Annotated in this window: 86 protein-coding genes and 4 pseudogenes (1 of these 90 only partly in view); 51 read left to right on the forward strand and 39 right to left on the reverse strand. The window is 70.6% G+C overall.

Annotated features, from left to right (window positions below; genetic code table 11):
• Positions 1-629, reverse strand: the 5' portion of a protein-coding gene (locus ACIF83_RS34715; protein WP_393481070.1) for a VOC family protein. Its footprint begins 163 nt before the window's first position; the window shows 629 of its 792 coding nt (coding positions 1-629); it begins with the start codon at positions 627-629; its stop codon lies off the left edge, out of view.
• A 317-nt stretch (positions 630-946) separates the two neighbouring features.
• On the opposite strand from ACIF83_RS34715, the gene ACIF83_RS34720 reads away from it, so the two are divergent.
• Positions 947-1,798, forward strand: coding sequence for a sulfurtransferase (locus ACIF83_RS34720; RefSeq protein WP_393481072.1), 852 nt, complete (start codon positions 947-949; stop codon positions 1,796-1,798).
• A 60-nt stretch (positions 1,799-1,858) separates the two neighbouring features.
• Here the strand turns inward: ACIF83_RS34720 and sepH are convergent, their stop codons facing one another.
• Positions 1,859-2,899 (reverse strand): septation protein SepH, encoded by a 1,041-nt coding sequence (sepH, locus tag ACIF83_RS34725; protein ID WP_393481074.1) that lies wholly within the window; start codon positions 2,897-2,899, stop codon positions 1,859-1,861.
• A 478-nt stretch (positions 2,900-3,377) separates the two neighbouring features.
• Between sepH and ACIF83_RS34730 the strand changes: the two genes are divergently transcribed.
• Positions 3,378-4,139, forward strand: a complete 762-nt coding sequence (locus ACIF83_RS34730; protein ID WP_399732899.1) for a hypothetical protein — start codon at positions 3,378-3,380, stop codon at positions 4,137-4,139.
• Here the strand turns inward: ACIF83_RS34730 and ACIF83_RS34735 are convergent.
• Positions 4,063-5,391, reverse strand: coding sequence for a D-arabinono-1,4-lactone oxidase (locus ACIF83_RS34735; protein WP_399732902.1), 1,329 nt, complete (start codon positions 5,389-5,391; stop codon positions 4,063-4,065). The two genes, ACIF83_RS34730 and ACIF83_RS34735, sit on opposite strands and share 77 nt — an antisense overlap.
• The gene (locus ACIF83_RS34740; protein WP_399732905.1) at positions 5,351-6,589 is read right to left on the reverse strand and encodes an MFS transporter; all 1,239 of its coding nucleotides are present in this window, start codon (positions 6,587-6,589) and stop codon (positions 5,351-5,353) included. Before ACIF83_RS34740 ends, ACIF83_RS34735 begins: the two co-directional genes overlap by 41 nt.
• A 170-nt stretch (positions 6,590-6,759) precedes the next feature.
• On the opposite strand from ACIF83_RS34740, the gene ACIF83_RS34745 reads away from it, so the two are divergent.
• Together ACIF83_RS34745 and ACIF83_RS34750 are read left to right on the forward strand one after the other, a co-directional pair.
• Positions 6,760-7,887 (forward strand): ferrochelatase, encoded by a 1,128-nt coding sequence (locus ACIF83_RS34745; RefSeq protein WP_399732908.1) that lies wholly within the window; start codon positions 6,760-6,762, stop codon positions 7,885-7,887.
• A gap of 8 nt (positions 7,888-7,895) precedes the next feature.
• Positions 7,896-8,711: an inositol monophosphatase family protein gene (locus tag ACIF83_RS34750; RefSeq protein ID WP_399732911.1), complete on the forward strand. Its 816-nt coding sequence runs from the start codon at positions 7,896-7,898 to the stop codon at positions 8,709-8,711.
• Positions 8,712-8,798: 87 nt separating this feature from the next.
• On the opposite strand, the gene ACIF83_RS34755 is transcribed toward ACIF83_RS34750, so the two are convergent.
• Positions 8,799-8,972 (reverse strand): hypothetical protein, encoded by a 174-nt coding sequence (locus tag ACIF83_RS34755; RefSeq protein WP_186581674.1) that lies wholly within the window; start codon positions 8,970-8,972, stop codon positions 8,799-8,801.
• Positions 8,973-9,384: 412 nt separating this feature from the next.
• Between ACIF83_RS34755 and ACIF83_RS34760 the strand changes: the two genes are divergently transcribed.
• The 4 genes from ACIF83_RS34760 (at position 9,385) to ACIF83_RS34775 (ending at position 12,937) form a co-directional block, all read left to right on the forward strand.
• Positions 9,385-10,038 (forward strand): response regulator transcription factor, encoded by a 654-nt coding sequence (locus ACIF83_RS34760; RefSeq protein ID WP_003993508.1) that lies wholly within the window; start codon positions 9,385-9,387, stop codon positions 10,036-10,038.
• Positions 10,039-10,044: 6 nt separating this feature from the next.
• The gene (locus ACIF83_RS34765; protein WP_393481087.1) at positions 10,045-11,313 is read left to right on the forward strand and encodes a sensor histidine kinase; all 1,269 of its coding nucleotides are present in this window, start codon (positions 10,045-10,047) and stop codon (positions 11,311-11,313) included.
• Positions 11,314-11,706: 393 nt separating this feature from the next.
• Positions 11,707-12,003 (forward strand): DUF4193 domain-containing protein, encoded by a 297-nt coding sequence (locus tag ACIF83_RS34770; RefSeq protein ID WP_005481602.1) that lies wholly within the window; start codon positions 11,707-11,709, stop codon positions 12,001-12,003.
• 13 nt (positions 12,004-12,016) lie between these two features.
• Positions 12,017-12,937, forward strand: coding sequence for a hypothetical protein (locus ACIF83_RS34775; RefSeq protein ID WP_399732916.1), 921 nt, complete (start codon positions 12,017-12,019; stop codon positions 12,935-12,937).
• 16 nt (positions 12,938-12,953) lie between these two features.
• Here ACIF83_RS34775 and ACIF83_RS34780 read toward each other — a convergent pair whose 3' ends face one another.
• Positions 12,954-13,442, reverse strand: a complete 489-nt coding sequence (locus tag ACIF83_RS34780) for a DUF3093 domain-containing protein (protein ID WP_399732919.1) — start codon at positions 13,440-13,442, stop codon at positions 12,954-12,956.
• A 112-nt stretch (positions 13,443-13,554) separates the two neighbouring features.
• Here ACIF83_RS34780 and ACIF83_RS34785 point away from each other — a divergent pair, with 112 nt between their 5' ends.
• The 8 genes from ACIF83_RS34785 (at position 13,555) to ACIF83_RS34820 (ending at position 21,271) form a co-directional block, all read left to right on the forward strand.
• Positions 13,555-14,139 carry a PaaI family thioesterase gene (locus tag ACIF83_RS34785; protein ID WP_393481094.1) on the forward strand — a complete coding sequence of 195 codons (585 nt, stop codon included), beginning with the start codon at positions 13,555-13,557 and terminating at the stop codon, positions 14,137-14,139.
• 23 nt (positions 14,140-14,162) lie between these two features.
• Positions 14,163-14,714 (forward strand): dUTP diphosphatase, encoded by a 552-nt coding sequence (gene dut, locus ACIF83_RS34790; protein ID WP_393481228.1) that lies wholly within the window; start codon positions 14,163-14,165, stop codon positions 14,712-14,714.
• A gap of 1 nt (position 14,715) precedes the next feature.
• The gene (locus ACIF83_RS34795) at positions 14,716-15,477 is read left to right on the forward strand and encodes a DUF3710 domain-containing protein (RefSeq protein ID WP_386575855.1); all 762 of its coding nucleotides are present in this window, start codon (positions 14,716-14,718) and stop codon (positions 15,475-15,477) included.
• Positions 15,478-15,967: 490 nt separating this feature from the next.
• Positions 15,968-16,660 carry an ABC transporter ATP-binding protein gene (locus ACIF83_RS34800; RefSeq protein WP_398141092.1) on the forward strand — a complete coding sequence of 231 codons (693 nt, stop codon included), beginning with the start codon at positions 15,968-15,970 and terminating at the stop codon, positions 16,658-16,660.
• A 126-nt stretch (positions 16,661-16,786) separates the two neighbouring features.
• Entirely contained in the window at positions 16,787-19,345 is a 2,559-nt protein-coding gene (locus ACIF83_RS34805; RefSeq protein ID WP_399732923.1) for an ATP-binding protein, read from the forward strand.
• Positions 19,339-20,058, forward strand: a complete 720-nt coding sequence (locus ACIF83_RS34810) for a response regulator (protein WP_393481104.1) — start codon at positions 19,339-19,341, stop codon at positions 20,056-20,058. The genes ACIF83_RS34805 and ACIF83_RS34810 overlap by 7 nt, the downstream gene beginning before the upstream one ends.
• A gap of 43 nt (positions 20,059-20,101) precedes the next feature.
• On the forward strand, positions 20,102-20,500 hold the full coding sequence (locus ACIF83_RS34815; RefSeq protein ID WP_393481106.1) for an OB-fold nucleic acid binding domain-containing protein: 399 nt from the start codon (positions 20,102-20,104) through the stop codon (positions 20,498-20,500).
• A gap of 3 nt (positions 20,501-20,503) precedes the next feature.
• Complete coding sequence (locus ACIF83_RS34820) at positions 20,504-21,271, forward strand: DUF3159 domain-containing protein (RefSeq protein ID WP_393481109.1); 768 nt, start codon at positions 20,504-20,506, stop codon at positions 21,269-21,271.
• Positions 21,272-21,332: 61 nt separating this feature from the next.
• Here the strand turns inward: ACIF83_RS34820 and ACIF83_RS34825 are convergent, their stop codons facing one another.
• Positions 21,333-22,001, reverse strand: coding sequence for a potassium channel family protein (locus ACIF83_RS34825; protein WP_393481110.1), 669 nt, complete (start codon positions 21,999-22,001; stop codon positions 21,333-21,335).
• Positions 22,001-22,672 carry a TrkA family potassium uptake protein gene (locus ACIF83_RS34830; RefSeq protein ID WP_145882901.1) on the reverse strand — a complete coding sequence of 224 codons (672 nt, stop codon included), beginning with the start codon at positions 22,670-22,672 and terminating at the stop codon, positions 22,001-22,003. The genes ACIF83_RS34825 and ACIF83_RS34830 overlap by 1 nt, the downstream gene beginning before the upstream one ends.
• 436 nt (positions 22,673-23,108) lie before the next feature.
• Here ACIF83_RS34830 and ACIF83_RS34835 point away from each other — a divergent pair, with 436 nt between their 5' ends.
• Positions 23,109-25,157 (forward strand): APC family permease, encoded by a 2,049-nt coding sequence (locus tag ACIF83_RS34835; RefSeq protein ID WP_393481113.1) that lies wholly within the window; start codon positions 23,109-23,111, stop codon positions 25,155-25,157.
• Positions 25,158-25,396: 239 nt separating this feature from the next.
• Positions 25,397-26,725, forward strand: coding sequence for a class I SAM-dependent RNA methyltransferase (locus tag ACIF83_RS34840; RefSeq protein WP_399732930.1), 1,329 nt, complete (start codon positions 25,397-25,399; stop codon positions 26,723-26,725).
• Between the two features lie 83 nt (positions 26,726-26,808).
• Here the strand turns inward: ACIF83_RS34840 and ACIF83_RS34845 are convergent, their stop codons facing one another.
• The gene (locus ACIF83_RS34845) at positions 26,809-27,474 is read right to left on the reverse strand and encodes a TetR/AcrR family transcriptional regulator (protein WP_399733067.1); all 666 of its coding nucleotides are present in this window, start codon (positions 27,472-27,474) and stop codon (positions 26,809-26,811) included.
• 836 nt (positions 27,475-28,310) lie between these two features.
• On the opposite strand from ACIF83_RS34845, the gene ACIF83_RS34850 reads away from it, so the two are divergent.
• Complete coding sequence (locus tag ACIF83_RS34850) at positions 28,311-29,516, forward strand: RICIN domain-containing protein (RefSeq protein WP_399732933.1); 1,206 nt, start codon at positions 28,311-28,313, stop codon at positions 29,514-29,516.
• A gap of 232 nt (positions 29,517-29,748) precedes the next feature.
• Positions 29,749-31,719 (forward strand): glycoside hydrolase family 3 protein, encoded by a 1,971-nt coding sequence (locus ACIF83_RS34855; protein WP_399732936.1) that lies wholly within the window; start codon positions 29,749-29,751, stop codon positions 31,717-31,719.
• 6 nt (positions 31,720-31,725) lie between these two features.
• On the opposite strand, the pseudogene ACIF83_RS34860 reads toward ACIF83_RS34855, so the two are convergent.
• The 6 genes and pseudogenes from ACIF83_RS34860 to ACIF83_RS34885 form a co-directional block, all read right to left on the reverse strand.
• Positions 31,726-31,995, reverse strand: a pseudogene (locus ACIF83_RS34860) (DNA-binding protein); the annotation flags it as partial.
• Between the two features lie 614 nt (positions 31,996-32,609).
• Positions 32,610-35,183 (reverse strand): DUF262 domain-containing protein, encoded by a 2,574-nt coding sequence (locus ACIF83_RS34865; RefSeq protein WP_399732938.1) that lies wholly within the window; start codon positions 35,181-35,183, stop codon positions 32,610-32,612.
• Positions 35,184-35,287: 104 nt separating this feature from the next.
• Positions 35,288-37,582, reverse strand: coding sequence for a UvrD-helicase domain-containing protein (locus ACIF83_RS34870; protein WP_399732941.1), 2,295 nt, complete (start codon positions 37,580-37,582; stop codon positions 35,288-35,290).
• Positions 37,579-44,514: a DEAD/DEAH box helicase gene (locus tag ACIF83_RS34875; protein WP_399732944.1), complete on the reverse strand. Its 6,936-nt coding sequence runs from the start codon at positions 44,512-44,514 to the stop codon at positions 37,579-37,581. The genes ACIF83_RS34870 and ACIF83_RS34875 overlap by 4 nt, the downstream gene beginning before the upstream one ends.
• A 94-nt stretch (positions 44,515-44,608) precedes the next feature.
• On the reverse strand, positions 44,609-45,256 hold the full coding sequence (locus ACIF83_RS34880) for a hypothetical protein (RefSeq protein ID WP_399732946.1): 648 nt from the start codon (positions 45,254-45,256) through the stop codon (positions 44,609-44,611).
• Positions 45,253-46,464 carry an AAA family ATPase gene (locus ACIF83_RS34885; RefSeq protein WP_399732949.1) on the reverse strand — a complete coding sequence of 404 codons (1,212 nt, stop codon included), beginning with the start codon at positions 46,462-46,464 and terminating at the stop codon, positions 45,253-45,255. Before ACIF83_RS34885 ends, ACIF83_RS34880 begins: the two co-directional genes overlap by 4 nt.
• Positions 46,465-46,758: 294 nt before the next feature.
• On the opposite strand from ACIF83_RS34885, the gene ACIF83_RS34890 reads away from it, so the two are divergent.
• Positions 46,759-47,814, forward strand: coding sequence for a beta family protein (locus ACIF83_RS34890; protein ID WP_399732952.1), 1,056 nt, complete (start codon positions 46,759-46,761; stop codon positions 47,812-47,814).
• Positions 47,815-47,864: 50 nt separating this feature from the next.
• On the opposite strand, the gene ACIF83_RS34895 is transcribed toward ACIF83_RS34890, so the two are convergent.
• From ACIF83_RS34895 to ACIF83_RS34905, 3 genes are read right to left on the reverse strand one after another with little or no spacing between them, the layout of a single operon-like run.
• Entirely contained in the window at positions 47,865-51,767 is a 3,903-nt protein-coding gene (locus ACIF83_RS34895; RefSeq protein WP_399732955.1) for an AAA domain-containing protein, read from the reverse strand.
• Between the two features lie 6 nt (positions 51,768-51,773).
• Entirely contained in the window at positions 51,774-52,157 is a 384-nt protein-coding gene (locus tag ACIF83_RS34900) for a hypothetical protein (RefSeq protein WP_399732958.1), read from the reverse strand.
• A 24-nt stretch (positions 52,158-52,181) separates the two neighbouring features.
• Positions 52,182-52,772 (reverse strand): ATP-binding protein, encoded by a 591-nt coding sequence (locus ACIF83_RS34905; protein WP_399732961.1) that lies wholly within the window; start codon positions 52,770-52,772, stop codon positions 52,182-52,184.
• A 147-nt stretch (positions 52,773-52,919) separates the two neighbouring features.
• Between ACIF83_RS34905 and ACIF83_RS34910 the strand changes: the two genes are divergently transcribed.
• A complete protein-coding gene (locus ACIF83_RS34910; protein WP_399732964.1) occupies positions 52,920-53,792 on the forward strand; it encodes a helix-turn-helix domain-containing protein in 873 nt (290 codons plus the stop codon).
• Between the two features lies 1 nt (position 53,793).
• A complete protein-coding gene (locus ACIF83_RS34915; protein WP_399732967.1) occupies positions 53,794-53,991 on the forward strand; it encodes a DUF397 domain-containing protein in 198 nt (65 codons plus the stop codon).
• Between the two features lie 61 nt (positions 53,992-54,052).
• On the opposite strand, the gene ACIF83_RS34920 is transcribed toward ACIF83_RS34915, so the two are convergent.
• The 3 genes from ACIF83_RS34920 to ACIF83_RS34930 form a co-directional block, all read right to left on the reverse strand.
• On the reverse strand, positions 54,053-59,212 hold the full coding sequence (locus ACIF83_RS34920; protein ID WP_399732970.1) for a class I SAM-dependent DNA methyltransferase: 5,160 nt from the start codon (positions 59,210-59,212) through the stop codon (positions 54,053-54,055).
• Between the two features lie 34 nt (positions 59,213-59,246).
• Positions 59,247-62,279, reverse strand: coding sequence for a DEAD/DEAH box helicase (locus ACIF83_RS34925; protein WP_399732973.1), 3,033 nt, complete (start codon positions 62,277-62,279; stop codon positions 59,247-59,249).
• Positions 62,280-62,364: 85 nt separating this feature from the next.
• Positions 62,365-63,750 carry a serine/threonine-protein kinase gene (locus tag ACIF83_RS34930; RefSeq protein ID WP_399732976.1) on the reverse strand — a complete coding sequence of 462 codons (1,386 nt, stop codon included), beginning with the start codon at positions 63,748-63,750 and terminating at the stop codon, positions 62,365-62,367.
• Positions 63,751-63,949: 199 nt separating this feature from the next.
• Between ACIF83_RS34930 and ACIF83_RS34935 the strand changes: the two genes are divergently transcribed.
• Genes ACIF83_RS34935 through ACIF83_RS34950 form a run of 4 tightly spaced genes read left to right on the forward strand, consistent with a single transcriptional unit; the run spans position 63,950 to position 72,274 of the window.
• The gene (locus ACIF83_RS34935; RefSeq protein ID WP_399732979.1) at positions 63,950-65,506 is read left to right on the forward strand and encodes a TIGR02677 family protein; all 1,557 of its coding nucleotides are present in this window, start codon (positions 63,950-63,952) and stop codon (positions 65,504-65,506) included.
• Positions 65,503-66,849, forward strand: a complete 1,347-nt coding sequence (locus tag ACIF83_RS34940; RefSeq protein WP_399732982.1) for a TIGR02678 family protein — start codon at positions 65,503-65,505, stop codon at positions 66,847-66,849. Before ACIF83_RS34935 ends, ACIF83_RS34940 begins: the two co-directional genes overlap by 4 nt.
• On the forward strand, positions 66,846-70,985 hold the full coding sequence (locus tag ACIF83_RS34945; RefSeq protein WP_399732985.1) for a TIGR02680 family protein: 4,140 nt from the start codon (positions 66,846-66,848) through the stop codon (positions 70,983-70,985). Before ACIF83_RS34940 ends, ACIF83_RS34945 begins: the two co-directional genes overlap by 4 nt.
• A complete protein-coding gene (locus tag ACIF83_RS34950; RefSeq protein WP_399732988.1) occupies positions 70,982-72,274 on the forward strand; it encodes a TIGR02679 family protein in 1,293 nt (430 codons plus the stop codon). The genes ACIF83_RS34945 and ACIF83_RS34950 overlap by 4 nt, the downstream gene beginning before the upstream one ends.
• A gap of 208 nt (positions 72,275-72,482) precedes the next feature.
• Here the strand turns inward: ACIF83_RS34950 and ACIF83_RS34955 are convergent, their stop codons facing one another.
• Entirely contained in the window at positions 72,483-73,325 is an 843-nt protein-coding gene (locus ACIF83_RS34955; RefSeq protein WP_399732991.1) for a hypothetical protein, read from the reverse strand.
• 437 nt (positions 73,326-73,762) lie between these two features.
• Positions 73,763-75,469, reverse strand: a complete 1,707-nt coding sequence (locus tag ACIF83_RS34960) for an MFS transporter (RefSeq protein WP_399732994.1) — start codon at positions 75,467-75,469, stop codon at positions 73,763-73,765.
• Between the two features lie 186 nt (positions 75,470-75,655).
• Between ACIF83_RS34960 and ACIF83_RS34965 the strand changes: the two are divergent.
• Together ACIF83_RS34965 and ACIF83_RS34970 are read left to right on the forward strand one after the other, a co-directional pair.
• Positions 75,656-75,940 (forward strand): annotated as a pseudogene (locus ACIF83_RS34965) (thiamine pyrophosphate-dependent enzyme); the annotation flags it as partial.
• A gap of 138 nt (positions 75,941-76,078) precedes the next feature.
• On the forward strand, positions 76,079-76,921 hold the full coding sequence (locus tag ACIF83_RS34970; RefSeq protein ID WP_393481233.1) for an RNA polymerase sigma factor SigF: 843 nt from the start codon (positions 76,079-76,081) through the stop codon (positions 76,919-76,921).
• Between the two features lie 426 nt (positions 76,922-77,347).
• Here ACIF83_RS34970 and ACIF83_RS34975 read toward each other — a convergent pair whose 3' ends face one another.
• Positions 77,348-77,833, reverse strand: a complete 486-nt coding sequence (locus tag ACIF83_RS34975) for a MarR family winged helix-turn-helix transcriptional regulator (protein ID WP_399732996.1) — start codon at positions 77,831-77,833, stop codon at positions 77,348-77,350.
• Positions 77,834-77,967: 134 nt separating this feature from the next.
• On the opposite strand from ACIF83_RS34975, the gene ACIF83_RS34980 reads away from it, so the two are divergent.
• From ACIF83_RS34980 to ACIF83_RS35005, 6 genes are all read left to right on the forward strand, one after another.
• Positions 77,968-79,146, forward strand: coding sequence for a PP2C family protein-serine/threonine phosphatase (locus ACIF83_RS34980; RefSeq protein ID WP_399733070.1), 1,179 nt, complete (start codon positions 77,968-77,970; stop codon positions 79,144-79,146).
• Between the two features lie 137 nt (positions 79,147-79,283).
• Positions 79,284-80,174 carry an STAS domain-containing protein gene (locus ACIF83_RS34985; RefSeq protein WP_399732999.1) on the forward strand — a complete coding sequence of 297 codons (891 nt, stop codon included), beginning with the start codon at positions 79,284-79,286 and terminating at the stop codon, positions 80,172-80,174.
• Positions 80,171-80,584: an STAS domain-containing protein gene (locus tag ACIF83_RS34990; RefSeq protein ID WP_393481127.1), complete on the forward strand. Its 414-nt coding sequence runs from the start codon at positions 80,171-80,173 to the stop codon at positions 80,582-80,584. Before ACIF83_RS34985 ends, ACIF83_RS34990 begins: the two co-directional genes overlap by 4 nt.
• Entirely contained in the window at positions 80,581-81,030 is a 450-nt protein-coding gene (locus tag ACIF83_RS34995; RefSeq protein ID WP_399733002.1) for an ATP-binding protein, read from the forward strand. Before ACIF83_RS34990 ends, ACIF83_RS34995 begins: the two co-directional genes overlap by 4 nt.
• Positions 81,027-82,073 carry a SpoIIE family protein phosphatase gene (locus ACIF83_RS35000; RefSeq protein WP_393481132.1) on the forward strand — a complete coding sequence of 349 codons (1,047 nt, stop codon included), beginning with the start codon at positions 81,027-81,029 and terminating at the stop codon, positions 82,071-82,073. The genes ACIF83_RS34995 and ACIF83_RS35000 overlap by 4 nt, the downstream gene beginning before the upstream one ends.
• Positions 82,070-83,938 carry a PP2C family protein-serine/threonine phosphatase gene (locus tag ACIF83_RS35005; RefSeq protein WP_399733007.1) on the forward strand — a complete coding sequence of 623 codons (1,869 nt, stop codon included), beginning with the start codon at positions 82,070-82,072 and terminating at the stop codon, positions 83,936-83,938. The genes ACIF83_RS35000 and ACIF83_RS35005 overlap by 4 nt, the downstream gene beginning before the upstream one ends.
• A gap of 179 nt (positions 83,939-84,117) precedes the next feature.
• On the opposite strand, the gene ACIF83_RS35010 is transcribed toward ACIF83_RS35005, so the two are convergent.
• Positions 84,118-84,615: a MarR family winged helix-turn-helix transcriptional regulator gene (locus ACIF83_RS35010; RefSeq protein WP_399733010.1), complete on the reverse strand. Its 498-nt coding sequence runs from the start codon at positions 84,613-84,615 to the stop codon at positions 84,118-84,120.
• 119 nt (positions 84,616-84,734) lie between these two features.
• Entirely contained in the window at positions 84,735-85,565 is an 831-nt protein-coding gene (locus tag ACIF83_RS35015; RefSeq protein WP_393481139.1) for a YihY/virulence factor BrkB family protein, read from the reverse strand.
• Positions 85,566-85,941: 376 nt separating this feature from the next.
• Here ACIF83_RS35015 and ACIF83_RS35020 point away from each other — a divergent pair, with 376 nt between their 5' ends.
• The 4 genes from ACIF83_RS35020 to ACIF83_RS35035 all read left to right on the forward strand — a co-directional run bounded on the left by ACIF83_RS35020 (position 85,942) and on the right by ACIF83_RS35035 (position 89,268).
• On the forward strand, positions 85,942-87,564 hold the full coding sequence (locus ACIF83_RS35020) for a SpoIIE family protein phosphatase (RefSeq protein WP_399733013.1): 1,623 nt from the start codon (positions 85,942-85,944) through the stop codon (positions 87,562-87,564).
• Positions 87,561-88,649: a B12-binding domain-containing protein gene (locus ACIF83_RS35025; protein WP_393481143.1), complete on the forward strand. Its 1,089-nt coding sequence runs from the start codon at positions 87,561-87,563 to the stop codon at positions 88,647-88,649. The genes ACIF83_RS35020 and ACIF83_RS35025 overlap by 4 nt, the downstream gene beginning before the upstream one ends.
• Complete coding sequence (locus ACIF83_RS35030; protein ID WP_393481146.1) at positions 88,646-89,032, forward strand: STAS domain-containing protein; 387 nt, start codon at positions 88,646-88,648, stop codon at positions 89,030-89,032. Before ACIF83_RS35025 ends, ACIF83_RS35030 begins: the two co-directional genes overlap by 4 nt.
• A gap of 65 nt (positions 89,033-89,097) precedes the next feature.
• Positions 89,098-89,268, forward strand: a complete 171-nt coding sequence (locus ACIF83_RS35035; protein WP_393481148.1) for a hydrophobic protein — start codon at positions 89,098-89,100, stop codon at positions 89,266-89,268.
• A 261-nt stretch (positions 89,269-89,529) separates the two neighbouring features.
• Here the strand turns inward: ACIF83_RS35035 and ACIF83_RS35040 are convergent, their stop codons facing one another.
• The 3 genes from ACIF83_RS35040 to ACIF83_RS35050 are packed head-to-tail and all read right to left on the reverse strand — an operon-like array spanning position 89,530 to position 91,685.
• Positions 89,530-90,084: an ATP-binding protein gene (locus ACIF83_RS35040; protein ID WP_399733017.1), complete on the reverse strand. Its 555-nt coding sequence runs from the start codon at positions 90,082-90,084 to the stop codon at positions 89,530-89,532.
• Positions 90,081-90,428, reverse strand: a complete 348-nt coding sequence (locus tag ACIF83_RS35045; protein ID WP_399733020.1) for an STAS domain-containing protein — start codon at positions 90,426-90,428, stop codon at positions 90,081-90,083. Before ACIF83_RS35045 ends, ACIF83_RS35040 begins: the two co-directional genes overlap by 4 nt.
• A gap of 51 nt (positions 90,429-90,479) precedes the next feature.
• On the reverse strand, positions 90,480-91,685 hold the full coding sequence (locus ACIF83_RS35050) for a phosphatidylserine/phosphatidylglycerophosphate/cardiolipin synthase family protein (protein ID WP_399733023.1): 1,206 nt from the start codon (positions 91,683-91,685) through the stop codon (positions 90,480-90,482).
• 506 nt (positions 91,686-92,191) lie between these two features.
• Here ACIF83_RS35050 and ACIF83_RS35055 point away from each other — a divergent pair.
• Together ACIF83_RS35055 and ACIF83_RS35060 are read left to right on the forward strand one after the other, a co-directional pair.
• The gene (locus tag ACIF83_RS35055; RefSeq protein ID WP_399733026.1) at positions 92,192-92,407 is read left to right on the forward strand and encodes a hypothetical protein; all 216 of its coding nucleotides are present in this window, start codon (positions 92,192-92,194) and stop codon (positions 92,405-92,407) included.
• A 171-nt stretch (positions 92,408-92,578) separates the two neighbouring features.
• Positions 92,579-93,742, forward strand: a complete 1,164-nt coding sequence (locus ACIF83_RS35060) for a multicopper oxidase family protein (RefSeq protein ID WP_399733029.1) — start codon at positions 92,579-92,581, stop codon at positions 93,740-93,742.
• A gap of 41 nt (positions 93,743-93,783) precedes the next feature.
• Here the strand turns inward: ACIF83_RS35060 and ACIF83_RS35065 are convergent, their stop codons facing one another.
• The 4 genes and pseudogenes from ACIF83_RS35065 to ACIF83_RS35080 all read right to left on the reverse strand — a co-directional run.
• Entirely contained in the window at positions 93,784-94,779 is a 996-nt protein-coding gene (locus ACIF83_RS35065; RefSeq protein ID WP_399733031.1) for a hypothetical protein, read from the reverse strand.
• A 160-nt stretch (positions 94,780-94,939) separates the two neighbouring features.
• Complete coding sequence (locus ACIF83_RS35070) at positions 94,940-95,704, reverse strand: RHS repeat-associated core domain-containing protein (protein ID WP_399733073.1); 765 nt, start codon at positions 95,702-95,704, stop codon at positions 94,940-94,942.
• Positions 95,677-95,745: pseudogene (locus tag ACIF83_RS35075) on the reverse strand (hypothetical protein); the annotation flags it as partial. The pseudogene ACIF83_RS35075 and the gene ACIF83_RS35070, both read right to left, overlap by 28 nt.
• A 473-nt stretch (positions 95,746-96,218) precedes the next feature.
• Positions 96,219-97,106, reverse strand: a pseudogene (locus ACIF83_RS35080) (type IV secretion protein Rhs); the annotation flags it as partial.
• Between the two features lie 176 nt (positions 97,107-97,282).
• Between ACIF83_RS35080 and ACIF83_RS35085 the strand changes: the two are divergent.
• The gene (locus ACIF83_RS35085) at positions 97,283-97,936 is read left to right on the forward strand and encodes a TetR family transcriptional regulator (protein WP_393481165.1); all 654 of its coding nucleotides are present in this window, start codon (positions 97,283-97,285) and stop codon (positions 97,934-97,936) included.
• A 182-nt stretch (positions 97,937-98,118) separates the two neighbouring features.
• Here the strand turns inward: ACIF83_RS35085 and ACIF83_RS35090 are convergent, their stop codons facing one another.
• Positions 98,119-98,667 carry a MarR family winged helix-turn-helix transcriptional regulator gene (locus ACIF83_RS35090; RefSeq protein ID WP_399733034.1) on the reverse strand — a complete coding sequence of 183 codons (549 nt, stop codon included), beginning with the start codon at positions 98,665-98,667 and terminating at the stop codon, positions 98,119-98,121.
• 58 nt (positions 98,668-98,725) lie between these two features.
• Between ACIF83_RS35090 and ACIF83_RS35095 the strand changes: the two genes are divergently transcribed.
• Positions 98,726-99,667: an amidohydrolase family protein gene (locus ACIF83_RS35095; RefSeq protein ID WP_393481170.1), complete on the forward strand. Its 942-nt coding sequence runs from the start codon at positions 98,726-98,728 to the stop codon at positions 99,665-99,667.
• 29 nt (positions 99,668-99,696) lie between these two features.
• Here the strand turns inward: ACIF83_RS35095 and ACIF83_RS35100 are convergent, their stop codons facing one another.
• On the reverse strand, positions 99,697-100,341 hold the full coding sequence (locus ACIF83_RS35100) for a TetR family transcriptional regulator (protein ID WP_398141071.1): 645 nt from the start codon (positions 100,339-100,341) through the stop codon (positions 99,697-99,699).
• A 132-nt stretch (positions 100,342-100,473) separates the two neighbouring features.
• On the opposite strand from ACIF83_RS35100, the gene ACIF83_RS35105 reads away from it, so the two are divergent.
• Genes ACIF83_RS35105 through ACIF83_RS35115 form a run of 3 tightly spaced genes read left to right on the forward strand, consistent with a single transcriptional unit; the run spans position 100,474 to position 103,960 of the window.
• On the forward strand, positions 100,474-102,075 hold the full coding sequence (locus tag ACIF83_RS35105; RefSeq protein WP_399733038.1) for a bifunctional 3-(3-hydroxy-phenyl)propionate/3-hydroxycinnamic acid hydroxylase: 1,602 nt from the start codon (positions 100,474-100,476) through the stop codon (positions 102,073-102,075).
• An 8-nt stretch (positions 102,076-102,083) separates the two neighbouring features.
• The gene (locus ACIF83_RS35110) at positions 102,084-102,956 is read left to right on the forward strand and encodes an alpha/beta hydrolase (protein WP_399733041.1); all 873 of its coding nucleotides are present in this window, start codon (positions 102,084-102,086) and stop codon (positions 102,954-102,956) included.
• Positions 102,953-103,960 (forward strand): VOC family protein, encoded by a 1,008-nt coding sequence (locus tag ACIF83_RS35115; protein WP_399733044.1) that lies wholly within the window; start codon positions 102,953-102,955, stop codon positions 103,958-103,960. Before ACIF83_RS35110 ends, ACIF83_RS35115 begins: the two co-directional genes overlap by 4 nt.
• 132 nt (positions 103,961-104,092) lie before the next feature.
• Here ACIF83_RS35115 and ACIF83_RS35120 read toward each other — a convergent pair whose 3' ends face one another.
• On the reverse strand, positions 104,093-104,503 hold the full coding sequence (locus tag ACIF83_RS35120) for a cupin domain-containing protein (protein ID WP_393481181.1): 411 nt from the start codon (positions 104,501-104,503) through the stop codon (positions 104,093-104,095).
• A 168-nt stretch (positions 104,504-104,671) separates the two neighbouring features.
• Positions 104,672-106,450, reverse strand: coding sequence for a non-ribosomal peptide synthetase (locus ACIF83_RS35125; protein WP_399733048.1), 1,779 nt, complete (start codon positions 106,448-106,450; stop codon positions 104,672-104,674).
• Positions 106,451-106,639: 189 nt separating this feature from the next.
• Here ACIF83_RS35125 and ACIF83_RS35130 point away from each other — a divergent pair, with 189 nt between their 5' ends.
• The gene (locus ACIF83_RS35130; protein WP_393481237.1) at positions 106,640-107,383 is read left to right on the forward strand and encodes a tryptophan 2,3-dioxygenase; all 744 of its coding nucleotides are present in this window, start codon (positions 106,640-106,642) and stop codon (positions 107,381-107,383) included.
• Positions 107,384-107,461: 78 nt separating this feature from the next.
• On the opposite strand, the gene ACIF83_RS35135 is transcribed toward ACIF83_RS35130, so the two are convergent.
• Together ACIF83_RS35135 and ACIF83_RS35140 are read right to left on the reverse strand one after the other, a co-directional pair.
• Positions 107,462-109,045 (reverse strand): (2,3-dihydroxybenzoyl)adenylate synthase, encoded by a 1,584-nt coding sequence (locus ACIF83_RS35135; RefSeq protein ID WP_393481186.1) that lies wholly within the window; start codon positions 109,043-109,045, stop codon positions 107,462-107,464.
• A 12-nt stretch (positions 109,046-109,057) separates the two neighbouring features.
• Positions 109,058-110,263, reverse strand: a complete 1,206-nt coding sequence (locus ACIF83_RS35140; protein WP_393481189.1) for a cytochrome P450 — start codon at positions 110,261-110,263, stop codon at positions 109,058-109,060.
• Positions 110,264-110,443: 180 nt separating this feature from the next.
• Here ACIF83_RS35140 and ACIF83_RS35145 point away from each other — a divergent pair, with 180 nt between their 5' ends.
• The 4 genes from ACIF83_RS35145 to ACIF83_RS35160 are packed head-to-tail and all read left to right on the forward strand — an operon-like array spanning position 110,444 to position 113,937.
• A complete protein-coding gene (locus ACIF83_RS35145; protein WP_399733052.1) occupies positions 110,444-111,163 on the forward strand; it encodes a thioesterase II family protein in 720 nt (239 codons plus the stop codon).
• Positions 111,160-112,248: an isocitrate/isopropylmalate dehydrogenase family protein gene (locus ACIF83_RS35150; RefSeq protein ID WP_393481193.1), complete on the forward strand. Its 1,089-nt coding sequence runs from the start codon at positions 111,160-111,162 to the stop codon at positions 112,246-112,248. The genes ACIF83_RS35145 and ACIF83_RS35150 overlap by 4 nt, the downstream gene beginning before the upstream one ends.
• 37 nt (positions 112,249-112,285) lie before the next feature.
• Positions 112,286-113,614, forward strand: a complete 1,329-nt coding sequence (locus tag ACIF83_RS35155) for an FAD-dependent oxidoreductase (protein ID WP_398141063.1) — start codon at positions 112,286-112,288, stop codon at positions 113,612-113,614.
• Positions 113,605-113,937: an antibiotic biosynthesis monooxygenase family protein gene (locus tag ACIF83_RS35160; RefSeq protein WP_393481199.1), complete on the forward strand. Its 333-nt coding sequence runs from the start codon at positions 113,605-113,607 to the stop codon at positions 113,935-113,937. Before ACIF83_RS35155 ends, ACIF83_RS35160 begins: the two co-directional genes overlap by 10 nt.
• Positions 113,938-114,059 lie beyond the last annotated feature (122 nt).

Below are 114,059 nucleotides of genomic sequence, written 5' to 3' on the forward strand. Positions count from 1 at the left end.
CAGTGCGGTCCCCGGTCCCGGGGCAGAGCGTGGCCGACGCCATGGATACCGGCCACCGGACGCCCCCCGATGTGCAGGGTCATGTAGTCGAAGCCGGCGGACAAGACGGGTTCCTCCTCGTACCCGAACACCACTTCGTAGAACTTGCTGACGCTCTCCGTCTCGAAGGTGAGCAGCTCGTTCCAGGCGGGGGTGCCAGGGACGCCGCTGAGCGACGTGCCGAAGTGGGCGGCCGCCTGCCAGATCCCGAACACCGCCCCGGTGGGGTCGGCCGCGATGGCCATCCGCCCGGCCTCGGCCGCGTCCAGCGGTCCGACGGCCACCGTGCCGCCGCACAGCCGCACCTGGTCGGCTGTCTGGTCCACGTCGTCCGAGGCGAGGTAGGGCGTCCAGGCGACCGGCAGCCGGCGGTCCGGCGGCAGTTGGCCGATGCCCGCGACCTCGTGCCCGTCCAGCAGCGCCCGCACGTAGGGACCGAGCTGCTGCGGGCCCGGCCGGAACTCCCAGCCGAACAGCTCCCCGTAGAACTCCTCGGTCGTGGCCAGCCCGTGCACCATCAGGCTCACCCAGCAGGGCGTGCCCGGCGTGTGCCGCGCGTGCGGACCGGCCGACTCCCGTGCATCGGTCATCGATCACTCTCTCCCCGGCCCCTCGCGGTGGCCGTGTCGCTTCCGCTCCCCGGAAGGGGTGTGCCGCTGGCGCGTGCACGCCCGTGCCGGTACCCGCATCCTCCGGCGTGCCGCGTACCGTGCGCCGACGCCAGGGCGGTACCCCTGGGAGGATGTCCGATCTGCCGTCTTGGGGCGCTTCCTGACGGTGGCCGACGGGTGTCCGTCAGTTGTACAGCGTGTGCCCGATCCCGTACGCCTCGTGATCGAGCCTGCCCGGCGGAGCAGAGTAGCCGGACCTGGACGCCTCGGCCACCCCTGACGTAAGGATGGACCCCATGACAGCCATCATCACCGCAACCGAACTCGCCGCCGACCTGACCGGGGAGCGCCCGCCCGTCCTGCTGGACGTCCGATGGCAGCTGACCATGGCCAAGGCCGCGGGCGCCCCCGCCTTCGACGGCCGGGCCGAGTACACGGCCGGGCACCTCCCCGGCGCGGTCTTCGTCGACCTGGACCGGGAGCTGGCCTCGGCCCCCGGGGAACGCGGTCGCCATCCGCTGCCCGACCTGGAGGAGTTCGGCGCGGCCATGCGCCGCGCGGGCGTGTCGGCCCGCCGTCCGGTCGTCGTCTACGACGGCGGACAGGGCTGGGCGGCGGCGCGCGCGTGGTGGCTGCTGCGCTGGACGGGTCACCCGGACGTGCGGGTTCTCGACGGCGGGTTGCCGGCTTGGCAGGGGCAGCTGTCGACGGACGTGCCCGACCCGGCGGAGGGCGACTTCGAACCGGCGCCCGACGCTGCCGGGTTGCTCGACGCGGACGGGGCCGCCGCCCTGGCCCGCTCGGGCGTGTTGCTCGACGCGCGTGCGGGGGAGCGGTACCGCGGCGAGGTGGAGCCGATCGACCGGGTCGGCGGGCACATCCCGGGCGCGGTGTCGGCGCCGACGAACGAGAACGTGGGCCCGGACGGCCGTTTCCTGCCCGCGGCGGACCTGCGGGACCGCTTCAAGGCCCTGGGAGTGTCCGAGGAGGCGCCGGTGGGCGTCTACTGCGGCTCGGGCGTCTCGGGCGCGCACGAGGTGCTGGCCCTCGCGGTAGCGGACATTCCGGCGGCGCTGTACGTCGGCTCCTGGTCGGAGTGGTCCTCGGACCCGTCCCGTCCGGTCGCGGTGGGGCCGGACCCGCAGTAGGCAACGGAAAAAGTGGGGGCACGCACGCGTGCCCCCACTTCATACGGCCGTACGGCCGGTTTACTCCTGTTTCTTGCGCCGGGTCCCGAACACGATCTCGTCCCAGCTCGGTACCGCGGCGCGGCGGCCGGGGCGGACGCCGTCGGCCTCGGCCTGGCGGTCGGTGGCGCCGATGAGCCGGTCGCGATGGCTGCCCACCGAGCGGGGCATGAGGACGTCCGCGTAGGCGGAGCCGGCCGAGGCGGCGGGCGCCGGGGGCTCCTCCGCCGCGGGTTCCTCGGCGGGCTCCTCCGGGGACTCCACGGGCCGTTCCGGGACCACCAGGTCGCCCCGGAAGCTCGGCACCGCCTCCAGCAGACTGGTGAGCGAGTCGCGTTCGCCCGTGCTCTCCTCGGCGGGCTCGGACGACTGCGCCGGCAGGCTCGGCCGCTCCCGGTCGCTCCGGTCGAGGGCGCGGTCCATCGAACGCTCGCGCGGCAGCCTTGCGATGCGCGGGACGAACGGGAAACTCGGCTCCGGTACGGCGAGGTCGTCGGACTCGCCGATCAGCGAGCGCGCCTCGTCGTCCACGGCCTGGACGAGCCGCCTGGGCGGGTCGTAGGTCCAGCTCGCCGAGTGCGGTTCGCCCGCGACCCGGTAGACGAGGAGGACCTCCCACGTGCCGTCGTCGCGGCGCCAGGAGTCCCACTGCACGGTGTCCTTCTCGGCACCGCGCAGCAGCAGCCGCTCCTGGACGGTCTCGCCGAGCAGCGGGCCGGAGTTCTCGCCGGGGCGGCGGACCGGGGTCTTGCGGGCCCGCTCGGCCATGAAGGCGCGCTCGGCCAGTACCGGACCCTCGAAGCGCCGCACCCGGTCGACAGGAATGCCGGCGAGCTGGGCCACCTCTTCCGCCGTGGCACCCGCACGTATACGGGCCTGGATGTCGCGGGGGCGGAGATGGCTCTCCACCTCGATCTCGATCTGACCGAGGCGTGGCCGGTCGCCGCGCACGGCGGCGCGCAGCCGTTCGTCGATCGGAAGCGTGTACTCCGTAGAGTCGGCAGCCTTGAGCACCAGCCGTGTGCCGTCATTCGAGACGGCCACGACACGCAGTTCGGGCATGGGGACCTCCCGGGTGGTGCCTGCCGACGTCACGTGCGTCGCTGCTTCCGCTAGTCGAGTGTGGCCTGCCCGGGTGCAGCCTGCCACAACCTTGCCGAGTTGCCCGGCGTGTCGGGCGCGGGCCCTGGATCGCCGTTATGGCACGGTTACCTATTCGCAACGCTAAGTGACGAACTCCATCACCCTGTGCAACAAGCCCCCTCCCGGCGGTCCTGCAAGGCCGCGGACACCCTGGTGGGAGACCGGACCCAGGGCTCGCAACAGTACTCCATTTGGACCACGTGCGTGGATTGGCGCGCCGCCCAACTTCTCGCAAGGGATGCGACTTGGCCGTACGCAACCCGGTTTGCCGATCATGAACGTGGCGAACTTCACGAAATCCCCAGAAACGGAACTAATGGTTTCGTTCGCACGTCCCTTTCTCCTGCAGTCGATCGATCAAGTCCTTCAAGTACGGGAAAGGAAGGCAAGTTCGGGTATGCGTGAAACGCCCGACGCGAGTCGGAGGCGGATCGACCTGAGCGTCCCCCAGGTCGCGGGCAGTGCGGTGGCGGCGGTCGTGGCGGCCAAACTGGCTTCGTACTTCGGGGTGTACCGCACGATCCTCGGTGCCGGCGTCGTCAGTGCCGTCGCCACCTGCGGCGGCACCCTCTTCCAGCACTTCTTCCGGCGGACCGGGGAGCAGATCCGGGAGGCCGCGGGTCCCGCCCGGCAGAAGGTGCGGGCGCCGGACGATCAAGTACCACCGGCTCCGGCCGAGTTCACCGAGGGGACCGTCCACCGCGCGCGGGTGAAGAGCTGGAGGCGCCCGGTCCTCGCGGCCGCCCTCGTCTTCGGCGTCACCATGGCCGGCATCACGGTGTCCGAGCTGGTGTCCGGCAGCAGCTTCAGCGGCGGCACGGGTACGACGGTCAGCGACGCCGTCGGTGGCCGGGGTCCGTCCTCCCCGAAGTCCGGTGAGGACACGGCCCCTTCGGCTCCCTCAGCCCCTTCGACCCACCCGTCGTATTCGGACGTGTCGTCGACGGGTGTCGACGGCGGCGCTGGTGCGACCCACGGTGCGACGCCCGCGCCGAGCGACCCGGCGAGCGACCCGGCGAGCGGGGAGCCGAGCGGCGACGCGGCCACCCCGACCCCCACGCCCAGCGGGTCCACGGCGACGCCTACGCCCCCAGAACCCTCCGCAAGTAGTCGTTCTGGAACAGCCGTTCCGGGTCAAGACGGTCCCGCAACGCCGTGAACTCGCCGAAGCGCGGGTACACCTCGGCGAGGTACTCCGCGTCGCGCGTGTGCACCTTGCCCCAGTGCGGCCGGCCCTCGTGCGCCGTGAAGATGCGCTCGGCAGCGGTGAAGTAGGCCTGGTACGGCGTGCCCCGGAACATGTGGACGGCGATGTACGCGCTGTCCCGGCCGGAGGCGGTGGACAGGGTGATGTCGTCGGCCGGGGCGGTGCGCACCTCGACCGGGAAGCTGACGCGCAGGCCGGAGCGGTCGACCATGGCCTTCAGTTCGCGCAGCGTGTCGGTCAGGGCCGCGTGCGGGACGGCGTACTCCATCTCCACGAAGCGCACGCGGCGCGGAGAGGTGAAGACCTTGTAAGGGATGTCGGTGTACGTCCGCGCGGACAGCGCCTTGCTGGAGATCTGGGCGATCGCCGGGATGGTCGCGGGGGCGGCGCGGCCGACCCACTGGGCCACCTGGAAGACGCCGTTGGAGAGGAACTCGTCCTCGAACCATCCGGCCAGCTGCCCCACGGGCTGCTCGGGGCCCGCGCTGCGGTTGTTCCGCTTGGTGTTGGTGTTGCCGGTGTGCGGGAACCAGTAGAACTCGAAGTGCTCGTTCTCGGCCCACAACTGGTCGAACTCGGCCAGCACCCGCTCGAAGGGCATCGGCTCCTCGCGCGCGGTGAGCAGGAAGAGCGGCTCCACGGCGAACGTGATCGCGGTGACGATGCCGAGTGCGCCGAGGCCTGTCCGGGCGGCCGCGAAGACCGCGCGTTCTTCTTCGGTCCCCTTCTCGGAACAGCTGAGCACCGAGCCGTCCGCGGTGACGAGTTCGAGCGCCTTGATCTGGGCGGCGATGGAGGCCGACTCGCGGCCCGTGCCATGGGTGCCGGTGCTGGTGGCACCGGAGACGGTCTGCTCCATGATGTCGCCCATGTTGGTGAGCGACAGACCCTCGCGCGCCAGGACCGCGTTGAGTCTCTTGAGCGGGGTGCCCGCCTCGACCGTGACGGTCATGGCGTCCCGGTCAATGTTGCGAATACCGGTCAACAGTTGAGGGCGGATCAACACACCGTCGGTGGCGGCGATGGACGTGAAGGAGTGCCCGGTGCCGACCGCCTTCACCTTCAGGCCGTCCTCGGCCGCCTTGCGCACGACCGCGGCCAGTTCCTCCACCGAGGCCGGCTCGACCTGCCGGGCGGGGCGGGCGGCGACATTGCCGCCCCAGTTACGCCAGGTGCCGTTCTTCGCGCTCGCTGTGGTGCTCAACGGTGCCTCCCCGACCCGCGGCCGGCCTGCGGAGCCGGCGGTACCCCAGGAAACCGACCGCGACCGCGACGGCTCCGGACACGACCGGAACCCCGTACCCGGCACGCGCGCCGGCTGCGTCGATCACCCAGCCGGCCACGGAGGAGCCGAGCGCGACGCCGACCGCGAGGCCGGTGCTCACCCAGGTCATGCCTTCGGTCAGCTTCGCGCGAGGTACGTGCTCTTCGATGAGGGACATCGTCGTGATCATCGTCGGTGCGATGGACAGCCCCGCAACGAACAGCGCCACGGCCAGAAGCGACAAGTTTCCGACCAGTAGGAGGGGGATCATACTCACGGCCATCGCCCCCACGCCCAGCAACCAGCGACGTTCCGGGGCTCCCGAGAAGCGCAGCAGCCCGAAGACGGCACCCGCGACACAGGAACCGGCCGCGTAGAGCGCCAGCACCACGCTCGCGGCCGCCTTGTGGCCGTGCTCGTCGGCGAAGGCGACGGTGACCACGTCGACCGCCCCGAAGATCGTCCCCGTGGCCACGAAGGTCGCCACCAGGACCTGGAGCCCGGCCGAGCGCAACGCGCTGCCGCCGTCGTGCCGCTCGCGCGGGTGCGGCTCCGGCTCGGTGGCGCGCTGGGCGGTCAGCCAGAAGACGCCGACGGCCAGGAAGCAGGCCGCCAGCAGGGGACCCGCCTCCGGGAACCAGGCCGTGGACAGGCCGATGGAGATGATCGGCCCGAAGATGAAGCACACCTCGTCCACCACCGACTCGAACGAGTAGGCGGTGTGCAGCTTCGGCGTGCCCCGGTACAGGGCCGCCCAGCGGGCCCGGATCATCGCGCCCAGGCTCGGCACCGTGCCGATGCCGGCCGCGCAGACGAACAGCATCCAGTCCGGCCACCCGAGATGAGCGGTGAGCAGCAGTCCGGCGGCCGCCAGGAGCGCCACCAGGGTCGCGGGGCGCAGCACCCGGCGCTGGCCGTGCCGGTCCACCAGCCGGGATATCTGCGGCCCGACCGTGGCCGCGGACAGGGCGATGGTGGCGGACAGCGCGCCCGCGAGGCCGTAGCGCCCGGTGAGCTGGGAGACCATCGTGACCACGCCGATGCCCATCATCGACAGTGGCATCCGGCCGACGAGGCCGGCGGCGGAGAAGCTCTTGGTGCCGGGCTCGGCGAACAGGGCGCGGTAGGGGCTGGGCACGTGGTCTCCGGGGCATCGGTAAGGCGCGAATGCGGCTGATACAGCTTACGAGTTAGGTGACCCTAATTGCACTAGGAATCGCAGCCGGAAATACCGGACTAAACCGGTTGGAACTCGACTCTTCACTCCGCTGTTGCCCGGCCGTCAGAGCCGGGTGGCAGGATCGACCCATGCCAGACGCGCTCGATGCCACCCCGTACGACGCCCTGCTCCTGCTCTCGTTCGGCGGCCCCGAAGGCCCCGACGACGTGGTCCCGTTCCTGGAGAATGTCACGCGTGGGCGCGGCATCCCCAAGGAACGGCTCAAGGAAGTCGGGCAGCACTACTTCCTGTTCGGCGGGGTCAGCCCGATCAACGACCAGAACCGCGCCTTGCTGGACGCCCTGCACAAGGACTTCGCCGAGCACGGCCTGGACCTGCCGGTCTACTGGGGCAACCGCAACTGGGCGCCGTACCTGACGGACACCCTGCGCGAGATGGTCGCCGACGGCCGGCGCCGCATCCTGGTGCTCGCCACCAGCGCGTACGCCTCCTACTCGGGCTGCCGCCAGTACCGCGAGAACCTCGCCGACGCGCTGGCCACCCTGCAGGCCGAGGGCCTCGACCTGCCGAAGATCGACAAGCTGCGGCACTACTTCAACCACCCCGGCTTCGTCGAGCCCATGATCGACGGCGTGCTGCGCTCCCTGGCCGAGCTCCCCGAGGACGTCCGCGACGGCGCCCACATCGCCTTCAGTACCCACTCCATCCCGACCGCCGCCGCCGACACCTCCGGCCCGGTCGAGGCCCACGGCGAGGGCGGCGCGTACGTCGAGCAGCACCTGGACGTGGCCCAGCTGATCGCCGACGCGGTCCGTGAGCGCACCGGCATCGACCACCCCTGGCGGCTCGTCTACCAGTCCCGCTCCGGCGCCCCGCACATCCCCTGGCTGGAGCCGGACATCTGCGACCACCTCGAGGAGCGGCACGCCGCCGGCGCCCCGGCCGTCGTCATGGCGCCCATCGGCTTCGTCTCGGACCACATGGAGGTCCTCTACGACCTCGACACCGAGGCCACGGCCAAGGCCGAGGAACTGGGCCTGCCGGTGCGCCGCTCGGCCACCGTGGGCGCCGACCCGCGGTTCGCCGCGGCGGTTCGCGAGCTGATCCTGGAGCGGGCCGCCGTGGAGCGCGGGCAGGAGGTCACCCCCTGCGCCCTGGGCGCACTCGGCGCGAGCCACAACCTCTGCCCGGTCGGCTGCTGCCCGGCCCGTGCCCCCCACCCGGCCGCCGCGGGCGCCGACAGCCCCTACACGTGAGGAGACCCGTGACCGACGCCCTGTACAGGGACCTGCTCGACCTGGCCCAGGAGGCCGCCCTTCGCGCCGGCGAGCTGCTGCGGGACGGCCGTCCCGCCGACCTGGCGGTGGCCAGGACCAAGTCGAGCCCGATCGACGTCGTCACCGAGATGGACATCGCGGCGGAGAAGCTGATCACCGGCCTGATCTCCGACCGCCGCCCGGCCGACGGCTTCCTCGGCGAGGAGGGCGCCGACACCGAGGGCACGAGCGGCGTCCGCTGGGTGATCGACCCGCTCGACGGCACCGTCAACTACCTGTACGGGCTGCCGACCTGGGCCGTGTCCATCGCGGCCGAGCTGGACGGCGAGACCGTCGTCGGGGTCGTCGCGGCACCGATGCGCGGCGAGACTTACCACGCCGTGCGCGGCGGCGGTGCCTGGGCCACGGGTGCGTGGGAGGGCGAGCGGGCGCTGTCCTGCCGGCCCGCGCCCCCGCTGGACCAGGCGCTGGTCTCCACGGGCTTCAACTATGTCGCCGAGGTCCGCGCCCACCAGGCCGAGGTGGCCGGCCGGCTGATCCCGCTGCTGCGGGACATCCGGCGCAGCGGGTCGGCCGCGGTCGACCTGTGCGACGTGGCCTGCGGCCGCCTGGACGGGTACTACGAGCGGGGACTCAACGCCTGGGACTTCGCCGCCGGGGATCTGATCGCGCGGGAGGCGGGCGGGCTGACCGGTGGACGGCCCGGAGAGCGCCCCTCGCGTGATCTGACGGTCGCGGGTACACCGGGCGTCTTCGAGCCCCTTCAGCGCCTGCTGGAGGACTTCGGGGCCTGGCACGACTGACGGGGCCGCGCCGGCGCAGGACGCGAGAACGGCGGAACCCCCCGGCGCTGGATTCGCCGGGGGGTTCCGCTGTGTGCTGCGGGCCGATCAGACGCGTGACGCGCCGACTTCCACACCGTGTTCGGCGGCGAGGCGGCGCAGGTCGTCGAGCTCGGCCTGCTCCACCTCGGCGAGGAAGTCGTCGCCCTCGTCACGAGCCCGCGACAGGTCGGACTCGGTCGCCCTTATGCGCTGCAGAAGTCCTGCGGTGAATGCGTCCATGCTGCGCCCCCTCGTCCTGGGTCGTGGGTCGGTGGCACGGGGGTGTGCCGTTCGGAAGGGGCGATCACGTCTCTCGCGGGTGCCCAGCGCTGCCCTGCCGGGCGGCGACGGTGCCGGACACCCACGCCCGCTCTGCGGAAGCGGACTGTGATGTACCGCATGGTGTTGCGGCACATGCAGAGCGTGATCGCGGGGTGTAAAGCCGTCCTCCCCCCACGTCCTTCCGCGGAAACCTCAACCGCCAGAGAAAATCCTGCATTCCCGCCCCGGGAGCCGGATCCCTGCGGCCGGACCCCGCCTTACAGCCGACTTATGGCCGAAAAGGGCAGGATGGAGGTCACATCCCACGGACACCCCTGCCCGCGCGCGCTCACTGAGCGCTACGCGGGTGGACACAGGAAGGACAAGCGACGTGCGCGTACTCGTCGTCGAGGACGAGCAGCTGCTCGCCGATGCGGTGGCCACCGGACTGCGCCGGGAGGCCATGGCCGTCGACGTCGTGTACGACGGTGCGGCCGCCCTGGAGCGCATCGGCGTCAACGACTACGACGTGGTCGTCCTCGACCGCGACCTCCCGCTCGTGCACGGCGACGACGTCTGCCGCAAGATCGTGGAGCTGGGCATGCCCACGCGCGTGCTCATGCTCACCGCGTCCGGCGACGTCAGTGACCGCGTCGAAGGCCTGGAGATCGGCGCCGACGACTACCTCCCCAAGCCGTTCGCGTTCAGTGAGCTGATCGCGCGCGTGCGCGCCCTCGGACGCCGTACGAGCGTGCCTCTGCCTCCGGTCCTGGAGCGCGCCGGCATCAAGCTCGACCCGAACCGCCGCGAGGTCTTCCGCGACGGCAAGGAGGTCCAGCTCGCACCCAAGGAGTTCGCGGTCCTGGAGGTACTGATGCGCAGCGAGGGCGCGGTCGTCTCGGCCGAGCAGCTGCTGGAGAAGGCCTGGGACGAGAACACCGACCCGTTCACCAACGTGGTCCGTGTCACGGTCATGACGCTGCGCCGCAAGCTCGGCGAGCCGCCCGTGATCGTCACCGTGCCCGGCTCCGGCTACCGGATCTGATCCGCCGTGGCCTCGACACCCGCGCCCGCCCAGGCGCCCCCGAAACCCACCTGGGACCCCCGGCGGCCGCAGCCCCCCTTCCCGTGGCTGCGCCCGACCATCCGGATACGGCTCACGCTGCTGTACGGCGGCATGTTCCTGATCGCCGGCATCCTGCTGCTGTCGATCATCTACCTGCTGGCCGCGCAGGCGATCACCACCGGCAACATGCCGCCGTTCCGGATCGTCAGCTTCTCCCAGGGCTCCAAGCTGCAGATCACCAGCGACTACTGCCCCGCGATCAACATGGCCGGGAACACCTCCGGTCTCTCGCTCCAGGACTTCAACGACGCGATCAGCCACTGCGTCGACCAGCGGCGCCGGTCGGCCCTGGACGACCTGCTCAGCCGCTCGCTGCTGGCCCTGCTGGGCCTCGCCGTGATCGCCTTCGCGTTCGGCTACGCGATGGCGGGCCGGGTGCTGTCCCCGCTCGGCCGGATCACCCGCACCGCCCGTCAGGTGGCCGGATCCGATCTGTCCCGCCGGATCGAACTGGACGGCCCGGACGACGAGCTGAAGGAGCTGGCGGACACCTTCGACGACATGCTGGAGCGTCTGGAGCGCGCCTTCACGGCCCAGCAGCGCTTCGTCGGCAACGCCTCCCACGAGCTGCGCACACCGCTCGCGATCAATCGCACGCTCCTGGAAGTGCACCTGTCCGACCCGAACGCCCCCGTGGAGCTGCAGCAGCTCGGCAGGACGTTGCTGGCCACCAACGAGCGCAGCGAGCAGCTGGTGGAGGGCCTGCTGCTGCTCGCCCGCAGTGACAACCAGATCGTCGAGCGCAAACCGGTCGACCTGGCCGAGGTGGCCGGCCAGGCCGTCGACCAGGTGCACGCCGAGGCGGAGGCCAAGGGCGTCAAGATCCGCGGTGAGCGCAAACCCGCCGTGGTGCAGGGCAACGGTGTGCTGCTGGAGCGGATCGCGCTGAACCTCGTACAGAACGCCGTGCGCTACAACGTGGCCGAGAAAGGCTGGGTCGAGGTCACCACGGAGGTGGAGCACGGGCAGGCGGTGCTGACCGTCTCGAACACCGGGCCGGTCGTGCCGGCGTACGAGATCGACAACCTCTTCGAGCCCTTCAGGCGGCTCCGTACGGAGCGCACGGGCAGCGACAAGGGTGTGGGCCTCGGCCTGTCCATCGTCCGGTCCGTGGCCCGCGCGCACGGCGGCCACATCGTGGCGCAGCCCCGCGAGGGCGGCGGCCTGGTGATGCGCGTCACCCTGCCGCTGTGACGCAGATCCGACACACGCGGAGGATGTTCGCTTTGCGCGGAATTTTCAGGGCACCCGATCAGGTTGACCCTGTGTGATCGATCACATGGGCGGATTTCCGGCCATGTACTCTCTGTGATCATGACAGGAGCCGTAAAGCCGGGAAAATCCTGGTTTTCAGGGCTCTTGATCACGGGAAGTACACGGTGAGGCGCCTTTGAGGTGCGGCATTCGAACCGTGTACGGTCCTCACCGCCATCCAAGCCGATCACTCTTGAGGGATCGGGTTGGGTGTCGATTGAGTAACAGACCTTGATGTGAGGCAAAATCTCCGCCTCAGGTCGGGCACAAGTCCGGCCTCTCACGCGTTACGTGCGCTGGAGACACCGCAGACACCCAGAGGGGGAGAGCGACATGGCAACCGATTACGACACTCCACGCAAGACCGACGATGACGTCGACTCGGACAGCCTCGAAGAGCTGAAGGCTCGCCGGAACGACAAGTCCACCTCCGCGGTGGACGTCGACGAGTTCGAGGCCGCCGAAGGCCTCGAACTGCCGGGCGCCGACCTCTCGAACGAGGAACTGGCCGTCCGTGTGCTGCCCAAGCAGCAGGACGAGTTCACATGCATGAGCTGCTTCCTGGTGCACCACCGCAGCCAGCTGGCCCGGGAGAAGAACGGTCAGCCGATCTGCCGCGACTGCGACTGAGGACGGGTCGGCCGTGACTGGCTCGACCCCTCCACGGAAGCGCCGCTTCCCCCTGCGGGGAGCGGACAAGGGGCCGTACGACGGCCCGCAAGGCGCGCGTGACGGCGAGCGGGGCTCACCCGGTGCGGGAGCCTCGCTCGAACCGGCGTCGGGCCCAGAAGGCCTGCCGACGTCGGCGCGGCGGCCTGCGCCTGTCGCCAGGCGTCGGGCCGCGGTGATCCGTGACAAGGCCCGGGATCTGGCCCGGGAAGGTGCCCGTATGGGCGGCAGCCGCGCGCGGGCGGGGCTGTCGTACATCACCGACCGGATCATCGAGATCGCCCCGCGTGTGCCCGTACGCGACCTCGCGGCGCTGCGCAGACAGTTCCCGGGCCTCGGGCCCGAGGAGATCGCCGACAAACTCGTGGCGGGCGCGGCCGGCGCGACCTCGACGGTCGGGGCCGGGATCGGGGCTGCGGCGATGCTGCCGGTGCCGCCGGCCATGCCGACCGAGCTGGCCGCGGAGATCACCGGGGTCGCCGCGATCGAGCTCAAGATGATCGCCGAGCTGCACGAGGTGTACGGCGTGCGGCCTCCGGGGAACCTGATGGCCCGCAGTACCGCGTATCTGTCCTCCTGGTCGGGGGAGCGCGGGATCGACGTGATGAAGCCGTCGACGATCAACACGGCCCTCGGGGGCCAGATGAAGCGCGAGCTGCGTCAGCAGATCATGAAGCGGATGGTGCGGGACCTGCCCAACCTCATGCCGTTCATGGTGGGCGCGGCGGTGGGGGCGGTCATGAACCGCCGGGACACCAGAAAGCTCGCCGGGCGGGTCCGGGCGGACCTGCGGAAGATGCAGGTGCCGTGGGACGCACTGCCGGAGCTGCCGCCGCTGGAGAAGCCCGCCAAGCCCCTGAAGCTGGACGAGCCTCCCGAGGACTGGGGGGACTGACGTCCCCCGCGCCCGGTTACGCCTGCTGGTCCTTCGCCCGGTCGCCCGCCTGGTGCTTCGCCGCCTCGATGGCCGCCGCCAGCCGCTCCGGCTCGCGCGTCGACAGGTACAGGTACGGCGTCGGGTCCTGCGGGTCCGTGACCTCCACGCGCAGGGCCCTGGGGATGTAGGCGCGCAGCAGCAGGAACGCGCGGGTGTCGGCCTTGTGCGTGCGCCAGGCGCGGGCCTCCTCCGGGTCCAGGATCTCCGCGTCGCCGAGTGCCGACACCGGGATCTTCGCCTCGCCCGCGATCAGGGAGTCGCCCACGACACGGATGCGCACGGAGCCGTAGGCACTGGCCACCACCGCGGCCGCGGCCGTACCGCCGACCAGGCCGCCGAGCAGCGGCAGGGTGCCGAACGGGAGCAGGATCAGGGCGAACGAGACGCCCACGAGGAAGCTGATCAGCCACCACGAGCGGGGGGCGGTGAGGCGTTCTTCGTAGGGGGTGGCGGAGAGCTGCATGGGGCCAAGCTTGGCACGGTATCCGGATATCGCCGGAGTCGGGGCAGCCCGCGCGAAGCGCTGTCGGGTACGGCGGTGGTGGGTGACGGGCGGGCGGGTAAGGTCTGCGCCTGTGAGTGGTAGTTCCGCAGCTCTTCAGCCCCCCGCCGACGCCGTGCAACCGGTACGGCACCCCGATGCTCCCGCACCCGGCGAGCTTCTCGGTGCCCACTACGAACACTGTTTCGGTTGTGGTCCCGCGCAGCCGCACGGCCTGCACCTGGAGGCGCGTGCCGGTGAGGGTGTCTCACTGACCGCCGAGTTCACCGTCCAGCCCGCCCACCAGGGTGCCCCCGGCCTCGCGCACGGCGGAGTACTGGCCAGCGCCCTCGACGAGACCCTCGGCTCGCTGAACTGGCTGCTGCGGACCATCGCCGTCACCGGGCGGCTGGAGACCGACTTCGTGCGGCCGGTCCCGGTGGACACCACGCTGTACCTGGAGGCGGAGGTCACCGCCGTGGCCGGGCGGAAGATCTACTCCACCGCCACCGGCCGGATCGGCGGCCCCGAAGGGCCCGTAGCCGTCCGCGCGGACGCCCTCTTCATCGAGGTGAAGGTCGACCACTTCATCGACCACGGCCGCGAGGAGGAGATCCAGGCCGCCATGAGCGACCCGGACCAGATCCGCCGTGCCCGCGCCTTCGAGGTGAACCCGTGAGCTTCGAGCACTCCCTCGGCCCGCTGCGCCGCGACCCCCTGAACGTGCTGATCCGCCGTGTCGCCCCGGACGTACCGCTTCCGGCGTACGAACACCCCGGGGACGCCGGAGCCGATCTGCGGACCACCGAGGCCTGCGAACTCAAGCCCGGTGAGCGGGCCGTACTGCCCACGGGAGTGTCGATCGCCCTCCCGGAGGGGTACGCGGCCTTCGTGCACCCACGTTCCGGGCTCGCCGCCCGCTGCGGTGTCGCCCTGGTGAATGCCCCAGGGACGGTGGATGCCGGGTACCGTGGGGAGATCAAGGTGATCGTGGTGAATCTCGACCCGCGCGAGGCAGTGCGGTTCGAGCGCTTCGACCGGATTGCCCAACTGGTCGTCCAGCAGGTCGAGAGGGTCCGCTTCCAGGAGGTGGCGGAACTTCCCGGCTCGGCGCGGGCCGAGGGGGGCTTCGGGTCCACCGGTGGCCACGCCTCGGTGGGCGACGAAAGCGGCACAAGCGGTCCGGCCGCCAAGGGCGGCGGGACGGGTGGGAATCGATACGCTTCGGTCGTATCCGACCGGGAAGGACAGTGACGTGTTCGGACGTCGCAAGAAGAAGGGTGCCGCCGAGGACGCGGCCGGCGAGGCCGAGCAGGTCGTCGACAGCGTCGACACCGAGGCGGACGAGGAAGAGGCCGAGCGCGAGCGCGTCCGGCTGGAGCCGGAGCCCCGGCCCGACGGGCCGTGGGACAGCAGCGAGGTGCGCGACCCGGGCGAGGGCCGCGTGGACCTCGGCGGCGTTTTCGTGCCGGGCGTCGACGGCATGGAGCTGCGGGTCGAGGTCGCCGGTGACGCGATCGTCGCGGCGACCGTCGTGCTGCGCGACAGCGCCATCCAGCTCCAGGCCTTCGCCGCGCCCAAGCGCGAGGGCATCTGGGGCGAGGTCCGCGAGGAGATCGCGGGCGGCATCACCCAGCAGGGCGGCATCGTCGACGAGGTCGAGGGTCCGCTGGGCTGGGAGCTGCGTGCCCAGGTGCCGGTGCAGCTGCCCGACGGCACAGGCGGCTTCCAGGTCGTGCGGTTCGTCGGTGTGGACGGCCCGCGCTGGTTCCTGCGCGGTGTGATCTCGGGTCAGGCCGCCGTGCAGCCGCAGGTCGCCGGCCTGCTGGAGCAGATCTTCCGGGACACCGTCGTGGTCCGCGGTGAGGGCCCGATGGCGCCCCGCGACCCGATCGTCCTCAAGCTGCCGAACGACGCCCAGATGGTTCCCGAGGGTGTCCAGCAGGAGGAGGGCTCGCGCTTCTCCGGCGGCATGGGCCAGCTGCAGCGCGGACCGGAGATCACCGAGGTCCGTTAGTAGGACGCGAGGAGGGCCGCATCCGGAACGGGGTGCGGCCCGGTCGTATTCGTGGGCGCCTGCGCTGCGGGCCGAGGGTACGGCTGGCGGTCGAGGACGAGCGTGTCGGCTGTGGCGCGAGCACGGACGTCCCCGACCGCGAGCTGCTGGGCGTCGTCACGCCCTCGTAGGGCTGTGCGGCTGCTACTCCAACCGTTCCTGAACGCCGTACCAGGCGAGAGAGCCTCGCACGTGAGCGACGTTCATCGATGATCGCGGGCAAGTCGCGCTCCCCGGCCAGGATTTCACCTGGTCCGGGGAACGCCCGCTGATGGACGCCTGGTCCGCCGTGATCCAGGACCACACGAACAGCAACCCCGGCAGACCGGCTGGGCGGGCTCCTCCTGGCCCGAGGCCGCCGACAACCGAACTGAACCGTTGAACGGCCGGGCGTCCCACGGCGATACTGGCGCCCGGCCCACGGGGGCACGGGGGACACGGGGGAGGCGGAATGAGTCAGGTGCTCACCGAGACCATGGTGCGCGTCGAGGACGTCCACAAGTCGTACGGGCGCGGCGCCGCCGCCGTCCACGCCCTGCGCGGGGTCTCCTTGGAGGTCCCGCGCGGCGAGCTCGTCGCCCTCAAGGGGCGCTCGGGCTCCGGCAAGACGACCCTGCTGAACATCGTCGGCGGACTCGACACCCCCGACCGGGGGCGGGTCGAGGTCGACGGGCAGGATCTGGCCGGGCTCGGCGAGAGCGGCCTGCTGGAGCTGCGCCGGGACCGCATCGGGTTCGTCTTCCAGTCCTTCGGGCTCATCCCGATCCTCACCGCCGCCGAGAACGTCGGCGTACCGCTACGGCTGCGCCGGGCCGACCCGCGCGAGCGCGAGGAACGCGTCGACCTGCTGCTCTCCCTCGTCGGACTCGCCGACCACGCGGCCCAGCGGCCGGGCGAGCTGTCCGGCGGCCAGCAGCAACGCGTCGCCATCGCCCGCGCCCTCGCGAACCGCCCCGCCCTGATCGTCGCCGACGAGCCCACCGGCCAGCTGGACGCCGAGACCGGCCACGCGGTCATGGAGCTGCTGCGGGCCGTCGTCCGCAGCGAGGGGGCCACCGCGCTGGTCGCCACGCACGACGCGACCCTGCTCGACCTCGCCGACCGGGTGCTGGAGCTGCGCGACGGGGAGATCGTCGAGCACTGAGGGCCTCGGCCTCCATCAGAGTTGCGTCAAAGACCCCTGTTGACCGGGCCATCGTCCCGTTTGTCCGCATCGTTGGCCGTAAGGTCGACGCTGCGTACGCAGCAGTTACCGGAAGACAATGGGGCCATGGCACGCGGCAAGCTTCGGATCTATCTCGGCGCGGCACCGGGCGTGGGCAAGACCTACGCCATGCTGTCCGAGGCGCACCGCCGGGTGGAGCGGGGCACCGACTGCGTGGTCGCCTACGTCGAGCACTACGGCCGGCCGCGCACCGAGGTGATGCTGCACGGTCTGGAGCAGATACCGCGCCGGGACCTGGAGTACCGGGGTGCCGCCTTCGGCGAGATGGACGTCGACGCGGTGCTCCGCCGCGCCCCCGCCGTCGCCCTTGTGGACGAACTCGCCCACACCAACGTCCCCGGCTCCCGCAACGCCAAGCGCTGGCAGGATGTCGAGGAGCTGCTCGCGGCCGGGATCGACGTGATCTCGACCGTCAACATCCAGCACCTGGAGTCGCTCGGCGACGTGGTGGAGTCGATCACCGGGGTGCGGCAGCGGGAGACGGTGCCCGACGAGGTCGTACGGCGGGCCGACCAGATCGAGCTGGTCGACATGTCACCGGAGGCGCTGCGCCGCCGTATGGCGCACGGCAACATCTACAAGCCGGACAAGGTCGACGCGGCCCTCTCGAACTACTTCCGGCCCGGGAACCTGACCGCGCTGCGCGAGCTGGCGCTGCTGTGGGTGGCCGACCGGGTCGACGAGTACCTGACCGAGTACCGCACCGAGCACCGGGTCTCGGCCATCTGGGGCTCGCGCGAGCGGATCGTGGTCGGCCTGACCGGCGGGCCCGAGGGACGCACCCTGATCCGGCGGGCCGCCCGGCTGGCGGAGAAGGGCGCCGGCGGCGAGGTCATGGCCGTCTACATAGCCCGCAGCGACGGTCTCACCTCGGCCTCCCCGAAGGAGCTGGCCGTCCAGCGCACCCTCGTGGAGGACCTGGGCGGCACCTTCCACCACGTGGTCGGCGACGACATACCGGCCGCGCTGCTGGACTTCGCCCGCGGCGTCAACGCCACCCAGATCGTCCTCGGCTCCTCGCGCCGCAAGGCCTGGCAGTACGTCTTCGGGCCCGGCGTCGGCGCCACGGTCGCCCGGGAGTCCGGCCCCGACCTCGACGTCCACATCGTCACCCACGAGGAGGTCGCCAAGGGCCGCGGACTGCCCGTGGCCCGGGGCGCTCGGCTCGGCCGGACCCGGATCATCTCGGGCTGGCTGGTGGGTCTGGCCGGCCCGGCCATCCTGGCGGTGCTGCTGAACACCGTCGACCTCGGCCTCGCCAACGACATGCTGCTGTTCCTGGCCGTCACCGTCGCCGCTGCCCTGCTCGGCGGCCTGCTGCCGGCCCTGGCCTCCGCGGCCTTCGGCTCGCTGCTGCTGAACTACTACTACACCCCGCCCCTGCACCGGCTGACCATCGCCGATCCCAAGAACATCGTCGCCATCGCGATCTTCGTCGGGGTCGCCGTGTCGGTCGCCTCGGTGGTGGACCTCGCCGCCCGGCGCACCCACCAGGCCGCCCGGCTGCGCGCCGAGTCCGAGATCCTCTCCTTCCTCGCCGGCAACGTGCTGCGCGGCGAGACCGGCCTGGAGGAGCTGCTGGAACGGGTCCGCGAGACCTTCGCCATGGAATCGGCCGCCCTGCTGGAACGGGCGAGCGACGTCGAGCCGTGGACCTGTGCGGGCCGCGCCGGATTCGGGCCCGCCCTGGAGCGGCCCGAGGACGCCGACGTCGACATGCCGATCGGCGACCACATGGCGCTCGCCCTGACCGGCCGGGTGCTCCCCGCCGAGGACCGCCGGGTGCTCGCCGCGTTCGCCGCGCAGGCCGTCGTGGTGCTGGACCGCCGGCGCCTCCAGGAGGAGGCCGACCAGGCCAGGGCGCTCGCCGAGGGCAACCGCATCCGCACCGCCCTGCTGGCCGCCGTCAGCCACGACCTGCGCACCCCGCTGGCCGCGATCAAGGCCGCCGTCTCCTCGCTGCGCTCCGACGACGTGGCCTGGTCCGAGGAGGACCAGGCGGAGCTGCTGGAGGGCATCGAGGAGGGCGCCGACCGGCTCGACCACCTCGTGGGCAACCTGCTCGACATGTCCCGGCTGCAGACCGGCACCGTCACCCCGCTCATCCGGGAGATCGACCTGGACGAGGTGGTCCCGATGGCGCTCGGCGGCGTACCCGAGGACAGCGTCGAGCTGGACATCCCCGAGACGCTGCCCATGGCCGCCGTCGACCCCGGCCTGCTGGAGCGGTCGGTGGCCAACCTGGTGGAGAACGCCGTCAAGTACAGCCCGCCCGGACAGCGCGTCCTGGTGTCGGCCAGCGCCATAGTCGACCGCGTCGAGGTGCGCGTCGTGGACCGCGGGCCCGGGGTCCCGGACGAGGCGAAGGACCGCATCTTCGAGCCCTTCCAGCGCTACGGCGACGCCCCGCGCGGCGCCGGGGTCGGCCTCGGTCTCGCGGTCGCCCGCGGCTTCGCCGAGGCCATGGGCGGCACCCTGAACGCCGAGGACACGCCGGGCGGCGGGCTCACGATGGTGCTCAGCCTCCGTGCGGCAGGATCGCCTCCCGAGCCCCTCCCCCTCGGGGAGTCCAGCACAGAACCAGAAAGGCAGACCCAATGCTGAGCCCCACTGGGGGGACCCCCCAGACCCCCACGAGGGTGCTCGTGGTCGACGACGAGCCGCAGATCGTGCGCGCGCTCGTGATCAACCTCAAGGCGCGCAAGTACGAGGTCGACGCGGCCCCCGACGGCAGGACCGCCCTCGAGCTCGCCGCCTCCCGCCACCCCGACGTGATCGTCCTCGACCTGGGTCTGCCGGACATGGACGGCGTCGAGGTGATCAAGGGGCTGCGCGGCTGGACCCGTGTCCCGATCCTGGTCCTGTCCGCCCGCCACTCCTCGGACGAGAAGGTCGAGGCGCTGGACGCGGGCGCCGACGACTACGTCACCAAGCCCTTCGGCATGGACGAGCTGCTGGCCCGGCTGAGGGCCGCCGTACGCCGGGCCGAGCCGGTCGGGCCGGGCGAGGACGACGTGACGACCGTGGAGACCGAGGGCTTCACCGTCGACCTGGCCGCGAAGAAGGTCAACCGCTCCGGCAAGGACGTCCGGCTCACCCCGACCGAGTGGCACCTGCTGGAGGTGCTGGTCCGCAACACCGGCCGCCTGGTCAGCCAGAAGCAGCTGCTGCAGGAGGTGTGGGGGCCGTCGTACGGGACGGAGACCAACTACCTGCGCGTCTACATGGCCCAGCTGCGCAGGAAGCTGGAGACGGACCCGTCGCACCCGAAGCACTTCATCACGGAGCCCGGGATGGGGTACCGGTTCGAGAAGTGAGCTGCGCTACGGCGGTGTCGGTGGGCCCCGGTACGCTTCAGATATGACTGCTGTTCCTCGTTCCCAAAAGCCGGTCGGCCGGTTCCGGCGGATGCTCGACCGGCTCTCCACCTCGCAGGAGGACCTGGAGTCCGAGGAGCTGCGGGAAGACGCCGAGACCGCGGGATGCACCCGGATCGGTGACTGTCTGGACCGCCAGATCGTCACCGTAACTGGTACCTTGCGCACGGTCACCCTGCGGCCGCGGGCCGGAGTCCCGGCCCTGGAGGCCGAGCTGTTCGACGGCTCGGCCGCGCTGGACGTGGTGTGGCTCGGCAGGCGCTCCATCGTCGGCATAGAACCGGGGCGCAAGCTGATCGCATCGGGCCGGATCTCCATGAGCCGGGGCCGCCGGGTGCTGTTCAACCCGAAATACGAACTGCGACCCCTCGGACGGGAGTAGCCGGTGACGTCCCTCGACAAGCCGACCGAAGACACCGAACAGACTCAGTCGGACGACGCCCGCGCGGTCACCGAGGCCGCCCTGTTCGAGGCGTTCGGCGGTGTCCGCGGCATGGTCGAGACGGTCCTGCCCGGTCTCCTCTTCGTCGCGATCTTCACGGTCAACAAGGACCTGCACATCTCGGCGATCGCCGCGCTGGCCGTGTCCCTGGTGCTGGTCGTGGTCCGGCTGGCACGCAAGGACACCGTCAAGCACGCCTTCAGCGGTGTCTTCGGCGTGGCCTTCGGCGTCCTGTTCGCGATGTTCACGGGCAACGCCAAGGACTTCTACCTCCCCGGCATGCTCTACACGCTGGGCATGGCGCTGGCCTACATCATCACGACCCTCGCCGGTGTCCCCCTGATCGGACTCATCCTCGGCCCGGTCTTCAAGGAGAACCTCTCCTGGCGCACCCGCAACCCCGGCCGCAAGAAGGCCTACGCGAATGCCAGTTGGGCCTGGGGTCTGATCCTGCTCGCCAAGTGCGCGATCCTCTTCCCGCTGTACTGGTGGGCCAACACCGCCCAGCTCGGCTGGGTGCTGGTCGCCCTGAAGATCCCGCCGTTCCTGCTGGCGGTCTGGCTCACCTGGGTCTTCCTCGCGAAGGCGCCCGCCCCGATCGACGTGTTCGCGGAGATGGAGGCGGAGGAGAAGGCCGAGGAAGAGCGCAAGGCCGCGCTGGCCGCCGAGGGCGGCGAGCCCACCGGCGGACGGCACCGCCGGGACGCGTAGCCGGCCGTCGTACGACGAAAAAAGGGCGCCCTGGGTTTCCAGGGCGCCCTTCCTCGTGGGTTCAGCTCTCGCGCCGCACCGACAGCAGCTCCTCCAGCTGCTCCTCCCGGGCCTGCGCGGCCACGAAGAGGAGTTCGTCGCCCGGCTCCAGGGAGTCCTCCTTGGACGGGGTCAGAACGCGGGTGCCGCGGATGATCGTGACCAGGGAGGTGTCCTGCGGCCACTCGACGTCGCCCACCTGGGTGCCGGCCAGAGCCGACTCCTCCGGCAGGGTCAGCTCGACGAGGTTGGCGTCGCCGTGGCTGAAGCGGAGCAGGCGGACCAGGTCGCCGACGCTCACCGCCTCCTCGACCAGGGCGGACATCAGGCGCGGCGTGGACACGGCCACGTCGACGCCCCAGGCCTCGTTGAACAGCCACTCGTTCTTGGGGTTGTTCACCCGGGCGACGACGCGCGGAACGCCGTACTCCGTCTTCGCGAGCAGCGAGACGACCAGGTTGACCTTGTCGTCGCCGGTCGCGGCGATCACGACGTTGCAGCGCTGCAGCGCCGCCTCGTCCAGGGACGTGATCTCACAGGCGTCGGCCAGCAGCCACTCCGCCTGCGGCACCCGCTCCACCGAGATGGCGGTCGGCGCCTTGTCGATGAGCAGGATCTCGTGGCCGTTCTCCAGCAGCTCGCCCGCGATCGAGCGGCCGACGGCGCCGGCTCCGGCAATGGCGACCCTCATCAGTGACCGCCCTCCTCTTCCGGGCCCGCGGCGAATGCCGCTTCGACCTTGTCGACGTCGTCCGCCCGCATCATCACGTGGACGAGGTCGCCCTCCTGCAGCACCGTCTGCGAGGTGGGCAGGATGGCCTCGCCCAGGCGGGTCAGGAACGCCACGCGGACGCCCGTCTCCTCCTGCAACTTGCTGATCTTGTGTCCGACCCACTTCGGGGAGGCGTGCACCTCGGCGAGCTGGACGCCGCCGGTGGGGTCGCGCCACAGCGGCTCGGCACCCGAGGGCAGCAGGCGGCGCAGCATCTGGTCGGCCGTCCAGCGGACCGTGGCCACGGTGGGGATGCCCAGGCGCTGGTAGACCTCGGCACGGCGCGGGTCGTAGATACGGGCGGCCACGTTCTCCACGCCGAACATCTCGCGGGCCACGCGCGCGGAGATGATGTTGGAGTTGTCGCCGCTGGAGACGGCGGCGAAGGCGCCGGCCTCCTCGATGCCCGCCTCGCGCAGGGTGTCCTGGTCGAAGCCGACCCCGGTGACCCTGCGGCCACCGAACCCGGGGCCCAGCCGGCGGAAGGCGGTGGGGTCCTGGTCGATCACGGCGACCGTGTGTCCCTGTTGCTCCAGGGTCTGGGCAAGAGCGGAACCCACTCTTCCGCAGCCCATGATGACGATGTGCACGACCGTCCTTCCGGTGTCCAAAAGTTACTGCTCAGCATCAGGGTCTCAGACCGACGCCCAAAGCTACACACGAGTGGTTCGGGGCGGGCACCCCTGTGCCGGGGTTTCCCGCGATCACCGACTGTGATCACCTGACGACGTTCATCCGGCGCCGCTCACCTGCGGGTGGCCGACGGCGCCGACCGGCGAGTGATGCTGCGCACGCTGAACAGGGTCAGGATTCCGAGGCCGACCAGGGCGACCGTGGCCCCGATCAGCTCTGCGGTCGCCGGCATGGGACCTCCGAAGTGCGAAGACAGGCGGGGTCTGCCATCTAGACACGGAGGGCGCGCGAACCACGGAATCCGCAGTTCCGTGCGCCCGTGATTTCACTCATGAGGCAGAACGGGGATGCCGGGTGGGCGGCTGCCTGTTCGAAGGCCTACGATCCTCTGTCGTGTCCAAACTGACCGACGTGCCCAAACGGATCCTGATCGGGCGCGCACTGCGCAGTGACCGGCTGGGCGAAACGCTCCTGCCGAAGCGCATCGCACTCCCTGTCTTCGCCTCCGACCCGCTGTCCTCCGTCGCCTACGCGCCGGGGGAGGTCCTGCTGGTCCTGTCCATCGCGGGCGTGTCGGCCTACCACTTCAGCCCCTGGATCGCGGTCGCGGTCGTCGTGCTGATGTTCACGGTCGTCGCCTCGTACCGGCAGAACGTCCACGCCTACCCGAGCGGCGGCGGTGACTACGAGGTCGCCACCACCAACCTCGGCCCCAGGGCCGGCCTCACCGTCGCGAGCGCGCTCCTCGTCGACTACGTCCTGACCGTCGCCGTCTCGATCGCCTCCGGCATCGAGAACCTCGGCTCGGCGGTCCCCTTCGTGGTGCAGCACAAGGTGCTCTGCGCCGTCGCCGTGATCGTCCTGCTGACGCTGATGAACCTGCGCGGCGTGAAGGAGTCGGGCAAGCTCTTCGCGATCCCGACGTACGTCTTCGTCGGCGGCGTCTTCATCATGATCGCGTGGGGCGCGTTCCGGGGCCTGGTCCTCGGTGACACCATGCTGGCGCCCACCGCCGACTACCACATCAAGGCCGAACACCAGGGCCTCGCGGGCTTCGCCCTCGTCTTCCTGCTGCTGCGCGCCTTCTCCTCCGGCTGTGCCGCGCTCACCGGCGTGGAGGCCATCTCCAACGGCGTCCCGGCCTTCCGCAAGCCCAAGTCGAAGAACGCGGCGACCACGCTGGCGATGATGGGCCTGCTGGCCGTGACCATGTTCTGCGGCATCATCGCCCTCGCCATGGTGACCAAGGTCCGCATGGCCGAGAACCCGGCCACCGACCTGATCCACAACGGCGTCGCCCTCGGCTCGCACTACGTCCAGAACCCGGTGATCTCCCAGGTCGCCGAGGCGGTGTTCGGCAAGGGCAGCTTCCTGTTCATCGTGCTCGCGGCGGCCACCGCCCTGGTCCTCTTCCTGGCGGCCAACACGGCGTACAACGGCTTCCCGCTGCTCGGCTCGATCCTCGCCCAGGACCGCTACCTGCCGCGCCAGCTGCACACCCGCGGCGACCGCCTCGCCTTCTCCAACGGCATCGTGCTGCTCGCCGGCGCGGCGGCCATGCTGACGGTCATCTACGGCGCCGACTCCACGCGCCTGATCCAGCTGTACATCGTCGGTGTGTTCGTGTCCTTCACGCTCAGCCAGACGGGCATGGTCAGGCACTGGAACCGCCACCTGGCGACGGAGCGGGACCAGGCCAAGCGCCGCCACATGGTGCGCTCCCGCGCGATCAACGCGTTCGGTGCCTTCTTCACCGGCCTGGTGCTGGTCGTCGTCCTCGTCACGAAGTTCACGCACGGTGCCTGGGTGGCCCTGCTGGGCATGTGCATCTTCTACGCGACGATGACCGTGATCCGTAAGCACTACGACCGCGTCGCCGAGGAGATCGCGGCCCCCGAGGGACCGACCGACGACAGTGTCCGCCCCTCCCGCGTCCACTCGGTCGTCCTCATCTCCAAGATCCACCGCCCCACCCTGCGCGCCCTGGCCTACGCCAAGCTGATGCGCTCGGACACCCTGGAGGCGCTCACCGTCAACGTCGACCCGGCGGAGACCAAGGCACTGCAGGAGGAGTGGGAGCGGCGCGGCATCGACGTACCGCTGAAGGTCCTCGACTCGCCGTACCGCGAGATCACGCGGCCGATCATCGAGTACGTCAAGGGCCTGCGCAAGGAGTCCCCGCGCGACGCGGTCTCGGTGATCATCCCCGAGTACGTGGTCGGCCACTGGTACGAGCACCTGCTGCACAACCAGAGCGCCCTGCGCCTGAAGGGCCGCCTGCTGTTCACGCCCGGCGTGATGGTGACCTCCGTCCCCTACCAGCTGGCTTCCTCCGAGGCGGCCAAGCTGCGCGCCCGCAAGCGGCAGGAGTGGAACGCGCCGGGTGCGGTGCGGCGTGGTCCGGCGGCGGAGCGGCCGAAGGAGTCGGCGGTCAAGGACTGAGGCGTGCGGGGCTGCGACGCTGAGGGCTTGGGGGCCGGCGGGACCGAGGCGCACAAGCCTGAGGCGCACAAGCCTGAGGCGTGCACGTCTGAGGCGCGCAGGTCTTGGGCGCGCGGGGAAGGCCGTAGACTGGTGGGCTGTTGTCAGGCCCACCGGCTGCGGCCGCTTCCTTTTCCTTCCCGAAGCACCGTTCCCGACTTCCCTTCCCGATTTCCTCCCCGATCTGGAGTCACCCCACCATGCAGGCAGAACCGACCAAGTCTCTGGTGGGCGAGGAATACGAGGTCGAGATCGGCCCCGTCGCCCACGGCGGCCACTGCATCGCCCGTACCTCCGAGGGCCAGGTGCTGTTCGTCCGGCACGCGCTGCCCGGAGAGCGGGTGGTGGCCCGGGTGACCGAGGGCGAGGAGGGCGCACGCTTCCTGCGGGCGGACGCCGTCGAGATCCTGGAGGCATCGAAGGACCGCGTCGAGGCTCCCTGCCCCTTCGCCGGCCCCGGCCGCTGCGGCGGCTGCGACTGGCAGCACGCCAAGCCGGGCGCCCAGCGGCGACTGAAGGGCGAGGTGATCGCCGAGCAGCTCCAGCGGCTCGCGGGCCTCACGCCCGAGGAGGCGGGCTGGGACGGCACCGTGATGCCGGCCGAGGGTGACAAGGTCCCGGCGGGTCAGGTCCCGCAGTGGCGGACGCGCGTGCAGTACGCCGTCGACGCGGAGGGCCACGCCGGTCTGCGCCGTCACCGCTCGCACGAGGTCGAGCGTGTCGACCACTGCATGATCGCCGCCGCGGGCGTGACCGAGCTGGGTATCGAGAAGCGCGACTGGACCGGCATGGAGTCGGTGGAGGCGATCGCGGCGACGGGCTCGCAGGACCGCCAGGTGATCCTGACTCCGAGGCCCGGCGCCCGCCTCCCGATCGTCGCACTGGACAAGCCGGTGTCGGTGATGCGGGTCGACGAAAAGGACGGCGGCGTGCACCGCGTCCACGGCCGCCCCTTCGTCCGCGAGCGCGCCGACGGCCGCACCCACCGGGTCGGCAGCGGCGGCTTCTGGCAGGTCCACCCGAAGGCGGCGGACACGCTGGTGACGGCGGTCATGCAGGGCCTGCTGCCCCGCAAGGGCGAGATGGCCCTGGACCTCTACTGCGGCGTGGGCCTCTTCGCCGGTGCCCTCGCCGACCGCCTCGGTGAGAAGGGCGCGGTCCTGGGCATCGAGTCCGGCAAACGCGCGGTCGAGGACGCGCGCCACAACCTGGCCGACTTCCCCCGGGTCCGCATCGAACAGGGCAAGGTCGAGTCGGTCCTCCCGCGCACCGGCATCACCGAGGTCGACCTCATCGTCCTCGACCCGCCCCGCGCCGGCGCCGGCCGCAAGACGGTCGAACACCTCTCCTCCCTCGGCGCCCGCCGCGTCGCCTACGTCGCCTGCGATCCGGCTGCGCTGGCTCGCGATCTGGCGTACTTCCGCGAGGGTGGGTACCGGGTGCGGACGCTTCGGGCGTTCGATCTGTTTCCGATGACGCATCATGTGGAGTGCGTGGCGATCCTTGAGCCTACTGCAAAGGGTCGCTGACCTGCGGTTTCTTTGAGTGTGCGGGGGCATGACGCGGTTGCGGTTCCGCAGAGGGTTTCGGTCCCCGCGCGTGGCAGCGACCGTCAATCGCTCCGCTTCTTCGTGCGCGCGTCGTCCTTCCGTTCACCGAACAGCGCCCCGGCGGCGGACTCCCATTCCCGAACCAGGTCGACCGTCTTCGGCGCTCGCAGCCACTGAATCTGCAGGCCGTCCATCATCGCCACGATGTGCCGGGCGAGCGATTCGGGATGGTCGCTGATGTCCCTGGCCAAGGACGCGAAGGCGGCTATCGCTTGGTCTTGCCGCTTCACGAAGTAGGCGTGCGCGGGATGGCTTGGTGTCAGCGACTCGGCTTCGAGCACCGTGAAGAGCCGGACGAACTCCGGTTGTTCCGAGTTGCGCTGCATCGTCGCCGAGCACAACTGCCGCAGACCGACTCCGTGGGGGCCGTCGGCGGACCACTCGTCCGGGACCTCCTCCTCACCGACGCCGAGGTGCGCGCGAAGCGATCGTGCATCCTCGACATCTCGGTGTTCCAGCACGGCGATGAGCAAGCCGGTTTTGGAACCGACATGACGCAGCACACCCGGAACGGTGAGCCCGCAGCGATCGGCCACGTCCTGCATCGACAGTCCCCAGAAACCGCGATCTGCGATAAGTGCGGAGGTCACGTCGATGATCTGGCGCCGCCGCTCGGCGGCCGGCAGTCGTGACCGGTCGCGCCGGTACGAGGGCGCCCCCTCAACCATGTTCGCCAAGACCTCTCCATCGGGCGGCACCGTTGTTCGGGACAGCGCTGCGGGACAATTTCCCCGAGCATTGGTCAATGTCACACGGGAAGACAGCCTGGTTGCCCAGCAGTTGATCCGCACCGTGGTCGCGTCTTGCCCGGTGTGCAGCACACCCCGTCGTCCAGTCGCCGACCGGTATCGGACATCACCCACTTCCACTCCGGGGCCGCAGGTCCGCCAGTGGCTACCAGGGCGAATTAGTTAGTAGCTACTAGCTAGTGACTTGACTGAGACGGCACCCTAGCCCCGCCCGGATGCATCGACAAGGGGTGCGTCCATATCGCACGAGGGGCGGTGCGGCGACCATGACGATCCGACAGAGGTGGCGTCCGAACCGTGAGTTCAGGGGGTGCCGAGGTCGGACGCGTCGCAGTGCGAGGGCGATGCGACGCCCGTGCGCCACCGAAGGGACGTCGACTCGAAAGCGCAGAGCGTGCCGGTCCGGCGCCACGGCTGCCTGTTCGAGACAGGCCCGTCCGTGCTGGCCACGAGCACCTTGCGTTGGCTTCACAAGATGAACGGATGCAGACCGCTTGACAGTCAATCAGCCTCGCTGGCTTCATGTGTCGCGGCGTCAATGAGCTGGGCGAGCTCTCACGCCGCGTGCTGGTCCCGCCTCGCGGCGGCGCCGATCCGCCGTTTTGGCGCAATCCTCTCTCATTTCATTTCCGGAAGATACCGGCGTCGGTGCTCCGCAATATGGGAGCGCTCCCAAATCGACACTCCCACTCTCCGGATCCATCCCCCACGGTCCGGGCGCCGCACAAGCCGCTCCGGCCATCGAAAGGATTCCCATGACCAGATCGAGCGTGAAGCCGCGCAGTGGAGCTGCGGCGGTCGCGGCGGTCGTGGCTGCCCTGTTCCTGGTTGCCCTCTCCCTGGCCGGCGCTTCGCCGGCGTCCGCGAACACGACCCTGTGCGGCAAGACCGACAGCATGAAGGTCTCGGGCGGCAAGTACGTCGTCCAGAACAACGAGTGGGGCGACTCGATCCCCCAGTGCATCGACGTCTCGGACGACGGCTTCAAGGTCACCACCGGCTGGCACGACGTGGGCACCGGCGGCGCGCCGGCGGCGTATCCGTCGATCTACGCCGGCTGCCATTACGGCAACTGCTCCAGCGGCAACGGTCTGCCGCTGCAGGTGTCGGCCTTCGGCAACCCGCAGTCCAGCGTCGACTTCGCGACCGCCGACGGCCAGTGGGACGCCGCGTACGACATCTGGTTCGACACCAGCTCCAACCCCTCGGGCCAGAACAACGGCGAGGAGATGATGATCTGGGCCAATCACTCCGGCTCGCCCACGCCGTTCGGCACCAAGGTCGGCACGGTGTGGATCGAGGGCGCCAACTGGGACGTCTGGTACGGCCGCCAAGGCAGCGGCATCGCCTGGAACACCGTCTCCTACGTCCGCCAGCAGCCCACCGACGCGATCACGGTGAACATCAAGGACTTCACCAACGACTCGATCAGCCGCGGTTACCTGTCGTCGGCGTGGTACATGACCAGCGTGCAGTTCGGCTTCGAGCCCTGGGTCGGTGGCCCCGGCCTGGCCGTGAACTCCTTCTCCTACGACTCCAACGGCTCCGGCGGTGGCGGAGGAGGAGGCGGTACGTCCGGCACGATCGCCGGTCAGCAGAGCGGCCGCTGCCTGGACCTGAAGGACTGGGGCACGGCCGACGGCACCCCCGTCCAGCTGTGGGACTGCGGAACCGGCTGGAACCAGAAGTGGACGCGGACCGACGGCACCCTCGTCAACCCGCAGACCGGCAAGTGCCTCGACGTGGCCGCCGGTTCCACGGCCAACGGCGCCAAAGTGCAGCTCTGGTCGTGCAACGGCACCGGCGCCCAGCAGTGGCAGTTCAACGCCGACGGCACCGTCACCAACCCCCGGTCCGGGAGATGTCTGGACGCCGACGGCTCCGGCAATGGTGCGCTGCTGCAGATATGGGACTGCTACGGCGGCGGCACACAGCCCAACCAGGTCTGGGCACAGAAGTAGCGCCGTCTCGGCGTGGCAGAGCTCGCCGCATGGTTTGCAGGACCGGGCTGCCGCCTGGGGGTTGGCCTGTTGTGTCAGGTCGCCCTCCCGGTCGCACGGCTTCAGTGAGCCCGACGGCGACGGCCGGCACCCCGCGAAGGCAACGCGACTGCGGGGCGCCGGCCCGGGCACCACTTCGGCACCATCCCCACGTCCGTCGCCTGCGGGGCGGCCGCATCCAAGGAGCATCGACGTGAGATATCAGCCCGTACGCGGCGTTCTGCCGTCAAGACTCACCATCAGCCGACGACGTACGGCAGGCGCACTGCTGGCCGCGGCCGCCCTGGTCGCCACGGCGGTCCCGGCCTCGTCGGCCCTGGCCGACACCGACACCGCCGCATCGCGGCCTGCCGGGAGCCGGACCCTGCCGTACCTCAACCCGAAGCTGCCGGTACCTCGCCGCGTCTCCGACCTGCTCGGCCGCATGACGCTGGCAGAGAAGATAGGCCAGATGACCCAGGCCGAACGCGGCTCGGTCGACGCCGACCGAACGCAGATCACGGCCCTCGCCCTCGGCTCGCTCCTGTCCGGCGGCGGCTCCACCCCGACCCCCAACACCCCCGCCGCGTGGGCGGACATGATCGACGGCTACCAGGCGCACGCACTGGCCACCCGCCTGCACATCCCGCTGTTGTACGGGATCGACTCCGTGCACGGCGACGGCAACCTCGTCGGCGCGACGATCTTCCCGCACAACATCGGCATGGGCGCCACCCGGGACCCCGGGCTGGTGCGCGAAGAGGAGCACATCACCGCCACCGAGACCCGCGCGACCGGCCCGCAGTGGGTCTTCGCCCCGTGCGTGTGCGTCGCCCGCGACGACCGCTGGGGCCGTACCTACGAGAGCTTCGGCGAGGACCCCGCACTGGTCCAGCGCATGGAGAGCGCCATCGACGGCTTCCAGGGCACCCGTAAGAAGGACCTCGCGAAGCCGGACCACGTACTGGCCACCGCCAAGCACTACGCCGGTGACGGCGACACCACGTACGGCACCTCCACCACCCACGACTACACCATCGACCGCGGGGTGACGAGCACCAGCCACCAGCGCTTCGACGCCGTCGACCTGGCCCCTTACGTCACCGCCGTCCAGGCCCACCATGTCGGCAGCATCATGCCGTCCTACTCGTCCGTCCAGTGGACCGACGTGCCCGGCAGCGAGCCCGTCAAGATGAGCGCCAGCAAGGAACTGCTCACCGACGTCCTGAAGCAGAAGATCGGCTTCGACGGGTTCCTCATCAGTGACTGGGACGCCATCGCCCAGCTCCCCGGGGACTTCGCGACCCAGGTCCGTACCTCCGTCAACGCAGGCATGGACATGTTCATGCAGCCCTACGACGCGCCTCAGTTCGAGCAGACTCTCACTGCCGAGGTCCGGGCCGGCCGCGTCCCGATGTCCCGCATCGATGACGCGGTGTCCCGCATTCTGCGTGCGAAGTTCGAACTCGGCCTGTTCGAGCATCCCTACACCGACCGCACCGACATCGGTACCGTCGGCTCGCCTGCCCACCGGGCCGTGGCCCGCCGTGCCGTCGCCGAGTCGCAGGTCCTGCTGAAGAATGACCACCACGCGCTGCCGCTCAAGCGCTCCCAGCGCATCTACGTCGCCGGAGCCAACGCCGACGACCTCGGCAACCAGGCCGGCGGCTGGACCGTGAGCTGGCAGGGCCGGTCCGGGAACGCCATCCCAGGTACCACCATCCTCCAGGGCATCCAGAAGGACGCGGAGAACGTCACCTACAGCGCCGACGCCGCGGCGCCCACCAGCGGCTACGACGTCGGCATCGTTGTCGTCGGCGAGACCCCCTACGCCGAAGGCGTCGGTGACGTCGGCACGGGCGGCCACACCCTGAATCTCTCCGCCACCGACCAGGCGAACATCGACCGCGTCTGCTCGGCCATCACCACCTGCATCGTCCTGGACGTCGCGGGGCGCCCCCAGATCATCACCGACCAACTGCCCAAGACAGACGGTTTCGTCATGTCCTGGCTCCCCGGCAGCGAAGGAGAAGGAGTCGCCGATGTCCTGTTCGGCAAGCACCCCTTCACCGGGAGACTCCCCGTCACCTGGCCCCGCAGCCAGGCCCAGGAACCGATCAACATCGGCGACGCCCACTACGACCCGCTGTTCCCCTACGGATTCGGTCTGACCGCCGAGCACTGAACCCGCCTACCCAGACCCACCCGGTGCGGGCCGCGCCACAGCAACGCAGCCGGCACCGGCTGCCCGGGCCAGGAGGACCGGGGCCATGGCATCGATGGCGTACTCGTGGCCATGCAGCCCGGCCGTGCGCAGCAGCGTCGCCGCTGCCTGGGCGAGGGTCTGGGTGACCGGCTCGACTCGCAGCCGCGACAGCCTCCATTCCAGCGCCGCGTCACTGATCCTGGGGTGGATCACCTCGACGAGCATGGCGGCGGAGGTGATGACGGGCAGGTCGGCGCTCACGAACGGCCTGCAGGGTGCCGGCGGTGAGGGAGAGGGAGATCCCGCCGCGTTCGCGTTGGGCTGGAGTGTGCGTCAAGAGATCGCACGCCGCTGACCTGCGATTTCCTTCCACATGCTTTTGAATCACATCATTCCGATGACGCATCACGTCGAGTGCGTGGCGATTCTGGAGCCTGTCGCGAAGGGCGCCTGACCTGCGGATTGCGGTCTGGATGGTTCGCTCGACCTGTTTTGCTGCCTGCACCGGGTCGAGCGAACGGTGTCTTCGTGTTAGGCATTCTGACCTGCGGTTATGGGACAGCGCACGGTCCTGACGGCATGCGTTTCTTTGTGGTGCCGAGAATTCTTGACGCTCGAATGACGCCCGCTCGGGATGCGCCGCCACATCGCCTGCGCGTAGTGGCCGAAGAGCAACGGTGGAGCCCGGCCGCTCGGTAGCCAGGCGTCACCGGGCTCGACTGGTGTGCGATGGCGCCGGGCCGGACGTCAGGGAGGGTGGCGAACCACGAGAGGCCGCCGACGTTGAGGAACGACGGTCCCGTCACCGCGACCGAGCACCGAGTGGGCTGTCAGAGCCGCCTGTTCGTCGCAGCCCGCCCGTCGCCGCCTCAGGCCGCATCCCGGGCGTCCCAGCAGCGACGGAACCACGCGAGTGTCTCGGCTAGCAGTTCGCGGTTGTGGTTCTCTTCCAGAAGGGAGAGACGGAAGCTGGGACGCAGTTCCAGCTTTCCCTCGGGGATGTCGACACCCTTTAGCTCGTTAAGCCGCCGCAGCAGCTCGGCGCGCAGCCTGCGGTCGGTGAAGGGCTCGTGCGCGGCGAGGTGTTGGAACACCACCTCCGCCGTGCCACCGCGTCCGCCGCCCGGGTAGAGCGTCAGCGGCCAGATACCGCGGCCCGGTGCCCCGGCCTCTCCGAGCATGAGGAACGCGCTGGTGATGGCCTGCCCGGCTCCGTGGCCGACCCATCCGCCGAGCTCCTCCCAACGGGTGAGAAGGGCACGGACCGCGTCGACCGTCTCAGGGGAGTCGTCTGCCGCGAGCTGACGGAAGAACCGGTCGGCGCGCGTCTCCTCGCTCTGGCCTTGCACAGTGCGCTGTGCCGTGTCCTCGTCGTCCGCCTGGTTGTCGTCGACCCCGGTGAACAGGAGGGCGAGATCGTCGGCAGTGATGCGTTGGGCCGGATCGGCGGCACCGTTGACCGTGAAGCGGATGCCGTCCGCGGTCAACCGGGCCCGGACGTCGCCCCCCTCGCCCGGGGACGTCCAGCGGAACCCGTCGGAGACCTTGCCCTCGGAGGTGAGCACGCGATGGGCGTTGGCCACGCCCGGAGTGGCGGCCAGGTGGTTGCCCACGGCCTGCGCGCCCGAACCGAGGAATGCGGCGAGGTCGCCGTAGGACGTCCAGGTGCCGTGAGGGAGTGCCGCGAGTACCTGATGGGCCAGCTGCCAGTCGCGGCTGCGCTCTGCCCTGCCGATGCCGGGCAGAGGGGCCGGCCACAGTGCGATCGCACGCTCGGCGAGATCGTCGGCGCGGGCCAGAATCTCCTGGGCGCCCCACCTGTCGGTGGCGGCGATGCGTCGGTTCATCTCCAGGTGGCTGCCCTTGAGCAGGTCCTGCTTGCGCTCGAACGGGTGGTTGGACAGTTCCGAGTTGACCGCCGTGAGGGTCAGGTTGCCGAGCGTATGCCGGAGTCGCGCGTGCAGATCCTCGGCGGTCTCCGTAGCGGCCGCGTCCTCGCTCAGCATCCGCATCCACTCGTCCCCCGCGGACTGGGGCAGCACGTGTTCGATCGTGAGCCGAGCGGAGGCGAAGTCCACCGGTTCGGGGTGCCCATAGCTTTCCTCCAGCCGCTGGAGCACCATCTTGCGCTGGTGCCACCGCCCGTACTGGTAGAAGGGTGCGCTCCGGATCTTCCCGCGCAACTCCTCGTCGTCCGGCCAGAAGCGATTGTCCGCGGAGAGCAACTGATGCAGTCCGTCGGCCACGGGTACGTCCAGCGGCAGCTGTCCGGGCACGGCCTGAAAAATGCGATTGAGGTTGTTCGTCGGCACCCGGCAGATCATCCGGCGCACCAGGAAGCTCTCGATGTACGACATCGCTCGGGCGGTGTCCGAGGGGCCGACCTCTCCGCGCTGACGTCGATCCAGCAGCAGCATCAGAGCGGGGTAGGTGACCTGGGCCTGCCAGGTGTCCAAACGACGCAACTGGGCACGGACGGCGGGGTCCGGCTCCTCCTCGGGGTGGAGCAGCCGACGGAACAGCGCGCCGCGGTGGTGCAAGTCCCTGATGTACGCCTCGATCTCTGCTTCGGTGATCTCGCGGCGCTCGAAGTGCTGTTGCTGAGACGCGTACAGGTCCTGACGGCGCACGCGGTCGTCCCCGCCCAACACCAACTGGAGCCACATGAGCTGTTCGAGTTCGTCGTTGCTCAGGCTGTTCTGCAGCGGCAGCCAGTAGGTCTCGTAGACGTGCTCGCCACGGGTGGGCAGCCGCATGAACAGATAGTTGCGCAGCAGGTCGGCTTGGCTGAGCTTGAGACCGGTGTTGTTGAGGGACTCGAAGATGCGGTGGACGTTGTCGCCGCGCTCGGCGGTCACCGCGACCAGCGTGAGCCTGGACGTGATGGCCTGCTCGATGCGGAACACGTCCTGCGGGGCGGCCGGATCCCCCGCTTCGACGAGTTTGCGGCGGAAGAAGCTGTAGGCCGTGCCGACGTTTCCGCCGCCGGCCTGGGTTTCGACTGGACCACGGATGTGCGCGCCGAACTGGGGCCGGTCGGCCTGCGTCGGCAGCAGCCGAAAATGGTCGGTACCGCTCTTGCGCTTGTTGATCAGGTATTCCTCGTCGATGCGCTCGGCCTCGTCCGGCTGGGCGTCCGCGATGTGGTCGCGGATCGCGGCCAGGGCGAGCGACAGCGTCGTCAGCCGCTGCTGACCGTCGACGACGAGCCATCGAGGGAACGTCGCCTCGTTCTGCGGGGAAGGCGCGAGGACGACGGAGCCCAGGAAGTGGGTGCTCGCTCCGTCCCCGGCCTCCAGCAGCTCGGCCTGCTCCAGGATGTCGGCCCACAGCTGTCCGAGCTGCCGCTCGGTCCAGGAGTACGTCCGCTGATAGAGCGGCACCTGGAACTGCTGGGCCCTGCCCTGTACGAGATCGGCGAACAGGGTCTCCTTCGCCTGCATGATGTCCCCCCGGCGAACCGTGTGTTATGACGTGCGGGAACGACCCTATGACCTCCACCGGGGCACACGTGGGCCGAGGCGGAAACCTGTCCCGGAGCCGGGTGTCACCTCCCGCCGCGGTCGGTCTGCGCCCACGAGCTGTCGAGGAACGGGCTGGGCCTGCCGTGCCAGAAGACGTCCACACTGTCGCGTGCCCGGGTCGCGGCCACGAAGAGCAGGGACCTGGCTCGCTGCATCTCGTGCCGGTAGCGGGTGGGTTGGCGGTCACGCAGTCGGCTCACGTCCTCACGCGGAACGAGCCCGTCGGTCACGCCCGCGATGATCATCCGCTGGTACTCCAGCCCCTTGAACCGGAACATCGTGCCGATGTGCACCCCGGTGGAGCCGTTCGGTCCGTCGGAGCGGATCTCCACCGAGTCGATGCCGTGCAGCTTCAGCGTGTACCCCAGCTCGGTCGCCATCTGATTGGTCGGGACGCACACCGCGATCCGCTCGTGCGGGACAGCCGTGTCCGGGTCCGCGTCCCACTCCGTGATCAGAGCGGCCACACCCTCCCGCTCGGCCTCCCAGTCCGGGAAGGCGTGCCCGGCCGGGAGGCCGCCGTTGAGTACGGACCGGTATCCGGCGAGGGTCTCCGTGCCGCCGTCGAGATCGTCGTACGTCGTCTCGCCCAGGACTCCGAGGGCCGAGCGCAGGATCTGCCGTGTGGTGCGGTAGCTGAGGGTCAGCTTCGCGGACCGGCCGCGGATGTTGACGCCCAGACTGCCGAGCGTCACCTGGTTCTTGTAGATGCGCTGGTGGGTGTCGCCCACCAGGAACAGGTCGTCCGATGTACGGGGGGCCATGGCGCGCAGCATCTTCCAGTGGGCGGGACGCAGGTCCTGGGCCTCGTCCACCACGATGTGGCGGTAGCGATGGCGCAGCCGGCCTCCGGAGCCGTCCTGCAGGTGGATGTTGTCGAGGCCACCCGCTTCCTCCCGCTGCCGCGCGATGTTCCGGATGCGCTGTTCACGGCCCATCTCCAGGCGTGCCGCGCGCTCCGCCACCTGGTCCCAGGTCTGCCGCCCGAGCCGGTCGAGCCGCTGGGTGAAGCGTTCGGCGAGCTGCCAGATCTCGGCCCGCTCGCCGCGGCCGATGCTCTTGCCGCGCCCGGCCCGCCGGGCACGGAAGTAGTCGGTGCGGCTGCCGACCGCCTGGCCGAGGATGACCTGGGTCCACTCCTCGTGCAGGAACTCCGGGTCCCAGGTGTTCTCGCCCAGTTCGTCGAGCAGTGCGCGCCACTCGCGTACGGCCTGGCCGTCGTCGATGGCCTGCTTGCCGTTGCCGGGTTCGGCCTCACGGACGACACGCAGCGCCAACTGGTCGACGTGACTCACGTCGACCCGGCCGAGCAGTTCCTCACCGCCCAGCTCCAGCAGCCGGGAGCGCAGGTCGGCGGCGAGGTTCTTGTTGTAGGTGGTGAGCAGGACCGGCTTGTCGTGCCCCGGGGGGAGCTGCCGGACGAGGTGGCGTACCCGGTGGAGGGCGACGACGGTCTTGCCCGTGCCGGGCCCGCCTCCGACCCGTGCCGGTCCGTTGTAACGGCGCTCGACGAGTTTGGCCTGAGTGGGGTGCAGGAAGCTCTTCCACCGGCCGAAGTCACCGCTCTCCAGGGCTCCGCGGAGGTCCTCGTCCGTGGTGGTGACGACCGTCGCCGGTCGCCGGGCGGCGGCCGCGAAGTCGTCCGGGTCGACCGGCTCGGTGGCGGCCACCGGTCTGGTCACCTGGTCGAGCACGTCGTCGTACGACGCGCCGTCGAACAGCGCGATCAGCACCTCGCCGGTCAGCTGCGGCGCGTACTCGACGAGTCCGAGCAGCTGGTCCTCGGTGGTGAGCGTGCGGATGACGGGCAGCAGGGGTTCCGCGACGCCGAGTTCGGACAACTGACGGTCGGACCAGGCCGTGAACAGCGGCTCGGGCCGCGACACCGGGGGGAGCGGTTCGGGGGCAGCCGGGGGGTGCGGTTCGGGCTTGGCGGCCGGTGCCGGGGCGGTCGCGCCGGGCAGCCTGCCCAGGACACTGTCCTCCACCACCTCCAGATCGACGTACTCGATGCCGCCGGTGACCTGGTTGACCCCGTACGAGAGCCGGTTGTAGACGTCCTTGCGGTGCTTGACGGAGACGATCAGCCAGTCGTCGTCGGCGAGGCGCAGCAGCAGGGCCCGGTACTCGTCGTTGACGCGTGCCGACCAGAGCCGGTGGTCGCCCTTGAGCTGCTGGAGTTTGAGACCGGTGGTGTGCGGGTTCGTCCTGAACTTGTGCTGGAAGTCGAAGAAGGCACCCTTGACCGTGCGGGGCAGCTTGAGGATCTCCTTGTCGGCCCGGTCGAGCAGGCGCAGGGTCACGCCGGAGGTGGTCATCGCTTGGGCTCCCCGTCGCTGGTGGTGTCCTTGTTCGGGTGGCGGCCGTCGAGCCGGGCGATCAGCTCCGCGCTGTCCCAGTCGGCCGCCGTGCGGACCGTCCAGCCGGCCGCCGCGAACGCGCGTGCCTGGTCCTCGGCCTCGTAGTCCGGCTCGTCGCCGGCCGGGCGGGGGGCCCGGACCACGCCGATCAGGGCGTCGGGCCAGGCGAGATCGGCCTGCCAGCCGTGGCCGTCCAGTTCGTAGCCGTCCCGGGGGACCGGCATCGCCGCCGAGGCCAGCGCCTGTGCGAGGGCGGCGAGCCCCGGCTCCTCCGGGTCCAGCAGCTCGATGACCCGGTCCCAGCCGGGATCCCGGCCGTGGCCCGTGTCGCCGCGCTGCTCCGCCGCCTCCGGCTCGCGTGTGACGCTCTCGTCGACGGTGACGGCGGGGACGGCCGGTACGGCGGCGGCTTCCACAGCGGAGGGCTCCTCCGCGGGCCGGGGCACCGGGATACGCGCGGAGGACAACCAGCCCTCCCCGCCGGTCACGGTGAGGACCTCGGGGTCGAAGCCGTCGAGCATGCCCGACGTCAGCTGCGCGCTGTCACCGCCGCCGTGTTCGAGGAACTGCAGCACATTGCCCCACCAGAGCCAGGCGCGCCAGCGCCGCTTGTGGACCGGCCCTTCCTCCAGGGCCGCGACGCCGTCGTCGAGGACGGCCAGTCCCGTCCACACGGGCGGCGTCCGCCTGCCGTCGGCGGCCAGCACCAGGCGGCAGCCTGAGGCGTCGGAGCCGTACAGCATCCGCACCGGCCCGGCGGCCTTGGCGGGTACACCTGCGCGCAGCGCCTCCCGGATGCCCGCCGCGGCCTCGGCGCCGGTGAGGGCGGCGCCACGGATCCCGGTGGCCCCGCTCATGCCCGCGGCCACCGCTTCCGCCCGCCGTCGCCAGCGTTCCGGCTCGGGCGAGCGCAGGTAGGCCAGAAGCATCCGGGCCGGGTTGACCCACATGGTCTCGGCGAGTTCGCCGGGCAGCCCGCGGCCCACCCGGTCGTAGTAGTCGCGGGCGCGTTGCCGGCCGGTGGTGCCGTAGGGCGTCCACACGGAGGTGTCCGCGTCGGTCCCCGCGTACCCGGTGTCGTTGATCCGGCGGCGCCACGCCATCACGTCGTGGTAGGTCAGCTGGAACACCCGCAGCCCGTCGGCGCGCAGCCGGGTGCGCTTCACGGCGTCGTCCGCGAGCCGGTTGTGTTCGCGGGTGGCGTGGTACGCGTAGCCGTCGAGGTACAGCGCGACGCGCGGACTCGGGGAGTCCAGTCGCTCCAGGAGTATGTCGGGCCGGGTGCCGTCCAGCGCGCGCTGCTGGGAGACGCGCCAGCTGACGGTGGAGCCGTCCGGTGCCGTGAGCCGGAGGTCCAGGGCGTAGGTGCCGGCCGAGGTGGTGTAGGCGTCCGCCGCGGCCCTGGATTCCGGCAGTTTGGCCCAGTCGCGCAACGTCTCGACGAACAGGACCTCGAGGTCGCTCTCGGCCTGCCGCTGAATCGGGATGTCCTGCGTGGTGCTGACCTGCGAGGTGCGCCAGCGTTCTCCTTCGGCGCCGAGGAGTTCGTCCAGCATCTGCCGGACCTCGTTGCGGCTGACCTTGTCGTAGTCGGCCGCCGGCACCCGTCGCAGCAGGCACTGGTGGCAGCCGTCCATGCCTTTCTCCTGGCACGGGCAGTGCTCGATGACGTCGCGTGCCCTGAGCAGTACCTCCCGGAAGCCGTCCGCGGAGGCCAGCCGGTGCAGGTAGCCGGTGCCGCCGGGCAGCCGGTCGTAGACGACGAGGAAGCGCCGGGGCCAGTCGGTCTCCGGGTCGCCCGCGTCGTCGGGCATGGTCGCCTCGGCGATGTCGATGTGGTCGGGATCGCCGCCGTAGCGGGCGGCGATCCCCGCGAACAGGGCGGCGGTGAACGACGCGAGGCGCTCCTTGAAGCGGGCCACCGAGGCGGGCAGCAGGATGCGGACGGCCTCGGTGGTCAGTTCGTGGGCCAGCAGCAGGGGCACGTCCCGGCCTGCGCCCTGCGCTCCGGCCGTGCTCGCCGAGGCGCCGCGGATCCGGCGGCGCGGGCACCACAGCAGATGATGTGCCGAGGCCGGGGCGCTCGCCGCGCCGGACTCGGTGAGCGCGTGCTGGGGGACGTCCACCACCGGTCTGCCGTCGGCCGTCGCGCCGCCGCACGAGGTGCAGACGTAGAAGGGGTTGAGGCGGACGTCCTCCCCGGCGAGCGGCACCGTGCTGCTGCCGTCCTCGCGGTCGAGACCGAGGTTCAGGGTCCGGATCGTGGCGTGGCGGGTGAAGTCCACGCCGAACACGGCCCCGTCGTGCCGCCAGGATCCGGGAACGAGGCGGTCGGGGTCGATGTCGACGGTGGTGAGGGTCGCGTAGTGCCTGCGGTCGCGTTCGTCGCGGTCGTCGCGCACCCTGGCGTCCTCGCGCCGGTCACGGGACAGCACGCGCCGGGGACGCAGCACGTACTGCACGCAGCCCGCGTCGGCGATCTCCCGGCCACGGCAGCGCGGGCACGGTGTCGTGTCGCGCTCGGCGTTCTCGGTCCGCACGTAGCCGCAGGCGGGACAGAGCCGCCACACCGACCACGAGCGCCGGTCGGGTCCGCCGATGTCGAGGGCGCGGACCACGTGCCGGTAGCCGTTGACGTAGAAGCTGTTGCCGGGGGCGAGTTCGGTCAGGGCGAGGGCACTGGACCGTTCGTAGTCCCGGGTCTCGCTGCGGTACACCTTGGCCCCGGCAGGCCGGGCGCCCTCGTCCCGCGGGCCGTCCTCCTCGTCCGGGGTCTCCGACCAGTACAGCGTGGCTTCCAGCCGGGTGGTGGTGTCCGTCAGGCTGTAGTTCGGCAGCAGTCCGAGGTCCACCAGGGTGGCGTGCGCGGAGGACTGGCTCAGGTCCCGCAGCAGGTCCCCGGCGGCACGGCGCTCGGCCAGCAGTTCGCGCCGCTCCCGGTCCTGGGTGTCGTCGGACGAGGCGAGCTGCCCGGCCGCCTCGTCGATCGCCGCGATCCTGCGGCGCACCTCCTCGCGCCGGCCGGTCCAGTCCTCCTCCGCCTCCTGAAGCACCCGGACGATCCCGCCGGTCGCGTACGCGCGCAGTTCGTCCGCCGCGTGCACCGAGACGCCCTCCATGTCGGTGTCCTGGCCGTCGCCGGCGGGGAACAGCGCGAGGAAGTCCTCCACGAGGCGCGCCCCGTGGGTCTGCGCGGCGTCGGCGAGATCCTGGCACCATCCGCCGGTGCCGAAGAGGGCGGACGACAGCCGGGGCACGGGCGGGAGGGTCTCGCCGTCCGAGGTCCGCAGTTCCCCGCGGGCCGCCAGGTCCAGGAGCCGGGCGGTGTACTGGCGGCGCAGGATCTCCACGGCCGACAGGTAGCAGCCCGGCGGCAGGATGGTCCCCGCGATCATCTCGCGTGGCTGGTCCAGGTAGTACAGGTCACGTGCCCGGCGTCCGCCGAACGCGACCACCAGCGCGTTGCCGGTGCGTCGTCCGGCCCGCCCCGCCCGCTGCACGTAGTTGGCGGGCCCGGCGGGCAGGGAGCCGAGCAGGACGGCCGACAGGTCGCCGATGTCGATGCCGAGTTCCAGGGTCGGGGTGCACGACAGGACGTTGGGGTCGGTGTAGTGGGTGCCCGCCTTGAAGGCACGCTCGACGCGCTCCCGTTCGGGACGGCTCAGCATGCCGGTGTGCTCGGCCGTCACCACGCGGAACGTGCCGCCCGTCAGGTAGAGGCGGCGGTAATAGTCCCTGCGGTAGTCCCGCTCCCGCACGGGCCGTTCGGGGCGGAGGCCTTCGATTCCGGTGGTGGAGAGGTCGGGCTGCGGCGCGGTCAGCCGTCCCTTGCACCGGTAGCGGGGGCAGGGGTGGCCGTACCAGCGGGTGCGCCGCTCGGGGACGACGACCTGCTGCCAGCCGCAGTCCTCGCAGGCGACGAAGGCCTTGTTGACGACGGCGTCGTCGAGCAGCCGTACCTGGATGTGACCGGGCTGGAGCCCGTACACCCGGGTCTGCCGGTCACGGGTGGTGCGCGCCGACAGGACACCGGCGTCGGCGAGGTGGGGCAGCAGCCTGCGCAGGTACTCGGTCGCGCCGGCGGCGTCCAGGTCCAGGCATCGACGGGTCCAGTCCTGGTACCAGCCCAGCCGTCCGGTGACCGCGTCGAACTCGGACCCGTCCTTCTGCCCGTCCAGCAGGAACCGCGGCGGAGCGACGCCCTCGGGGAAGGCGGGCATGCCGTCGGGTCTGCGCCCGGAGATGAGGTAGCGGCTGATGCCGGCTTCCTTGATCCAGGTGTCGAGCCAGCGGTGCCGCACCGCGCCACGCAGCCGCAGCCGCTCCAGCAGACCCCGGAGGTAGGCGAGATAACGCTCGGGTGTGGGCAGCCCGCCCACGGCCAGCAGCTGGCCGGGCAGGGCCAGGTGCACGTCCCGGGCGAGGTCGGTGACGCCGTCGGGGTCGGCCACCGTCACCTCGGCCGCCGCGGTCCGGGTCAGTTCCAGGGTGCGGCCCATACGGCTGCGCAGCCCGAACTCCATGACCGTCGAGAAGGCCAGCCGCTCGCCGATCAGCCGCCAGGTGCGCGCGTCGCCCGTGCCCCGGCCGGACAGCAGCCGGTCGACCCCCGGCTCGTCGTGGAGGTCGGGGGGCACGACGGCGGCCAGCGCCTCGGGGTCGTCCACCGACTCAAGGACCAGCCCGATCAGGTCGTTGAGCGCGGTCGGAGCCCCGGATTCGTCCAGGTTGTGCGCGAGCAGCGAGCGCAGGGAGAACTTGTACGAGGCGTTCGCGACGTATCCCGCCCGGTGTGCCGCGTCCTGGGTCGAGTCGTTGAACAGCAGCGTCTTGCGTTCCTCCGGGACGAGCGCGATGTCGCCGCCGGTGAACAGCTGGGTGACCGTCGCGGAGGCGAGGGCCGCCTGGGCGGTACCGAGGAAGCGGATGCTGTTGTCGGTGTGGCAGGCCGGGCACCGGTCGTCCTTCGCGGCCCGGTCGGCGCTCTTGCGGTCGAGCACGGCCAGCGCGAACCAGGCGTCGACCAGTTCCCCGTCGTCCGCGGGCGTGGGCAGCCGGTAGGTGCCCCGTGAGCCGTCCAGGACGACGACGGACAGCGGGTCGACGCCGCCGTCCGAGGGCCGGGCCCCGGTCAGCGCGTCGAGGGTCTGCCGTCGCTCACCAGGGGTGGCGGCGATGAAGTAGCGCAGGCGCCGCTTGTCCCGGCCGACACCGGCCCGCCAGATGCGGTCCTGCGCGGTGACGAGCTGCTGCGGGTCGGCCTCGGGGGACAGCGCGGCCCATCCGGAGCGTCCGCAGTTGCGGCAGTACACGGCCGGAAGGTGCACCTGGGCGGGGCGCGGGGCGGTGTCGGCGCCCGGCAGGGGCTGCGGCCGGCGGCTCGACGCGTACGACGGCATGCTGCCGGAGGAGGTGTCCGCATCCTCCTCACCGGGCGGCGCGGCGTTGAGCGCGGCCCGGCGCGCGGCGGTCCGGTCGTCCTCGTACCAGCGGAACTCGGGGGCCGGTCCGACTCCGCGCAGCACGCGTGTCACGGGCCGCACCCACAGGTGCGCCTCGATGTGCAGCAGCGGCCGGGGCCCGCGCTCGTCGGAGTCCGGGTCGCGGGCGGCGGACAGCAGTGCCACGAACCGGGACAGCGCCTGGAGCGCCAGCCGGGGGTTCTCGCGCGCGGTGCGGCCCCAGGAGTAGCCGAACCGGGGGCCCAGCCGGTCCCGCAGCGTCCACTCGTCCAGCGGTTCGCCGTCGAGCAGCGACAGCACGCCGAGGGTGAAGTCGTGCCGCTTCAGCAGCCGTCCGACGCGGAAGGCGTCCAGACCGGAGCGGCCCAGCAGCCGGGTGGCGAGCGCGTCCAGGTCCAGCAGGTCGGGCCGGGCCTCGACGTCCGGCCCGCCGGACACCGCGACGACCTCCTGCGGGCTCGGCGGTTCGGGCAGCTCGTAGTCGACGGCGCCGGTGAACTCTTCGGCGGTCATCCGCTCCTCGCCGATGACCGCGTCCGCGGGGAACGGCATGCCGAAGACCCGTGCCGCCACGTCGAGGATGCCCCCGGCCTCCTTGCCGGGCGCTCCCTCGCCGAGGGTCGCCGAGGTCGCCACCGGGCAGATCGACCCCAGGGGCCGGCCGGGCCGGGCCGCGCCGGTGGCGGCGGCGAGCCTGCGCAGCAGCATCGCCACGTCGGTGCCCTGCGCGCCGTCGTACGTGTGGAACTCGTCCAGCACGACGTACGCGGGCTCGGCGCCCTCCCACAGACCCCGGTCCTCGCCGCGCTGGAGCAGCAGGTCGAGCATCTTGTAGTTGGTGATCAGCACGTCGGGCGGTGCCAGGCGCATCTCCTCGCGCCGTGTCATCACCCGCCGGAAGTCGGTGTCGGGCCGGTCGCCGATGTACAGCCCCGCCGTGACCTGGGCCAGCTCCGGACGCGCGAGGTACTCGGCGATGCGTCCCGCCTGGTCGGTGGCGAGCGCGTTCATGGGGTAGAGCAGCACCGCCTTGATCCCGCGCAGGCCCTCGGCCTTCCGGCGCCGGCAGTGGTCCAGTACGGGGATCAGGAAGGACTCGGTCTTGCCGGAGCCGGTGCCGGTGGTCACGAGCGTCGGCCGGGCGGGCCCGTGCAGTGTGGACAGCCGGGCCCACGCCTTGGCCTGGTGCCGCCACGGAGCGAACCCGGGGAACCCCGCGGACCACTCCACGTCCCGCCGCCAGCCGTCGCCGGCGACGTGGAACGGTGTCCGGATCCGCAGGTAGGGCCCGCGGAAGATGCCGGTCTCGGGGTGCCCGAGGAAGCGTTCCAGGGCGCCGCGGGTGGTCTCGTCGGCGAGGGCGTACGTCGTCGTGAGGTACTGCGTCAGACTGCCGCGGAGCTGCGCGGCGGCCATGGTGGGCTTCACGACGGTCCCCCTTGCGATGCCGGTGCCCAGGTGATCGGTACCACCGTATAGGGGGTGGTCAGCACCCCCTATACGGTGGTGAACCGGGTATGACCTAGGAGGCCTTCCAGGCCGCCATCTCCTCGGCGAAGTCGCGGTACGACCGGTTGTTGCCGCCGGGCCGGGCGGTGACGTGACCGGCCTTGACCGCTTCCTCCATGATCTTGGGAGCGTAGGACACGCTGTACGGAGGTTTGCCGAGGCACTTCACCAGGTGCTCCTTGGCCTTCACGATCTGGCCGAGGTCGCGGCGGCGTTCGGTCTCTTTGAGGTGCCAGCCCGGTTTGACCTTCGGGAACGCCTCGGGGAAGAGCATGAGCCAGGCTTCCATCTCGTAAGCGGCCAGGGCCAGCGCGGAAGGGCAGCACTCCTTGAAGGTGGCGCGCATCTCCTCGGTGATGCGCCTGCGTACTCGCTCGTAGTTCTCGTCGGTCACCGCGTCGAGATCGACGTGTATGACGACCCCGGCCAGTTTCGCCGTATCCGCATGGCCTTGGGCGAATCGCTTGATCTCCTGCAGGCGAGGGGAGAGCGTCGCCTGGGCACGAGCCAACCGGACCGGCTTCTTCATGAACTTCACTTCCGGGCAGGGCCCCGGATGCAGCGCGGGGATCAGGTGCTGGAGCACCTTGCAGTCGTTCGGGTCCTCGCCAGCCACCACGATGACCGAGCGCTGACGGCTGCGAGTGGGCTTCGGACTCACAGGGCACCCCCGAGAGCGCCCGAGTACCAGAGATCGCCCATCGGCTCGTACTCGGACTTCTCGATGACCCGCTGGATGTCCTCCAGGCTTCTGGCCGGGATACGGGAAGCACCGCTTGGGAGCCTCTCGCACACGATCAGTTCCTCGGGTTCCAGCGCGTTGACGAGGACTGGTGAATGGGTGGTCACCAGGAACTGCCCGCGTGCACTGGCCTCGCGCAGTCTGAGCGTGAGAAGGCTCAGCACGTGGGGGTGGAGGCCGTGGTCGATTTCTTCGATGCACGTCAGCAGGGGAGGCTCCGGATCATGGATGACCGCGAGCATGCACAGGACCCGGACAGTGCCCCAGGACGCGTCTGCCAGGCGGGTGCGTCCTCGCAGGCTCTCCTCCTCCAGTTCCACCTCGACCTGGCCGGAGCCAGGGACGAGTGACATGTGGATCTTTCGGATCTGTGGGACCGCTGTCCTGATGTCCTCTTCGAGGAGTTCCCAGGTGTCCCCGTTTTCCCGAAGGCGCAGCAGGAAGTCCGCCAGGTTGGAGGCGTCGCCTTTCAGGTGCCACTCCGACTCGGTTACCGCCGACGGTTTCCGCGCGGCCCTCACATCGGGGTCGAACACCCGGATCCGGGCCAGGTGGTGTCGCACCTCGCTGACGGCCTTTCCGGACGGACTGTCCTCCGGGAGGGGTAAGACTTGGGTCTGGTGAAGGGCGGACACCATGCGACCGAGCTTGACCCGGGCCTTCGAGTCGTCCGTCACCGACGGGCTGTGGACGACGCCAGCGCTACCCGTCAGTTCGACCGACGACTCGGTGCCCGCGCATGGGTGCTGGATGAACCGCTCCTGCCGGGAGAGCACATGCTCACGGTGCCGTGGCTCGGGGAGCCGACGTCGGGAGATGCTCAGTTCGTAGCTGTCCGGCGCCTCCTCCGACGCGAAGTCCGACCAGACGCCCTCGACACCGAAGGAGATCTTCGACACCGGATTCCGGCCGCCCCGGAACGCCAAGGCCTCGAACCCGCCGCGCTCCTCCAGGGCTGGCTCGACCCCTTTGCGGGTCACGTCCCCCAGGAACTCCAGGGCGTGCAGCACGTTCGACTTGCCCGCCGCGTTCGGACCGACCATGACGGTCAGTGGTCCGAGAGGCAGCTTCGTGTCGGTCAGGGTGCGGAAGTTCCGCACGGTCAGACCGAGTATCCGGTGGTTCACGCCTCGCGCCCATCGTGGAACGGCCGGGCGCTCGCGCCCGGTCAGCGAACTGGTCGGCGCACGGCGGACGGTCCCGAAGCGTGCCTCTGAGTGCCGCTCAGTTCCCCATGTGCATCGTCCACTTGGCGCGTCCGACCACCGAGCATCACGAAGCGTACAACTTGCGTCACACCGTCACCAGGTACTTGAACACATCAGCCATGCGGGCCGAAATGACTCTCTTTTCAACTGCTTCGAGCCGAGCGGACCCTGACGGGAAGGGATGCGCATGGACAGTGCCGAGGGGGAGCCGCGATGTCCGGACCGCTCTATGTTCCCGTTCTGCCAGCAAAGCCGCACGCGGCCGGGGCCTGCGGGCGTCTGTGGCCGGACGTCCGGGCCGTGGTCAGGCCGCTGTGGAACCTCCCGCCGTTGCCCGGGGTGGCTCCGGAGACGCTGGCCACGGTGGTCGGCAAGTACGTCGATCCGGTGAGTGCCGTGAGCCGTCACGGCGGATGGATCGACGCTCCCTTCGGCGAGGACGCCCAGACCGCCGCCCTCGCCGAAGCGCTTGCCCTGTACTGCGAGTTGGGGCGGCTCCGGCCGGTCACCGGGCCGGAGAGGACCCGGGCGCAGCAGGCGGCGGCCGTGGAGACGGCCCGGCGCTGCCTGCGCGGACTGGGTGTCCGGGTGCGGGTCACGGGGGAGTGGGACGGCCGTCTCGGGGAGGAGGTCCGGGGGCTGCTGGCCCGGACCGGTCCTGAGGTGCCCGTGCATCTGCTGCTCGACATGGGCGCGGTTCTCGACGACCGGCCCGACGCGGGCAAGGAGGCGCTGCGCGCCCTCGACGCGCTGATGCCGGTGGCCATCTGGCGGAGCGCCACTCTGCTCGGGGGAGGCTTTCCCCGGGTCAGCGCCGACATGCTGGAGGAGGGGGCGTGTGAGGAGTCGAGGGCGGAGTGGCGCATGTGGCACGAGGTGCGCGCCGCGGGCAGGTCCTACGCTCCGCTGCTCGGTTACGGCGACTACGGGGTGCAGCCTCCGAGTGCCCTCGCGCAGGCCCCGGCACCCGGGCGGAAGGGCGGCCCGCCCTGGGGCGTGCTCCGCTACACCACCGACAGTTCGTACATCGTCGTCAAGACGTTGACCCGGGGGCCCGACCGGATCCCCGTGAACCGCGCTGCGGCTCGCCGGATCACCGAACTGCCCGAGTTCCGGGGAGCGGGGGCCGGCCAGGGCGAGGAATGGCTCAGCGACTGCGCGAACGGCCCGCTCTCGGTCAGCGAGGGGGTGGGCGGGCCCACGGAGTGGCTGCGGGCGGGGAACCTTCAGCACATGACGTACGTCGTACGGAGCCTGCCCGGCGGCTGAGCGGGCCGCCGGGCCCGGGCGCCCGAGCCCGGCCGCCCCGTCCGGGGGGTTCAGCCGAACAGCGGTGCCAGCGCGGTCTCGCCCGCCATGATCCGCCAGGCGGGCACCCGCACCGTCCGGCTCACCGGGCCGGGTTTGGCACCGTGGCCCCCGGAGGGCAGTCCGGTAAGCAGGTCGCCGCGTGCGTGGGTGAGCCGAAGGTGCCGCGCGGGGTCTTCGCCGGGCCTCGGGCCCGGGTCGATCAGCACCGCCGTGTTCTCGCCGGCGTCGGTGAACAGCAGGTCCACCGGGTGTCCGCCCACCGGCACGGCCCGTTCCAGATCGGTGACACCTCGTTCGGTCAGGTAGCGCTGCAGGAGGTCGGCGAGGTCCTCGCGGGCCTCGCTCACCGGACCGGGCATGCCGGCCTCGGTCGCCGTGCCGTCGCCGCCCGCTCCCAGCAGTGGCGAGCGCGCGGCGAGGAGGGCAGGCAATCCGCTCTGCTCCTGCCAGAAGGCGTGGCAGCCCACGGTGATCAGCTGCGACTTGGCCCGGGTGACCGCCACGTTCCACAGGTTGACCTGGCTCGCGACCCAGTGCGTGGTCCGGGGCGGTGTGTTGTGCGCCGCCACCGGGCTGAGCACCATCACGTCACGCTGTCCGCCCTGGAAGGTGTGGACGGTGCCGACCCGGACGCGGTCGTCGTCCCGCCACATCCGGGCCAGTGTCTCCTTCTGCGCCCGGAACGGCGTGACCACTCCCACTGTCGCGTCCGGCGGAAGTCCTGCCAGCAGCCCGTCGACCACGCCGCGGACGGCCTCCGCCTCCACCGTGTTCCGCCAGGACCGCCCGTCACCGCCGCGCGCCGATGCCCCGGACGGTACGTCGACCCAGCCGAGCACCGGTGCCGGGTCGGCCGCTCCCGCCGGGTCGTGCGCCGGCACCTGCCGCCGCACGTCGGTCAGCACCCGCAACCGACCGCCGTAGCAGTGGCCGTTGACGACGTTCGCGATCCGCGGATGGCAGCGGTAGTGCTCGTCGAGGAGCAGCGCGCCGTCGCCGTGCTGTTCGGCCGCGTGGTACGAGGAGTGCACGTGGTAGGCGAGGCGGTGGTGCTCCAGTTGCGCGGCGCTCAGCCCGGCCCGCGTCCGTGCCTGCCGCTCCTGCTGCGGTGACACGCCGGGGATGTGCCCGAGCTGCATGGGGTCACCGATGATCAGTGCCCGTCGGGCCCGGAACAGCAGCGGCAGCACCGACGGGATGGAGCACTGGCTGGCCTCGTCGATGACGACGAGATCGAACAGCTTCGGGGTGAGTTCCAGCTGCCGCACCGAGTGGGTGCTGACGGCCCATCCCTTGATGTGTGTCATCAGGTTCTTCTGGCTGCGCTGGTAGCCGGAGCGGCGGCGGAGTGCCTGGAGCCGCTGGTTCATGAGCCCGGTGGCCCGGTCGAGGGTCTCGGCGGACAGCGCGCGGGACAGTTCCGCCGACAGGCCGGACAGCGCCTCCGCCGTCGCCAGCCGGGACTCCTTGAGCCCATCCTCGTCCCAGTCCCCCTGCCTTCGGACGAGTTCGCGCACCTCCCGCTCCACGGACAGGATCCCGGCCAGGGACTCCAGCAGTCCGGGCGGCACCGGTCGTCCCGTCGCCCACTCCGGCCAGGCTGGTCCGGCCCCCTTGGGCTGCTCCGCCCCCGCCGCGACCAGCGCGGCGAGAGCACGCCCACGCCGCCATGCCCCCAGCTGCCACCAGCGGGCCCCGGCCGTCTTCCGCGCCCGCTCCGCCCACCGGCCCAGCGGGGCCGGGCCGTCCGCGTCCGCCGCCCAGGCCCCTTCGAGGAGGGGCAGGGGCAGCTCCAGCTCGGCGGCCCGTTCCTCCCGGTCGCGGAGCAGTTCCAGCAGCCGCGTCTCCTCACCGACGCGGTGGTCCGCTTCCGCCCGCAGCCGGTCCGCCGTCCCGCGGGTGTTGCGCAGCTCGCCGCCGACGGTGGCCGATCCGCGCCGCGGCGTCGTGACCGGTTCGGCGAGCAGCCGTTCCAGTTTGGCCGCCTCCCGCTCCAGTGCCTCCGCGTTGCCCGTCCGCATCAGCAGGCCGGGCGCGATGTCGTCGCAGCGCTGGGCTACGACGTTCACGGCCTCGTTGTTCGTGGAGGCGACCAGCACCGACTGTCCCGCGGCGACGCAGGTGGTGACGACCGCCGTGACGACCTCGCTCTTGCCGGTGCCGGGCGGCCCCGTCGCCACCGTCAGCGGCTGGGTCATCGCCGAGGAGATCACCTGTTCCTGGCTCTCGTTGCACGGTCCCGGAGCGACGGGTGTCACCGGGTTCGCCGAGGCCGCCGTCGTGGCCGGCGCCTGCCGGGCACCGCCGTCCAGCAGTGCGTCCAGGGCGGTGCCCGTGATCTGCGCGGTCCGCGTGGAGATCTCCAGCAGGTTGTCCACCAGCGCCTGGGTGGCCATGGCCTCCGCACCGGACGGCACCAGCAGCACGGCCGCGTTGTGCGCGCCGGGCCGCAGTGCCTGCATGACCGTGCGCTCGCTGAGGGCCGACGGGTCCAGCGGTTCGAGTTCCGGCAGCCCCAGTTCCTCCAGCAACTCCCTTATGGCGCGCAGCATCTGGGCGTCGTTGCCCTCCTGCCAGGCCGGCTGCCAGCGGGCGACCAGGTCGGCGGCGTCGCCCGCGTCCAGGAGCTCCGAGACGACCCCGGTGTGCAGGGACGGCACCCCGCTGGGCCGGAGCACGTCCCGGCCGTCCTCGTCCGGCGCCAGCTCCATCTGCTGGACGAGCAGCGGCGCCAGCTCGACTGTTGCGCGCCGCCCCCGGCCGCCGTCCCGTGAGGGAAGCGTGATCGCCGGATACCCGTACCAGTACTCCTGGCGCGTCCCCGCCTCGGTGCCTGAGCCGGACCGCCCGGCCTGGGGCCGGGGCAGCGATCCGGGCGCGACGATGTGCGGTCCGCGGCCCGACTGGATGGTCTCCTCGCCCTGGGCCAGCAGGAAGTACTTCGTGTTCCGGCCGGCGTCCCGGTCGGGCCGCATTCCGGCCGCCGCCTGCGCGGTGAGGCAGTCCGCGTAGTACCGCAGCAGCCGCTGCGGGTCGACGCCGTCCCGTTCGTCCGACTCGGCCAGCGCCCGGGCCTTCAGCAGCGCGGGGGAGCGCCGGGCGGCTTCGGTGGCGTCGTGGGGGAGCGCGGGAAGGCGTACGGGCCGGGCCACCGACCGGGCGAAGGGGAGGCTCCGGGTGGCCCTGATCGTGGACTTGGTGGGCCGCTGCTCCTCCGGGACGCCGTCGCGGGTCATCTGGGCGGTCAGGTAGTCGAAGAGGTCGTCCGGGGTGATCCAGCCGCCGTCCTTGATCCGGCCGTTGCGCAGCCCCTCGACGATCTCCCCGGTGAACCGGGAGGTGCCGAGGCTGGACCCGGGCGGCGCCATCGCGGAGGCCGCCTGGAGGGCGTCGGACGCGGTGATGAAGTACACGCCGGTCGGCCGCAGAAGAGTGCTCGGCGCGGGCCGGTCCGGTTCCCCCGCGGGGCCCTTGGCGGTCCAGCCCTGTACGACGGAACCGCTGGAGCAGCAGTCCAGCAGCACCAGTTTGGAGGCGGCCCGGCAGGACTGGAGCATCCGCTCCAGGAACTCCGCCGGCACGGCCGTGCCCGGCAGGTCGGCGGGGTCGGTGTCGCGGGTCAGGAAGTACAGCTGGCCGTCCTGCTCGCAGTACTCGCCGTGCCCGCTGAAGTAGAGCAGCGCGGTCTCGCTGGGCTGCCGGGACTCCAGGAACGTCTCGACGGCGTGCAGCATCTCCGCGCGCGTCGGCTCGGCGGCCACCGCGCACTCGTTGTACATGCCGATCTCGGTGTTCTCCAGCACCGCCCGCATGTAGTGCAGGTCGGCCCGCACGGCCGAGAGGTTCTGGTACGCCTCGCTGTCGTACGTGGAGACGCCGACGAGTAACGCGTGGCGGTCGTTGTCGGTCATCGCTGCTCAGGCCGCCGTCGTGCCGTCATCGCCGTCGTCCGCGAGGAACCGCTCGATCAGCGTGTCGTCCTCGCGGGCCTCCTTGCCGGTGATGTGCAGGACCGCCCCGTCGGGCCGCTTGACCAGGATGGTGCGCTGGGGGACTCGCGCCAGCCACGTCTGCACCAGAGCGACGACGAAAGAGCCGGCGCTCAGCAGCAGCCCGACGCTCTCGGCGGACGGGCCGCCCTTGTCGCCGACCCCCGCCAGGCTGCCCGGTTCGGGCAGGTCCAGCCTGGCCGTGGAGTCCGCCTCGGCGAGCGCGGCGAGCAGTTCGCGTGCGTCCTTACGGGCGCGCAGCGGGTCCTCGTCGATGACGGAGATCCGGTATCCGCTGTGGTTGTCGTGCATGGCGTTCTCGTGCTCCCCGTGAGTTCACCGGCTCCTTGCCGGGCGAACGACACTAGCGCCCGCCACTGACACCGACGGTCCAATGCGCCATGCCATCCCGGCCGTTGGCGTGAACACGGTTGCCGATGGCCGGGTCGTGCGCGTCTCACGCCAGGCCAGTTCCGCCCAGACCGTCTTGCCCGGCGCGCCGTCGCGCGACGCGACGGCCCAGCGGGTCGCCAGCCCCGCGACGATCAGCAGCCCCCGGCCGGACTCCGCGTCGCCGGGCGGTTCCGCGTCGGTGAGCACGGGGACGCGTTCGGTCCGGGTGTCGGTGACCTCGACGCGCACGGTGTCGGTGCCGTGGGTGAGCCGGACGTGGAAGTCCCGTCCGGGGACGTGCCCGTGCCGTACGGAGTTGGCGGCCAGCTCGGCGGTGATCAGCGTGAGCGTGTCGTTGACCCAGCCGCCGTACGGGTGCCCCCACGCGTCGAGCCGGTGGGACACCAGCCTGCGGGCGAGGCGCGCGCCGCGCGGGGACGAGGTGAACGCCATCGCGAACTCGTGGAGGGGGCCGGCGGTTTCGGCCTCGGCGCCGGGGGCGTGCACCCGCTGGGTGGAGATTGGGCTGTTCATGTGGCCCACGCTGCCGGGGCCGACCTAGCGTGACCAGATACGGCGCGCACACGGAGGGTCGCTGTAAGTGGCTGGTGTGCGGGTGTAGGCGGGACGGAGCGTGACGGTCGGCGCGGGGGCGCGTTGGCCGAGGGAGGTGGTACGGGGATGAGTGAACCGACGGGACTGGCGGACGAGGCGTCCGGGAGCGGCGAGGGCGAGGAGCGGCATCCGGAATCGGACGCCGGCTCCGGGATCCTGCGGGTCTTCGGGCGCCAGTTGAAACGGTTCCGGGTGCGGGCGGGCCTGGAGCGGCCCGAGTTCGGCTCGCTGACGGGCTACTCGGTGTCGACCATCGCCGCGTACGAGCAGGGACGCCGGGTGCCGCCCCCGAGGTTCATCGACCGGGCGGACGAGGTGCTGGACGCGGGCGGGGTCCTCCAGGAGATGAAGGAGGAGGTGGCTCGGGCGCAGTATCCGGCGTTCTTTCGGGATGCGGCGCGGTTGGAGGGGGAGGCGGTTGAGCTGTGGGTGTACGCGACCCAGGCGGTGCCCGGACTGCTTCAGACGGAGGAGTACATGCGGGCGGTGTTTGGCATGTGGCGTCCGTTGCTGGATGAGGAAACCGTGGAGCAGCGGGTCGCGGCCCGTCTCGCGCGCCAGCATGTCTTCGAGCGCAGGCCCGCGCCTCTGCTGAGCTTTGTCATCGACGAGGCGGTTGTGCGCAGGCCGTTGGGCGGGCGGTCGGTCATGCGTGGTCAATTGGAGCAGTTGATGCTGGTCGGCGCGTTCAGGAACGTCGAGATCCAGATCATGCCCCTCGACCGGGAGGACAACGCAGGCGTGGACGGGCCGTTCACCTTGTTGTACCGCTCCGGAGGTGATCAAGTGGCTTACCTGGAAGCCCAGGGACGCAGCACAATGGTCAGTGACCGGCGGGAGGTTCAGGGAATCGCGTCGCGGTACGGCATCATCCGTGCGCAGGCTCTCACTCCGCGCGAGTCGATGGCCTTCGTTGAGAAGCTGCTTGGAGAGGTGTGAAGTGAACGAGACCCCGGGTGCGGCGGGCGAACTGCCCTGGCGGAAGAGCAGTTACAGCGGTGGGGCGGGAGGAGAGTGCGTCGAGGTCGCCGACTGCGCCCACGTCGTCCACGTTCGTGACTCCAAGGACATAAGCCGACCTGCTCTCTCGGTCGCTGCTGTTACCTGGACGGCGTTCGTCGGCTTCGCTGCTCAGTAGGCGACGGGTCTGCCCCCGGTAGTGCACCGGGGGCAGATCTGCGTCAGGCCGCGTTGGCCGACTATCCGTTTGCCTTCTCGCGGGCGGGCGGAGTCCAGCGGCTGGCGGCGATCTCGGCGTCCAGCCGCGCTTGGAAGTGCGCATGGGCTGCACGCATCTCGGCCTCGCGGTCGGCTTTGTAGAAGGGGGCCTGGTAGCCCTCGGGGGGTGGGGTGCGCTCCGGATCTTCCAGGTGGGCCATGAGGTCGAGGTAGTCCTGCTTGGTCTGGCCGTGGCCGTAGGTGTTGAAATCAGCGGCGATCTTGCGGCCGTTGGCGTCGAACCAGGTCGCAGACTCGTAGTCGTAGAGCTGGGGGTAGCGCGACTTGAAGATGGAGGCTAGTTGGTCGGCGGTGATGCCGAGCCAGACGGAGACGAGAGCGTCGAGTTCTACGAGGGCGGCTCGGCGTTCATGCTCGGTGCGGAGGGGGGTGCCGTACTCCCAGGTCGGCTTGAGCCCGGCGGCGAGGGGCTTCAAGCCCGGCCAGTCGGGGTTGGCCCAGTCCTCGTAGCCAGCCCATCGAGGGTCGAACAACTCGGTCCAAAGCGAGGCGTAGTGGGTGGTGAGTGCGTTCAGGCGGAGTGTGCGGAGGAGGAGGGCGGGGGCTAGAGGGTGCTTAGGTTTGGGGGCGGGCATCTTGTGGGCCTCAGCGACACGAAGGTCCGAGCGGCCGGTGATGCGTAGTAGATAGTCGAGCGGTAGCGATGCCCAGAAGCCCGCGTTGAGCACCGTCATCCGCTCGTCCGCCAGTGCCATCGAGTGCACGGCGTCGATGTGCGCGGGGCCGGGCGGGATGAGGGCCGCCTGCAGACTGCGGCTGGTATTGAACGGGATCATTCTCCGCCAGGCCAAGCGGAAATATGTAGAGAATGGATAGCCGAGCCAGGTGTCCTGGCGTGAAAGATAATCCGCATGCTCGGTGGCCCGCACGAGGTTGGTAACGGGGGTGAAAGTCTCTGACAACTGCGTTGGCGCGAGTGAATCCCAATCCCGGTTATTTCGACAGGGGATCCTCGGCTGCTTCGAGAAGGGAAGCGCCGATGCGAAGTGTGGCCCTTGAAAGATTACATCCGCGAGTTCGGAAACGGTGTGGTTACCCCAACGGATCAGTCCGTCTCTTTTGGCGCCGGTTTCATGGTATCCGCTTGAGATCATCGGTCGGTAATCGGCCAGGCTGCTGTTGTAACTGGCTAGTGCCTCGATCGCGCCTTGCTCGGCAACGAGGACCGGGTACAACAGTGGAGCCTGTGCTGCGCCGCCAGTCGAGCCCGTCAGGGCCTGCCAGCTTGCCAGCAAGTTCGTATCTACACGAACCACGCGCTCGCCGTGCGGCCGGATGTCCCATGAAGCATTGTGCTTGATGCCCGGCGTCGGCCCTCGACCATCATGAACCAGTGACTCGGGGAGCACGTCAGCACCACGCAGTTCGCTGACATGTAGGAAGTCAGGCTCTTGCGGCGCGCCATAGATATGTAGCCCGAATTCCCAGCCTCGATCAATTTCTTCAAACGCCCAGTTGGCCGAGTTTACAAAGTGGGCGTGGATCCTGAGGTGCTGGTACGCAGCGCCTCGGATGATGCCCTCGCGTACGCCGCCGAAATGCGTATCTGGGTGGATCAGGCCTGCGCTGCCGTGTGGCGCGATCTGCTGCCATACCCGAGCCATGAAGGCCCTGTAGAGATCACCCTGAGTACCGGAAAGTAGAGGGTATGCAGCTGGGCTGCTCAGCGTGGCGACCACGCCAGCAAGAGAAGCCACCTCATTGAGGAGGAAGGCTTGGCTGTCCTCCCGGGTGGACAGTATCTCGTCCTTCCGAAGTCGCCACTCCGCCATGCCGGGCTTCTCGGCGAGCACGAACCACGGCTCCAATTCGGCTAGGACCAAGTCCTCTTGCCATCTCGGCCGAACCCAAGGCGGATTGCCCACCTGCAATTCAAACCCACCCCGCGCAAACACCTGCGCGAACTCCAGCTCCCAATGGAAGAACCCCTGGGCCTTGGCCACATCCCGCGCCGCGCCCGCCCACAGGAACCGCTCCTCCAGCAACTGGAACCGGTCCATGCCCATCCACTCGGGCAGCTCGTCCTCGTACCGCGACAGATCGTCGAGGTCGTCGAACGTCGGCACCAGCGACTCCTCCGGCACATCCTGCGTGCCCAGCAGCGCCTCGGCGAAGTCGATCCAGTCCTCCAAGTCAGTGAGCGCGATGACGTCGCGACGCTCACCCTTGATCTGCCCCACACGGCGGCCGGTGCGGCGACGCGACACGGAGTCCCGAGTCAACGTCATCTGCTGCGGCTCGGTGGTGAAGCCCGGCAGGGCCTCCGCCTCCCAGGCCAGCAGTACATCGTCGGCGCCGCTCTCCGCACCGCCCTCGACGCTCACCGTCTCCAACTCGGCCGCCCGCGCAGCCAGCGCCTCCGCCCGTGCGTACCGCTCGTCCGTACCGTCCAGCAGCGCGGCGTTCTGCACGGGCCAGAACCACAGCGCGCACCACGTGTCCATGAGCGTCTTGAGGCGCCAGTAGGGGGTGTCCTCCGCCTGGAGGTCAGCCAGGATCGCGTCCCGCTGAACGGCGGCCTTCGGCCGGCGCAGCCAGGCGTCCTCCGCTCCCCACACCCGGATGTCACGGGAGATGTCCCGCTCCGACAGCTCCAGCCGCCGGACGACCAGCCCCCACAGGTACTCGGCGCGCCGGGCCAGGCCCTGGAGCCGGGCCGTCTGCTTCGCCGTCGGCGACTTCGTGACCGCCTTCCGCCAAGCGCCCAGCGCCTTCGCCTCCGTCGGGGCGAGTGCCTTCGCCTCCTTCTCGGCCGCGACCGCGCCCCACTCCTTCGCCGGGAGGAGGAAGTGGTGCACCGCGCCCTCCGGAAGCGACGCACCCGCCACCGCCTCCGCCAACGGGAACCGCTCCGGAGTGGTCCCCAGCCAGCCGCCCTTCTTGAGCCGCTCGGCCGCGTACACCTCGCGCCGGCCGCCGATCAGGGAGTTGCCGCGCCGCAGGTGCAGGCCGAACCATGGCGCCTCCATGCCGGGGTGCATGGTGTTGAGCCACAACGACACCTCCGCCAGCTCCACGGCCGTCTCGTTGAGGTCGACTCCGTAGGAGTTGTGCAGCGCGATGTACGCCTTCGCCTTCTGGAGTTCGACGGCGTACTGCTCGGTGTCGATCGACTCGCCCAGCTCGGTCTGCCGGCGCCGCAGGTACTCCGCCGCGACCTGGTTGATCGCCTCGTTGAGGAACGCACCCGAGCCGAGGGCGGGTTCACAGATCCGCCAGTTCAGCAGATCCTTGGCCTCGGTCTCCTCGGTGAGGAGCTGCTGGAGGGCCAGTTGCACGGTGACCCGCGTCAGCGACTCCGGCGTGTAGTACGACGCGGACGTCTGCCGGTCGCGCCCGGAGAGGCGGTACACGAACGTGCCCGGTGCGTACCGCACGCGCAGGTCCTCACCGGTGAGCCGGTCCCGGCGCCGTACGAACACGGAGTCGTCATAGTCGGCGATCTTCGACGCGGGGACGAGCCACGAACCGTCCTTCGGGTCGCCGTGCCTGGCGACCTCGTACAGCTCCTCGCCCGCGATGAAGCCGCTGTACGACATCAGGCCCTCGTACACCGCGCCGAGCTGGTTGATGCCGAGCTGCGCGTACGAGATGAAGCCGCCGCGCTCCCCCCGCTTGCCCTGGGTGATCATCAGGCTGTGCAGCACCTGATGGAGCGTGGCGTTGCGCAGCCGGGTGTCCAGGTAGCGGACGGACTCGCCGCGCGCGAGGGCCTCGTCCGAGTCGTACCGTGGGTCGGGGAGGCTGTCCGCGCCGATCAGACGGATGGCGTCGCGCTCGAACAGCTTGCTGTGCAGCGGCTCGAAGCGCAGACCGACGTCCTCGCTGATCCGCGCGTCCGCCGTGTTGGCGTCGGCCGCCTCCACGCCGTGGGTGCGGCGGGCGCGGTAGCCGTCCTGCACCTTGCGGAAGAGCAGGTCCAGGGACTCGTACAGGTAGAAGCCCTTGCGGGCGGTGTCGCTCACCGGCTCCCGCTCGGCGACGAGTTCCCCGAGCCGGCCGAGCCCGTACCCCTGCTGGTACTCGGGATAGTCGGCGGGCAGGATGCCCAGCTCGGGGCGGGCCTCCGCGTACAGCAGGAACAGGATCCGGTAGAGGTAGCGCAGCGACTCACGGGTCAACCGGCGCCCCAGCTCCGGGAGTTCGCCGATGTCCTCGGGGCGTACGCCCTGCTCGCGCAGCCGCTGGAGCACCTCGTTGGCGATCAGCTCGACGCTCTTGCGCAGGCCGTCGCGGAGTTCGCTGGAGACCCCGACCGCGTGCTTGGCCGACTTGCCGACCAGTTCGGCCAGCGGGTTCTCGCCGCCCTCCTCCGGCGTGCGCAGCGAGTCCGCGCCGAACAGCGCGGCCACGGTGTCGAGTTCGCCGCCCGCCCGGGTGTCGTTGCGCTGGAGCGCGGTGTCCAGGGAGACGCCGAGATAGCGTCCCTCGCCCCACACCGCGCGGTCGGCGAGGACGATCACACCGCCGCCGAGCAGCAGCACGTACCGGGGCGGTTCCTCGCAGGCGAACAGGAAGGAGGCGAGCTTGGAGCCGGTCTCCACCGGGTCGGGCCCGTCCAGCGGCACCGGTTCCAGCAGGCGTCCCCGGCCCTTCGGGTCGAGAGCGGCGTCGGGTTCGGCCGCCCAGCCGCAGTCCAGCGCGACGAGGCCCTTCTCGGCATGGGCGACCGGGACCTCGTACCCCCGGCCCGCGCGCTCGACGGAGAGGACGCGCGGCTTCGCGTCGTAGCCGAGCGCACGCAGCACCTCGGCGTTGAGCGCCCGCACCCGCTCCCGCCACTGCGGCGCCCCGTAGGTCAGGACGTCGTCGTCGGCGTCCCGGACGCTGATGATGCCGTCCTCGTCCTCGGGGAGGGCGAAGAAGGACCGCGAGCGGAAGTAGTCCCGGCGCAGCGCCCGCAGCCCGGCACGCGGGGTCACCGGCAGTTCGGTCCTGCCGGGTGTCGGCGCGGCGGACGTCTCCTCCTCGGTTCCGTCGTGCCCGGCGGGCGGCTTCGCCGCCTCCTCGCGCTCCTTCCACTTCTGGAGCAGGCCCGACTTGAGATCCTTCGGCAGCACCTCGGCCAGGTAGTGAGCCGAGAAGTAGTCGCCACGGTTGACCAGGGAGTCGTACGTCATGACAGGGCTTCTCTCAGGGGGTCACAGACCGGGGTCACAGGGCGGCGAGCGGGGGCGCGTAGCGGAAGGGTGACGACGACGGGGCGGAGAGGGAGACGGGAGGCGTCCCGTCACCGTTCCTGCGGTCGGCGTCCGCGTCGGTGTCCGGTACCAGCACCGCGAGGACCCGCAGCAGGGGCCTGCCCGTCGTCAGCAGCGAGTCGGCGAGATCGGCGAGGCGTTCCCGGGTGCGCTCCCCGCCCAGCGTGGGCTGCTCCCAGGCGCCGAGCCGCAGCTTGTACTCCTCGACGGGCCGGCGCAGCGGTTCGTCCCAGGCGTCCCGGTGGGCGTTGAGGAATGCCTCGGCGGTCTCCAGCACCCGGGGGAGGGCCGCGCTCAGGGGCGCGGGGTCGCGGTAGCCCCGCTTGTTCGCCATGGCGGGGCCGACGTCGGCCCGCCGCAGCAGGGACACCATGTCGTCGACGGCCAGCCCCTCCTGTACGGCCTCCCGCCAGGTGACACCCATCCACTTCACGACGGTGGGCCGGCCCAGTTTGTTGGAGTACACGCCCTGGACCAGGTAGACCGGCTCCGCCACCTTCGCCGTGATCACCGGCGCCTCCTGGCGGCCCAGGCCGACGAGGACCTTGTCGGTGAGCCAGTCGACGACCGGGTGCAGGTCCGTGAGCAGGGAGATCTCGGGCCAGCTCGACGTGGAGGACTGCCGGGCCCGCTGGAGGGAGTGCTCGGCGAGGCGGCGGTTGAAGGTCACCAGCAGCCGCTCCCGCAGCCGCTGCTCACGCAGGTAGTCCGAGGGAAGTGCCTTGAGGCGGTGGACGAGTTCCGCCGGGGGACGGAAGGAGATCAGCCCGGACTGCTGGTCGCGGTCCAGCTCCAGACGGTCGCGGGCGTCCGGATACACCTCGCGCAGCGCCTCGTCCACGAAGTGGGCGGTGGAGTCGAAGAGGCGGGGGAGCACCGGGCTCGCGTCGTCACGGTCGGCCGACGACGGCGTCCCGGCCGGAGCCGGCTCGTCGCGTCCGTCGGCACCGGGGCCTCCGGCCGTCTCCGTGGTCGCGTCCACCGAGCCGAAGAAGTCCGCGAGGAAGTCGTCCAGACCCGCGTCCTGGCCGTCGGCGCCGGCGCGGGGGGTGTCCAGGGACTCGTCGACGGTCCTGCCCCGCAGCAGGTCCTGGATGAGGGACCGCTCCTCCGCCTCCGCCCGGTACAGGCCGGTCACCGCCTCCGCCGTGCCCAGCGAGCGGTGCGCCTGGTCCTCGCGTTCCAGCAGCCGCTCGGCGACCACCGTGTCGTCCTTCGCGCCGTCCACCTCGCTGGTGAGGATCAGCGCCCGGAACTCCGGCGGGTGGGCCTGCCCGTACCGGTCGATGCGGCCGTTGCGCTGCTCGATGCGGATCAGCGACCACGGGACGTCGTAGTGCACGAGCTGGTGGCACTGCCGGTGCAGGTTGACGCCCTCGGAGGCCACGTCACCGGTGAGCAGGACCCGGACGGGCGTGTCGGCCAGGCCGAACTCCTCGACACGGTCCATCTGCTGCTCGTCCGAGAGGCCGCCGTGCATGACGCGGACGCAGTCGCGGGCCGCGCGGCCACGGAAGCCGAGGGCGGCGGGCAGCACCCCGGCCAGCCACTCCAGGGTCTGCACCCGCTCGGAGAACACCACGACCCGCGTCTCGGAACCGGGTCCCACCCCGATCTCCTCGCGCAACAGTCGTACCAGGGCGGCGAACTTCGCGGAGTCCGCCTCGGTGAGACCGGCGGCCAGCTCCGACAGCCGGTGCAGCGCGGCGAGTTCGGCCTCGGCGGAGCGCCGGTCCTCCTTCTTCTCCAGGGTCCTGATCCGCGCGGAGACCGTGGCCCGCAGCGCGGCAGGGGAGGAGAGGAACGACTTCAGCAGCGTGTAGGGGAAGAGGGGGACGGCGCTGACCGAGGCGCCTCCGTCACCTGGCAGCCAGACGGCGGCCAGCTCCTCGAAGATCCGCTCCTCCGCGGGGGTGGCCGGACAGTGCACCGAGCGGGAGGGGCCCCGGTCCGCCCACTGGCCCTTCATCTGCTCGCGGACCTCCGGGCTGATCTTCGTCCGCCGGATGAAGAGGTGCTCGATGTCGGCCGCGCGGTAGTTCTCCGGGTCGCGGATCGCCACCGGGTCCAGCAGCCGGATCAGTTCGGCGAAGGACCGCGCGTCGCCGTTGTGCGGGGTCGCGGAGGCCAGGATCAGGGCGTCCGTGCGGGGCGCGAGGGTATGCGCGAGCTGGTTGCGCAGCGAACCGCGGTTGATCAGGTTGTGCGACTCGTCGATGACGACCGCGTCCCAGCGGATCTGCTCCAGATGGTGCTGGTACTGGTTGGTGTTCTTGAGCGTGTCGATGGAGACGATGACCCGCTTGAACGAGGTGAACGGGTTGCGGCCGGCCGGGATCTCCCGCTGGATCCGCTCGATGCCCACCGAGTCCAGCCGCACCAGCGGGATCGCGAACCGCGTCCACAGCTCGTGCTGGAACTGCTCCAGCACGTGCTGCGGGGTGACCACCAGGATGCGCTCGCCCCGGCCGCGGCGGATCAGCTCGGCAAGGGTCAGGCCGATCTCCAGGGTCTTGCCGAGCCCCACCACGTCCGCGATCAGCAGCCGCGGGCGCAGATTGGCGCCGGACAGGGCCAGCTGGGCGGGGCGCCGCTGGTAGGGCAGCGGGTCCATCAGGAACGAGTCGGCGAGCGCCAGACGGTGTTCCGACTGGGGCAGGGCGGTGCGGCGCAGCACCGCCTCCAGGAACAGCCGGGAGCGGCGGTAGTTCGGGGAGTCGTCCATGACGAGCGTGGTCGCGCCCGGATCGAGCAGTTCGATGCGGTCCAGGCCGGAGAAGAACACGGCCTCCTGGTCGCGGACGAACTCCGACACCCCGGTCACCTCGATGCGCGTACCGTCGTCGGACGTCGGCATCGAGCTTCTGACCAGCCACTCCTCGTCCCGCACCACCACCAGGGCACCGGCCGGGTACTGGTCCTGGCCGCTCGTGGCGCCGGTCTGCTCCTCGCCGGTCTGCTCCACGCTGGTCTGGACGGCGGTCACCGGTGGCCTCCTGAGGCGGGTCGATCGTGCGGGTCGGGCCCTCTCCGGGGCCCGCCCATTATCGCGGGTCTCAGGGGCGTACGGGTCAGAAGGGCGTACTGGCCGCGTACGCCTCGCGCAGCCGCCGAGCGGTGATCCGGGCCTGCGCCGAACTCCGCGGGGAGGGCCGGTCCGCTCCGCCGCGCCCGGACGCGCGGCGCGGGGACAACGGAGCGGCGGACCGCGCGCCGGCCGGGTCGCGGCCCGGACCGGCGGCCTCGGCCCGGGCGGGGGCGGCGGGCGTGGAGTCGGTGCGGGCGTCGGCGGACGGCGGGACCGAAGGGGTGTCGTCGACACGGCGGAGCAGGAGACGGGGATCGGCGGGCGCGTGCGGACCGATACCGAGCTGCGGCTCCGGCGGAGCGGCCACCGGTGGCACCTCGGGACCGGCCGGGAGGCCGTCCTGCCGTCGCCGAGCCGACCGGGGGTCCGCGGACTCCCGTTCCCGCTCGGCAGGAGGAGACGCGAGGGGAGTCCCGGCCGTTGCGGACCCTGTGCCCACCTCCGCCCCGGACGCACGGCCGACGGCGAGGAGGTCGTCCAAGACGTGGGTGGGAGCGGCGGTGTACGTGGTGAGCCTGCGCCGTGCCTGGGCGACCTTCAGCCCCTGTGCCTCGATCAGCGCGCGGCACCGCCGGACGACCTCGGCGAGGTCCGGCCGGTCCTGCGGGCGGTGGGCCAGCATGGCGGTGAGCAGCGGTACGAGCTCGTCCGGGGTCCCGGACAGGTCCGGTGCGCACGCGGGGTCGACGACCTGGTGGAACAGCAGGTGGATGTTGTCCGCGCGGTAGGGGGCGTGGCCCGAGGCGGCGAACAGCAGGACGGCGCCCAGCGCGTACACGTCGACCGCCGGTGTCAAGGGCTTCTCACCGTTCGCCTGCTCGGGCGGCATGCAGGAGGGCGTGCCGACGACCATGTGCGGCGCGGTCAGCGACACACTCGACTCCGCGAACACCGCGAGCCCGAAGTCGATCACCTTCGGTCCGTTCGGGCCGAGCAGCACGTTGGCCGGCTTCAGGTCACGGTGCAGCAGACCCTGCCGGTGCACAGTGGCCAGGGCCTCGGCCAGCGTCGCGCCCAGCGCCGCCGTCAGCAGTGCGGGGAGCGGACCGTGGGCGGCCACGTGCCGGCTCAGGTCGAGACCCTCGACGTACTCGGTCGCCAGCCACGGGCGCTCGGCATCCGGGTCGGCGTCCAGGAGGGCGGCGATCCGGGCGCCCCAGATCGTCTTGAGGATCTCCACTTCCTGCGCGAACCGCGTCCGCGTCTCGGAGTCGACCACGGACGGCTTGATCACCTTCACGGCGGCCGGTTCCCCGCCGGGCGACTCGCCCAGGTACACCTGGCCCATCCCGCCCTGTCCGATCCGGCCGAGCAGTTCGTATCCGCCCAGCTCGGAAGGGTCGTCGGGGCTGAGGGGCGCGATGTGCACGAAGGGCCTCACAATCGGGCGGAACCGGTGTCCACGGTCACGCTAGACCACCGCCCGCGCCGACGGGAGGCCGGTCACCGCCCATTCCCCGGCAGACCGGGGCGCACACCCTCTTCCGGGACACGGCCCGTGATGTCGGTGCCGCCCTCTACGGTGGAGATCGCCGATGCCGCCGGTGCGGTGGGGAGGGACGACAGGCGTGCGCAGGGTGCCACCGGAGATGTTCCGGTTCACGACAGGGGAGAAGGCCGATCTGTACGGGGCGGTACTGGACGCCTTCGGCGTGGCCGGCGAGCACCTCGAAACCACCCTGGGGGCCGACGCGGTACGCGAGCGACTGCGCCTGGTGGGCTGGGTGGCGGCCGTCGACGACGCGGAACTGCACGACGAGCTCGCCCGGCTCGTGAAGTGGGAACTCCTCGACGTCGTGCACAACCACGCGGAGAACTACCGCACGGCCGAGGAGTACGAGCGGCGCAACCTCCAGTACTCGCTGACCCGCCGGGGTGAGGCGGCTCTCGCCGGAGTGCGGCACGCGCTGGAGGTGCTGGCCTCCACGGGGGCGTTGCAGACGGCCGTGCTGGAGGCCATCGCCGACCGCCTGGACGACCTGTGCCTGCTGTCCGGCGAACCCGCCTCGGCCGATGGGCGGATCTTCAGCACGCTGCGCGAGCTGGAGGCGCATCTGGAGGCCCTGGTGGAGAACACCAAGGCGTTCAACGGCGAACTGCAGCGCCTCCTGCGCGCCGAGGGCGGCGCGGACCTGGAGGTGTTCCGCGAGGTCAAGGCCGCCACCGTCGCGTACCTCCAGGAGTTCCTGGTCAACCTCGACCGGCGCGGACAGGCGGTCGCCGCCGCCGTGGCCAGGGTGGAGGAGCGGGGGACCGCCGTGCTGCGCGAGCGCGCCCTGCGCGGGGCCGAACTGCCCCCGGTCGCCGGTGAGGACCCCGCGGCCGGCTGGCTGGAGAGCAGGCGGGCGCGCTGGGCCGGCCTGCGGGCGTGGTTCCTGCCGGACGACGGGGCACGGCCCCGGATCGAGCAGCTGCACGACATCGCCCGGCGCGCCATCGTCTCGCTCCTGCAGGTCCTGGAGCGGATCAACGAGTCACGGCGCCGCTCCTCCAGCGCCGTACAGGACTTCCGGGAGCTGGCGCGCTGGTTCGCCGCGGCCCCGGCGGAGGAGGACCTGCACCGGCTGTGGTCGGCGGCCTTCGGACTCGGCCCGGCGCGCCACGCTCACCTCGCACACCCGGACCCGGAGTTGATCCCGTCGTCCCGTTCCTGGTCCGAGGCCCCGCCCGTGGAGGTGTCGGCGCTGCTGCGGACCAGCGGACGGACGGAGCGATTCACCCGCACGGCCAGGGTGCGGGACGTCACGGCGGTCAGGGCCGAGCGCGCGGAACGGGCCCGCGCGGAGCGGGCGGAACTCGCGCGTGCCTGGCAGGCGCTGGAGACGGACGGCCCCGTGCGCCTGTCCTCCTTCGGCACACTCGATCCCGCCGTTTTCGAGCGGCTGCTCGACCTGGTGGGCCGGGCCCTGGCCGCCCCGTCGGACACGACCGGCTCGCGGCGCGCCACGACGGGGGACGGCCGGGTGGAGATCGCGCTGTCTCCACCTCCCGACGAGCGCACCGCCGTACTGCGCACCACGAAGGGCACACTCGCCGGACCGGACTACGTCGTCCTCATCACAGCGGCCGGCGCAGTGAGTCCCCTCCCACGGCCGGGTGCCGCGCGGCGGGAGGCAGCCGGATGAGCACCCTCGCCAACCAACTCGCCGCCGCGGAACGGGAGCAGGTCGCCCGTGCCATCCGTCTCCTGCTGGCCCGGCCCCTGCTGACCGAGGCCACCGACCCGGCCGGCTTCGAACTGGTACGCCGCCGTCGCGAGCCGCTGGCCCAGTGGTTCGACTACACCTGCGGCTGGAGCCTGGTGGTGGAACCGCGCCGCGGCTACGCCCGCCTCACCAAGGTCCGCGCCGACCCGGACGGCTCCCGGCCGGCCGGCAGGGCGCGTTCCGGCCGGGCCCCGTTCGACCGCCGGCGTTACGTGCTGCTGTGCGTGACCGCCGCCGAGCTGCTGTCCATGCCGATGACGACCATCGGCATGCTCGCCGACCGTGTCGTGCAGGCCACGTCGGCCGACCGGGCGCTGGCCGCGTTCGACCCGGTGCACAAGCCCGAGCGGATGGCGTTCGTCGACGTCCTGAAACTGCTGGAGTCGTACGACGTTCTGCGCGCGGTCGACGGGAGCACCGAGGCGTACGTCGAGTCCGCCGAGGCAAAGGTCCTCTACCGGGTGGACACCACGCTGCTGATGCGGCTGCCCGCCGCGCCCGTCGGCGCCTCCCGGCTCGCCGTACCCCCGGACGAGGTGCCCGCACGGTTCGGGGAACTCCTCACCGGTCTGGTACGGGAGCGCCGCTACGGCGGCGCGGTCGCCGACGGCACGGCGGACGAGGCGCACGGCGAGCGGGCCGCCACGGACGCGCAACGCAACCTGAGGCTGCGCCACTCGGTGCTGCGCCGCCTCTTCGACGACCCCGTGCTGTACCGGACGGACCTCACCGACGACGAGCTGGCGTACGTCACCTCCCTGACCGGACGCCAGATCCTGCGCCGCTCGGTCGAGCAGGCCGGTTTCCTGCTGGAGGAACGAGCCGAGGGCTTCCTGCTCGTGGACCCGGACGGGCTGGCCACCGATGTCCGCTTCCCCGACGACACGTCCACCGCCCGGGTCGCCGCGCTGCTCCTCCTGGAGCCGCTGTGCGCCGCGCCCGCCGGGCTGCTGCCCGAGCAGCTCGCCGAGGCCGGAGCGGACCTGCTGCGGCGCTTCCCGCGGTGGGCCAGGGCGTACCAGTCCGAGGACGGCGCGGCCCGGCTGTCCGACGACGCCGTACGCGTCCTGCGTGACGTCGGCCTGGCCCGCCGGGCCGGGGACCGTGTCGTGGCGTGCCCGGCCGCGTACCGCTACCGCCTGACAAAGACGACGAGTTCGGACCGGGACGGCAAGCCCGGACCGGAGTGGGACGCCACCTCCTCCCAGGCGGCGGGCGGCACGGCTGCCGAGGACGTCGCCGCAGAAGGAGACAAGCAGTGAGCGTGACAGAGCTTCCCTTCCCGCGGCGGCCGGAGCCCACCGCACCGGCCGTGGCAGGGGCCGCCCGAGGGGCGGATGCCACCGGCAGCCGCTGGCAGCCCCACCGCGCCGGCATCCTCAACGTCTGGCGCTACTACGACGAGACGTTCACCTTCCACCAGGGCCGCCTGCTGCTGCGCGGCCAGAACGGATCGGGCAAGTCCAAGGCCCTGGAACTGCTGCTGCCGTTCCTCTTCGACGCCAGCCTCCGCCCCAACCGCCTGTCCACGTTCGGCGGTTCGGAACGCACCATGCACTGGAACCTGCTGGGCGAGGGCGCCTCAGGCAAGACCCGCGTCGGATACGTGTGGATGGAGTTCCGCCGCGTCGGCGACGACGGCACCGAGCGGTGGTTCGGCTGCGGGGCGCGCCTGCAGGCGAGCGTGCACACCAGCGCAGTACACGCCGACTACTTCACCACCGGCTCCAGAATCGCCCATCCCGGCGGTGTGCTCCTCGTCAACGAGGCGGGACAGCCACTGACCCGGGCCGCCCTCGCCGAAGCCCTGCGCGACCGCGGCGACGTCCATGCCTCGGCCACCGACTACCGCACGGCCGTGAGGCGTGAACTCTTCGCGGGGATGGGGGAGCAACGTTACGAGTCGCTGCTGTCGGCGCTGCTCCAGCTGCGTCAGCCCAAACTGTCGGAGCGGCTCGACCCGTCCCTGCTCTCCACCCTGCTGTCCCGTGCCCTGCCCCCGCTGGGCGAGGGGGAGATCGCCGAACTCGCCGAGGGCTTCGAGCGGCTCGACCGGCAGCGCGAACACCTCAAGCGGCTCGACGACGAGGTGACGGCCGCCTCGACCGTCGCGGCCCGGCAGCGTGCCTACGCGCGGCGGGTCCTGCGTGAGAGTTCCGCCGCGCTCATCTCGGCCACGACCGAGATGGACAACCTCACCCGCGTCGCCCGCCAGAGCGCCGAGGAGCTCGAACAGGCCTTGGCGGAGCGGGAGTCGACTCAGGGCCGGCGCGAGGAACAGGAGCTGCGCGCGCACGCGCTGGACGAGACCGTCGAGGGCCTGCGCGAGAGTGACGCGTACCAGCAGGGCGAGGAACTCGACCGGCTCCGCCGCCGCACCGAAGACGCGGCAGCCGCCGCCGAGAGGCAGCGAGCCGCTGCCCACGCCGCTCAGGCCCGGTCGGAGGAGGACCAGCGGCACGCCGACGAGGCGGCGGACCAGGCCCGCACCCTCGGCGAGCACGCGCGCGAAGCCGCCGGGGAAGCACACCGGGCGGCTCGGGCAGCAGGGCTGGAGTCCATCCACCACGAGGTGAGGACGGTCCTCGACGCGGATCCCGCGGTGGCCCTCCCCCACAGCACGGGACGCGATCGGGGCGGCGTCCCGCGCGCGACGGGCGAGAACGGCGCGCGACAAGCACGTCGGCTGCTGCGCGGCGCGGACACCGCCCGACGGCAGCAGGTCACCCTCGTCACCGAGGCGATCGACGAGCATGATCGCGCCGTACGCGACCGAGGCGCCGCCGAGGAACTGCTGGACGAGGCCCGCACCCGACTCGCGGAGGCGATCGCCCGGCGGGACGAGGCGTCCGCCGCCTGGGACGACGCCCTCGCCGCACAGGTGGAACGCCTGCTCGCCTGGGCCGAGGACTGCAGGGAACTGCGCATTACCGACCTCGATGAACTCGCTGCCGGAGCAGCGGCGGAGGCCGAGGTGACGGCCCTGACCGAAGCCGCCGCGCGCCCGCTGGAACACGAGATCGCCACGGCGGAGGCCACCACCCGAGCCGCACGCCAGGGCCTGCGGGACGAGCGGAGCCGACTGGAGGAGGCGCTACAACGGCTGAGCGGTGAAACCGACCTGCCCCCTGTGCCCCCGCCCACCCGCACCACCGTCCGTACGGCGACGGCGGGAGCACCCCTGTGGCGATTGGTCGCTTTCCGTGAAGGCGTCCCGCTCCCCGTTCAGTCAGGGGTGGAGGCCGCACTGGAGGCGTCGGGTCTCCTGGATGCCTGGGTCAGTCCCTACGGCGGACTCACGCTGCCGGGTCACGACACCCGCGCCGAGGCCGCCCTGGCCGCGACCGCCGCGGGGCCCAGCCTGCTGGAGGTGCTGAGGCCCGAAGAGGACATCCCCGTCCCGGCCGACACCGTGACCCGCATCCTCGCAGGCATCGCCTACGGCCCCACTCTGCCGGGCGGGCACCCCGCGGCCGTCTCCGCCGACGGCGCATGGCGTCTCGCGCTCGCCACCGGGACATGGAGCAAGCCGGAACCAGCCCACATCGGCGCCCCGGCACGTCAGCGAGCCCGGCAGCGCATGATCGGCGAACTGACCGACCGCATCGGCGAGACGAACGCCTCCCTCGCCGCACTCGACGACCGACTGCGCGGCCTCGCCGCTCGCCGCGCCCGGCTGGACGCCGACCGCGCCGCCCGCCCCGACCACCGGGAACCCGACGCCCGGCGGCGCGACCGGGACCGCGCAGAGGACGCAGTGGCGGCTCGGGACGACGCCGTGCGTGACGTCGCCGGACGTCTGGCGCGCTGCGAGAGGGAGGTGGCGGGCGCTCTGCGCACGCTCGACCGCCGGGCCGCCGAACACGGACTGCCCACCGACCGCGCCCGGTTGCGTACGCTCTCCGACGCCATCGACAGGTTCCGGGACACCGCCGACAGCTGGGTGGACGCCCGGCTCGCCGCGACCGCCGCCGCAGACCGGGCCCGTCAGCGGGCCGCGCAGGCAGACCGATCGCGCCGGACCGCCGAGGAACGCGCCGAGGACGCGGCCGCCGCCGAAGCGGAGGCAGCGGGGCTGAAAGCGCGCCTGGAGGCAGTGGAAGCCACCGCCGGCGCGGACTACCGGCAGATCGTCGCACGCGTCGCCGAGGCGCGAGCCGAGCTGCGTCGCTGCCGTGAGGAGGCCGCCGGGGCCGCCGAACTCCTGCTGCGCCTGGAAGGGCAGGTCGGAGAACTGCGGGCCACCAGCGGCCAGGACGCCGAACGACGGGAACAGGCCGTCGCGACCCGGGACGCAGCGGCGCATCGGTTCCGGCACCTGTGCCTGGCCGGGCTGGCCGAGGACGCCGGCATCGAACCGGCACTCGACGCCGGGGACGGCACCAAGGTCACCCTGGAGGCCGCCCGCGCCACAGCGGCGAAGTGGCCGGACATCCCGCACGCCCCACGCAACCTGGGCGACGCCGCGACCCGCCTGTCCGAAGCGGTCCACGATGCCCGCCAGCGCCTCGGTACCCGTGCCGACCTGGACCTGGAACCGGACGACGACATCCAGCTCTTCACCGCCACCCTGGACGGCGTACGTGTGGGGGCGACGGGCCTGCTCAGCACGCTCACCCAGGAGCGCGACCGCAGCCGGGACGACATCACGGCCGCCGAGCGGCGCCTGTTCGACCAGATCCTCACCGGCGACATCCGCCGCCACCTCGCGGCCCGCATCCGCCAGGCCGGTGAACTCGTCGACCGTATGAACGGGCACCTGGAGCGGGTCCGCACCGCCTCCAACGTCGCCGTCCAACTCGTCTGGGAGGTCCGCCCGGACCTTCCGGACAGCACCCGCACCGCCCGTCAACTGCTGCTCAAGGACCCCGGCCGGGTCACCGAGAGCGACCGGGAGGCCCTGCACGTCTTCTTCCGCGCCCGCATCGAGGAGGCCAAGGGCAGCGAGACGGCCGCGAGCTGGGAGGAACAGCTCGCTGAGGTGCTCGACTACACCGGCTGGCACCGCTTCACCGTCCGCCTCGACCGGGCGAACGGGACCGGCTGGCAGCCGCTGACCAAGAAGCTGCACGGCGCGCTCTCCGGCGGGGAGAAGGCCATCGCACTGCACCTGCCCCTCTTCGCCGCCGTCGCCGCCCACTACGAGGCCGTGCCCCTGGCACCCCGGCCGATCCTGCTGGACGAGGTCTTCGTCGGTGTCGACACGGTCAACCGCGGACAGGTCTTCGCGCTGCTCACCGCACTCGACCTGGACCTCATGGTCACCTCCGACCATGAATGGTGTACCTACGGCGAACTGCCCGGCATCGCCGTCCACCAACTCCTCACCGGCGGGGACGACGACGCGGTCACCAGCGCCCGCTTCGTCTGGAACGGCGTCGACCTGGAGGTGGAATGACCAGCACCGAAGCGACGATCCCCACGGAACCGGCCCCGGGCGAGGCCACCCTGCGCCGCCCCGAACTCCGCCCCCTCTGGGACACGCTCCACAGCCGCCTCTCCTCCGGCCGCCCCGTCACACGGGTGCGCCTCGGACCGCTCGACGACACCCAGCGCGAGGCGCTCGCCGACCTCCTCGGCCTCGGCCGCCTGCCGGACGCACGTCCCTCCGTCCCCCTGACCCGCCTGGAAGACGCCGTCACCGAAGTCTCCGGCCGCACCGTACGAGAAGTCGTCACCGAGCTCGTCGGCCCTCTCGGCGACAGAGCCGGCGAGCGGCGCCGCCAGAAGGACGAGCGAGCCGAGCTGTGGACCTGGCTGGCCGAGCACGAGACGGTGAGGGCCCAGCCGGTGCTCTCCGACTGGGCCGCCACCTGCCGGGCAGCCGGCGTGGTCGCCGGCTCGGCGGAGCACACCCGCACGCTGCTCACGGACGCGCTCAAGGTGCTCGCCGCACTGCCCGGCCAGGCAGAACCCCTGCCCGTCTTCGCCGCCCGGGTCCTGAGCGGCCGAGCGCACGCACTCGACGACGGCACAGCCCTGTCCGCACTCGTCCTGCGCGCCCTGGCGACCGTGTACGACACCGTCCCTCCGCAGTCCGCCGCGGAACGGCGTGCCCTGTGGACCCGCGCGGGTGTCGCCGACGACGAGCTGTCCGCCACCGTCCTCGTCGGCGGTCTGCGCCCGGTCGGTGACGGCCTGCTCGCCCGGGTGGCCACAGCGTGCACAGAGGCCGGTCAGGCCACCAGCCTGACCCTCGCCCATGTCCGGTACCCGGGCGAGTTCATCCTTTCCGAGGCCCCTGTACCCATCGTCCATGTCGTGGAGAATCCCAGCATCCTGGCGCTGGCCCTACGCCGCTTCGGTCCCTGCTGCCCGCCGCTCGTCTGTACGTCCGGCTGGCCCAACAGCGCCGCGATCCAGCTCCTGCGCATGCTCGCGGACCACGGCGCGGCTCTTCGTTACCACGGCGACTTCGACGGCGAAGGCATCCGCATCGCCGCGTACGTCCTGGACAAGACGTCGGCGCGCCCCTGGCGCATGACGGCAGCGGACTATCGTGCCGCGGTCGCCCGCAACCCACGCGGTCCTCAGCCGGGGCGCATCACCGAGGCACCCTGGGACCTTGAGCTGGCCGAGGTCATGGCAGAGCACGGTACCGCCGTGGTCGAGGAACTGGTGGCTGAAGTGTTGTTGGAAGACCTGGCTGGTATGGCTCAGCAGAGGCGTCCCCCTGGCTGGTCGTGACGCTCTTTTGACGCTCCGGGCGGCCGAGTGGCCGTTCGGAGCGGCCGCGAACATGCGCTGACCTGCGATTATTCTCCTCCCTCTTTCTACGACGTCATTTCGATGACGCATCATGTGGAGTGCGTGGCGATTCTGGAGCCCGCCTGCTGGCGTTCCACCGGCGCTGCTGAACGTGCAGGTACCCCGGCCGACGGAGCGCCGTCGGCCGTCATGGTGTATCGGGCCGGGACTTGTAGTGCAGGCTGTAGAAACGGCCGTTCTCCTCGCATCCTGCGGGGTCGCCCCCCAGCGCCCGTACCGCCGCGATGGCATAGCGCCGTTCCTGCTCGTCGGTGAAGCGGCGCTGTGGATACGTGCGGGAGACATCGACGGTGGTATTCAGACCGCGTACGGCCAATGCCCGGGCGATGGGCCGATACGACACCGTCCGCAGCACGAACGCGTTGATCCATACCGGTCTGCGAGCGCCGTCCAGCAGTGCCGTGAACGTTCGGGCGGTGATGTAGCTGCCGCCGCCTGTCAGTGTCATGAGGCCGACGTCGGCGAGCGCGCGGCTCAGCCCGGGGCTGGTTGAGCCCTGTTCCAGATCGTCGGTGAAGGCGGCGTCCACCAGACCCACCTCGAGCGCGTACTGCACGGCGGGGGCCGATACGTCCAGGCCGAACACCGGCACTGGGTCCGGCCGGCGCCGCCCGGCGTAGAACTCCTTGTCGGATGCCTTCAGTTCCGCCGTCGACATCGTCTGGCTATCGGGGGAGGTGTACCGCTCATACATCTCTGCCAGCGTTACGTCGTGGTTGAGCAGCGCGGCGTTGATCCCGTAGGAGCAGCACAGGTCCAGTACCGCCGGCCCGTGGGCGCGGCCGTCATCGAGCGCGGCCCGTTCTGTGGCAGCCTGCCGGAAGACCGGCTGGGCATGGTGCGGGATCTCGTACTCCAGCGGCGCGAGCCGCCTGAAGTAGGCGCGGGGGTCCGGCCGGCCGTAGATGTCGTCGAACCGTGATTTGCCGCCCGTCATGCCCTCGGTACCGCCGGAGCCGGGTCTGGCCATGCCGCACTCCTTCCCGCACGACGCATCCGGACCTCCATCTTGTCTCGCCTCCTCGGCTCAAGATGTCTGCCACACCGGGGACCCGATGCCCTGTCAGTGGGGCAGGCTCTGCTGGACCGACCAGCGCTGCGGCCCGTCCATCCGCCGGGCTGGAACGAGCCCGGGGCCGTGGAACAGGGGCGTCACCGGTACGACGCCTGCGCCAGCTCTTCGGGGCCGCTGCCAGGACGGATGACGCGATATTCGTTTCGCTGGACTGACGGACCGAGGCCGCAGCGGGACGTCAGCCCGGGAAGCGATGGCGCGCCATGGGCACGGGCATCGAAGACCCGGGGCGAGGCTTCCCCGGCGCAGCCGATGGCCGCCCTCGGCCCTGGCGCCGCTCTAACGGTGGAACGGTGCGGACGGACGAGTCCTACCAGCGCTGCGAAGGGGCTTCACGTCCCGGGCCCGTGGCTGTCTCGGTCCCGGGCGCGGACGGGAAGACGCAGTGCCATCAGCCAGCCGGCTACGGCCAGTACGGCCATGCCGGCGGCCGACACGGCCAGCGCCTGCTCCCTGGCACGTGCGTTGATCCGTACGAGCCCGTCCACCGCGGTACCCGTGATGTTCCGTGACATCGCCTTCGTCCGCAGCGCGTCGTCGGACACGGCGGTGATCTGGACCTGGTGCTCCACGCTCCGCGTCACGAAGTCCTTCTGGGCAGGGGAGAGGACTCTGCTGTCGTTCACCCCGGCCTCGAACGCGTACAGCAGTGATGTGGTCATCAAGGCACCGGCGAGCGCGACTCCGAATGAACTTCCCAGATAGCCAGCCGTGTAGGAGAGCCCTGTCACGTCGCTCACCTCGTCCCGGTCAGGCGCTGATTGGACGAGATCGGTGAGCGTCGTGGCCATGCCCCGACCGAGCCCGATGAGGAGGATGCCCGGCGCGAGTGCCAGGCCCACCGCCGCCACTCCCTGTGCATGCGGACTGAACAGGACGGCGACGGCGACACAACCGACGCCCATGTAGACGAAGGCCCCCATCGCGGCGGCGCGGTGGGTCGTCCTTCCCCGCCCGATGCGCCGGGCGGTCGGCGGGGCGGCCGTCATCAGCCCCAGCGCAACAGGGAGCAGTACGACTCCGCAGTGCAGCGCGCCGAATCCGAAGGTCGTCTGCAGGAAGACAGGCACCAGGAAGAGCATGCCGTTGGGCACCAGGATCAGCATCAGCTGGGTCGAGATCCCGGTCCGGACGGTGCGGTTCTGCAGCACCGTCACGCGGACCAGCGGATCCCTTCCGCTCCTGACGAGACGCAGCTCCCATCCGGCGAAGGCGGCCAGAACCGCCACTCCCATGCCCGACAGGACGGGAACGGGTGACAGACCGCCACGCTCCAACAGAGTGTGGCCGAGTACCACGAAATCCTGCCGGGCCCTGAGCAGGCCGTACCGCCCCGCAGACAGGGCCGCCACGTCAAGCAGGACGAGCCCCGTCGTGGACAGCAGCACCCCGGGGGAATCGAAGCGCTGTCCTGGGCGTCCCGGAAACGGTGCGGCATCGACCGTACACCGTATGAGCCATGTCACGGCCAAAGTGATCGTGGCACCCAAGAGGAACGACAACCGCCAGGTCAGGTAGTTGGTGATCAGGCCCCCCAGAACGGGACCGGCCGCCGCACCGATCCCGGACGTCATGGCCAGGGTTGACAGCACCTTGGTACGTACGGCCCCGGCGAAGGTCGCGGTGAGCATCGCCATCAGCGACGGAAGCATCAGCGCGACGCCGAGCCCCTGGAGTACGGACCAACCGAGCAGCAAGAACGGCAGGCTCGGGGCGAGGGCGCTGAGCAGCGCCCCGAGAACGAAGATTCCGCCGCCGGTGACGAAGGTCCGCCGGTACCCGTGGCGTCTGCCGAGCTTGCTGCTGCTGATCATGAACGCGGCGACCACCAGGGCGTACAGCGAGATCGCCGACTGCACGCCGGTCAGCGTGGTGTGCAGGTCCCTGACGAGCGCCGACAGGGCCACGTTCATGGCGGTGGCGGTGTAGTTGATCAGCAGGTTCTCGGCGGCGAGGAGGAAGAACAGCGTCCTGGCGGCCGATGATGTACCACTTTCGAAGGGTCCCCTGACCCGTCGCTCCCCGTTTCGCCCATGCACGAATGCGCCCTGACGTTCGATTCGTTCGCCCCGGCAGGCACCTGCTGCCAGAACCGGCCTCTGTTTCCGACTCCCCTGTTCAGGGTGCACGCCGTGCGTCCCGCAGGGGTGCGGGACGCGCCAGCACAGAGCCGAGCGGGCGACACGGCCCACCGTCCAGCCCTCGCCGGGGCTCCGGCTGCTTCCTCCGGCCACCTCGGCTCGATGGCCGACGCCACGCCCCGAGCACTGGGCGACCAGCGCCTGGACCGCGACCGCCAGGTCGTCGCCTTCCGCGGCGACGGCGGCCTGAGCATGCTCCGCGGCGACCTCATGACCCCACAACCGGCGGCCGGGCGTAGTGAAGCTCGCTCAGGAGTGGGCAGGGCTGCCCGAGTTCGGCACCGTGCTCGACAACCCCGATGAGGTCGCATTTCGGCCAAGCCGACCGTCGAGCGGGGGTGGGGGTTCGCGGTGGCCAAGGTGAAGGAGTCGTACGCAGCGGTCGAGAGCGGAGCGGCCACTGACGGACGTTCGAGGAATGTCGGCCGACGACCGGGGTATGCGGGTGCGTGCCGGACGTTGGACCGGCGAAGACGAGACCGACCTACTGGGAGGGACGCGCGCATGATGGCGACGACGACCGTACAGGCCACCGAGCAGATAGTGGACGTTCCGGAGATCGCCGCCCCTTCCCAGGTCGCGCCGAAGGACGCACGGGAGTTGTCGAGGGTGTTCTTCGACCAGCTGGCGGTGCTGGAGGAGGGCACCCCGGAATATCAGTACGCGCGCAACACGCTCATCGAGATGAACATGTCCCTCGTCCGCTACGCGGCCGGCCGGTTCCGCAGCCGTGGCGCGGAGGAGATGGAGGACATCGTGCAGGTCGGCATGATCGGCCTCATCAAGGCCATCGACCGGTTCGAGCTTTCGCGCGAGGTCGAGTTCACCTCCTACGCCGTCCCCTACATCGTCGGCGAGATCAAGCGGTTCTTCCGCGACACCACCTGGGCCGTGCACGTACCCCGCCGGCTCCAGGAGGCCCGCGTCCAACTCGCCCGCGCCAACGAGGAACTGCGCAGCCGGCTGCGCCGGACACCGACGACCAAGGAGCTCTCCGAGCTGATGAGCCTTCCGGAGGACGAGGTCGTCGAGGCCCAACTCGCCTCCAACGGCTACAAGTCGGCCTCCCTGGACGCGGCGCTCAACGGCAGCGAGGACGGCGAGGCCGCGCTGGCGGACTTCATCGGCGACGAGGACGCCGCCCTCGGCCTGATCGAGGACTTCCACACCCTCGCCCCGATGATCGCTGAACTCGATGAGCGTGACCGCAAGATCATCCACTGGCGTTTCGTCGAGGAACTCACCCAGGCCCAGATCGGCGAACGTCTCGGCCTCTCCCAGATGCACGTCTCCCGGCTGATCTCCCGCCTGTTGGGCCGCCTGCGCGAAGGCATGCTCAGCACCGCCTGACGGTGGAGGATCCGGCAGCCGGACACGGTGGCCAGGTGTCCCCGCGACTCGGCGAAGAGCTGAGCAGGGGGATGTGCCGGGTGAGTTCGTGCTGGGCGGGGACCGGCGCCTCGTCCGTTGCCGGCGGCTCGCGGACAACGTCGGTCGGCGCCCCTCGCTCGCCGTTTGCACTCGACTCCTCTGGTGGCGTGCCCGTCGGTCTCCGGGGCGTAGCTCACATGCAATCGGGGCGATTTAGGGGTATTCGAAACATGAGAGCCGCACTGCCGACTGTTGTCGTTTGACAACTATGACCGTGAGGCAACAAAGTAGCGGAGTCGCACTGCACGGGGAAGGATCTGCAATGTTCCGGTGGGCGGAGGTCGCTCCGTGCGCCGGCCGTCCAAGCCGCGAAGTGTCGGGGCGAGCGGTGGCCCGGCCCTGTGATCAGGCCGTCTGGTCCCCGGCGTGTGAGGCATTGTCGTGTATCTGCAGTGCCGCTGTGTCGCAGAACGCCTCCAGCCCCTCGAGGAGCGCGGTCCGCTTGGCGGCGGGCATCAGCTCCAGCACCGCCTGCAGCTCCTGCTCCCGGCGTGCACGCAGGCCGTCGAGGAAGGTGCGACCGCGGTTGCTGAGATGCAGCCGTACCTCGCGCCGGTCGGCGGGGCTGACCACGCGCTCGACGAAACCGGCGGCCACCAGTCGGTCGCAGAGCCGGCTGGTGGACGGGGGTGTGGAGGCGAGGGAGTCGGCGAGGGTGCGCAGATTGATGCCGTCCTGGTGTTCGAGCATCAGGAGCACGCGCATCTGGGACGGAGAGGCCGGCGCGGTCGAGGCCCGGCCCCACAGGACTTCCAGCAACTCCACGGCCGTCAAGGTCACGCGTGCGACCTCGACGGGCTCGGGGCGGGGGTGGAAGACAGTCACCGTCACACTCTCGCAGGCACCTGGGACGCCAGCCAGCGTACTAGGTGCCGGTGGCGGCAAACGATGGTTCGGACGGCCCGGCGTGACTCGGCTCTGGCGGTCTCATCGCCTGAGTGAGGTCCGTGTGTGTCCGTCGAAGGATGGGTGTATTTACGATCGTGAACAGATTTGTGACCGCTGAGCGTGCCCTGCGCACGGCGGCCCCACACGCGCTGCTCGACGCTGTGCGCCGCGTGCTCGCAGAAGAGTACGCGGCACAGTCCGTCGAGTTGTTCATGGCCGACTACGGCCTCACCGTCCTGCAGCCGGTGTCGGTGCTGCCCCACACCGCGGAGCCGGTGTCGGTGCACAACAGTCCCGCCGGCCGCGCTTTCGGTGCCCAGGAACCCTTCGTGGAGGGCGCTGCCGGAGGCACGGTGCGCGTACATCTGCCGGTGACGGTGCGCGGAGACCGGCTGGGCGTGCTCTCGGTCACCTTGCCCGGCGCGGAAAGCGCGCGTGGCCTTCTGGGTGAGCTCGTGGACATTGCCGAGGTGCTCGGACACGAGGTGGTCGTGGCCGAGCGCGACACGGACGTGTACCTGCAGGCGAGGCGCAAGGACCGGCTGACCCTGGCCGCTGAGATGCAGTGGCAGCTCCTGCCCGGCCGGTCCTGCTCCGGGCCGGAGTACGAACTCGGCGCGCAGCTCGAGCCGGCTTATGCGATCTACGGTGACAACTTCGACTGGTCCGCCACGGCGGACCACCTCATGCTCTACGTCACCAACGGCATGGGGGAGGGCATAGAAGCCTCCCTGCTGACGAACCTCGCCATCAACGCTCTGCGCAACGCCCGGCGGGCGGGGATCGCCATCGATGACCAGGCTGCCTTGGCCGATCAAGCGGTGTACGCCCACTACCAGGGGCGTTGCTACCTTTCGGTGCTGATGTTCGACTTCGAACTCGCCACGGGTCGGGCGAAGGTGGTGGACGCCGGCTCCCCGCAGCTGCTGCGGCTGCGTGACGGGGTGGTCGAGCGCGTCACCTTCGAGGCGCAGCTCCCGCTGGGGATGTTCGAGGAGACCGACTACGTGGCTCAGGACTTCTCCGTCGAACCCGGCGATCGGCTCGTCTTCGTCAGCGACGGGGTGCATGCGGTCGCCTCGCCGAAGGGTGAGGCGTATGGGGATGCCGCTCTGGCCCGGGCGATCATGTCCACTCGTCTCCTGCCCGCTGCCGAGGTGCCGCGTGCCATCCTGCGGGAGCTGACCGTACACCGCGGGCAGTCGCTCCCGAAGGACGACGCCCTGGTTGTCTGTCTGGACTGGCGCGGGCGCTGAGCCGCTGAGATCGCGAGCCGTGAATGTGTCGATGCTGTGTCGCTTCTGCCGCACCCGCAGTGTCAATACTTGTCATGTGGCAATAATTGGGATGGCTGTGCCGGTCCTGGCGCAGCAGCCTGTTCTCAAGGGAGACGATGCAGGTGTCGGAGCAGGCGGCGGCCGAATCGGCGGCGCGCGAGCTGGTGGCCTTCCTGGAGCGCCGTCGCGAGCAGATCGCCCAGCGGTGGGCGGACCTGCCTCTTTTCATAACGGTCTTCACCGTCTCTCGCGACGAGGCCGTGGAGGCGTGCAAGACCGTTGTGGATGCCCTGGCGGACGTGGCGGCGACGGGCCGGCTGGACAACGTGGCGGCCTCCGGTTTCGACTCGGTGCGTGAGCAACTGGGGCGCATGGCCGCTTCCCGTGCCCGCAGTGGATTCAGCCCGGCCCAGATCGCGGACGAGGCCGCCGGCCTGCGGGTGACGACCGCCGAGCTGCTGCGCGGCGAGGTCCACGACCTGTCCGGTGTTGAGGCGCAGGAAGTTCTGCTGGCTCTGACTGTCCTGATGGGCACGCTGAGCCTGGTGATCATGGAGACGACGGTCAACGCAGGCGAGGAACTGATCGCGCGGCAGCGGCAGCAGCTGCTCGAAGTGGCCACTCCCGTGATCAGCCTGTGGGAGGGCGTCGTCGCGGTTCCCCTGATCGGCACGCTGGACAGCGCCCGCAGTCAAGTGGTCATGGAGTCGCTGCTGGAGGCCATTGTGGATCGGCGGGCCCGCTACGCGATCCTCGACATCACGGGCGTGCCCACGGTCGACTCGCTCGTCGCGCAGCACCTGATCAAGACGGTCGCCGCGGCCCGCCTGATGGGCGCAGAATGCATCGTCTCCGGCATCCGTCCGGCCATCGCCCAGACCATCGTGCACCTGGGCATCGACCTGAGTTCGGTGCTCACTCGCAGTTCTCTGGCCGACGCCCTGGCCTACGCGCTCACCCAGCAGGGCATCGAGGTCTCCCGCGTGGCCGGTGCGAACCCGCGATGACCGCCTCCCTTCCGGGCAACTCGGCCGTGGTGCCGGTCCTGGCGCTGGGGGACATCCTTCTGGTCTCCCTCCAAGGAGAGCTGCACGACAGCGTGGCCGAGCAGCTCCAACAGGACATCACCCACCGCGTCGCCCACAGCGAGGCGAGCGGCGTGGTCATCGACGTCTCCGGCGTCGACGTCGTCGACTCGTTCCTGGGGCGGGTCATCGCCGAGATCGCCGCCAACGCCCGCCTTCAGGCCGCTCGTACCGTCCTGTGCGGGATGCGACCCGCAGTGGCGATCACCCTGGTCGAGCTGGGCCTGACCCTGCCCGGCCTGGTGACCGCGCTCGACGTCGAACGTGCTCTTGAACTGCTCCAGCAGGACGTCGCCGCGGTCGCCCTGGGCACACGTGCGGGGTGTGCGTGACGCCGACCTCCGACCCCGCCACCGCGACGAGCCTGCCGATCGGCTCGGACGCGGACCTCGCGTGGGTGCGTCACCAGGTGCGGCAGTTCGCGGCCGGCATCGGCTTCGGGCTGGTGCAGCAGACGAAGCTCGTCACCGCGGCCAGTGAGCTGGCCCGGAACACCCTGGTCCACGGCGGGGGAGGGCAGGCGAAGATCACCCCACTGACCAACGGAGCGACGCCTGGGCTGCAACTGTCCTTCATCGACACCGGCCCCGGCATTCGTGACGTCGAGTTGGCGATGACTGCCGGCTACACCACCGCGGGCGGTCTCGGGCTGGGCCTCAGCGGAGCCAAGCGGCTGGTGGACGAGTTCACCATCGACACCAAGCCCGGTGAGGGCACCGTCGTCACCCTCGTCGCCTGGGCCACCGGCGCGCCCGCCGCTCGTCCGGGGGCCCGATGACGCGCGTCTGGATCATCCCGGTGCACGACTCCACCCGAGTGCGGGATGTCCGGGTGGCGGCCGAGGAGGCCGGCGCCCATGCCCGTCTCGACGCCCACCGCACCGCGGTCGCGGCCCTGGTGGCCACCGAGCTGGCGACCAACCTGCTCAAGCACGCCGGTGGCGGCCGCCTGGTGATCGACCTCGTCGATCGCCCGGGAACGGGTGCTCGCGGTCCGGAAGTCCAGCTCGTCGCCCTCGACCACGGCCCCGGCATCCGCGATGTCACGGCGGCCATGCGTGACGGTTGCACCACCAGTGAGGCGTCACTCGGCGCCGGACTGGGTACCTGCCTGCGCATCTCCAGCGCGTTCGACCTGTACAGCACCCATCGCGGCACCGTCGCGGTGGCCCGTATCGATCAGGGCGCCGGGCAGAAGGAGACCCGGTCCACCTTCGCGGCCGGAGGGATCAACGTCCCCTTCGCACAGGCCGAGTACTCCGGAGACGCCTGGAGCTGCGTCCGGTCGGGCTCTCGCGTGACCCTGATGCTCGCCGACGGCCTCGGCCACGGAGCCAAGGCCGCTCACGCGTCCAGCGCCGCGGTCGACCAGCTGCACCGCGTTGCGCACCTGCCGTCCGCCGAGATTCTGCGGCACCTGCACCTGGCACTACGACCCACCCGCGGGGCGGCGGTCGCCGTGGCCCAGCTGGACTCGGACAGCGGCGAACTCGCGTTCGCCGGGGTCGGCAACATAGGAGCCCGGCTGCACACCGCCGGTGCGTGGGAGCACCTCGTCTCCCACCCCGGCATCGTCGGCGCCCAGTACCCGGCGACCGTACCCGTGCGTCGCCTGCCCTGGAGGCCGGGCAGCCTGCTGGTCCTGCACAGCGACGGACTGCCCAGCCGGTGGGTGCCGCCCGACGATGCCGGCCTCCTCGCCCACGACCCGGCAGCGATCGCCGCGACGATCCTCCGGGATGCCAGCAGCGCAGCCAGCCCCGTACGCGATGACACCTGTGTGGCCGTGCTGGCCTCCGACCGCTCGGCCGGGCGCCCGTGATCCCGCCGGACGTCCGGAAGGTCACCTCGGCCGCCGAGGCCGTCCGCGCCCGGATCTACGCCGCGCGCCTCACGGCCACCCTGGGCGCGCCCGCGGTCGAACAGGCTCGCTTCCTCACAGCACTCACGATGCGCCTGCGCGAGTGTCTCGACCAGGGCGGTGCGGAACTCACCCTCACCGTCGAGCCGTCCGTGTCCGACGGGACCCGGCGCATCCGCGCTGTCGCAGAGCCCATCTCACCCGGGCCCGACCGAACGCCGCCCTGGCGGCTGGCTCTTTCCTGTCCCGGCCCCGCGCCCTGGACCCCGCCCGGGCCGGAGGGCCCGGACGAGACCACTCACGCAGATGCAGTGCTGGCGGCGGACGAGCAGACCGCAGCGATCCTGCGCCGGCTGGACGAGACGGAGAGGCAGCTGCGCCTGCACCGCGAGGAGCTGCACCAGACCAACCAGGGCGTGCTGGCCCTGCACGCCGAACTGGAAGCCGCCGCGCGGACCCAGCGAGACCTGCTCGACGCCGAACGAGCCGCACGCGGCCAGGCGGAGAGGGCACGACGCCTGCTGACCTTCCTCGCCGACGCCAGCGCTGCCGTGACTGCATCTCTCGACCAGGAGGACATCCTGCGGTGCCTCCCCGAGTTGCTCGTCCCCGAGTACGCGAGCCAGGTCGACGTATGGCTCTTCGACGAACCGGCAGGCCCGAACGGCGACCACTCCGCCGCCGCGGTCACAGCCGCCCGCTGCGACCGTCCCCAGCACGCCGGACCGCACCCCGGCGCACTCCCCGGCGTCGACGACCTCCCGCCCTCCGCACTGTCCCCGGACCGGCCGCTGCTGTGCATCCCCCTCACCGTGCGCCGCACCTCGGGTGTGCTGACACTGACCGCGCCCGGCGACCGCTTCGACGAGGACACCAGTGTGATGCTGGTCGAACTGGCCCGCCGGACCGCCATCGCCCTGAACAACGCCCGCCGGTACGAACAGCACCGGGACACCGCCGAAGCGCTGCAACGTGCCCAGCTCACCGACCTGCCCGCCGCCGAGGGGCTGCGCCTCGCGGCCCGCTACCTTCCTGCCACTCGAGGACTCAACATCGGCGGCGACTGGTACGACGCCTTTCCCCAACCCGACGGCAGCCTGATGACCGTGGTGGGGGACGTCACCGGACACGGGCTGCGTGCTGCCGTCATCATGGGCCAACTGCGCACCGCCCTGCGTGCCTACGCGGTCGAGAACGACAGCCCCGCCCGGATCCTCACCCGCCTGCACCGCATGCTGTGCCACCTGCAGCCGAACCTGTACGCGACCGCCGTGATCGCCCGCTTCCGGCCGGGCGATCCCCACGTCGTATGGGCTGCCGCCGGACACCCCCCGGCCGTGGTCCGCGCGCCTGGCGGCACCGTGCGCGTGCTGGACACCCGCCCCGGCGTGATGCTCGGAGTGCCCCTTCCTTACGAGTACGAGGAACACACAGCCGAACTGCCGCCCGGCTCGACTCTGGTCCTGTACACCGACGGCCTGGTGGAGCGGCGAGCACACGGCATCGACCCAGGTGTCGAGCTGCTCGGCCGGACCCTGGCCGCCCTCGATGAATCCGAGCTGGAGGACTTGGACGGGTGTGCCGAATCGCTGCTCAAGCCCTTGGTGCACGACTCCGAACGCGACGACGACGTCTGTCTCCTCCTGTGCCGCACCGGTCCGCCGGAACGTCAGGAACCGGAGCGCGCCCAGGCACGCGACGCGCGTTCCTGCAAGGCCGACGATGTAACTCGCGCACAGCAAGCCCTGGCTGCGCCGACCACTCCGGACCAGACCCCGATCGCGACAGCGCGGAGGTCACCAGGGGAGAGGACGGAGACGCGGTGAACGCCTACGAACCGGGTCGAGGCAGGTGAACGCGCGGGCGTCCTGCGTCAGTTCCTGAGCGCGACCCGGCGGACCCAGGTCGGCAGCGAGGGACTCCTCTCCGACGACGCCGTCGTATGCCTCGACCGGGCAGGGCGTGATACCGGGGCGCGCTCGGGGACGAGACCGAACCGCTGACCCTATGGCGTCTGCGGTGGTTGGAAGGACGCTTCGCCCAGAGCGGCAGGGAAGGCTTTCATGCCACGGATCAGCGCCGATCGCTCCGCAGGTTCCATGGCCGCCAGTGCTTCAGCCAGGGCCTGGGCGCGTCGGCGGGCCACATCCGCCAGGACGCGGCGCCCCAGCCCGGTGAGCCTCAGCTGCACCTCGCGACGGTTGTGCGGGTGCAGCGCACGCTCCAGCATGCCCGCTGCTTCCAGCCGGTCACAGAGACGGCTGGCAGTGGGAAGCCCTATGTCCATTCGCTCCGCCAAGCCCGTGAGATTCGCCTTCGGTGCCGTCTCCAGAGCCCGAAGCGCCCGCAGTTGGTGGAGGGACAACCGTACCGTCGCCTCCTGGGCAGCCTCGGACCACAGGTTCGCAAGCCGCTCCACGGCATCGGCGATTCCGTGCGCGCCTATGCTCGGATCGTCACCCGAGCCCTCAGCGCGGTCGTCGGCGCCGCCGGGAAGTGTCACGAACACATCACTTTCAGTGAGACCGGCTGTTGCGGGAACAGCCCATATTCAATGGCTCTACCCGGGGAGCCGGTGCGCAACCAGCGTCATTCGAGGCTCACGACCATCCGGCCGGAGGCTTACGGGCGGTCCGCCTCAGGCAGTGCACGATCGGGTCCTTTCCCTTGAGCAGGCTTCGCCAGCTCCGCGTTGAACTGGGCACCGACCAGAAGGGCCAGGTTGGCCAGCCACAGCCAGACCAGGAAGACCACGACGCCCGCCAGTGAGCCGTACAGACGGTGATAGGTACTGGCGTGGGAGGTGTAGACGGTGAATCCGAGCGAGACGGCCAACAGGAGCACCACCGCCAAGGTGCCGCCGGGCGCCATCTTTTCCACAGGGCGGGCAGACGCAGGGCCCGAACGGTAGAGGACGAGCACCAGGGCCACGGCGACCGCGGCCACGACCGGCCACCGCAGGGCGTCCCAGACGACCTGGGGCCCGGTACCCAGGTCCAGCGCTCGGCCCAGACGCCGGGCCAGGCTGCCGGTGATGAACAACATCAAGGTGGTGGTGAGAAGCAGAGAGATCAGGGCGAGAGCCGTGGCGATGATGCGCGGAGCGGTGCGCCAGACCGGCCGATGCGCACTGATGCCATGCATGGCGTGCAACGCCCGGCGGAATACGCTCAGATAGCTGGATCCCGACCAAAGGGCTCCCGCCCCGCCGAGGAAAATCAGCGTCCATGCCGCAGAGGACTGTTCGGCCATCTGCCGCAGGGTGCTGCGCAGCAGAGGCCGGGACGCGACCGGGGCGGCCTGCGACATGCGGTCGATGACCTCCGGTTTGGCTGTCGGGATGGTCAGACCCACGATCGAGAGGATCACCAGCAGTACCGGAAACAGGGCCAGGACCGCGTAGTACGTCAACGCGGCGGCCCAGTCCGTGACGTCGTCGTTCCAGACCGCCACCGGCGTACGGCGCAGCGCCGCCCACCACCGAGCCGCGCGACCGTCTGCGTCATCCATGAGGCGGATGCTCTCATCTCCTTTCCTCGGGCCGCTTCCTGAGTCAGAGACTCTGATACCCGCTGAGGTGCGGATGAGGGAGCGACGGTCCGGCTCACGGCCCAGGCGCGAAGGCGAGCCACGTTATGGGATGACAGGCCGGATGTGACGGTCTGTTGTGCTTTCCGGGGCGGGTTGCCACCACAGGGGTGGATGCGGGACTGTTGTCGTAAGACATCTATTTCCCCATGGCAGGAAGGTGGTGAGGTGCGCACGGTGCGCGCCTCCGCTTGTGTCTGCTTCCCCCGGTACCTCCGCCCGTCCACCCGATGCCGGCCACATGGTCGGTATGACGTGGACCGAGGCCCCTTACCCTGTCCTGATCGTCGATCGGCACGGCTGCCTCGTCGACATCAACGAGGCCGCCCGGACACTCCTGCCCGGCGCGGCCGGCGGCGACCGGCTGCACGAGCAGGTTCCCTCCTGGCTTTCCGCCGCTCACCAGTGCATCGGCGACGGGCGGCGCAGCACGGGTGCCGCCCTGCCGAGCGGACGCATCCATGGTCGTCACTTCGAGGCGCATCCGACCGCGGCCGGCAACGGTGATGTGGTGTGGTGGCTGGTCGAAGACACCGACCGCCGACTCGCCGAGGCCGCTCTGAGCGACGCGCACACGCGGACCGGGATCCTGTCGGAGGTGTCCAGCGCCCTGCTGTCCACGCTGAACGTGCCGCGCTGCATGGAGATGGCTGCCTGCATGGCCGCGGCACATCTCGCCGAAGCCGCCGTTCTCGTCGCTCCACCGCAAGGGCGGCGCCACTCGCTGACCTTCGCGAACCGGGACGGCCTCGTCACCCAGGTCACGCGGCAGGTCGACGTGGCCAAAGTGCCGGGCCTGACCGAGGCCCTCCAGGGTTTCCCACCCGTACCGGCCCGTTGGATAAACCCCGCCGGCATTCCCGACTGGGTTGCCCCGGACGGTTTCGCCGGACCGGTCGGCTCCGTGATCGTCACTCCGCTTCCCGGTCACGGTGTACCTGCCGGAGCACTGATTCTGCTGCGTTCCAGCACCGAGCAGTCCTTCACCGAAGGCGAGGAGGTCTTCGCCCGGCTTTTCGCCGCCCGCGCCGGTGCCGCCCTCTCCGCCGCACGCCTCTACGGGGAACAGGCCACTGTCACCGCCACCCTGATGCGCGAGTTGCTGCCTCCGACGCTGAGCAGCGTGCACGGCGTCGAGTACGCCGGCGGCTACCGCGCGGCCAAGGACCACGAGCGGGTGGGAGGGGACTTCTACGATGTCCACCCCGGCGCCGACCCTTCCCAGGACACCCTCGTCGTCCTCGGAGACGTCGCGGGCAAGGGACTGGAAGCGGCAGTGCTCACCGGCAAGATCCGTAACACGTTGCACGCGCTGCTGCCGCTGACCGGCGACCATCAGCGGGTGCTCAACCTGCTCAACGGTGCCCTGCTCACCTCCCACCACACCCGCTTCGCCACGCTGGTGCTCGCCTCGGTCCGCCGCCGCGGCAGCCGAGCCCAGGTCCGGCTGACCAGCGCCGGACACCTGCCGCCGCTGATCGTCCGCGCCGACGGCACAGTGGAAGAAGTACCTACGCACGGCACCCTCGTCGGTGCCCTGCCGGCCGTCACGGCGCACACGGTCCAGACGGTGCTGGGGCCCGGCGACACGTGCCTGCTCTACACCGACGGCATCACCGAAGCACGCGGCGGCCCGCTGGGCGACGAATTCTTCGGCGAGCACCGCCTGCGGCGGACCCTGTCCGAATGCGCGGGCCTGCCGGCGGAAGCGGTCGTGGAACGGGTGCAGATGCGGGCCGCCCAGTGGCTGGGCGCAGGCCGCCACGACGACATGGCCGCCGTCGTCATCAGCGTCCCCAGAGCCGGCCTGCTGACGGTCCTCGACGGGCGGGCAAGTGCGCAGAACAGCAGGAGGAGCATGTGAGGCACTCCACCGCGACGGCCGATCTGCCGGACCGGCTGTGGCAGGCGGTGGTCGACGGCGACGAATACGGAGCCGTGGACATCGTCCACAAGGCGGTGGCCGACGGAGTGGACGAGGAAACACTGCTGCTGGACGTGATCGCGCCCGTCCAGGCAAGAGTCGGGGTCGAATGGGCCGCCGACCGCATCACGGTGGCTCAGGAACACGCCGTCACCGCCATCAACGAGCGGGTGATCGCCTCCCTCTCCCACCGTCGGCCGGCACGCGAACGCCGCGCCCCGCACCAGGGCCGGGTGACGGTCAGCTGCATCGACGGCGAATGGCATGCCCTCCCCGCCCGGCTCGTCGCCGAGGTACTCCACCTGCGCGGCTGGCAGGTCGATTATCTGGGCGCGCAGACCCCGACGCCGCATCTCGTGTCCCACCTGCACCACACCAACCCCGACGCCGTCCTGCTGTCCGGATCGATCCCCACCCGTCTGCCGACCGCCCACGCTGCCATCACCGCCTGTCAGGCCGTCGGCATCCTCGTCCTGGCCGGTGGTCGTGCCTTCGGCGCGGACGGCCGCTACGCCCGGGCGCTGGGTGCCGATCAGTGGGCGGCCGACGCCCGCGGCGTTGCCGCCGTGCTCGAAGTGGGTCTTGTCCGACCCCGTCCGGCAGCGATCCGACAGGTGACGGACGATCTGCCGCACCTGGCCGACCAGGAATACACGATGGTCGTCCAGTCCCGAGTTCAGCTCGTCAAGCAGACCCTGGTCGGCCTCGAAACCAGCTTCCCGGTCGCTCGTGGCTACGACGACGCGCAGCGGGAGCGCACTGCGGAGGACATCGGCCACATCGTCGACTTCCTGGCCACCGCCCTCTATGTCGACGACCCCGAGATGTTCACCTCGTTCCTGACCTGGGCCGCCGACATCCTGGAGGCCAGGCATGTTCCCGCCCGCTCCGTGGTGACCGGTCTGGACATCCTGGCCGATCAGCTACGTGAATTCCCCCGCACCGTAGACCTGATCGACGCGGGCAGGGCCGTTCTGCGCGGCCGCCCCACCCGTCCCGCCCCCGAATTTGGCACCCGCGCATGACCGACCTGCAGCCCACCGAGTTCTCCGTCACTGTCTTCGATGAGCCGACCACGCTGACCGTGCGGGTGGGCGGCGAGCTCGACTACGACACGAGCGACGATCTGATCGACATCGTCCTCGAGCACCTGGCAGTCGACAGCGCGCGGCTGCACGACGTGCGTGTGGACTTTCGTGACCTGACCTGGATCGACTCCACGGGCTTGGCCGCCCTGTTGATGATCCACCGCCGTACCACCGAAATCGGCGTCACTCTGCACCTGGACAATCGGCCGGACGTCCTGGAGCGCATGTTGCGCCTGACCAATGTGCTGGATCACCTCACCGCTCCGGGAAGCCGTGGGGAGCCCCCTGCGTGCCAGGGGGACTGTGCTTTCCCTTCATAAACAAGCAATCGTTGGGGCATGCCGGTTACTTTGCAGGGCACACGGGGGTCAGGAGGTTGATAAAGATGGTTCCCCTGCTGCTCGTTCTGCTTCTTGCACTGATCCTCTTTGGTGCCGGCTTCGCCATCAAGATCCTCTGGTGGGTAGCCGTCGCCGTCCTGGTGCTGTGGCTTCTCGGCTTCGTCATGCGCTCCGCCACCCCCGGAGGTGGCCGAGGCCGTTGGTATCGATGGTGACCTGACCCGCACACGCGCCCACTTCGCAGGGCCCGGCCGATGTGACGGCCGGGCCCTGCGCGCATGCCGGAGGTGGAGGCCGTCGGCCGAGTGATGCGCCATACAACCCATAGGCGTGCCAAAGGGCAGCGAAGGTGGACGAGTTGCGGTCGGGGGGCGAGACCGGAGCGCGGCCGAGCTGGTCCGCGGCAGCGTGTGTGGCGGCGGGGGTGCGGCCGTATCTGCGCGTACGGCGTGCCGTGACTCCCCGTGCGCCGGTGGCTAGGGAGTGTCTCCGCGCAGGCTGAGTTCGGCCATGACCTGTTTGCCGTCGTCGAGGGGGACCGTGTGGAACCGCACGCAGAGCCGGGTGATCAAGTGCAGGCCGTGTCCCCCGATGCGGCGAGGGTCGGGGACGAGCAGTCGTGGCTGCCGCGTTGAGCGGTCGCGAACGGTGATACGCAGCAGGCCGCTTTCAGGGATGAGTTCCAACAGGAGTTGGCCGGGGCCGGGTGCGTGGCGCAGCGCGTTGGTGACGAGTTCGCTGACGACGATCTGGGCGTCCTGACTCAGCTGGTGGTCGCTGGGGTGCCCTGCCTGGACGAGCAGTGTACGAACGGCGTGCCGGGTGCAAGCGATGGATGTCCCTTCGCTGCCCCAGGCGGCGCCGTATCGCAATGGCGCTGCCGAGTCGTGCTCGTCCGTCGCCTGATTCCCAATCGGGATGACCATGGAATTTCCCGTGCAGTGAGTTCTGCTTTCTGGTTGCTGATCGTTTTCGTTTCGCTCTTTTCGCCTACCCGCTGTGGTCGCGCTCATGGGGATGACCGCTGTCACGGTCTCCTGTAGGGATCCGAGTTCAAGATCGTGAAGTGTTCGAGGGTGCCGCTGATGGTCAAAAGCCGGCTGACCGAGGGGTGCAGCGGGCCGAGCAGGACGAACTCGCGCTCGGCTGAGTCGTGTTGGTGCCGGGCTTCGAGGAGCGCGTTCAGGAGCATGCTGTCCGCGAAGGTGACCTGGGTGAGATCCACCACTGTGGTGGCAAGTGCCGCGAGGTCGGCGGCCTCCCAGGCGGCTTGGACGTCGTCGGCGTCGTCGTAGTCCAACTCTCCGCGCAGGATGATGTACAGGGCCTGATCGTGGGGGACGATGTGGACGTTCGTGGCGTGGGCCGCAGGCATTGCGCCATCGTGGCACCGGGGCGCTTTTGACGCCAACCCCTTGAGCGGGGGTCACAGGAAGCGCCGGAGCGGGGCGACCGCGGCTTCCTTGGCGCGTTGCAGCATTGCCCGCCGTCTCCATCGCGTGAGGTCGATCTCCGCGCTGCGCTGCAGGTCTGCCTCGTAGTCGCGGTCGAGTGCGGCGGTGAACGTCTCGTCCAGGACGGCGAGCATGACCTCTTCGTCGTGGTCCATGGACCGGCGGTTGAAGTTGGTGGATCCGATGAGGGAGGCGACCGAGTCCACTGTGATGATCTTGGCGTGCATCATGGTCGGCTGATACTGACGAATGTGCACGCCCGCCTGCAGCAGCCGTGTGTAGTGGTGTTGACCGGCGAGCTGACAGGCGCGCTGGTCGGTGTGGGGGCCGGGCAGCAGGATCTCGACCCGCACGCCGCGACGCGCGGTTTCCCGCAGCAGGTCGATGAAATAGGTGTCAGGGGCGAAGTAGGCGGTAGCCAGCCGGAAGCGTTCCTCGGCAGAAGTGAGCATGACGCGGATGAGGGTCTGCATGTCCTGCCAGCCGATGCTCGCGGAGCCGCGGACGACCTGCACCACCGACGAGCCGGTCTGCGGGTGTTCCGTGAAGCGGTCACGGTCGTCGAAGAGTTGGTCGTGGCATTCCGCCCAGTTCTGCGCGAACGCGGCCGCGATGCCGTCCACGGCCGGACCGCGGACCTGGACATGGGTGTCTTGCCACTCGGCAGGGTTGCGTGCATCGCCACACCATTCCTCCGCGATGCCGACGCCGCCGGTGAAGGCGGTGCGCTCGTCGACGACGAGGGCCTTGCGGTGACAGCGGTGGTTCTGCTTGAACGGTGACAGCCACACGGGTTTGCGGAACCAGGCCACCTGCACGCCCGCGCCGCTCATGAGGTCGAGCAGCCGCCGCTCGATCTCCTTGGCGCCGAAGCCGTCGAGCAGCAGTCGCACCCGCACCCCCGCGCGGGCGCGCTCGGCCAGAGCTACGGCGAAGTCGTGGGCGATGCGGCCCCGCCAGTACACGAACGTCATCAAGTCGATGGTGTGCCGAGCCGCACGGATCGCCCCGAGCATCGCGGGGAAGATCTCATCACCATTGCGCAGGGGCACCAGGTCGTTGCCTTCGGTGGCAGCCACGCCGATCAGTCGCTCCAGGCGGCGGCGCAGGCGCTGCTTGCGTGCCGCCGCGTCGGGTGTGGCGCCGTGAGCGGGGACTGCCGGTACACCGTCGATCATCACGCCGAATCCCCCACCGGGTCAGAAGACAGAAGACGCCATGGGCTGCCGGACGAGCCCGAACAAGCGGATGCCCGGTCGGCGCCGCCTTACTCCAGCCATTTGCCGGGACCGAGCCCACCTGGAAACGGTCTTGGCCCGCCGGCGATAATAATCAGGTTCCAATTCCGAATGATTTGGTTCCCATTTCAATGCCCGCCGAACTGCTGCCGAGGCCGGATCAATGAGTGGCTTCCCCGGACCGGTCCGTCGTGCTCGGCAGCGTTCCGAACCAGCCCGGTATCCCTTGAGAGCGATACATGAGGTGAGGGAAGGCTGGACACGGTGGTTGAGCGAAGGAAATTCCTCATGGCCGGTGCCATGGGGGCTGCGGCCATGCTTCCCCAGGGTGTTCTGGGAGAGCGGACGTATGCGGCGACGGCGCACCCGCCGGCAGGGTGCAAGGATCCCGAGGGACGCCGAACACCCCTCCGCTGAAGAGGTTCGTCGACCCGCTGCCCAGGCCGGTGTCAGCCATCCCGGACCCTTCCGTCTATCCGGGCGCCGACTACTACGAGTTCACGATGCGGCAGGGCACGTGGCAGTTCCACCGGGATCTCGGGCCATCACCCGTGTGGGGTTACTGGGCCACGAATCCGCACGACCCTCACAATCCGATCGGCATGGGCTGTCTCGGGCCGACCTTCAACACGACCAGGGATCACCCGACGGTCGTCAAGTGAAGGTTCGTGACGGGAACCCCCTGGTCTCTCCGGACCCTCCGCCTCCCTACAAGCCCCACCAGCCCTTTCCCGAGAACATCGACGTGTGGAACGTCGTACACCAGCACGGCGGTTACACGGCACCGCAGTCCGACGGACTGCCGCTGCAGGCGTTCAGTCCGAAAGGCTTCCATGCCGAGGGCTACACCACCCTGGACCCGGGCAACTTGCCGGTCTCTACTTCATTCGTACCCCTCCGACGAGCGGCTCGGGCTGCCGCGAGGCGAATTCGAGGTCCCCCTCATCCTGCAGGACCGGACCTTCAACGCGAACGGCTCGCTCGCCTACACCGTGGTCGACAGGGAAGGCGAGGACACCCCGGTCGTCAACGGGAAGGCGTACCCTTACCTGGACGTCGAGCCGCGACGCTACCGGCTGCGCGTTCTCAACGCCTCGAACGAGCGTTTCTGGCGGCTGAGGTTCGACGTTCCCAGAGATGTACTTCTTCAGCCGCAACTGCCGTTCTGGCTGATCGGCACAGACTGCGGCTTCCGTGCTCCGCTGCAAATGCTGGACTTCCTGATCAGTCCAGCCGAGCGGTACGACCTGATCGCCGACTTCAGTCAGGCCAAGGGCAGGGAAGTCACATTGACGAACTACCCGGGAACGCAGGTCCACTACCCCGGCATCCCCGGCTGCGGACCGGAAATCGCGGACATCATGAGATTCCGGGTCATCAAACCACTGTCCGGAGGTGGGGACAGGACGACGCCGCCCGAGAAACTCAAGCTGCAGTCGGTCCCGCCCATCAAGCCGAAACCGCACACCCGTCGGCGGGAATGGGTCGTGTACCAGCACAAGCTCTTCAGGACGATGACGTTCAACGCGGTGCCGTACATGGAGCCGTCCCAGGCCTTCATCAAGGAGGGCTCGACCGAGATCTGGGAGTACATCAATCCCAACCATGACGCCCACCCGATGCATGTCCACCTCGTCAACTTCCAGGTGCTGAACAGGCAGCCGATCGACGCGGCCCGCTACCAGACGGACTACGACAAGTGGATCTACGGTGGCCGCAGACCGGAGGACCACCCGGTGCCGGCCGACTACTTCACCGGCCCACCGATTCCGCCGGACCCGGACGAAGCGCTGTCCTACAAGGACACGGTCAAGGCTCCTGCGCAGATGGTGACGAGGATCATCATCCAGGAATTCATCCCGCCGACTGACACGATCGCGTCGATTCCGGGCAGCGGAGCCGAGCTCCCGGCGACGTACATCCACCACTGCCACCTCCTCGAACACGAAGACGACGACCTGATGCGCCCCTGGACGATCGTCCGGGCCAACGACTGAGGGATCGGCGTAGCCCACTACCAGCGCGAGTGCCTGGCCATTCACTGGGTGACGAGCCCCAGTGGATGGTGCGGGTCGCGGGGGCATACGGCGATGGTCAGGCGGCCGCGGCCCGGTGAGACCTCGGTGGGGTCGTTGGCCCACAGGGCGTCTGAGTCCGGCTGGTCCTCGAACGGGACCCAGCTGGTGGTGCTGGGATCCCATTCACATTGGTCAGCTGTCAAGAGTGGGTCGAGTTCCGCGCTGCAGTCGGCGCAGACAAGCGGCCGCGGTCCGGTGAGGTTCCAGGCGATGTATCCGCCGGTCTTCCAGCCGGGGGCCGTGGACAAGTCGTAGATGTACTGCGGGCCGTCGTCGTCCTCCGGTCCTTCCCAAGCGTCGATGCGAGCCTGCAGATCGGGGGACAGGGTTTCGAGGTAGGGGTGTTCGACGATCTCCTCGGGGTGCAGCACGCAGGGATTCGGGACGAGTTCTTCGCGGCCGACCACCTCAGGGGCCGGCTGCTCGGTCAGTGGTGTGGCGATGTCCGGGGAGCGGTGCCAGCGGAGCTGTACGTGGAGGTCGTGGCGGGTGTCGCCGTGCCGTTCGAAGCCGCACCAGAACACCTGGAGGAGGTCGTCATCCCCCCTCCAGGGCAGGTCGGGGACGTCACGGCGGTACAGCTGAGCCACGGCGAGCATCGGGATGGGGTCCGTGTCGGCGAGGTGCGGGGCGTGCCGGCCTCGTTTGAAGCCGTCGATGATCTCGATCTCTTCGGCGGTGGGTCCGGGGTTCGGTTCGCGCCGCCCGGCCGCTGCCAGGATCTCTCGCTTGCGCGTCACGTCGGTGTAGCGGTAGCCGCTTCCCCGCTTGTGGGGGATCGTGCAGACCGGCCAGGGCTCGGCACGCGGCCACAGCAGCGGGCCGCCGACCGAGCTGTCCTGAGCGGTGGGGGTACCGCGCCGCGGGTGCAACCGTGTGGCGCCCCGGCGCAGACCGCTCAGTTCAGGAAAGGCCGCTTCTACGTCGACGGGGCGGGGCGGGGTGGTACGCGGCATGAGCCAGGACTCCCAGGAGCGGGGGGCGGGACAAGACGGGGGTGCGGTGTCGAGGACCGGACGTGGACACTACACACTCAGGGTGTCCACCCGGGCACGGCGGTGCGCACCCCGGCCGCGGGGTTGTTCTGGGTCACCAGGTTGTCCTTGGCGCTGTGCTTCACACCCGCGCCGCCGAGACGGTTGGTGAGCAGATGACCCCGGGCCTCGTTGAACGTGGTCCCGTGGCCGCGCCGGCCGGCGGCTTGGACTTGCCCGCCTCGGTGCCTGAATCGAGCATCTCCGGGCGAATGCTCGCCGAGACACCCGTGGGCCGGCCGTGGTGGTCCAGCGGCTTGTACCGGATGCTGCCGCCCCGCCCGTTGCTTCCCTGGGTCCACTCGTAGTGGTCCTTGCGGCAGGGCGCCAGACCCACCCGGTCGGGGCTGACGTACCGGACGGTCTCCGGGTCGTAGTGACGGAAGTAGTTGTAGTGGAGCCCGGTCTCGGGGTCGGCGTACTGGCCGGGGTGGCGTAGCGGCGTGTGGGCGGTGGCGTCCGGGTTGACGGCCGTGGTGCCCCAGACCGTCGCTCGGGTGCCCCAGACCGTCGCTCGGGTGCGCCAGGCGATCGTGCCGGTCTCGTCGACGAGTTCGGTCGGGGTGCCGACGAGGTCCGAGACGATGGCGAAGAAGCGGGAGTCGACCTCGGCGTCGGACAGTGGTTTGCGCTCGTGCCGTACTGGACGAGGGGCCGGAAGCCGTCGTGGCCCCAGGTGAGCGTGGTGTCGGTGGCGGTCGTCGTCTGTTCGGCCAGGCGGGTGCCGTCCCAGGTGAAGCGGGTCTCGTCGATGACCGAACCGGTCTCGTCCAGAGGGTACTTGGCGGTGCGGCGGCCCAGTGGGTCGTACCGGTAGTGCCAGGTGGCGCCGTCGGGGGTGGTGCAGGAGGTGAGGCGGTTCTCGGCGTCCCAGACGTAGTGCCACACGTCGGGCTTGCGGGACAGGCGCTTCTTGACGCGTTCGACGAGGCGCCCGGCATCGTCGTAGCGGTAGCTGGTGTGTCCGGCGCGGATGACGCGGGTGCCGGTGTACTCACGTTCCCCGCGGGCCGCAGGGTCGGCGGCGCGGTCCGGTCACTCGGCGGTGAGCTGGTTGCCCGACGCGTCGTAGGCGTAACTCTCCGGTCCGGCGGGTCCCGTGGCGTGCAGGGGGCGGCCGATGGGGTCGAGGGCGTAAGTGGTGCCGGGTCGGTGACCTCTTCGTGTACGGCGATGAGGTGGCCGTCGGCGCGGTAGGTGTACTTGCGGGCGCGGATCCGGCGGCCCGGGCGGGCGGTCAGGTTCTGCTGCGTGAGGCGGCCCGTCGCGTCCCAGTCCGAGGTGAGACGCAGTCTCTCGCCCACGGTGCGTTCGGTCTCGCGGCCGAGCAGGTCGTGGCCGAAGGTCAGGGTGTGCCGGCCGTCGACGGTGAGGGCGGTGCGGTTGCCTGCCTCGTCCCAGCCCAGCTCGGTGCGTGCGCCGGTGGGCGTGGTGCGTGAGACGCGCCGGCCCGCCGGGTCGTAGCCGAGGCGGAGGGTGGCGCCGTCGACGGTCTGGGTGAGCAGGCGCCCCGCCGCGTCGTAGGTGAACTCAAGGGCGCTCTGGGGGCTTTCGGCTGCTGTCAGGCGGGACGCGGCGTCGTAGGAGAACCTGGTGCGGGTGTTCCCGACCGTCTTCGCGGTGAGTCGGCCGTTCTCGTCGAACTCGAAGCCGATGTCCTGTCCGGCCGCGTTGGTGCGCTTGACCAGCCGGCCGGCCGGGTCGTAGGCGCAGTGGCTGGTGCGACCGTCGAAGTCGGTCTCGGTCACCACGCGGCCGAGGGGGTCGAACTCGTAGTTCCACGTCAGTCCGGCCGGGTCGACCACCTGGACCAGGCGCTGCTCGGTGTCGTGGGCGAAGGTGTGCGTGCGGCCGTCCGGCGTGGTTCGCGTGGTGAGCAGGTCGAACGGTCCGAAGGTGCTGCTGGTGACGCCGCCGAGCTGGTCGGTGTGGCGGACGCAGTTGCCCTCGCCGTCCCACTCCCAGGTCTCGCTGCTGCCGTCGGGAGCGGTGCGCGTGCGGAGCCGGCCCTCGGGGTCCCACACGAAACGGCTGGACCGGCCGAGTGCGTCGGTCAGTTCGAGTGGCTGTCCGAAGGCGTCCCGGCGGACCACGGTGCGGGCGCCGCGGGCGTCCTCCACGGCGACCGGGAGTCCGGCCGCGTCGGCCTCCAGACGAAGGACCGCTCCGAGCGGGTCGGTGACGCTCCGCACGGCGCCGGTGGCGTGGTGGGCGAAGTGCATGCGCTCGCGGACACCGAGTTCACGCATTGCGTTCGAGGAGCGTAATCGGTGGTGATCTCTCGATGCCTCACGGGTGGTCAGGGGCGGTGGGAAATGCCGACTGACCTGGACCGTCGGTGTCGGTCCCGACCTGGGAGATCGCGGCGAAGGTACAGTCGTCGCGTTCGCCCGCCGTACGTGACAGTGAATTCGCCGAGGTATTCGTGAGCAAGCCCGCGGCCCGTGTGCCTCAGCGACGCAACGCGCGCTCCAACCGGGCGCGCATCCTGGCCACGGCGCGCCAGGAGCTCGGCCGCAACCCCGACGTCACGCTGGAGGAGCTGGCGCGGGCCTCCGGTGTCGTACGGCGCACCCTCTTCGGTCATTTTCCCGGGCGTGCGGCGCTGCTGGAGGCGCTCGCCGAGGAGGCCTCCGAAGCCCTTCGGAACACGCTGGCGGCCGGGGCCGCGCACTCCGGGCCGGACGAGCCGGCCGAGCGGGCGCTCGCGTACTTCGTGTTCTCGATCTGGCCCGTGGGCGACCGCTACCGGTTCCTGCTGGCGCTGGCCCGCCGTGACCTGGGCGCCGAACGCGTGGCCGAGATCCTGGCACCGGCTCGCGCGGAGGGCGCGGCCATCCTCGAACGAGGGCAGCGCGCGGGCGTCTTCCACTCCCACCTGCCGTCGGCCGTGCTCAGCGCCGGCCTGGAGGCGATGACGGTCGCGCTGCTGGAGGAGGTCAACAGCGGGGCGCTGGAGGACGACGGCACCCGTACCGCCGTCACCATGCTCATCGCGGCCGGTGTGCCGGAGCGGGAGGCGCGCGCCGTGGTCGAGGAGGTCGCGTCGACGGTGGCCGCGGAGGCTGCGGCCGACTGATCCCTTGGTCGTCTGGGCGGGGCGCCCGAGGACTCCTGAGGACGCCTGAGGGCTCAGGGGTCCCCGTCTTGTGCGGTTACGTGTTGCGATACGACGAGCCGTTCCGCGCCGACGTGCGCAGTCCGGCCCTTCTCTTCAATGTCGCCGGGAGCCCGCGCCACTGCCGCCGGCAGTCCGCGTCGCTATCGCCGGGAGTCCGGGCGGGCGTCGGAGACGAGGTCGGTGAGGCGGCGCAGGAGGGTGACGAGCTGGGTGCGCTCGGCCGGCGTGAACGCCTCGTAGGCGTGGGCCTGGCGCTCCCGCAGCCGGGCCCGGAGCGTCGCCACCAGCTCGGCTCCCTTGTCGGTGAGGCTGACCAGGACCCGCCGCTCGTCCTCGGGGGAGCGGCGGCGCACCACGATGCCCTTCGTCTCCAGCTGCTGCAGCATACGGGTGGCGGTGGGGACGCTGACGTCCGCGCTGCTCGCCAGCCGGCCCACCGGGATGTCCGGCTCCGTGGCCAGTGGTTCGAGCAGTGCGACCTGGGCCAGGGAGAGTCCGCCGAAGTGCTCGGCGCCCGCAGAACGGGCCCGTCGCATGGCGACGAAGAGAGCGTCGGCCGCCTGTGCGATCTCTTCCGCGCCGACCTCGCCGATGTCGCCGATGGTGTCGACGCCGCCGACGTCCCCGGCGTCGCCGGCGCCCGTGACGGCGTTCGGCGTGACCTGCTCACCGTTGTCTTTCTTGCTCACGGAGGTGTAACTTACCAGAGCAATGGTTAGCCGCCTAAATATTAGGAGGCGAGAGGTCTTGTCCTCTCCGTACCGCATCGACGTCCACCAGCACCTCATCCCGCCGGCCTACCGGGACGTGATGGACCGTCACGGCGTGACGGCCGCCGGCTGGCCCACCCCCGCATGGGACGCGGACGGTGCGATCGCGATGATGGATCGCCGGTCGATCGCCACCGGCATCCTGTCCATCAGCTCGCCGGGCACCCACTTCGGCGACGACGCCGAGGCCCGCACGATCGCCCGCGGGGTCAACGAGTACAGCGCGGAGCTGGCCAAGGACCGACCGGACCGCTTCGGGTTCTTCGCCGGCCTTCCGCTGCCGGACGTGGACGGTGCCGTCGCCGAGGCCGCCCACGCGCTGGACGAACTGCACGCCGACGGCGTGGTGTTGATGTCCAACGTGCGGGGCCGCTATCTCGGCGACAAGATGTACGAGCCGCTGTGGGCCGAGCTGGACGCCCGCGCCGCGGTGGTCTTCGTCCATCCCGACGCGCCGCCGATGCCCATGCTGGAGGGCATGCCCGGCCCGCTGCTGGACTTCCCGTTCGACACCACCCGGACCGCCGTGCACATGACGCTCAACGGCGTGATGAGCCGGTACACCCGGATGAAGGTGATCCTCTCCCACGCCGGCGGCTTCCTGCCGTACGCGGCCTGGCGGTTCACCGGCGGCGCCCAGTTCAACCCCGGCACCACGCCGCTGGGCATCCTGACCGATCTGCAGCGCTTCTACTTCGACACCGCGCTGTCCTCCACGCCGTCCGCCCTGCCCTCGCTGCTCGCCTTCGCCGCCCCCGGGCACATCCTCTACGGCAGCGACTTCCCCTTCGCCCCGCAGGAGGCCGGCACGCTCCTGGACTCCATGCTGGACGGCTACGACGGCTTCGAGACCGGCCGGCTGGACGCGATCGACCGCGGCAGCGCCGAGGTCCTCTTTCCCCGGCTCGCCAGGGCCTGATCAGGCGACACCTCGGGCTTGATGCCCGGCTATGCGAAAGGGCGCGTCGGGGTCCTCGCGGCCATGCGCGTGGCCGCGTCGAAGACCAGACGTGCGTGCAGTTCGAACATGGCCACCAGGTCGACACCGTCGCCGCAGATCTCGCGATGGATGAACAGGCCGTCGGCGCCGGCCACGGCGTAGGTGGTGAGGGTGTGCACGGAGTCCTCGTCCAGGTCCGGGAGGAGGCTCTCGATCACTTCGGCGATCTTCCGCCGGGAGATGTCGCGGACCTGGAGGAACACGGTCCGACCCCTCGGTTCCGTGGGGCGCCGCTCCAGTGCGAGCATCAGGCCGAGGCGCAGGAAGTCGGGCGCGTCGACGAGTGATCTCGCGACGTTCGCCGCCATGGCGGTGACCCGTTCCAGCGGCGTGCCCGCCTCTTCGCCGGGCAGCTCGACGGCTGTCAGCCAGGTCTCGAAGCTGCGTTCGATGACCGCGGCGATCAGGTCGTCCTTGTCCTTGAAGTGCCAGTAGATCGAGCTGGCCGGCAGCCCGCACTTGGCGCTCACCGCCGCGATCGACGTGCCCTCGTACCCGCGCTCGCCCGCGATCTCCACCGCGGCGTCGAGGATCCGCTGCCGCGACTCCACCCCGTTCGCGCGCTTCTTGCGCGTCGTCTGCGGCCTGGTCATCGAGTGTGCCCTTTCTCCCGTCACCGGCACTTGACCCTATCCCGCGCTCATCTTTAATGTAGCAGTCATTCCAATTGGAGTGATCACTACAGCAAGAGCCGTGTGCGACAGGGACGACAGTGAGGTGGCCTGGTGACCGAGATCAGCGCCGAGGGCGGGGCCGGGGACAGCACGTACGACGTGGCGGTGATCGGCTACGGCCCCACAGGGGTGACCGCGGCGAACCTGCTGGGAGGGATGGGACTCAGGGTTGTCGTCCTGGAACGGGACGCCGAGATCTTCTCCCGCGCGCGGGCGATCTCCACGGACGAGGAGGTCGTACGGATCTGGCAGCGCATCGGCCTGGCGGAGCGGCTGAAGGCGGACATGCTGGCCGAGCGGGCCCTCGACTTCGTCGACGCCCGGGGCCGCACCTTCCTCAGCGCTCACCCCGCCCCGCGCGGCCACGGCCATCCGCCGCAGATGTTCATCTACCAGCCGGCGCTGGAGCAGGTCCTGCGCGACGGAGTCGACCGCCATCCGAACGTCGAGGTGCTCCTGCGCCACGAGTGCCTGCGTCTGCGCCAGGACGGCGACGGCGTGGAACTGACGGCCCTCTCCACCGTCGACGACTCCGTACGACGCCTGCGCGCCTCCTACGTCATCGCCGCGGACGGCGGCTCCAGCCTCACCCGCGCCCAGCTGAACGTCGGTTACGAGGGGCGGACGTACGAGGACCGCTGGGTGGTCATCGACACCGAGATGCTCAAGCCGTGGCCCGACCACGACCGGCTGCGCTTCCGCTGCGATCCTGCGCGGCCGGCCGTGGACTGCCCGACGCCGCTCGGGCATCACCGCTGGGAGTTCCCGATCCTGCCCGGGGACGACGAGAAGCACCTGACCACCGACGACGCGATCTACGCGATGGTGTCCCGGTACGGCATCGGCCGGGACCAGATCAAGATCCTTCGGGCCACCGTCTACAGCCATCACGTCCGTTTCGCGACCCGCTTCCGGGTGGGGCGGGTCTTCCTCGCGGGTGACGCCGCCCACGCCATGCCGCCGTGGATCGGCCAGGGCATGGCCGCCGGGGTGCGAGACGTGGCCAACCTGTGCTGGAAGCTGGACGCGGTGTTGCGCGGCGAACTGCCCGAGTCGGTGCTCGACAGCTACGAGGCCGAACGCAAGCCGCACGTCAAGGAGGTCACCAAGCGCGCGGTGTTCGTCGGCCGGATCATCACCGAGCGGCGCCGCGTGATCACGGGTGTCCGTGACGCCGTGCTTCCCGTCCTGAACCGGGCGCCGGGTCTCACCGACTGGCTCCAGGACTCGAACTGGATACCCGTCGCCCACTACGCCGCCGGCCTGCAGGACCGCGCACGCACCAAGGCGTCCGGTCATCAGCTGCCACAGCCCTGGGCGACCGGCCCCGACGGCAACCGGGTCCGTCTGGACGACGTGCTGGGCGGCCGCTGGCTGCTCCTGCACGGCGGACTGCCCGTGCCCCAGCCCGCCTGGGAGCGCCTCGGCGTCCCCTCGCTCACCGTCACACCCGCCGGATCCCGTCCGGCCGAGGGCGCGGTCGTCGACAGCGACGGCGTTCTGCTGCGCTGGATGAAGGAGCACCAGGTGACCACCCTCGCCCTGCGCCCCGACGCCTATGTCTACGCCGCCGCACCCGCCGGCGCCCAACTGCCGCCTCCGCCGCCCGGATTCGCGCCCGCCGCGCGGTCGGCCACCGTCTCAGCCCAGTGAGGAGCACCATGACCACCCGGACCGAACCGCCGGCGATGCGGGAATCCCTGCTCGACGTGGCCGGCAAGAAGATCTTCGTCGCCGAGACCGGCGACGGCCCGGCCGTACTGCTCCTGCACGGCGGCGGCCCCGGCGCCTCCGGCGTCTCCAACTACGCGCGCAACATCGGCCCGTTGGCGAAGGAGTACCGGGTCGTCGTCCCCGACCTGCCCGGCTACGGCCGCAGTACCAAGGGCATCGACGGCGCCGACCCGTTCGGCTGCCTCGCGGACGGGATCCGCGGCGTGCTCGACCGACTCGGCCTGGAAAAGGCCCACTTGGTCGGCAACTCCTACGGCGGCGCGTGCGCCCTGCGCATCGCGCTGGACACCCCCGACCGGGTCGACCGCATGGTCCTGATGGGCCCCGGTGGCGTCGGCACCACCCGTGCCCTGCCCACGCCGGGGCTCAACAGTCTCCTCAACTACTACTCCGGGGACGGGCCTTCGCGGCCGAAGCTGGAGAAGTTCATCCGCAACCACCTCGTCTTCAACGCCGCCGACGTGCCCGAGAGCGTCATCGACGAGCGTTTCCGGGCGAGCATCGACCCTGAGGTCGTCGCGGACCCGCCGCTGCGGCGGCCCTCCGGTCCGAACGCCCTGCGCACCCTGTGGAAGATGGACTTCACCCGGGACGACCGCCTGGCCCGGCTGCCCGTGCCGACCCTGGTGCTGTGGGGCGCCGACGACAAGGTCAACCGGCCGTCCGGCGGCCGGATGCTGGCGGAGCGCATGCCGAACTGCGATCTGTACGAGGTCGCCAACACCGGGCACTGGGTGCAGTTCGAACGCGCCGAGCTGTTCAACAGGCTGTGCGCCGACTTCCTGGCAGGCCGCCGATGAACACCACCGCCTCCGTCTTCGGGGCCGTCCACCTCGGCTACATCGTCATCGAGACCAGCCGCTTCACCGACTGGCGCCGCTTCGGCACCGACGCCATCGGCATGCACCACGACGACCTCTCCCGCGACCTGATGCGCTTCCGCCTCGACGACCAGGACTGCCGGTTCCTGATCCGGCGCGGCCCGGCCGAGGACGTCGTGGCCACCGGCTGGCACGTCGACGACCACGCCAGCTTCGAGCAGATCGAGGCCCGCATCCGAGCCCACGGCGTCCCCTGCGTCGAGGCCAGCGCCGACGAGGCGGCCCTGCGCGGCGTAGAGCGCCTCCTGCGTTTCCCGGGCCCCAAGGGCATCACCCAGGAGATCTACACCACCCCGGTGAAGTCGGGGGAGCCGCTGCGCATGCTGGCCTCCGGCTTCGTCACCGGTGACTCCGGCATGGGGCACATCGCGCTCACGTCCACCAAACCGGCCCGGCTCCGCGGCTACTTCCACACCGTCTTCGACGCCCGCCTCACCGACTACATCGACGAGACCATCAGCGGCTTCAAACTCAGGATCCGCTTCCTGCGCGTCAACGAACGCCACCACTCCATCGCGATCGCCGCCGTCCGCGGCCTGCCGATCGACCCGATCCGCACCCGCGTCCAGCACCTCAACGTCCAGGTGTCCACCCTCGACGACCTGGCACGCAGCTACGAGCGCGTCTGCGAACTCGGCTTCGACATGGCCCTCTCCGTCGGCCAGCACACCAACGACAAGGAGCTGTCCTTCTACGCCCGCACACCCTCGGGCTTCGAGTGGGAGGTCGGCTGGAACCCCCTCGTCGTCGACGAGTCCACCTGGGAGCCAAGCACCCACCAGGGCATCAGCATCTGGGGCCACACCCCGGTCGGCCAGACCATCGTCGACAAGCTCGACCAGTTCCGCTTCGGCGCGCGCTCCCTCGCCCGCCCGGAGAACACCGTGCCCGCCCTCAGCGGCGCCGGCATCCCCGACGACTGACAGCACCCAGGACCGGACCGGGCGGGCGTGGGCAGCTGCTCCGAGGGCGGCAGGTTGCCTCCCCGCTCGGGTCGACCGATCAGGGTTGGGCCGTCGACCACGACGCCGTGCGGGCCGCCGACGAAGCCGATGTCACCGGGTGCGGGCGCGCGTGCTGACGCGCGGGCCCGTGTACTCGGCGTCGGAGACGTGCTCGCGCCAGTCGATGTCGTCCGTCTCCCACAGCGCGAGGTGGACCATGAAGCTGTCCGGGGCGGCGCCGTGCCAGTGCTCCTCGCCCGGCGGGGTCCAGATCACGTCGCCCGGGTGGGCTTCGAGGATCTCGCCGCCGCGGGACTGGACGAGGGCGATGCCCTCGACGATGCAGAGGGTCTGGCCCAGGCCGTGGGAGTGCCAGGCGGTGCGGGCGCCGGGCGTGAAGCGGACCGTGTTGGCGCGGGCCCGGCAGGGCTCCTCGCCCCGGTAGATGACGTCGGCGTAGGCGTCGCCGGTGCACCACTCGGCCGGCAGCTTCATGGTCGGGGGCCGCTTCAGAAGTTGCATGGTGTTTCTCTTTCTGGCTACTGCTGCCGGGCCCGCTGCGCCTCGGTGACGCGGAAAGCGGGCGGAGTCGTGTGGGCCGGTGCGCATTTCGCGCGGTGAATGCTTTCCACGTGCCGGACGCCGTGTACCGGCGACGTCACCGACTTTGTCACGTCCGGCCGATGCGCCTCACGGCTCGTGGCGTGTGCCGGACCGCCCTTCGGCCGCCTCCACGAGAACCGCCAGTTCCTCCAGCGTGGCGGCCTGGAAGATCGTCCGCATCGGGATCACGACGCCGAACTCCTTGCGGACTCTCCGGGCCAGCAGTGTGGCCAGGACCGAATGGCCGCCGAGTTGGAAGAAGTTGTCCTCGGGCCGTGCCTCCGGGACCCCGAGGATCTGCTTGACGAGGTCGTACAGGTCCGCGCCGACGGCGGCCGCCGTCTGCGGCACGGGCGGGTTGGCGCCGGCCTCGCGGAGCGCCGCGCGGTCGACCTTGCCGTTGGGGGTGGTGGGAAAGCGGTCGAGGACGACGACGGTGTACGGCACCATGTGCTCCGGCAGCGACCTGGCCACGTACTGCCGCAACTCCGCGCCGGTGGCCTCCGCACCCGCTGACGTGGTCACGTAACCCACGATCCGGGCGGTCGCGAGATCGCCCTCCACCACGACACAGGCGAGGTCGACGGCGGGATGCGCGGTCAGCCGGGTCTCGATCTCACCCAGCTCGATGCGGAAGCCGCGCAGTTTCACCTGGTCGTCCGCCCGGCCCGCGAAGAACAGCTCTCCGTCCGCGCGACGCCAGCCCCGGTCGCCCGAGCGGTACATCCGGCTGCCCGGCGGACCGGCCGGGTCGGCCACGAACCGCGCGGCGGTCAGCCCGGCCTGGTTCAGATACCCGCGTGCCAGGCCCGGCCCCGCCAGGTAGAGCTCGCCCTCGTCGCCCGGACCGGCCTCGGCCAGCCGCTCGTCGAGGATGTGCACGGTGCTGCCGGGGAACGTCCGGCCGATGCTGATGTCGTCGGGTCGGGTGATCCGCCCGATGGAGATGCCGACGGTGACCTCGGTGGGGCCGTAGCCGTTGAGCAGGGACCTGCCCTCGGCCCAGGTCCGCACGAGGGACGGGGAGAGGGCGTCACCGGTGGATACGAGTGTCCCGCCGGGCAGGACGCCGTCCGCCTCGGTGACGCTGAGCGCCACCGGGGGCAGCGTGGCGTGCGTGACCTTGTTCTCGGTCATCGTGTCCCGCAGCGGCTGGCCGGGCAGCAGGTCGTCGGCCGGCGCCATCACGAGTGCCGCGCCGGACAGCAGGGCCAGCGAGATGTCCCAGAAGGCGGCGTCGAAGCTGATCGACGCCCACTGCAGAACGCGGTCACCCGGGCCCGCCCCGATCTGCTCGGCCTGGCTCGCCACCAGGCCGGCGACGCCACGGTGCGTCACCGCGACGCCCTTGGGCAGGCCCGTCGACCCCGAGGTGTAGACGACATACATCAGATGCTCGGCGCGCAGCTCGGCGAGGCGCTCCCGATCGGACACGTCGTGGTCGGCGTGCGCCTCGCACTCCGCGCGGAACACGGGGTCGTCGAGGACGACCTCCGGCACGCTCTCGTCCGGCAGCGTGAGTGCTGTGTGCTCCGCCGCGCGGATCAGCAGCACCGGCCGTGCGTCGGCCACCATGTGCGCCAGCCGCTCCACCGGATACGCCGGGTCGAGCGCGAGGTAGGCACCGCCCGCCTTGAGTACCGCAAGGAGCACCGTGACCAGATCGGGGGATCGGGGCACGGAGACGGCGACCACCGAGTCCGGGCCCACGCCACGGGCGATCAGGTACCGCGCGAGCCGGTTGGCCGCGGAGTTGAGAGCCGTGTAGCCGACGGCCTTGCCCTCGAACAGGATGGCGGTGTCGTCCCCCGCCTTGGCGGCGACGGCCTCGAAAAGCTGAGGGACGGTGTGCTTTGCATCGCCCATTTCGCGTCCATTCAGTGATGCATTGGAACGACGACGATTTCTCCTGGCGCTCATGCTTCCCCATCATGATGGCCTGTCAGGGCGGTGAGCCGCCCCGTTGAATGATCGGTGACAGATTCTGACCTTCGGTCGGTTTCGCCGTGTTACCAAGGGGAGTCAACGCCCGGCGAGCGGAGGCCCCTGCCCGTGATGAGCAATTCCCATTCCGCCTACTGCGGCTATCGTGATTACTTGGTTCTCGAAACGTTGCTCGACATTCAGAAGCCGATCACGGAACAGCATGACGAGTTGCTCTTCGTCGTCGTCCATCAGTCGCACGAGTTGTGGTTCAAGGAGCTGCTCCACGAACTGGACGCCCTCCAGGTGACCTTGAGCAAGGCCGACAGCGGCCCCGCCCTGCGGACGCTGCGCCGGGCGCGGGCGATCTTCCGGGCGCTGACGGCGCAGATCGACGTGCTGGAGACGATGACCTCCGACCAGTTCGACACGTTCCGCGGCCAGTTGGTGGGCAGCGGCTTCTACTCGGCGCAGTTCCGTGAGATCGAGGTGGTGCTCGGACGGCGTGACGGGACGGCGGCCGAGCACTTTCCCGAGGGCAGCCGGGAACGGGCGCGCATCAAGGCGCGGGCCGACGAGCCCAGCCTCTTCGACGCCTTCCTCGTCTATCTCGACGCCAAGGGTTACTCGCCCCACGACCTGCCCTCCGCATTGCACGGCCTGCACAGCGACGACGGTGTGGTGGAACAGATCTGCCAGGGCCTGGTGGATCTCGACCAGGCTTTTCAGGAATGGCAGTACCGGCATGTCGTTCTCGTCCAGCGGATGATCGGCAGCAAGATCGGGACGGGTGGTACGGCCGGCGCGGAGTTCCTTCGCAAAGCGATTTTCACCCCTTCTTTTCCCGCCCTGTGGCATGCACGGCACGGCGAGTAGAAGAGCAGGCGGCAGGGCCGGCGCGTTCGGCGACCGGCCCTGCCGCACTTTCAAGGCATCCGCACCGTCACGGCATCCTCACCTCGCCGACGAGAGGGCGAGCGCCCGCAGGGCCTTCTTGTCCACCTTGCCCATCGGGGTGCGCGGCAGCTGGTCGAGGGGCACCAGCCGGTCGGGGATCTTGTACGTGGCCAGACCGCGGCCCCGGAGAAACTCCTTCACCGCCGACGTCCGTACCTCCGACCCGGTCAGCACGAGGAAGGCGTACGTCCGCTCGCCGAGCACGGTGTCCGGCACGCCGACCACGGCCGCGTCCTGGATCGACGGGTGGGTGCGCAGCTGCCGCTCCACCTCCTCCGCCGAGACCTTCTCACCGGCGCGGTTGATGACGTCCTTGATCCGTCCGACGATCGTGATGTTGCCCTCCGGGCTGCGCCGGACGAGGTCGCCCGTGCGGAAGAAACCGTCCGGCGTGAACGAGCGGGTGTTCTCCTCGGGGGCCCGGTAGTACCCGCGGATCGTGTACGGGCCGCGCGCGATCATCTCGCCGGCCTCCCCCTCGGGCACGGGGTTCAGGGACTCGTCGACGATCCGGACCTCGTCGTCCCGCGACATGGGCCGGCCGTCCGTGCCCATGATCACGTCGTCCGGGTCGTCGAACCTGGTGTGGGTCAGCAGGCCCTCGCTGATGCCGTACCAGCGCATGATCCGGCACCCGAGGACTTCTCCCGCCCGCCGGGCGAGCGCCGGGTCGAGCGGGGCGCTGCCGACCTGGACGAGCAGGTGCGACAGGTCGGGCTTCTGCCCGGAGTCGGCCCACAGCCGCAGCACGGAGGGCACGACCGTGGTCACGGTGACGTGCTCGCGACGGATCAGCGGGAACACCTCGTCGGGCCGCACGCTCGACGTCAGGACCGCCTTGCCGCCCAGCAGAAGGCTCCCGAACACGCCCGGGCAGGCGAGCGCCGCCTGGTGCGCGACCGGATTGACGGCGAGGTAGGCCACCTCCCGGCCCACGTGCATCGCCTCCGCCGTGGCCCGCATGACGTAGGCGTAGTCGTCATGGGCCCGGGGGATCAGCTTCGGCAGTCCGGTGGTGCCTCCGGACAGGAGGAACAGCGCCGGATCGGACGGGTCGACGCGGGGCAGGGGGACGTCCTCGCCGCCCAGTGACTCCAGTGCGGTGAACTCCTGGGCGTCGCCGCTGACGAGGACGTGCCGGACCGAGGGGATCTGCCGGGCGAGTTCGCGGTAGTCGAACCCGCCGAACTCGTCCTTCACGGCATAGGCCACCGCTCCGGAGTGGGCGCACAGGTGGGATATCTCGGACTTGCGGTGCCCGGGCAGCGCCAGGACCGGTATGGCTCCGGCCCGCAGCAGAGCGAAGACCAGGACGACGAACTCGGGGATGTTGGGCAGGTGGACGACCACCCGGTCGAGCGGTCCGATGCCCAGTTCGATCAGGCCGCCCGCCAGCCGGTCGGCCCGCCGGGACAGCTCCGCGTAGGTCATCCCGCGCCCGTCGCAGACCACGGCCACACGGTCGGCATGACGCCGACAGGAGTCGTGCAGCAGGTCACCGAGCGGCCGGCCGAGCCAGATTCCCCGCCGGCGGTAGTCATCCGCGAGGTGGTCGGGCCAGGGGACGAAACCGTCGAGCATGAGGCGTTCCCTTCAGGAGGCGGACCGCGGCTGGAAGGCGACGGGCAGACTGCCGTGGCCGTACAGGAAGTTGGAGTAGATGCGCTGCGGCTCCCCGTCCAGCTCGATGTCCCGTACGGACGTGACGAGCGCCTGCAGCAGCGCGCGCAGCTCGGCCCGGCCCAGCGCCGCACCGACGCAGAAGTGCGGACCGTGGCCGAAGGTGAGGTGCTTGTTGGGGCGGCGGGACAGGTCGAGGGTCCGGGGCTCGGCGAAGACCGTCTCGTCGTTGTTCGCCGAGGTGTTCCAGAACGTGACGATGTCACCGGCGCGCACCTGCTGCCCGCGGAGGGAGAAGTCGCTCAGCGCCGTGCGCGCGAAGTGCATGCCCGGCGTCGCCCAGCGCAGCAGCTCCTCCACCGCGGTGTCGAGGTCGATCGTCCCCTCGCGCAGCCCGCGCCACTGGTCGGGGTACCGGGTGAAGGCGAGGACCGAGCTGATCGCGGTCATCCGCGACGACTCGTCCCCGCCCAGGAGGAGGCTGTAGCAGTTGAGGGCGATCTCCTCCGGGGTGAGCGGGCGGCCGTCGACCTCGGCGGTGGCGATCATGCTGATCACGTCGTCGCCCGGCTTCGCACGGCGCTCGAACCCCAGCTCCATCAGGTAGAGCACGATCTCGTTGCGTGCCTCCAGAGCGTCCAGCCGGGCGCCCTCCTGATGCTCGGACGCCAGGGCCTCCTTGCTCCACAGGAGCAGCTGCTTGCGGTCCTGCGCGGGGATGGACAGCAGGTCGCAGATGGTGTTCATCGGGATGTGCTCGGCGACCTCGGCGGCGAAGTCGAAGCTGCCCAGCTCCGTGACGGTGCTGATCAGCGCCTGCGCACGCTCCTCGACCTTTCGCACCACGCCGCCGAGCATCCGGGGGGAGAAGGCGCGGAGCATCAGGTTGCGCAGATGCCGGTGCCAGGGCCGGTCGGAGACGGCGAGCATCTTCCCGCCCGCCGAGTCGCCCCCGCGCAGCAGGACGTCGAGGACGTTGCCGCGGGCGGAGCTCAGCCGCTGCCAGTCGCCGTAGCAGGACAGGACGTCGTCGTACCCGGCCACGACCCAGAAGCCGGGGCGCTCCGCGGCGCCCGGGTGCCAGTACACGGGGCTCTCCCCGCGTACCCGGCGCCAGAACTCGTAGGGGTCGTTCCTGACGAAGGTGGCCGGGTCGGTGAGATCGAGCGACGGGCTCATCCGGGTTCCTCCTTTTCCCCGCATCGTCATGCCCCGGCCCCACGGCGCCCGTGATGTCTTGCCGACATCTTTCGCGGATCCCGCGATTTCGTGCGCGGCGGAAAACATGGGACGGGACGGGCTAGCCGATGGCCGACGAGAAAGGCGGAGATGATGAGCCGGATACGGGAACGGGGCTGGGTGCGCTCTCTGACCACCGTCGAACGTCCCGAGCTTCGTGTGGTGTGCTTCCCGCATTCCGGGGGTTCGGCGACGGCCTTCGGCGAGTGGTCCACCGCGGTGCCGCCCGGCGTGGAGCTCATGGCCGTCCAATACCCCGGTCGCGGCGACCGGTTCGGGGAGCAGCTGGTGGACGACGTGGCCGCGATGGCCGGCCACGCGGCGGCGGATCTGCTGCGGCTTCCCCCGCGCGACTACGTGCTCTTCGGACACAGCCTGGGCGCGGTGGTGGCCTACGAGACCGCCCTGGTCCTGCGGGACGCGGGCGAGGAGCCGCGCACGCTGTGCGTCTCCGCCTGCGAACCGCCCGGAAGCGTGGAGGACGGAGACCTCCACCTGGCACCCGACGACGAGTTCTGGTCGACGCTGGTGGGACTGGGCGGTATCGAACCCGGGATCGCCGAGCACGCCGAGTTGCGCGAGCTGCTGCTGCCGACGCTGCGTTCGGACCTGCGGGCCCATGCGGAGTACCGGCCGCGCCCCGGCGCCAAGCCGCTGTCGTGCGCCGTGCGTTGCTATCACGGTGCGGGCGACCCGCTGGTGGACGAGGCGCGGCTGGGGGAGTGGGCGGAGGTCACCTCCGGTGAGTTCACGGTTCGCGCGCGGCCGGGCGGGCACTTCCACGTGACGACCGACGTGGCGGAACTGTTGGCGGACATCGTGCGCCAAGGCCGGGCATGAGCGGCGCTGCGAAAAGGATCACCGTCATTCCCGGTGACGGCATCGGGCCGGAGGTGATCGAACCCGCGCTGGCGGTTCTCGACGTGCTCGCACCCGGTGTGCGGCTGGATGTCCTCGACCATGTGAACGCGGAGACGTACCTGAGCACCGGAAGTGCCTTGTCCCAGGCCGATCTCGACCGGATCCGGAGCAGCGAGGCGACGCTGCTCGGTGCGGTCGGCGATCCCCGGTTGGGCGACACCGCCTACGTGCGGAGCGTGCTGACCACACTGCGCTCCGAGCTGGACCTGTACGTCAACTACCGTCCCGTACGGCTGTGGCACGACCGGCTCAGCCCGCTGCGCGACGACAGGCGACGCGGCATCGACTGCGCGATCGTCCGGGAGAACACCGAAGGGCTGTACAGCGGGGTCGGCGGCAGCACGCGCACGGGGTCCCCGCAGGAGATCGCCATCGACGTGGACCTCAACACCCACCACGGTGTGTCGCGCATCCTGGATTTCGCCTTCTCCGTGGCAAGGCGGTCGGTGTGCGTGGTGGACAAGGCCAACGCCGTGCGCAACGGCGGCCAGTTGTGGCAGCGCTGCTGGAGCGAGGCTGCAGCACGGCACCCGGGGTTCGACACCTCGCATCTCTATGTGGACGCCGCCGCGATGAAGTTGGTGACCGACCCGACCGCGTTCGACGTCATCGTCACGAACAACTCGTACGGCGACATCCTGAGCGATCTCACCGCCGCCCTCGCCGGCGGCCTCGGCGTGGCGGCGTCGGCCAACCTCAACCCCACGACCGGGCAAGGGGTCTTCGAGCCGGTGCACGGCAGCGCGCCCGACATCGCGGGAACCGGGGTCGCCAATCCGTTCGCCGCCATTCTCTCCGCGGCGCTGCTGGTCGAACACCTCGGCCATGACGCGGAGGCCGACGCCGTGCGCCGGGCGGTCGCGGCCGCCATCGAGGCCGGAAGAGTCACCCCCGACCTCGGCGGGTCCCTGAGAACGAAGGAGGTGGGCGCTGTGGTCCTGGCGGAACTGCGGCAGCCGGACGCAGGCCGGACGAGGGGACGGCGATGCCATGCGGGGGCTTAGCCGAGGTCCCGCCGAGGGTGGTCCAAAGATCGTCATCGTGGGGGGTGGCCTGGTCGGCGTGGTCACCGCCATGTATCTCGCGCCCCGGTTCGGTCCGGTCACGATCCTGGAGAAGCGGGCGGATCCACGCCGCGCCGGCGGCGGACAGGGACGGTCCCTCACGGTGATGCTGTCCGCACGCGGCTGGCGCGTACTGTCCGACCTGGGGCTCGACAAGACGGTGCGGGAGATATGCGTCCCCCTGCACGGACGCTGCGCGCACCTGCCCGACGGCAGTTCCCACGTCACCCCGTACAGCAGGGACGGACAGCCGATCTGGTCGGTGGAGCGCGGGCGGCTGCACCACATCCTGCTGGACGCCGCCGAGGCCACCCCCGGCGTCAGCATCCGCTTCGAGCAGCGGGTGCGCTCCGTGGACCTGGACGAACCGGCCGTGCTCGTGGAGGACGCCCACGGTGAGCAGCGGTTGACGTGCCGTCGCGTCCTCGGCTGCGACGGCGCGCACTCCACGGCCCGTGCCGCCCTGGCCGCCCGCACCGCACCGGCGGAGGTACGCAATCTCGAGCTGGCCTATCAGGAGATCGACGTGCCGGGCGGCTGGCTCGACAGCCGGACCATGCATTACTGGCCGACCGGCGACGCACTGTTCGCCGCGTTCCCCATGCCGTCGGGGGAGTACTCCGGCTCCCTGTTCATGCGGCTCGAGGGGCCGGCGCCCTCCTACGCCACGGTCGGCGGCGGGAACGAGCTGTTCGACGTGTTCGCCGACCGCTTCCCCGAACCGACCGCCGCCATCCGGGACATCGCCGAACAGCTCGCCACCAAGTCCGTCTCCACCCTCACGGTCGTACGCTGCGACCGATGGGTCTGGCGGGACACGCTGGCGCTGCTCGGGGACGCCTGTCACGCGATGGCCCCCTTCATGGGGCACGGCATGAACTGCGGCTTCGAGGACGCCCGTACGCTCGTCGACTGCCTCGACTCCACCGAGGACTGGACGGCCGCCCTGGCGGCCTACGAGAAGTCACGGATCGAGGACGCCAACGCGATCTCCCACCTTTCGTACCAGCACTACCACATCATGGCCAACCCGCCGCAGGAGGAGACCGCACACGACAGGGGAGTCCTGCGGAAGCGTCTCGTCGACCTCTTCCCGGACCGCTTCGTGCCCCTGTACGAGCAGTGCGCCTTCACGGAGGAGAGCTATGCCTCGGTGCTGAGGAACGACCAGCGCCTGGACCGACTTGTGGAGAGCCTGCTCAGCCGGCACGGCGCGGAGCTGGTCACGGCGTCCGACAGTCGGCTGCGCGCCTGCCTGCCCCTTGACCCGAACACAGTCACCCTGGAGGACTCCGGATGTTCGTGATCCTGTTCAAGTCGCGCCTCACCGATCAGGCGGGCGAGGACTACTACGCCGCCGAGGACGAGATGCGGCAGCGGGTCCGTGCCATCGCCGGGCCCGACCTGGTGGACGTCCAGCACTACACGGGCGAGGACGGCGAGCGCCTCGCGGTCGTACTGTGGCGCGACGCGGAGACCCTGGAGAAGTGGCGCTCCGACCCCGAGCACCAGGTGGCGCAGCGGCTGGGCCGGGAAAAGTGGTACTCCTCCTACGAGTTGACCGTGGCCGAAGTGCTCAGGACCAGCTCCCACACGGCCATGGAGAAGCCGTCGGACGAGTCGCAGTAGGACGGTACGTCACGGAACGTCGTCGTGGGGGGGGGGGGGGGGGGCGCCCCCCCCCCCCCCCGGGGGGGGGGGGGGGGGGGGGCGGGGGGGGGGCGGGCCTTACTGTGAGAGGGGGAGAGGCG

Source organism: Streptomyces sp. NPDC085866 (assembly GCF_044541035.1).
Classification (GTDB): domain Bacteria; phylum Actinomycetota; class Actinomycetes; order Streptomycetales; family Streptomycetaceae; genus Streptomyces.

Bases quoted from the DNA above. Each gene is read 5' to 3' on its own strand.
- ACIF83_RS34720 (WP_393481072.1), top strand. From the start codon at position 947: ATGACAGCCATCATCACCGCAACCGAACTCGCCGCCGACCTGACCGGG.
- sepH (WP_393481074.1), bottom strand. From the start codon at position 2,899: ATGCCCGAACTGCGTGTCGTGGCCGTCTCGAATGACGGCACACGGCTG.
- ACIF83_RS34730 (WP_399732899.1), top strand. From the start codon at position 3,378: ATGCGTGAAACGCCCGACGCGAGTCGGAGGCGGATCGACCTGAGCGTC.
- ACIF83_RS34745 (WP_399732908.1), top strand. From the start codon at position 6,760: ATGCCAGACGCGCTCGATGCCACCCCGTACGACGCCCTGCTCCTGCTC.
- ACIF83_RS34755 (WP_186581674.1), bottom strand. From the start codon at position 8,972: ATGGACGCATTCACCGCAGGACTTCTGCAGCGCATAAGGGCGACCGAG.
- ACIF83_RS34770 (WP_005481602.1), top strand. From the start codon at position 11,707: ATGGCAACCGATTACGACACTCCACGCAAGACCGACGATGACGTCGAC.
- ACIF83_RS34780 (WP_399732919.1), bottom strand. From the start codon at position 13,442: ATGCAGCTCTCCGCCACCCCCTACGAAGAACGCCTCACCGCCCCCCGC.
- ACIF83_RS34800 (WP_398141092.1), top strand. From the start codon at position 15,968: ATGAGTCAGGTGCTCACCGAGACCATGGTGCGCGTCGAGGACGTCCAC.
- ACIF83_RS34805 (WP_399732923.1), top strand. From the start codon at position 16,787: ATGGCACGCGGCAAGCTTCGGATCTATCTCGGCGCGGCACCGGGCGTG.
- ACIF83_RS34810 (WP_393481104.1), top strand. From the start codon at position 19,339: ATGCTGAGCCCCACTGGGGGGACCCCCCAGACCCCCACGAGGGTGCTC.
- ACIF83_RS34815 (WP_393481106.1), top strand. From the start codon at position 20,102: ATGACTGCTGTTCCTCGTTCCCAAAAGCCGGTCGGCCGGTTCCGGCGG.
- ACIF83_RS34825 (WP_393481110.1), bottom strand. From the start codon at position 22,001: ATGAGGGTCGCCATTGCCGGAGCCGGCGCCGTCGGCCGCTCGATCGCG.
- ACIF83_RS34840 (WP_399732930.1), top strand. From the start codon at position 25,397: ATGCAGGCAGAACCGACCAAGTCTCTGGTGGGCGAGGAATACGAGGTC.
- ACIF83_RS34845 (WP_399733067.1), bottom strand. From the start codon at position 27,474: ATGGTTGAGGGGGCGCCCTCGTACCGGCGCGACCGGTCACGACTGCCG.
- ACIF83_RS34850 (WP_399732933.1), top strand. From the start codon at position 28,311: ATGACCAGATCGAGCGTGAAGCCGCGCAGTGGAGCTGCGGCGGTCGCG.
- ACIF83_RS34865 (WP_399732938.1), bottom strand. From the start codon at position 35,183: ATGCAGGCGAAGGAGACCCTGTTCGCCGATCTCGTACAGGGCAGGGCC.
- ACIF83_RS34870 (WP_399732941.1), bottom strand. From the start codon at position 37,582: ATGACCACCTCCGGCGTGACCCTGCGCCTGCTCGACCGGGCCGACAAG.
- ACIF83_RS34890 (WP_399732952.1), top strand. From the start codon at position 46,759: ATGTCCGGACCGCTCTATGTTCCCGTTCTGCCAGCAAAGCCGCACGCG.
- ACIF83_RS34895 (WP_399732955.1), bottom strand. From the start codon at position 51,767: ATGACCGACAACGACCGCCACGCGTTACTCGTCGGCGTCTCCACGTAC.
- ACIF83_RS34900 (WP_399732958.1), bottom strand. From the start codon at position 52,157: ATGCACGACAACCACAGCGGATACCGGATCTCCGTCATCGACGAGGAC.
- ACIF83_RS34905 (WP_399732961.1), bottom strand. From the start codon at position 52,772: ATGAACAGCCCAATCTCCACCCAGCGGGTGCACGCCCCCGGCGCCGAG.
- ACIF83_RS34910 (WP_399732964.1), top strand. From the start codon at position 52,920: ATGAGTGAACCGACGGGACTGGCGGACGAGGCGTCCGGGAGCGGCGAG.
- ACIF83_RS34920 (WP_399732970.1), bottom strand. From the start codon at position 59,212: ATGACGTACGACTCCCTGGTCAACCGTGGCGACTACTTCTCGGCTCAC.
- ACIF83_RS34940 (WP_399732982.1), top strand. From the start codon at position 65,503: ATGAGCACCCTCGCCAACCAACTCGCCGCCGCGGAACGGGAGCAGGTC.
- ACIF83_RS34950 (WP_399732988.1), top strand. From the start codon at position 70,982: ATGACCAGCACCGAAGCGACGATCCCCACGGAACCGGCCCCGGGCGAG.
- ACIF83_RS34955 (WP_399732991.1), bottom strand. From the start codon at position 73,325: ATGGCCAGACCCGGCTCCGGCGGTACCGAGGGCATGACGGGCGGCAAA.
- ACIF83_RS34970 (WP_393481233.1), top strand. From the start codon at position 76,079: ATGGCGACGACGACCGTACAGGCCACCGAGCAGATAGTGGACGTTCCG.
- ACIF83_RS34980 (WP_399733070.1), top strand. From the start codon at position 77,968: ATGGGTGTATTTACGATCGTGAACAGATTTGTGACCGCTGAGCGTGCC.
- ACIF83_RS34985 (WP_399732999.1), top strand. From the start codon at position 79,284: ATGCAGGTGTCGGAGCAGGCGGCGGCCGAATCGGCGGCGCGCGAGCTG.
- ACIF83_RS34990 (WP_393481127.1), top strand. From the start codon at position 80,171: ATGACCGCCTCCCTTCCGGGCAACTCGGCCGTGGTGCCGGTCCTGGCG.
- ACIF83_RS35000 (WP_393481132.1), top strand. From the start codon at position 81,027: ATGACGCGCGTCTGGATCATCCCGGTGCACGACTCCACCCGAGTGCGG.
- ACIF83_RS35020 (WP_399733013.1), top strand. From the start codon at position 85,942: ATGGTCGGTATGACGTGGACCGAGGCCCCTTACCCTGTCCTGATCGTC.
- ACIF83_RS35030 (WP_393481146.1), top strand. From the start codon at position 88,646: ATGACCGACCTGCAGCCCACCGAGTTCTCCGTCACTGTCTTCGATGAG.
- ACIF83_RS35035 (WP_393481148.1), top strand. From the start codon at position 89,098: ATGGTTCCCCTGCTGCTCGTTCTGCTTCTTGCACTGATCCTCTTTGGT.
- ACIF83_RS35045 (WP_399733020.1), bottom strand. From the start codon at position 90,428: ATGCCTGCGGCCCACGCCACGAACGTCCACATCGTCCCCCACGATCAG.
- ACIF83_RS35050 (WP_399733023.1), bottom strand. From the start codon at position 91,685: ATGATCGACGGTGTACCGGCAGTCCCCGCTCACGGCGCCACACCCGAC.
- ACIF83_RS35060 (WP_399733029.1), top strand. From the start codon at position 92,579: ATGCCGAGGGCTACACCACCCTGGACCCGGGCAACTTGCCGGTCTCTA.
- ACIF83_RS35065 (WP_399733031.1), bottom strand. From the start codon at position 94,779: ATGCCGCGTACCACCCCGCCCCGCCCCGTCGACGTAGAAGCGGCCTTT.
- ACIF83_RS35100 (WP_398141071.1), bottom strand. From the start codon at position 100,341: ATGACCAGGCCGCAGACGACGCGCAAGAAGCGCGCGAACGGGGTGGAG.
- ACIF83_RS35110 (WP_399733041.1), top strand. From the start codon at position 102,084: ATGACCACCCGGACCGAACCGCCGGCGATGCGGGAATCCCTGCTCGAC.
- ACIF83_RS35115 (WP_399733044.1), top strand. From the start codon at position 102,953: ATGAACACCACCGCCTCCGTCTTCGGGGCCGTCCACCTCGGCTACATC.
- ACIF83_RS35120 (WP_393481181.1), bottom strand. From the start codon at position 104,503: ATGCAACTTCTGAAGCGGCCCCCGACCATGAAGCTGCCGGCCGAGTGG.
- ACIF83_RS35125 (WP_399733048.1), bottom strand. From the start codon at position 106,450: ATGGGCGATGCAAAGCACACCGTCCCTCAGCTTTTCGAGGCCGTCGCC.
- ACIF83_RS35130 (WP_393481237.1), top strand. From the start codon at position 106,640: ATGAGCAATTCCCATTCCGCCTACTGCGGCTATCGTGATTACTTGGTT.
- ACIF83_RS35135 (WP_393481186.1), bottom strand. From the start codon at position 109,045: ATGCTCGACGGTTTCGTCCCCTGGCCCGACCACCTCGCGGATGACTAC.
- ACIF83_RS35140 (WP_393481189.1), bottom strand. From the start codon at position 110,263: ATGAGCCCGTCGCTCGATCTCACCGACCCGGCCACCTTCGTCAGGAAC.
- ACIF83_RS35150 (WP_393481193.1), top strand. From the start codon at position 111,160: ATGAGCGGCGCTGCGAAAAGGATCACCGTCATTCCCGGTGACGGCATC.
- ACIF83_RS35160 (WP_393481199.1), top strand. From the start codon at position 113,605: ATGTTCGTGATCCTGTTCAAGTCGCGCCTCACCGATCAGGCGGGCGAG.